Consider the following 115,343-nt stretch of genomic DNA (forward strand, 5'->3'; position numbering starts at 1 on the left):
GTCGCCAGTTTTGGAAACTCAGGGGGATTTGACTGTGATTGGTGCTGTTTCTAATGAAAAAGAATTTTCTGAACCAGAATCTTCGATTATTGAAACTGCGCCGCCACTTGTTGAAACTAGGTTTGCGGATGAAGCCAGACAACTTGTGCTAGTAGACGTTACCGAAGAGAGGAAGAAGCTTTTGGGTTTAGGCGCGCGGAAGCTGCGACAGTTCTGTAAGGAACGCCAGATTCAAGGCTATTCTACCGTCTACAACCGTAAAAAACTCGATGGACTCGTTGATTTTCTGATCGCACAACAAGTAACTTCTGCTCAAGTGGTCGAGTTTGTGGAAATGCTTGCTTAGAGTTTGATGAAAAGCTTCGGTAAAAATTGGGATTTCAAAACTACTTCCTTGATATAGGATGGTGCTTGCTTGATAATTCCTTCTATTAAGTTTGGGCTTCCAAGATGCGTCCTATACTTCTTGGCGATAATGTTGGTAATCCCCTCCGAGTGGCTTCCTCAGCTACCTGCGTATGGTAATGGTGCTTTGAACGACTGGGTTTTCGATTTTTGCTCCATTGGCTGATTTCGACAATTTTGCTTGCCTCTGTACTTTTGCACTTCTTAGGTCTACCGACGTTGACACCTAATACCTCGTTAGCTTTTGCGATCGCCGACTCCTGGGTTTCTGACAAGATGGTACTTGATGTCCATCTTTTCTTCCACTTTGCTATTGAGTTTTCGGTTACGCCAATCTCTTGGGCTAAGGCTACATATCTTTTGCCTTCGTTTAGCCCTAGCAAAATTTTCGCTCTTTTGCTAACTTCATCGCTGCTGGTCGCTGCTATGTGCTCTAGTGCTTGCTTTTCAATAGAATTTAGTATTTGAAGACGAGGCATCTAAAAATTTACCCCTCTTTACTGTACAATTTTGCCAAATGGAATGAAGCCTGATATACTTTTTTTGTAGAGTCCATTTTTCCTAAAGATTCACTCAAAGCCCTGGTGCAAACAGGGCTTTGAGAAAAAACAAGACCACCTGTTACTAGAACAGGACGGAATTTTGTTTTGTCAATTTAGTTATCTAGAGCCATCATATCATGAGTTTACACAGTTTTACAAATCATTCTTTAGATAGATGCTTTTTTTCTCAATACCAGTGCATTAAATATCTCTTCAGTTGTATTAGTTGTCAATGGGTTGAGAATAATAGTTACTGCGCGAGAAAATTCTCTTTGAGAGATTTTCTGGTAGGTAATCTTTGGTATTTACAAGAATTAATTATTTTTTAAAATTGTCACTTTTCCCAAGGGATAGAAGTGCTACAAACTTTGCTGCTGAAGCTTTTCCTGCTTTATTGTCGGGATTTTCAAGATTGAAATTATCTTTTGAGTGACAATTTGTGAACCGGAGTATAAATATGTCTCTTGTGCAGAATCCGGCAATTGTATATATTTCGCCTGCGGAGTTGGTTGTTCATCCGAAGCTGATAGAAATATATGGTGAGAATGAGGAACGTCCAGCTTTGGAAAAAAGTATCTCGGAAAAAGGGATTCTTGAATCTTTAAAGGTATCTGCACGTACTGGTGTCAATGTAGTCTTGGCAGGTAAGTGTCGCTTGCAGATAGCTCGCCAGTTAGGGATTTCCACTGTGAAAGTGGAATTTGTTGAGTCTGATTCGCCTGAAGAAGATTTGAAACTAGTGCTTGACTTTAATCTTCATCGCGAAGGCGGGAAGACTCATTACCAGAAATTTCACGAGGGGCAGTACTGGGAGAGCGTACTTCGTCCCCAAGCGAAAGAAAGACAAAGGGAGAGCGCTCGTCGTTTGAATGAATCGAAGTGTTCAAATTTGAATCATTCGGTAACTGAGAATAAGTCTCAATTAAAGAAGGGTAAACCCGTGATTCGGGAGGTTTCGGAGAATCTAAATATAAGTGTTGGTAGTTATCACAAGGGCAAGAAAGTTTTTGAATTAATTTCTCAATTACGAGACATGGAAAAATTTAAGGCAGTTGTTGCACTGGAGATGGAATTTAACCGGAGTATTGATGCAGCATACAAGTTTGTTTGCAATCAAGATATTTGTAACCAGGTAATAGACCTTCTGGAGGCAGATGAGATAGGTAGTATAGGCGATGGTATTGCTTGGATGCTGAATGGCGAGCGCAATCCGTTTCGACGTTTCCAGCTTGACCAAGTATATCAATTCAAAAAGAGACTGCGGCCCGAGTTGGAAATTGTGGGACGGGTTATTGCTATAACTAATGAGTTTGTTGTGTTTGGATTGAGGAATTTAGGGAATATGAGCCTAGAAATTGTGAATCTACGCCCGCGACAAATTGATGCAGAATTGCAGGATGAACCATCTGCATCACAGAGGAAGAGAATATTTCAATTAATGCAAAAGTTTAGTGATGTTTTTCCAGTTCAGGTGTCTTTGGCGGAGTTGTTAAAACTCCCAAATTTAACTGATAAAGAGGAGGTTTTATTGCGGATGTATGAGTCTGACGTATTTGAAAAAACTTGGGAAGATTATAAGACCCAAATGAAAGCAATGGAAGTTTCTACAAATAGAAAAAAGGATAAGATTTGTGCTGCATAGGTAGCTGTGGGCTGCTAATTTAGTAGAGAATTTATCCCACAATTTAACATTACTTACTAGATTAGCATCTCAATACTAATTGCAATACGAGTTCACTATTGTGGGTGCTGAACTCGTATCAAGATATTTGACTGTTTTTTGTTTTTAAACTCGATGGTGGAGTATGAGTAATTTCATCTTCACCAGTTGTATTAACAAGAGCCAATGTGAGGTGACACTTGTGGGTGTTACTAGCTTTGCATTGTTATCCTAAAACTCTTTTGTCGATTTAGTGACAACTCCGCTAGAACTGCCTCATTTAAATAATTACCAAAAAAAAGTTGGGTAGTCGCATTGTTGTTGGTGAAGCGTGTTGGACTAAATCTTAGCCTAAGCCTACGTATATCTAAGCCTAAACAAGTATAAACCTTTGTTTGCTTTCAACCATGAGACGATTACCAGTCGTCTCCAACAAGCGGATAACCAACCGCTTAAACATAAAAATTTCAAATTTAGGCTAACACATTTTGACCAACAGCGAGGCTACCTGATGCACAAAAATCATCAGGACAGTCACTCATGTACCAAGAAGATTTTGGGGCAGATTTTGATAACAAGCCCCAATTAAGTCTTTCACAGCCTTCAAAAAAGAAAATCAAACCCCACCTGCCCGCCGAATCCGTGGGTAAACGCTACGTAGAGCGCTTTTGGCATCCATTTGGGGCGATAGTTGCCCCTTCTTTAGTAGAAGGTACAAAACCAGCATGGCGCACTATCGATTATTACCTCCAACCCTCCCAACTGTGGAACCTGCACCAGGACAAGTCGAAACTAGTAGGTCTGCGCTTTAACGACACAACTCGTTACGCCACAATCGATTTAGACTTAGAAGGCGACTACCATAACATTGAATCCATAAATCGTATCAAAGCAGCGCTAGAGGACATCGGCATAGTCGATATCATTATCCTCCAGTCCAGCTTTAGTGGCGGTTATCACCTAATCCTAAGCTTCGCATCTCCCCTACCTACCTTTCCCCTAGCCTGCGCCCTAGAGATTACCTTAAGAAACGCAGGCTTTATCCTGCGCCAAGGACACCTAGAAATCTTCCCCAACACCAAACCATATAGTGCCAAACAAATAACTAACTACAAAGCCATCCGTTGCCCCATGCAACCGGGTAGCGGGTCATTTTTACTTAATGATGACCTACAACCTATTAGTGACTCAGTTTCTATCTTCCTCGACTATTGCGATCGCGCGGCAAGTCGGCAAGATTTAACGAAACTAAAACGGGTAGCGAACAAAGCCAAAAAACAAATTTCACGGGAGAGATATCGCAAGCAAGAATCTGCTGACGTTGTACAGTGGCGTGCCAACTGGGAAGAAATCATCACTACAGGCTGGACAGGAAAAGGACAAACAAACACCCTCCTACAAATCTTCGTAGGCTACGGAATCGTCTTTTTAGACTTAGAGAGTGATAAATTAGTCGAATTTTGCCTTACTACCGCAATTAACGCCCCTGGCTACAGCCAATATTGCCGACACCAACACGAAATCGAACCTAGAGTGCGGCATTGGGTAGAATCCACAATTCGCAACAAATGGTACAGTGCCTACATTAGCTATCCCGAAAGGTTATTGGGTACATTCGCCAACACATTTGCAGAAGCCATAGCAGGCATTAACAACATAGATAAACCCAAAGACAATGTAATCCCATTTGACCGTCGTAAGCAACAGAACTGGGAACGCAGCCAACAAGCCCAACAACGCATCCAGTTAGTGGTAAGGGCAATAGAGTGGGATAGTGGGTTGCCAGTAGGGGCTACTGAACGAGGGAAAGCAATACGTGCTGAATACAAGCGCCGCTTTCACAAAACTATCTCACAAGAGACACTACAAAAGCACTTGCATTTGTGGCATCCCACGCGCTACATCTTAGATCCGTGGGCAGAAAATAGCTCAAACCCTTATCAATCAAGCAATGACGGGCAATTTAATAGTTTTCAAAACTCATTTGCAAAACAAAGTGCTGAAAATTCTTATCAAATCGGGAATTACGGTCATTCTTTTTATATGAAGGTTTTTTGTAACTGCCTACCGCCTGCTGCCGATGCCCCTACAGGGCAGTTGGCATTAGCAAGTTTTGAAGAAGTTACTGTGTCTGAAGGGGAATTGTTTTTACCACAGGTACAAGATGAATCTGAAGAAATTAATTTTAATTCTGAAGAATTGAATTTATTACAATCACAAGATTTGTCTTTAACTTCAAGCATTAATAATTCTGATAATTCATTAGGTTCTTCAAATATTATACAACTAGCTGAAAACGTTAATCAAACTAATTCAGATAAGGATTTTAAATACCTTTCTAACCCCAGCGCGGCTGAAAATTACAATAACAAAAACTTATTAATCAATTCTGCCAGTATTCTGTTTACTGCATCTACAGCTGCAATTGTGCCGTCTGAAATCTCACAAAAAGCCGAAGTTAGCGAGCAAAGTACACCTTCAGGCGACTCAGCAGCCGCTCTCGCTTTGGCAGAACTGAAGAAACTGACTAAGTTGCGACTCCAAGCAGCATCCCACGCCAAACGTGTAGCTAGAGAGTATTGCCTAATTGCGCGACGCTTGATAGGAGGCAGGGAACGCGAAAGACTGGAGCAGAGTGCCAAAATGCAATTCTATCTCGATTCAGGTAACAAAACCCTAATTGCAGAAGCCAACGAGTGGGCAGCTGCTAATCCTGGGTGCCTACCGTTTTCGTTGGAGTTAGCGTTTCAAGAAGGTGAGACGTAATGGCTGAATTTCACAGGTGAGAGTGATTTGGATGCCTATACGGGTACATGGGATTGAAAACAGTTTGCCGCAATGGAATGTATTCTGTATTAACAGTATTTTGAAAACAGAAATATCCGCCATTTAATTCTATTACAACTGATTTATTAAGTCTGAGTAGTTTCTCCCAGTCCTTTTGACATTCTTTGATATGTACTCATTTCTTTTAATACGAATTCGTGCAGTTGTAGTAACAGCAATTTAGTGACTATGGCGATGGTGAATATCTCTCTTGTGAGGATGGTTGTGATAGATAATCATCGTGTGTTCGTGAAGATGGTTGTGAGGTTCGCCTATAGCTATCCCCTCATCGTGGTTATGCTGATGGTATTCATCGTGGATGTGTTTATGTTCATGCACACTAGGATAGTGGAGATGTTCGTGTTCATGCTCCTGAGGTGAGAGGGTAATTTGTACTACTAGCAGCATGAAGCCAATTAAACTACCGTAAAGAAACTCACGTTCAGCAAAGTTACTTCCCAACCAACCGGCAAGAGGGTAGGAGATTGCCCACCAAAGATGACTCCAGGCAAAGTGTGCGCCATAAACTCGTCCTTGTACACCAGCTGGGATGCGGTCTGCAATTAATGTCTGGGTGGGTAAGTTCACTAAACTTTGCCCTGCACCCGCCACAAACCATAACAGCATCAGTGGTGCTAAATTTGCGTAGTTAGCGGGCAACAAAGCCAATGTGATCAAAATTGCACCAATCAAAACAAACGTTGTACGTGGCAAACTTCTATTGAACGTACCAACCGCAACTGCACACAGGGTTGCACCAATCCCAAAAGCCGCCATCACCCATCCATACTGCACTTCTCCCAATTTGAGTGTACCTTGAACATATCCAACAGTATTTACTAAGATTTGCGCTCCGGCAATTGATGCGACTAACTGCATCCCTAGCGCGTAACGGATAGGTGCATCTGTAAGCAGGCGAGTTGTACCGTCTTTAATGTCTCCCCATGTTCGGCGTGTTGTTCTGGAAGGCTGTTGATTTTGTGCAACGACGAGCTGACCTGGTAAAGTGAATATTAAGACTGCCGCGATCGCAAAGCTGAGAGCATCCAAAAAGAAAACTTGTCTCGCACCAATGAAGGCGGCGACACTCCCAGCGATACCAGGGCCAAGTACACCAAGTAATTGAAAAGTAGCAGCCGAAAGAGCGATCGCGCCTGCATAGTCATTCTCACTCGTGACTAATGGAATCGTGGCTTGGTAAGTTGGGGTGAAGAAAGCATTAAAGACGTTCAGCGCAAATATTAATACGTAAACTTGCCAAATCTGCGTCACAAAAGGCAACATACCCACAATTAGCATTCTGAATATATGGGTAACAACCATGATTTTCTTACGATCAAAGCGGTCTGCGATCGCACCTGCAAGGGGAGACAGCAACACAAAAGCAGTCACACGCAGAGTCAAAGCAACTGAAAGCACAACCGCAGCATTCTTTCCAGCTAACTCAAAGCCCAGAAGGGCTAAACCTACCCAAGTAAGTGCATCGCCCAATAAACTAGTGGTCTGAGCAGTGTACAGCCTTGCAAATACCGGATTTCTCAAGCTGCGGAAAAATGTCAAGGTATTCATTTATCAGGGGGCATAGTTATACAAGTCTTTTATATTAAGATTTTAACAGAAATGGGGGGAGGGGGCATATTTTTCAAAGCTAGAAAATTGCCTCGCCAAGACCATTTTCACCACTCTGCTGTTTTCTAGAAGGAGTGTAGTGTTTTTTAGTCATTGCTGTGGTGTTACTGTAGCAACCATCATTGCTCAAAAACTTCTTTTGGTACTTTGACATCCAGAATTCTCAATTGCGTCATACCAAATCTATGTGAGCCTGCATAGAATAATTTCCTTGCAAAGCATGGAGTTTCAAGTATTTTATTCTGTGCATCTTCATGGAGAATTGGTATCAGCAAACTCTGCACCCGTTTTTAAGTAAACGTAGATATTATTGTCACAAAGTGGCTTGGAAATGCGGCAGTCAGCTGGTTCCATTAGTATTTGCCTTTATTCCGCTGCTGGTATTGATAGCAATTTGAGCCACATATTCACCATCTACATCTTTAAGTGTAAGCATTGATAATGCTGCATCAATATGCGCTTAAAAAAAATTTCAGCACTACCCTTGACTCTCCAGTGTACTGGAGCATTCAAGATGAAATTAGTTAGCGCCATTTACTCATTGGAGCAGTCAGATGGAGAATACCACACTCAAACTGCGCGGCATGAGTTGTGCCTCTTGTGCCAACAGCATTGAAGATGCGATTAATTCTGTCCCCGGTGTCAATGAATGTATAGTGAATTTTGGAGCAGAACAGGCAACAGTTAAATATGACCCTAGACGAACTGATTTAGAAGCTATTCAAGAGGCGGTAGATGTAGCAGGTTATTCCGCCTACCCGCTCCAAGAACAAAACCTAATGGCGGGAGAAGATGATGCTGAAAAAAGACATCGCTTAAGAGAATCCCGCGATTTAATGCGAAAGGTGGCGGTAGGAGGCATTATTAGCACTGTGTTGGTCATAGGTTCACTGCCCATGATGACAGGGTTACACTTACCCTTTATCCCAGCATGGCTACACAATCCTTGGATACAGTTGATACTCACTACCCCAGTACAGTTCTGGTGTGGTTACTCTTTCTACATCAATGGTTGGAAAGCTTTAAAACGTCATGCTGCCACAATGGATACTCTAATTGCTTTGGGTACAAGTGCAGCATATTTTTATTCGCTATTTCCCACATTATTTCCCAGCTTTTTTATCAATCAGGGGTTAACACCAGATGTATATTATGAAACTGCTGCTGTCGTCATTACCCTGATTTTGCTAGGAAGACTATTTGAAAATCGTGCTAAAGGACAAACCTCAGAAGCTATCCGTAAGTTGATTGGGTTACAAGCTAAAACGGCTCGTTTGATTCGTAATGGACGAGAAGTAGATGTCCCAATTGAAGAAGTAATTATTGGAGATGTGATATTGGTTCGTCCTGGTGAGAAAATTCCTGTTGATGGGGAAGTAATTGAGGGAGCATCCACAATTGATGAAGGGATGGTGACAGGGGAGAGTGTGGCTGTCAAAAAGCAACCAGGCGATGAAGTGATTGGAGCTACCATTAACAAAACTGGGAGTTTCAAGTTTCGGGCGACACGAGTCGGAAGTGATACTGTGCTGGCGCAGATTGTCCAATTAGTGCAGCAAGCACAGGGTTCCAAAGCCCCAATTCAGAGATTAGCAGACCAAGTAACTGGATGGTTTGTACCTGCGGTGATTGCGATCGCACTGCTCACTTTCATCATTTGGTTTAATTTTACAGGCAACGTTACTTTAGCGCTGATCACCACAGTCGGAGTACTAATTATCGCCTGTCCTTGTGCGCTGGGTTTAGCCACACCAACTTCTGTAATGGTAGGAACGGGTAAAGGTGCGGAAAATGGCATTTTGATTAAAGGTGCCGAAAGCTTGGAACTAGCGCACAAAATCCAAACAATAGTACTAGATAAAACTGGAACCATCACTCAGGGTAAACCAACAGTTACCGATTATGTCACCGTCAATGGTACTGCTAATGGCAATGAGATGAGGTTGGTGCAACTTACGGCATCTGTGGAACGCAATTCTGAACATCCATTGGCAGAAGCTGTTGTCAGATACGCCCAATCTCAAGAAGTGGAATTAGCTTCGGTCAGAGAGTTTGAAGCGATCGCAGGCAGTGGTGTACAAGGTATAGTTTCTGGTCATCTTGTGCAAATTGGTACGCAACGCTGGATGTCAGAATTAGGCATCAACACCCAAGCCTTACAAAAAGATAAAGAGCGTTTGGAGTATCTGGGCAAAACTGCGATTTGGATTGCGGTTGACGGACAAATTCAAGGATTGATGGGTATTTCTGATGCTATTAAACCTACTTCAATACAAGCAATTCGCGCTTTGCAAAAACTGGGTTTAGAAGTGGTGATGCTCACCGGAGATAATCGCCGCACCGCAGAAACCATTGCTCGTGAAGTTGGTATCAAGCGCGTCTTGGCAGAAGTCCGACCTGACCAAAAAGCCGCTACAGTACAGAAACTACAATCAGAAGGAAAGATTGTGGCAATGGTTGGTGATGGTATTAATGATGCACCAGCGTTAGCCCAAGCCGATGTGGGAATGGCAATTGGCACAGGTACAGATGTAGCGATCGCAGCTAGTGACATCACACTCATCTCCGGTGACTTGCGAAGCATTGTCACTGCCATTCAACTCAGCCGCGCTACGATTCGTAACATCCAGCAAAACTTATTTTTTGCTTTCATTTACAACGTTGCTGGCATTCCAATCGCCGCTGGTATTCTCTTCCCTATCTTCGGTTGGTTGCTTAACCCCATCATTGCCGGTGCAGCAATGGCATTTAGTTCGGTTTCAGTTGTGACAAATGCCCTACGTCTGCGGAAATTTCAAGCTAAAGCAGTAGTATAAGGAGGTAGCAAATGTTGAGTAAAGTAATTATTGGCAGTATAGCAAGCTTGGGATTGGCATTCAGTGTTGCTTCAGATCAAGTAGTTGCACAGATGAATCATGAAATGCCAACTACCGAGCGATCAAAGACAACTCAGTTCCGCCGTATTGAGCAACCATTCTCGGTAAAAGGTGCAGTTACAACAGTCGGCTTGGGGTTAATCGGATTAGAAATTTGGTGGTTTCTCCTAAGTAAATCAAAGTCCCAAAAAGCTGAAGCCCATGATGGTATTCAAGAAATTGATATTACTGTAGATGGAGGCTACGAACCTAGTCGAATTCTAGTCAATGCAGGTCAAAGAGTTCGCCTTAACTTCCTACGCCGTGACCCTAGTAGTTGTCTTGAAGAAATACGGCTACCTGATTTCCATATCGCCAAAAACCTACCACTCAACGAGGTTACATCAATTGGGTTCACGCCAGACAAACCAGATATTTATACCTTCACCTGTGGTATGAATATGTATCGTGGTGTTATGGAAGTAAAGCCTGCCACATAATCCAGTAGCAAATAATTAGCAAGATGATTCTGTTCCCACTTGACTCTCCAGTTGACTGGAGAGTTTAAGATAAGGTAAATAAATTTATCTAGCATGAAAGCAGCTAAGTATGTTAGTCCAAGAAGCGCCAAAACTCATTGGTAATGTTGCCAAGTCTAGCGGTGTACCAATTAAAACTATTCGCTATTATGAGGAGCTAGGCCTACTCAGATCATTAGGGAGAACCGAGGGTGGATTTAGATTATTTAACTCTGATGTTTTGGCTCGCTTGCACTTTATCAAACGTGCCCAAAGTCTGGGATTGACCTTATCAGAAATTAAGGATTTTTTGAATGTTCACGACGGAGGTGAATTACCCTGCGTACATATAAAAGCTAAACTGCAAGATAAGATAACAGCTATTGATGAACAAATTCAGCAATTACTCATTCTGAGGCAAGAATTATCAGGACTAGTTTCTGGTTGGGAAACAATACCTGAAAATCCTGAACAAACAATTTGTCCTATTATTGAAAAAAATTAAATAAACAGCTTGATTGTTTAATTTTTTATCAGCACATCAACGGATGAACTTAATGTGCTGATTTTTACTAATTAAATTAGTCATTTATAAATAAATTAGTTATTTAAGGAATTTAACACTATGACACTGCAACTAACGGTTCCCAAACTGGCTTGTTCTGCTTGCGCGAATACTATTACCAAAGCAATTCAATCAATTGATTCTACAGCCATAGTGCAAGCAGATCCAAACACAAAACTTGTCAGTATAGAAACTCAAACATCTAAAACAAAAATTAAAGAACTAATAGCTGCTATCGGCTATCCATCTGTTTAGGCTTTTGAGTTTTTTATACTATCAGCAATTAGTCAAATGCTAATTGCTGATAGTCAAATATTCATTTCAGAAAAGTCCTTCTGCTTTGAGCAAGAGATGTGACTTATATGGGCTTGCTTTTTCTGTTCCCACTAACGATTGGTCTAGGAGTTAGTTATCTCTTGAAAAATTCTACTGACGATATGGCGGAACTAACAAGTTTATTTACAGTTGGTTGCCTAATTGTCAGTTTAATCTTAGCACCTTGGCAAATAAAGATTGTGGTTTTAATGTTTGCCATCTTGACTCACCAGATGAATTGAGACTTTTGAATAACTTCAATTATTAAAAAATAGAGCAAAATCAATGAATCGATTTATGAATGCAATTGCTATAACTACTACTTTGATACTGGCTCAAAGTTGCTCCTTATTACCTAGAGACGAAGGGAAACCAATATCTGCTACCACACATCAGCATGAGGAGCGTTCAATGAGTGGGAGCCATCACAGAGAACATTCAACAAGTGGCGCGGGTGATAAGAAGAAAGCATTTGCTCAGGCAAAACTCAAAGTTACCAGTAACATTACCTCTAATAAAAATATTCCAATAGTGATTGGCGTTCAAGATTCCGATGGGAAAGCGATCGCTAACTTTGACACTTTCCAAGAAAAGCTAATGCACCTCATTCTTGTCAGCGATGATCTTCAGTTTTTTAGTCATCTTCATCCCACATATAAAGAAAATGGGCAGTTTGAAGTTGCAGCCCGTTTTCCGCAAGCAGGCAATTACACATTTTTTAGTGACTACAAACCTGCTGGTCAAACAGAACAAGTCTCAGTAATGAAAACACAAGTTTCTGGAAACAGTATTGCTGCTTCAGAAATTGACCTAAATCGCAGTAAAACGTTCAATGATACTAAAGTTAATCTCGCTGTTTCTGAACCCACTGTGAAAGCAGGGAAAGAAGTCGCTTTAATGTTTAAATTACGAGATGCTTCTAACAATCAACCGCTTACAAACTTGCAGCCATACTTAGGAGAAAGAGGACATTTAGTCATCTTACGACAGTCAACCCCATTGAAAGCAGAAGATTACGTTCATGCCCATGCGCTAAAAGATACCCCTGCTGGACAAGTTCATTTTATGACTAGCTTTCCTCAACCAGGAAAGTATAAGCTCTGGGGTCAGTTCAATCGCAATGGCAAAATCGTCACAGCTGATTTTTGGATAAATGCTGTTTAATTTAGCTGATGTTTTATCAGTAAGACGAGAAGTGCAAAACTCCCGTGTTTCTAACTTTATATGTACACAGTACCCTATGCGAATTTACCACCCATTCGGGTGGTAAATTCCTCATTCTTACTGCTTCTAATTTAGGGGTTGACCTACACCAGCCGCTCGCAACTGCTCTAAATTCGGTTTACCAGTTAAGACAAGTTTTCCATTGATTGCGATCGCTGGCACTGCATTTACTCCATACTGCTGGGCTTTCTCCTGCTCATGTCGCAGGTTATAGACCGATACTTCACAGTCAGGACAAGTCAGTTCTTGCACCATTTGCACTGTCTCATCACAAAGAGGACAGTCAGCCGTAAAAATCTCAATTTGACGTTTTGTCATGGTGTCCACCAAAATTCTTTTGACTCATTCATTCTGAATCCTCTAGCCGGCTATAGAGTCAACCCCATAGGTAAATATTATTTTCCAAATAACCTCAATTCAAATCATTTGGACATATCATCTCCTCAAATTTGTAACCCTGGCTCATCAAGTTTTAAGCTAATATTTTTGCCCACAAGTATTGTAATTAAACTTTACACAAAAATTGACAATTATCACTTGACTCTCTAGCCGACTATAGACTTTAAAGTTATAACAACACATAGTAGTAAATAACTATGATTGCTGTCGTGAAACAAGTTTGCTGTGAAGTATCATCCCCAAAAAAGCTGCTGAAAATTGGTGAGCTGGCGAAGCAAACTGATGTGGCAGTGGGAACAATTCGGTATTACGAAGGCTTGGGCTTGATAAAACCAGTTGAAAGAAGTGAAAGTGGCTACCGTTATTACGACTGCGAGGCAATCAACAGGCTGCAATTCATCAAAAAAGCCCAATCTTTACAGTTTTCCCTGTCTGAAATTCAACAAGTGCTAGGTATCCGTTCCCAAGGCGACCCTGCTTGTCCCCTAGTTCGGGACTTACTCAAACAGAAAATTGCTCATCTTGAGGAGCAGATTTATCGCATGAAAGAACTGAAGGATGAGCTAGAGGCATATCAACAGCGTTGGGAAAACCGACCTTTGGATAATCCCTGTAATAAAGAGCTTTGTAGCTTGATCGAGGAAGTTGCTTGCTCTGATATACCTGTTCACAATTTCCGAGACTAGTAAATTTATGACTTGACTCTATACCCGAATAGAGACTTTAGAATGGCCTTAGTTTCTCAAAAACTACTAAATTAACAGAATAATGGAGAGTACAAAATGAACATTAGTACAGGCGTTAAGACAGTATTGAGCGGAGCCGTAGCTAGTTTTGCATTGCTTACGTTAACCACTACTGCTTCCTTTGCCAACACTCCCAAGGGAACTGTGACACCGAATCAATCCGCCAGGGCTATAAACGAAGCAAAACTAATTCAAGTGCTGACCAGTCAAAGAACAGCCCCAACGAATCAAACGCCACAGCAGCCAAACCAAACGGGATGTAAGTGTTGCCAAGCAATGATGAATAAGATGCCAGGAATGATGAACAATATGCCGGGAATGATGAATAACCAAAACAGTCCGTCAAAATAGGGCTTGATAAATCCCTCAGCGAGAAACACATTTGAATTTGAAATGTCAGAAAAAACTAGAAATATTTAGAGAAGTCTGGCCGAAAAAGGCTAATGAACTCATTGCTAAGGAAGCCATCTTATGGTTTGGCTAAGGAACTTAAGCTAAACCAGGATGGCTATCGGACTCGTTCCTTTTATCCAGAAGCTCAAATCGCACTTGCTTTTGCGTTTCATCATAGGTCAACAGCTTTACTACAGCAGAAAACTTACTCAGGAGAAACACAATTATGAGTCAGCCTGACTCAAAAGACCACAACATGATGAAATGGATGGGAATTGCTATGGTGGCTTGCTGTGCTTTGCCCATAGGAGTTTCCTTCTTTTTGGGCGGAGGCTTGGGGGTGTGGTTCGGTCGTTCTATCAAGCCACCTACTAGCAATCAGTCAACCAACCAGCCACTCTCTGCCAACCAATCAACCAATCAATCTCAACTAAAGGCTGTAAATGTTTCCCTAGAGAAAGCGGGCAATTGGCAAGCAAATAATCACGTTCATGGTTTGACTGTGAATCGAGATAATCCCAACATTATTTATATTGCAAGTCATAACGGACTGTTGCAACGTTCTGAAACTGGGGAATGGTTTTGGATGGGAAAAGAGCGAGCTGATTATATGGGCTTTACTGCCGATCCAATTAACAGCGCTCGCTTTTATTCCAGCGGACATCCACACACAGGAGGTAATCTAGGATTCCAGATAAGTGAGAATCAAGGGCAAGATTGGAAACAGATTTCCATGCCTGGGGTAGATTTTCATGCAATAGCGATCGCACCGAGTAACCCCAACGTTTTTTATGGATGGCCTGCTTCTGGGGCGCAAGGGCTGCATACTTCTACTGATGGTGGCAAAACTTGGGTCAAAGTCCGCATGACTGGATTAGGCGATACTCCTTTTAACCTTGTGGTTGAACCCCGTAACCCTGAGCATTTGTTTGCAACTACCCGTTCGGGAATGTATGAAAGCACTAACAGCGGCAATGACTGGACGTTAGTAGCTAATACACAGGAAGCTCCTATTGCCAGTCTAGCTCTGCAAAAAGAGGGTAACAGCACTGTAATGTATGGGTATCGTTTTCTCAAGTCAGCACCCGGTGTTTATCGCAGTAGTGATGGTGGTAAAACGTGGGAGAAACTTTGGACGGAAACTAATGGTGTAGTTGTAAAACTAGCGATCGCTCCCAACACTCCCCACATATTATATGCAGTGAATGAGAACAATACTGTCTTTCAATCGCAGAATGAAGGCAATAGCTGGAAAGAGTTAAATTAACTGTCTGTTGTCTACGTAATATCTTACGGTTGTGATGTAGCTGTAGAAAAACTAGCACTAACAGCACGTTGCAAATTAGCTAAAGCACGATTGTAATCCAAAATAGCCGTAACCCGATTACCCTCAGCCCTTGTAAGCTCAGTTTCAGAAACAATAACATCTGTTTGAGTACCTACACCAGCTTGAAACCTCAGCCTTGCTAAACGTAAAGCCTCTTGAGCCTGTTCTAGAGCAACGGTAGCAGTCTGAACATTACTTAAATTAGATTGCAAACTAGTATAAGCCTGTTCCACCTGAAAGCGAATCTGATTGCGTTGCTCTGCAAAACGAGTTTCGGCAATAGCAATGTTGGCTTTCTGTTGAGCAGCCCTAGCCTTAGCTGCTCCACCATCAAATAAATTCCAGTTGGCTCTAACTCCTAATGAATAGCCATCTGTAATGCCAACACTATCATTAAAAGCGTCCAACAAGTTGTAACTAGCAACCAAACTAACTTGGGGACGAACCTCAGAAAGCGCCAAACGTCGCTGTTGTTCACTAATATTGCGTTGTACTAACTGTTGTTGAAGTTCTGCACGATTTTGAAAAGCAAGCACAATACTTTCTTCTTGTGTCTGATTCCACAAACCCGCCAATTTCACGGAGTCTGCTGCACTGATGTTTACAGATTGTGGTAAATTCAACCGCGTCGCCAACCGCCTTGCAGCAATTTGCTGTTGACTAATAGCATTAGTTAGCTCTTGTTGAGCATTTGCTAAGTTTACCTGAGAACGAAGAACATCAAATTTAGTACCAACTCCAGCCCTTTCTAATGCTTGAGCATCCTTTAAACTTCGTTGGGCATTTTCTACAGCAGCACGATTAATTCGTACTTGTTCATCTGTTTGTTGTAAATTGTAATATTCAGTGGCAACATTCAGCCGAATTTCCTGTGACAAACGCTCTACATCCAACTCATCAAAACGTAATTGTTCCTCAGTTGCTCTGATGCGAGCCGACCTGGAGCCAGAGGTGTAAATGTTATAACTCAGTTGTGCCGCTCCAGAAAAGTTTGTACTTGGAGCTTGTTCTGTAGAAGGTATCCCACTTCTAGAACGCAGTTCAGTAGAAAGCTGACCGCTAGCAGATTGTTGACGAGAAATGTCAGTGTTTAAACTAACATTGGGATACAAAGCAGCTTGTGCTTCACGTAGAGATGCACGACTTCGTTCTGAAGTCAGTATTGATACTTGTAGCTCCCGATTATTCCGCCGTGCCAGTTCCAAAGCTTGTTGCAGAGTGATTGGCTGAGTTATCTGAATTTTGACATCTTCTGGTTTGGTAGGAAACTGGAGAGAATTGGGATTAGGGTTGAGGTTATCGAGTAAAGTCGGAGTGGGAGATGCAGACTGAGTAGTTGGTGATGAGTCAGCTTGAGAAGGAACTTTTTCTGTTTGACTACTCTGAGGCTGAGTCAAAGCACGTACAGGTTGAGCTGAACTAGCAGCAAAATTACTTAAAGTAAATACACAACCGATACCTGCAACTACTAGATAACGATACTTTGACATATATTATTTAAACTCCTATAACTCACATCACACAGCAAAAAATGACTACACTCTAAAAGCAGGGGTAGTAACAAAAGATAGAAAACCTATAGGTTAAATACGAAATCTTTTATTTAGATTGGCGTAAGCGGCGAAACAGCCATTTAAATGGCGAAAAAGAGCGATCGCTATTTAGGTGGATAACATTAAACGGTAGTTCGATAGTAAAAGTACTACCTTTACCTAATTCGCTTTGCACATTCAAACTACCGTGGTGTACCTGAACAATTGCAGAGGCGATCGCCAATCCTAATCCAGAACCGCCAGTGCTGCGAGAGCGATCGCTATTCACGCGATAAAAGCGATCGTAAATTCGCGGAAGTTCCTTCTCTGGGATACCAATACCCGTATCATGAACCCTAACCACAGCATGATGGTCGCTACAACCCAGGCAAACCGTAACTTCCCCTCCTTTGGGTGTATACTGAATTGCATTGACAATTAAATTAGAAACCAAACGATAAAGCTGGTCGTTATCACCGACAATATTTACTGGCTTATTTACCTTGATGCTAGATTGCAGCATTACGCCTGCCGCGGCTGCCATTGCTTCAAATTCCTCGACTAAATCGCTGACAATATCATTTAGACAACATTGTTCTAGTTGTACTGGCAAGTGTTGCCTATCTAAACGAGCCAATAATAATAAATCTACAACCAAAGTAATAAGTCGCTGATTCTGACGGTGGATAGTTCGCAGAATGTCCCGCGTTTCTTCTTCATCCAGTTGCGACATTAAAAGCGCTGATTCCACCGTTGCGCCTGTTGCAGCTAAAGGCGTTCGCAATTCGTGTGCTGCATCTGCTGTAAACTGTTGAATTTGTCGATAAGATTGATAAATTGGCTGCATAGCTAATCCTGATAGCCACCAACTAGCAACTGCAACCATACCCATTGCGATCGGCAATCCCAAACCTAAACTTAATTTCACACTATCCAGATAACGATTAAATTCTTCAAGACTTCGCCCCACTTGCATATAGCCCCAATCCCGATTATCTTGGGTGTGTAGCATTAAAGAATTTTGATGATAATCATTGCCTTTGCTGTCTTTGAGAAATAACCATTTTTCATTGCTGAAGACAGTAGATAGCCCTTCTGGATAATTGCCAGTAGTAGCAATCAAGCGTCCTGAAATATCAAAAAAACGCACATAGTAGTGATCTTTGTTAACTACACCAAGAAAATGGCGTTTAGTATCTGACTGCTGTTGAGTACAGCCGGCTTCAACTCTACATAGATTTATATTTGGGAATAGCTGCTGTATAACAGGTTCCAAACTCCCAGGTTGCCTGAGCTTAAATTCAATAGTGTCATGGAGTGTTCCGGCTACAGACTCAATTTCACTGTCCAAGGCTACCACATGGGCACGGAAAACAGCTCTGTAGACACCGAAAGCACAAACGCTTAAAATTGAACCCATGACGAGGGCATACCACAGAGCTAAACGAACACGAGTTCCTCGAAACAGTTTATTTTGATTCATTAGTCACATTAAGACGATATCCCATACCGTGCAAAGTTTCAATCGGGTTGGTGCAGTCGAAGCAGGCTAGTTTGCGACGCAACAAACGTACTTGTGCTGCTACCACATTGCTAGCAGGTTCTGCACTCACTTCCCAAAGCTGATTGCGAATCTGTTCGGTGGTAACAATTTGATTGGGGTGCTTCATCAAATATTCCACCAGTTGGAATTCTTTATTAGTTAAAGAAATTTCCTGTTTTTCCCCCGTCGTATTTTGACCGACAACTGTACTATTGCTGTAATCTAAAGTAAAGTTACCAACGGTTAATTGTTGAGGTTGTAAGTGGGGATAACGCCGCTGCAATGCCCGCAACCTTGCCAGTAATTCTGCCATTCCAAAAGGCTTCACCAAGTAATCATCAGCACCCGCATCTAAGCCAGCAACTTTATCTTCCATGCTATCTCTAGCTGTGAGCATCAAGACAGGTAAAGAATTTCCTTTTAAACGCAGCTTTTTACACAATTCCAAACCAGTAAATCCTGGGAGCATCCAATCTAAAATCGCCACTGTATATTGTGCCGAACTATTTTCTAAATATGCCCATGCTTCATTACCATCCATTACCCAGTCAACTAAATATTTTTGTTGCTTCAGCGTTCGCTTAATAGCAGCGCCCAAATCTGACTCATCTTCGACTAGCAGTACCCGCATATCAAATTGAAAAGTTAGAGGTTCGTGGCAATTTTGTAAAATCAGCATAGTTAATAACAGGGTAATCCCTTAGAAATAGATTGACAGAAGTTGATGAAATTCTGAGTTATTCAATCATGTATACAAGCAAGTTATCTAAGATCATAAACAGATGCTACGCCTTGGCAGTAGATAATCTATAAGAAAAACTCAGTACATCCCATTGCTCAATTGGTGTGAGTGATACTCAGTTAGAGAAGTTAACAAATCTAACTAATTGCAAGAGATATACCGAGTTATTTTTTATTCTGACAGGTAAAGATGAAATCAAGATGAAATATTAAGTCAGCTTAGAAAATCTCTAATTGCACTTAACCCCAACCACAATACACAAATAAAAAGCTAGGGTTTTGACTTCGTTCATGTACTAACAAATAAGTATTAGTTTTGATATACCACCCTAGACAAAACAACCCTTATTTATATCAAATTATAAATCTCAATAAATTGCTCATTTTTCCATATAAAAGCCCGCCCGCAGGCGAGCTAAGATTTTTCCAAATGAGAATACCTAATAGCTAATAGCTAAGAAATATTAACCATTATCTGTTAGCCGTTTTAGAAAGCAAAAGTGGTACGCAGTGTACCAACGTAGATGGTGTCATTGTTATTATTATGCTCTGGATTAAAGATAACCAATAAACCAGGAGTGACGGAAATATTATCGTTGATCTGTAGGCGGTACAGAGCCTCTAGGTGGTAAGAGGTGTCGTTATCTTCACGCCTAGTAGTTCTTGCGGCGGAAGTGAATGCATCATTATCACTTACTTTAGGTGGTTGACCAAAGATCAGGCCAAGCAAGTTGCCTTCTTTACCAAAGTCTTTGAAGGCTAGGGTTGCAGCCCAGTAGTTCATTGATGCTTCATCACCTTGATTTACACCCGTACCACTTCCCTTGGCTTCAGCGTTGCTGTAACCGTACCAACCACCAATAGTCAACTTGGAACTGGGTTTGAAGGTAGCTTCTATACCGTAATGGTTGGCAGTAGTAGCAACTCCATTGAAGGGATTACCTGCGTATACACTACCTGTACCCTCAAACATGTTTACACTGGATAAACTATTTTGATAGCTGTGAGCGTAGGTAAGACCAATATTAAATGCATCACTAGGCCTGAAAGCTACCTGACCAAGGGCTGTATAGGCACCATTTGTCAGACCTCCATTTGAACCAGGATTGCTAGCTGTGCGAGCTATGTAAGCCGCAGATGCAGTGAAAGCTCCTGTAGGATTCAAAGTTATGGTTGCACCTGCACCACCGAAACCAGTGCGATAGATGGGGCTAAATCGACCATAGCGAGACAAAGCGCCCCTACCATCACTGGCAAGATCAGGGTTGAAGTTGTTGATGTTGTCGTATATGTTACCGCCTGCCGCATCAATTTTTACCCGCACTGCATTACTCAGGTTGAAAGCATAGTTAATTTTATCGATGACAGTCTCATTGTTCTGATTTCCGTCAAAACCGAGGCGGGTCATGTTAGTACCCGTCACATTTGTGTCATAGGGAGTGATGTTCCGGGATTGCAAGCGGATTTGCAACAGGTCTGTACCAACAAAACTTGATTCCAATCTCAGACGAACCCGGTCAGTTAGAATAGTATTAGAATCTAGGTCAGGAGCAGTACTTGGATCTACACCAGAAGGAACTGCCCTTTGATCGCTACCAAAAACATTAGATACGTTAAAAATTGCTTCCCCAATTAACTTGGTGGTAGTCGAGAACTGATTGGCTTCCAACTCAGCAGTGCGTACTTCTAAAGCATCTACGCGACCACGCAGGGTAGCTAGTTCCGCAGAAAATTCTTCTTGCAGACGCTGTAGGGTAGCCAAATCCTCTTTTGTTACTAAGTCAGCAGTTGCTGTAGCAATCAGTTCATTAACTCTATCTAAACAAGCATTCAAACCAGCAGCAAATTCATAACGAGTTAAAGCACGATTACCTCGGTAAGTCGCATTGGGATAACCAGCAATACAACCGTAACGTTCAACTAGTGATTGTAAAGCTTGGAATGCCCAATCTGTTGGTTGTACGTCAGAAAACTGCGAAACGGATGTGACTTGGCCAGTCTCACCAATGTACTGTTGAATTTGGCTTAAAGAAGAATCTTTTGGAAGAGAGTTTGCTTCTTGTTTAACTTCAGTTGGAACAGGAATTTCAGCAGCTATTGTTGCTCCTGAAAAAGCTAAGTTGGCTAATAAAACTCCAGGACTAATTAGCAGGCATTTCCAAAATAACTTAGACATGGCTGTTTGCTCTTCACACCAAAGTAATAAGTAATGATAGGGTATACCCCTATAACTAGATTCTCAGAGGAAGATGAAATTAAGATGAAATTTAAAATATTTGAATAAAAAAATAGTAAGTAGATTGAGCATTGTATTAGATATTTGTCAAGTCAATTATCAAAAATAATAAAAGCATAGTATGATGAAATTAGGATGAAATTACAAGTTACTTAATAAAATAAATTCAACGAATAAAAACCACTTGATAAACAAGTTTCCCAATTCAATCCAAACAAACATCAAAACACTAAATTATAGAGAAATGGCTAACTCTAGTGGACTGCACTCTAGTGGGTATCAAAATAATTGCGTATTGGAGCAACATAGATCGGTATTAGCTTTAAAACTGTGGTTAGAGAGGTAGCAGCAAGTACATAGGAATTAAATAAAGGATTGAGCTGTAAAGCTAATTGTGTATTGAAGCGAATGCCAGCGCATGAACGACGGCGATCGCTGGAGTAGGGCTATTGTTCATTTACCGCTATTAAAGAAAAACAGACCCAAACTAGGAGCCTGCTGATAGTATGTCCTCTAGCAAGACATGTCGAGAGAATAAATTTACAGGCTCACATACTATCTATTTAGATAGAGTGGAAGTTTACGGCGAAATTTCCTTATAGCATCGTTGCAAGGCTTGGAGTCTTGCTGAAGTTGCTCCGCCAGTAGGTTCTGCTGGTAGGATATTTGCACAGACTCCTGTTTTACTGGATTGTTGTACTGTGCCTTGCGGAAGCCCTTTATAGCATTTTTGTAAAGCTTGTAGTCTTGCTAAACTAGCTCCACCAGTGGGTCTTGCTGGGGGAATATTTTCACAAACTCCTGTTTTTGAGGTATCTGCATTTCCATAAGCAGCAGAACCCAACGATACGTGAAGTAAAGCTATTCCCAAGGGAATTGCCAAAATAGATGCAGTTCGGATGACAGGTATCTTCATAGCTAAAATCCTCAAACAATAAGCAATTTATGCTACTAATGGATGAAATAATCTTAGGAAGCCAAGTTTGAGTACTTAACGACCGTGAGTTTGAATTCGAGCTGTACCAAGAGGAATTTGTGCTGTTAAATTAGGCATTTTGCCGTACACTCGGTACAGCCAAACGTGGTTACGAAATGATGTATTAACACCTTGCAGCTTAACTAAGAGTGTTGTCTGCGGTTCCACAGATTGGGAGAAAATCACTGTAACTGTTTGGTTATTTACAGAAACTTGAGCATCAATTTTCTTGCCAGATTGATTTTGAATCTCAATTCCCTTGTTAATGCTTACACCATCGGGTAAATCAATAGCCAGTTCTGATAGAGATTGTCCCTGAACATGAACCTCATGCGTTGCACCTGAAAACCCAACAGTGCTAGGAAATGCTACGCCATTACCAATATAGGAGACTTTGAAATTGTCCTTGTTTTCGCTTCCCCAAGCAGATGGAAATGAAGAAGTTACTATTAGAAAAAATGCTGCACCCGCATAAATTGACTTTTTCATAACTAACTCCGGCAAGATTATGTAGGGTAAGGAAGATCCACCATCCCACCCTATAGCTATAGCTACCGATTAATTTAGTTAACAGCCACAGCTAAAATTAACAGCAGTTATTCAGCCTAGCCACCGTAAGTCTGAATCCGGGCTAAACCAAGTGGAATTTCTTCTTTCATATCAACCTTTTTGACAGATACTGGATAATGCCAAGTTTCCTCATAACCTGGAGTATTAACTCCTTTCATACGAATTGATATGCTTGTACCAGGGGCTACTGGTTCCGAAAAAGCTACTGTAGCTTTTCTGTTGTTAATGGAAACCGTTGTCGGAATTTTTTGACCTAATTTATTTTGAACTTCAATTCCTTTATCAATACTTACCCCCTCTGGTAAATCAATCGCCAATTCTGAAAGAGCTTTACCTTGGACATGAACATCAAACTTATGAGTAGCATCTATGGTACGGGCATCATTAGGAACAGCAGCACTATTTCCGAGATGGGAAAATTTAGCATCGTTTGGATTTTTCGCCCAAGCAGTAGGAACTGAAGATGCAATAACTAAGGTAAAAGCAAATGTGTAAATCAGCTTTTTCATCAATATTCTCCTTGTTTTGTTAATCGGTTAATTACCTCTATATCTATAATTGTGAAAGGTATTGATGAAATAGAGATGAAATATTTTTATGTTAAGTAAAATTTAAAATATAGTTATTAGATGCAACAATTAAAATTATTGATGATTAATAATATTTAAAAAATGGGGTTAAAAAATCACAAAAGCTTCTGACATTTAACTTATCTATAAGTTAAATGTCAGGAGCTTTATTTATTGAATAGCGCTAAGTTTAAGGATTTATACGAAATCTAGCTACACCTATAGGTATTTCTGCATTAGTGCCAACAAGATTAGCAGATAGATGGTAGACGGGGCCATTACCAAGAAATGGTTGTTTGACATTCTTGATATCAATCTTTAGCTTAGTATTAGGAACAATTGGTTCAGCAAAAGCTAGTAATATAGTTTTGCCATTTACAGAAACATTAGTGTTAATTTTTCTGCCATTATCTTCGTTTATAACGACATCATTAGTATTATCACTCCATCTGACAGTATTTGGAACTTGAATTTTTAACTGTGAAACACTCTTGCTATTTTTGGGAACGTGTACTCGCAAAGTATGTCTAACAGGCATCCAGCGAGTCTGAGGAAATTGAGAGTTACCATCAACATGAGGAATATTACCATCTTCTTCATTGGCACTTGCATAGTTGGCAGGAATTAAAAGTGCAGCAGCTAAAGTAGATATAGCAACATAAACTAACACTTTCTTCATGTTTACTCCTCACTTAATCATTAATGTCAGCAAATCAAAATGAACCTGTGATAAATCAATACGTAACAATCTGGTAAAACTAAATTTAACTACTTTCTACGTTTCTTACTTTTCACAATGTGAAAAAAAGATTAGGTGTAAAGGTTTTAAGTTTTTACACTTTTACACCTCGGAATACCAACATTTTCAAAAATTTCCATGAAAAGTCAGTCTACGCTTACACGTTAATTAAAGGAAGTTAGAAATATTACCGTTGACTTGTTTACCGTTTGAAGTTCAAAAGGTATACTACCTTTATTGATCAGTTTGACAGGTCGGAATGAAATCAAGATGAAATTTTTGATGAATTTCAAAACTTAAGGATTAAAATGTAGGGAATTGAGCTACACCAACGGGAATCTCTACCTCACTACCAACAACCTTAGCTGAAAAGCGGTATACAGAAGCTGGGCCTGTCACTGGTTGTTGAACTTGATTAAAATTAACTAAGAGTTTAGTGTTAGAAATAACCTTTTCAGGGAAATCTATAATAATCTGTTTGCCATTGACGGAAATATTAGTATTAATTTTCTGACCATTCGCATCGAAGACATCAATGTTATTACTCACTGCTACAGTAGATGGAGTTTCAATAATAAGTTGGGAAAGAGGGTTGTTATTTTGAGGGATGTTTAACCGAAAAGTATGTTTGACAAGCCGCCAACTATTAGCAGGATATTGCAAATTATTATCAATATTAGTCTCCTTAGCACTTGCATGACTAAGGGAAATGAAAGCTGTAGTGGCAAGAGCAAACACTGTACTTGTGTAAATCAATGTTTTCTTCATCTGGAATTTATAAGTAATTTTTATGTAAAATAAGCTACATACTTTTGCTTATTGAACGAACCTTTACATTATGAGTTTGACAGGTCACGATGAAATCAAGATGAAATTTTGGCTGGTTTGGGAAAATTATTCATTCATGCTATGGTAGGTAGCCACGGCTGAAGGAAAACTGCGGTTGACGTAGCGAAAAATCCAATATTTGAAAATTGTATCCATGACAACTGGGACAATAGCAATGAATAGTGAAATCAGACTTTTGTTTTCTGGAAGACCAAAATGCTTTGAGGTGTTTTCTAAAATTATTTCCCAACCATAGGTAGAGTGATAGCCGACAAAGATATCAGTAGCGAGAATAATGAAAAAAGCTTTCGCAGAGTCGCTTAAGCCATAAATTAAGTCGGTACTAAAAAGTTGAATAGTGGTAAGCTGCTGATTACCAAAGACACATAATATAATAAATGACAATAATGAAAGTATATCTGCAAATACGTTAGCAACTGCATCAATACTTTCAGTTTTGTATTTTCGGGATAACGCAATAGCCTCATCTTTGACCTTCTGTTCTACAATATTTGAAGAAAGTTCTGGAGCTTTTACCAGCAGTACTTCAAATTTAATTTTTCGCTCAAATCTTTTCAATTCAGTTAAGGCTCTTTCTTCCTGAGAAGAATTTAAGAAAGTTTTCGATGGCTCTTGGCTCCAGAATTTATAAATCAAAGGTTGAATTACAAATGTTTTAAACAGATTATTCACTAAGAATGGAACAATAAATAGAATTAACAAATAACGGAGAGAACTAATTGTTCTCTGACGAGAAGCGCGAAACTCTTCAACAACCTTATGCTCTGCATTTGGCTCTAGTGCTTGTTTTAGCTTTTCCAGAGTTTGTAGTATCGACCGAGGAACAAAGCTAGCTTTTTGATATTTTGGATTAGGTTTCATTCTCATTTGTTCGATAAAGTCAGGCTAGTAGTATTACCGTTGTGGCTGAACTAAAAAGCCTGAAAATAGTGTGGAGCAAAGCCAAGGAATAAGCTCCTAAAATTTACTATATATAATCAAGATGAAATTAGGATGAAATAAATCATCGAAAACTAAATATTCAATAATAAAAAATCAAACTTTTGGTCATAACTAGTTACTGTATGACCAAAAGTCTGATTAAGCTTTAAAAATAAGGAGCATGAAACTAAAATCTAGTATAGACAATTTAATTACATTGATATGCAATAGATTCAAATTTTCTTCTATTAAGTAGATTGCTTGGCTTAAGTTTTACTACAAAATTATGAAATTGACATGAAATTTTTAGAGGATTTGAGATAAAAAACTTACTCCTGTAGACAGAAGTTAATGCTGGGATAAATTCCTAAATTTAAATCTTATAACGGGAGAGCAAGTCAGGTTAAGCTATAAGATTGAATTTTCCATAAAAACCTGGATAGAGTCAAAATATTTGGGAGTTTTAATAATTAGTGAAACTTTTTTATTGATAAATATGCATTATTATTTTTTTCCAAATTCAGGAATAATTATCATTTTCCATGAGGAGATATAACTACTAAATTTGCTTGACTCAAAGTTAAAACTTTGATATAAACTAAAGGTTCAATTATTGATAATAGGGCACTTTATCTGCTTTAAACCACCCCAATATACTCAGAGGGTTGGGGTCAGTTATGGCGAGGAACAGGACTCTATGCTGAATTTGAGAAATGTATTACCAAGTTTGCCAGATAAGTAGATTATCCGAAAAAAACAGTCAATTTTAATAAGTTATCTGTGTGCCGCAAAGATTATCAAGGCGTAAACGTTTAAAGAAATTGCTAGCTTTGGTATTCAACCCTTGAGGTTGGATTCCTACGCGTAAATGATGGAGTTAGACAAACATCCATCCAAAAAGGCTGGCAATTTTCCAAACGATTGTAACTCGTCTGTGTGGGTGGCACAGCCCTTTAAAGGCATTTCAGTTGGTTGGCTGTTTTTTTATGTCCACGTACCTACAACTAAAAAAATGGCAATCAGAGACATCTTTGACAAACGATTCATCACCGACGACCTATTGGCATCTATAGTTGTATTTCTTGTCGCACTGCCTCTGTGCATGGGGATTGCGATCGCTTCGGGAGTGCCTCCAGCTCGTGGCTTAGTGACAGGAATGGTAGGCGGAATTATTGTTGGCGCGATCGCAGGTTCCCCACTACAAGTCAGCGGCCCAGCTGCTGGACTGGCTGTCATTGTCGCAGAACTGATCCGCGATTACGGCATTGAAATGCTCGGGCCTATTCTTCTGCTGGCAGGATTAATCCAATTGCTGGCGGGAGTATTCAAGCTGGGTCAGGTGTTCCGCGCCATATCTCCGGCAGTGATCTATGCAATGCTTGCAGGTATAGGCGTACTGATCTTCGCTTCTCAATTCCACGTAATGGTCGATGACTTGCCACGCGCGAGCGGAATTGAGAACCTAATTTCTATTCCCAACGCCATCTACAAGGGTATCTTTTTCAGCGACGCCAACAATCATCAAATTGCTGGAACCAGCCATCAAATTGCTGCGCTTATAGGTCTGGTTAGCATCTTCACCCTCGTAGTTTGGGATAAGTTTAAGCCTCGAAGATTGAACTTGCTACCTGGTGTTCTGATTGCTGTGGTGGTAGCAACTGCGATCGCCGCCATCATGAAGCTGCCAATTAAATACATCGATGTGCCTGCTAATCTTGCTTCTGCAATTCAATTGCCAACGCCTGGTTCCTTAACGCGCCTGCTTCAAGCACCACTGCTTATGGAAGCAATAGCGATCGCCTTAATCGCCAGTGCAGAAAGCCTACTCTCAGCCGCCGCAGTAGACCGACTGCACCAGGGACAAAAAACGGATTTTGATCGCGAACTGGCCGCGCAAGGTTTTGGTAACATGATTTGTGGAGTGCTGGGGGCGCTACCAATGACAGGGGTGATTGTCCGCAGTTCCGTTAACGTGGAAGCAGGGGGTAAAACGAGACTTGCCACGATGTTTCACGGCGTGTGGCTACTGGCTCTGGTGATTGCTGCACCGGATGTTCTAAAGCTAATTCCTACTTCCAGTCTGGCAGCGATTCTAGTTTACACGGGCTACAAGCTGGTGGAAGTAGAGAAAATCCGCAAGCTAAAGCAGTACGGGCGCTTTCCTCTGGCGATTTACTTTGCCACCTTAATCGGTATTGTCGTTACCGATTTGCTTACTGGCGTGCTAATCGGCATTGTACTGTCAGCGGTCAAGCTGATCTACAAAGTATCTCATCTGAAAATTCACTTTGAAAAAGATGAAAAAAATCAACGGATTGATATGTACTTAGAAGGGGCGGCAACATTTATTCGGTTGCCAATGCTTGCAAAAGCCCTAGAACAGGTTCCACCAAGAACTGCACTGCATCTGCACCTAGAAAAGCTATCTTACATTGACCACTCTTGCCTCGACTTGTTCTCAATGTGGGAGAAGCAACAGAAGCAGACGGGAAGCACCCTCGTTGTGCAGTGGGATGGTTTGGTGGAGCGCTACCGCCAACCGTTTGTCATTGGGCGATCGCAAAGAGCGACGTAGAAATCTTCGCTGTCTGCTTATTCCGGAGAGTGGTGCTAGACAGCATTAGACAAGCATTACTACCAACCAGCTTGGACATTAGCCCTCTTCTAAGAAACCAGATTTTCTGAGGACTGAGGAATTAACTCAAAACCAAAAGCCTGGGCTTTTTTGTGGAGATTATTAACCATTCGCTCACGATAACGTTGCTCATAATAATCCATACCAGGATCGGTATAATCTCCTCCGGTTGTCCAAAGTTTGTAAAAAATCCGGGCAATCTTATGAGCGGTAGCAGTAATAGCTTTAGGAGAGCCAAGTCGAGAACGTAAGCGACGATAAAACGCACCCAAAGCAGAATGACTTTTGCCGGCAGTTTGTGCTGCCATGCGGAAAGCATTGGCGGCACGGTTGACTACAGGACGAGTTTGAGAACTTTTAATTTTGCCACCAGTAATGCGGCTGCCAGGGCAAAGACCAAGCCAAGAAGTAAAGTGTTTGACTGTGGGGAACCGACTGGGATCTAAACCAACCTCAGAAAGAATAATTTGTACTGTCAGGACACCAAGACCGTCAACGCGAGTAAAATCTACTCCACTCATGCGGTAAAGATGAGTACGCAAATCAAAGTTAGGCTCATTACCTTGAGGTTTGTGGCGAATATGCTTGGGTGGAGAAAGGGGCAACTGCGAAATATCAATTTTGTCGCTAAATTGACTTAAGCAATCCTCAATCTGGCGGTCACATTCAGCGATTTGGGATTGGTAGACATCATAGAGATGTAATTCTTGTTGCAAGACAAACAAATGTTCTTTTCGGTAATCACCATTAAGCGCAGCTGCAATCTCCGCTTCACTACTTTTAACGCGATGATGTTTTTTAGCTGCAAGTACTTGTGGGTCATGTTCCCCACCGACAATAGCACGTATAATTGTCATGCCCGTAGTACCTGTAATATCACTGACTGCTTGATGCAGTTGTATGTTCATTTGAGTTAAAGCTTTCTGCATCCGTTGGATTACGCTAGCACTTCTGATGAGACTATCGCGTTGGCGAATGTAGCTACGCAAAACACAAATTTCATCTTCTGGGCGAAAAGAACCTGATAATAATCCATAACTGTGCAACTGTTGCAGCCATTGACAGTCTAAAACATCTGTTTTGCGACCAGGTAGAGTTTTGACATGATGGGCATTAACAAGTTTAACTTCAAAGCCACGAGTCTCCAGAATTTGAAACAATGGAATCCAGTACACACCTGTTGATTCCATTACCACAGTCTCAACCCCAGACTCACTTAACCAATCAGCGATCGCGTACAAATCAGCCGTGTAACAACCAAAACGTCTCACACATTCGTTGGCACGTCCTGATGGCACACATACCCAGTGATTTTGGGCACCAATATCAATACCAGCAGCATTTGGGTGAATCGGATCTAGCTTAGATGCTTGATTGGGAGATTGCCGTTTTTTCGCCATGTTGGTTCTCCTATTCTCAAATTTTCTCAAAATTGAGAGTGTGCCCTGACCCAGGTTGACGGAATTATACAGTCTTCTAAACGGGATAGCGTCTAAGCGCTTCACCAATGCCATTGCCGTCACAACCTAGAACCACGCTTTTGTACGGGCGAAGAACACCATTGAGGGAGCGGTCTTAACTGTCAAGACACAATTTTAATATAAACTTTTTCGGAGATATCTATTGGTTTCTTTCATCCATTGCGGACATAGCCTCGTCCGTCAACCGCTTTTGTCAGTTTGGGATAACCCAATCGCTGAAAGCCTTTCGGGGCTTTATTTTCCACTTTAAAGCTAGAAATTTTAGTTAGTGTTAGAAAATAAAAGCTCAAAGCTTGATTAAATCAAAATTTCAGAATCTCGCTGAGATTATTGTTTTTCGAGAGTGACAAAACAGGGTTAGTTTGCGAAATTGAGCCACTCTTTGCACTAAAGTCGCGCAGAATCGAGAGCAACGCGATTTTGTAGGGTACACTCTAACCTAATATTCAAGTCGTACATTTAGGTGTTTTTGTCTCTAAGTATCTAATTATAGCAATTCCCAGTTGAGTGAGGTACAGAATCAATGTTTTTAAACGCAGAGGGACGTAGAGGAAAGCGCAGAAGCAATATGACAATCTCCATCTTCCTCACAAATGCCTAACTCATCTTTTATTTCCCGACAACTCTATTTATTGTTCTCTTCAAAGACTTAATGGAGACATCCCAACATGAGTTTGACTGAAAAACTTCAATCTGTATTTGTCATCATTGCCATCTTAATTGGGCTGATACTGGGACAAATCAAATGGGTTGAGGAAAATGCTGTATCTTTGATTGTTCCATCCTTGATGGTCATGCTCTATGGGGTATTTCTAAATATTCCACTTAATCGTTTAGGTCAGGCATTTCAAAACTACAAGATGACCGGACTTATTTTGGGAATGAACTTTATTTGGACACCTGTTTTTGTTTGGGGATTGGGAGCTATTTTCCTACGGGACTCTCCCGATCTTTGGGTTGGGCTAATTATGCTGATGGTCACACCTTGTACTGACTGGTATCTCATTTTTACAGGGATTGCCAAAGGAAATGTTGCTTTAGCTACAGCCTTCCTTCCTTGGAATATGATCTTGCAAGTGGTTCTCCTACCCGTCTATCTGTTAGTTTTTGTTGGAAAATTGGTGCAGATTGATACAGCGATTTTTCTCGAAAGCATTGCGCTGGTTTTAGTTGTTCCTATGCTTTTAGCGTTTATCGCTAAGTGGTTAATACCAAAGGTAAACGGGTTTTGGCGTGAAATTCCACTGAAAATAGCAGCAGGGCAAACGCTATTTCTGTGTTTGGCAATTACAGCGGTATTTGCCTCGCAGGGGCAAACCCTAATTCAGCGTCCAGATGTACTGCTAAAAATGTTACCACCTATCCTTATTTTCTATGTAATTACCTTTTTGCTGACTCAAGTAATCTCACGATTCGGCAACTTTAGTTACGAGGATTTTGCTTGCTTCAGTTGCACAACACTTGCACGCAATTCACCCCTTGCATTAGCGATCGCTACATCTGTTTTCCCTGATCGTCCTTTGATTACCCTTGTTTTAGCTATTGAACCACTTATCGAACTGCCTGTCATGGTGCTAGTCTCCCAGTTGTTGCTCTTTCTGCGTCGTAAAGGGCAGTATTCTCAGATGGAGAGATAGCTAAATTGGCGTTATAATCTCCCTACCTGACCCAGTTATGATTTTGTTCAGCCCACATCGTTCGTAAAAGATTGACAGTTAGAGTGTTGCATAAAAAGAGGAATTGGCGTCCATGACGTTATAGTTTGCAGTTCCTTGCACCAACAGTTGCAACACATTCATCGAGATTAGAACAGTTGCAGTTCACCATAACTAGTAGATGTAGCTAAGAGTGTAGAAGAGTGTACCCGTTACTAAATACCCAACAATTGACTTAAACTAGGTTATCAGGAGCAAAAGGACATTGGTAACTCGGATCGCCTATTTCCACCTGAATGGTTGGGTGTTCAATGCTGAAATTGTCGTGAAGCTCACGGACTACCCGTGCTAAAAAAGTATCACCGGGATAACCTGCTGGGATGACAAGGTGAACAGTGAGTGCTGTTTCTGTGGTACTCATTGCCCAAATATGCAAGTCGTGAACTTGAGCCACGCCAGGGAGTTCGGTTAGATAAGTACGGACAGCCAAAGGTTCTATTCCTGCTGGTACAGCATCTGTAATTAAATTCAAGGATTCCTGTAAAAGTCCCCAAGTGCCAGCTACAATCACCACAGTAACAATCAAACTCACCGCTGGATCAAACCACAGCCAACCTGTAGCAATAATTGCAATACCAGCCAGTACAACCCCTACAGATACCGCAGCATCTGCAACTAGATGTAAGAATGCGCCTCTGATGTTCAAGTCACTTTTACGCCCCGACAAGAACATCAAAGCACTTACTGTGTTAATGACAATTCCTATAGCTGCTACTGTAATTACTATTCCTCCTGCTACTGGAGCAGGTTCACGAAACCGTTGAATTGCTTCCCAGCCAATACCGCCAGAAACAACTAGGAGAAAGGCGGCATTCAAAAGCGCAGCCAAAATTGAAGAACGGCGCAGCCCGTAGGTGCGACGTGATGTCGGGCGACGACGGACGAGGATGCTTGCTCCCCAAGCAAGTAGTAAACCCAGAACATCGCTTAAATTGTGACCTGCATCGGCAATCAAGGCAAGGGAGTTAGCAACAATGCCATAGGTTGCCTCAATGACGACAAATCCTGTGTTGAGGGCAACACTGATAATAAAGGCACGGTTGTAATTACTGCCACCGTGGTCGTGTCCGTGACTATGATTATGAGACATGACTGCCTTTCACACTCCGGTGGAGAGAACTTCTATGGTTTGACAAGTAACAAACTTGCCTTTAAGCATATATTTGACCAAGGAAAAAAATTCGGTTATTGCAGTTTCACTATCAATAACCGTAACGAGAAGCGGTAATGCAGAGGACTCAGTAGACGAGTCTAGCTGATTTAGAGTACGAAAAACGCCATGTTTGCCATATCCAGAAATTGCCCGCACTACCGTTACCCCTGTTAATCCTTGTCTGCGAGCCATTCCGAGTAGAACTTGATGAAGGGGTTGATGTTCCCAACAATCCAACTCGCTAACATAAATTGTTAATTGTTTCCATGTTGTCATGATAATTTTTTTATATTTACGAATATGTAAAGATAATTTTTGACTGAGATACTAAGTAGGTAGACAGGAATAAATAGACGTGGTAATGGAAGGCTTTGGCTATCTCAGCTTTTCAAAAATTAAACGGGATTGCTATATCTCCCTTTCATCTTAATAATAGGGATTATTCTAGTTTTGAACTTTGCCTAGTAACATACAAGCAGTTGACCGAAAATGAAAAGGATACAAGCCCCTAAATTTATTTATGGAGAAGCAAAAAAATGTATTTCGAGATGCACAGCGCAAGAAATACGAAGTCCGTTTACAAGCCCCTAAATTTATTTATGGGGATCATTAATTTTGAATTTTGAATTTTGAATTCGGAGCGTTCGCCCCTGGCGTCTCGTAGAGAAGCGACGTGACTCTTGTTATTTATAGAATTAGGGACAGTAGTTAAATAATGAAATAAACTCATTTGAAACATAACTGTCCCGCAAGCAAGACAAACTTGCTATTGATTAAAATTAAACCGACCGTTTAGCTTTTCACCGCCGACATCCGCAGTAATTTTCACCTGATATTGACCAGTTGCTTGTTCTGATACTTCTGCTTCGTAAAGTTTACCATCAGCGTTATATGCAAGAGGTATCGACTTTTGTTTTCCATCTGGTAGTTGAATTGCAGCTGTAACTTGAGCATTAGAAACTACCTCATGCTTCTCGCCTTTTTTCAAATAAAAATCTAAATGAGTTCCTTTATCTTCTTTTTCTGTGACTAACTCTAAATGATATTGACCTGATTCAACAACTTGACCACCATGTGAATGTTCTTTACCTTCTTGTGATTCATCGTTTTTATGAGAATGGCCTTTTTCATCATGTTTTTTGGATGAATCACCTGATTTAGTAGCTTCGGTTTTTGAAGTATTTGCTGCTGGATTTGTAGTAGATTCCGTGTTACTGCTTGAATTATTTTCTTGACTTCCGCCATTACAAGCTCCCAAAAAAAGTAATCCTATACTTGTAAAAGCAACCAAACCTAATTTTAATGATTTCATGGGTTTACTCCTCATCACTTGTTAGTAATTGAAACACAATTTGGTATCTGAACAGTTGGCAAAAACATAGAAAAATAGTCTTAAATACCAATTTACACGCATTACAGCTACAAATCATTCCTCCCTTGCCGCCTGCTCCCTTGCTGCCCATTTGTAGCAACCTGAAAGTGAAATGGTATAAACCAGTTAACAAGGAGCAGGTAAAGGGTACGGCGTTATCAGCCCCAGAAAATATGAGGTTTTTACCTCATGCAGTCGAACCTTGGGTAACTTCAATATCTTGTATTGGTGTGGTCTTTCTCGGCACCAAAAATTTCCTAAACTGCACATAGGAAGCTGGAAGTACTAACAGGGTTAAAGCAGTAGAGGTAAACAATCCACCTAATACTACAACGGCTAGTGGCTGAAGAATTTCTTTGCCTGCACCACTACCAATTACCAAAGGTACCATACCAAGAGCAGATGCTAATGCTGTCATTAAAATAGCAACTAAGCGTTCCATTGAACCTTCCATCAAAACCTGCGGTAAAGGTTGTCCTTCTGCCAATCTGGCATTGTAGTTCTCAACCAACAAAAGTCCATTACGTGCTGCTACACCAAATAGAGTAATAAATCCTACCATTGAAGCTACGGAAATGATGCCACTTGTCAAGGCTATGGAAATCACACCACCAATTAATGCCAAAGGCAAATTAATTAAAATCATCATGGTTGCAGGAATTGATTTAACAGCAAAGTAAAGGATGAGTGCGATCGCCACAAATGCTAATCCCCCAGCCGAAATTAAAGTTTTCGTCGCTCCCTCTTGCGCTTCAAATTGACCACCGTATTCAATAAAATATCCAGCGGGTAATTGCACCTGTTGCTTAACTCTCTCCCGAATATCCTTAATTACAGAACCTAAATCTCGTCCAGCCACGTTGCTAGATACGACAATATAGCGGGAGACGTTTTCGCGGTTGATGGTATTGGGGCCTGTACCATAGTTGATTTTTGCGACTTGGGCTAAGGGAATTTTTTGTCCGTTGGGTGTATCAACTAGCAAATTACCGATAATTTCAATATTGTTACGGTATTTTTCTTGCAACCAAACCACCATATCAAAGGTTTGTTGTTGCTCTAATACTTGGGAAACGACTCGCCCATTCAGTGCAGTTTCTACTACCTCTGATAATTCGCCAATAGTTAAACCATAGCGGGCTGCTGCATCGCGGTCGAATTGAATTTGTACCTGTTTAATCGGTACTTGCGGTTCAAGTTGCAAATCTACTAGACCCGAAACCTGGCCCATAGCTGATTGTACTTGTTGACCAAGAGTGCGGAGTTGTTCCAAATCGGGGCCAAAAATTTTCACAGCGATCGCACTCCGTACACCTGAGAGTACCTCATCCATCCGGTGCGAAATAAACCCGCCGATATTGGGAACGACTCCGGGAATTTTTTCAAATTCTTTACGAATCGTTTCAATTGTTTCTTCTCGATCTTTTGCCCCCTCCTCGCTGAGTTGGACATCTATTTCCGCCCCGTTTACACCAGCTACCTCAGTATCCCCCACAGCCCGTCCAGAGCGCAATTGAGCCGTTTCAACCCCAGGATTTTTTTTCAGGGCTTCTTCGATCGCTATGCCTACTTGATTAGTCGCATCCAGAGATTGACCAGGCATTAAAACTGCGGCGATCACCAAAGAGCGGTCTTGGAATTCTGGTAAAAAAACTTGCCCTAAACCCAGCATAATTACCAATGAAGCCACAAAGCCAGCCATTGCCATTCCCAAAACAATTTTGGGGCGGCGCATAGAAAATTTCAAAGCTGGACGGTAAAGTTTATGGGTTTGTTTTTCTAACCAAGTTTCTGTACTGGGTAATCTTGTATTCGTTAACAACAGGGCGCACATTGCTGGGGTTAATGTCAGCGCTACTAAGGTGGAAGCAGCAATTGACAGCAGATAGGCTAAACCCATTGGTGCAAAAATTCGACCTTCCACACCAGAGAGGGCGAAAATCGGTGCAAAGACAACTGCAATAATAATTGTGGCGAAGAGGACGCTAACCCGCACCTCAACTGAACCATTGAAGACTACTTGCAGGGGTGGAATGGGATTACCCGCTAGTTGGTTTTCCCGCAAGCGGCGATAGACGTTTTCCATATCTACAATGGCATCATCCACTACTGAACCAATAGCCACCACCAGTCCGCCCAAAGTCATGGTGTTAATGCCTTGTCCTGTCCAGTTCAGAATCATCATTCCTAATAATAAGGACACGGGTAAGGCGCTCAAACTAATGATTACCGTGCGCCAATTCATCAAAAACAGAATCAGGATGACGGAAACGATGATAGTACCATCACGCAAAGCTTCTTCGACGTTTTCGATCGAGGCTTCGATAAAATCTTCCTGACGGAAAGTAGTTGTAATTTTGACATCTTTAGGCAGACCGGCTTGAATTTCCTCGATTGCTGCCTCAACTGCCTTCGTTACTTTTGGCGTATCTGCTGTTGGCTGTTTGTTGACTGTCAAAATTACCGCTTTTTTACCCGCAAAACTGCCATCGCCGCGTTTGAGTGCTGCACCAATTTGTACATCCGCCACCTGTTCCAATAGTACTGGCGTGCCATTTTTGGCTTTAATTACTGATTTTTTCAACTGCTCAATAGATTCAATCCGCCCTACCCCTCGCACCAATGTCTCTTGGTCAGGAGTAATTAAAAATCCCCCTGGTGCATTGGTGTTGGATGCTTGTGCTGCTTTGGTGACATCATCAAGCGAAACATTAAACGCTTTCAGCTTATCAGGGTTAACCAACACTTGATACTGACGCTCATCCCCACCAAATACAACAATATTACTTACACCAGGGACAGCCAGCAGCCGATTCTTCACTTGCCAGTTGACAATCCGCCATACCTCCATTATTGAAGTGTTTTCGGAGGTAAAGGCGTATTTGACAGTCCATCCTAAAGGCGAACTGACGGGAAGAACCTCTGGATCTTCTACACCTTGCGGTAGTTGACTGCGTGCTTGTTGTAACCGTTCTGTCACCAATTGGCGAGCGCGATAAATTTCTGTATCCGAGCTAAAAGTCGCTCTCACAGCAGAAAGACCTACAGCCGAGGAAGAACGTAATGCTTCCAGTCCAGGGGTACCGTTGATGGCACTTTCTATTGGTCGGGTGACTAGGGACTCAACTTCTTCTGCTGCAAGTCCTGGGGCTTCGGTCATAATTTCGACCTGGGGCGGGGCAAAGTTGGGAAATACATCCAGTGGCATTTGCGTAAGGACGAGAAAGCCCCAAACAGATATGAGGATGGAAGCAATAACTATTAGCCAGCGTTGAGCGATCGACCATTTAACAATATAATCAAGCATTTTTAAACGTTTAAGGGATGTCTGCTTGCTGTGCAGCTAAGTAAGTTTAAAGATCAAGTACTTTACCTACTCTCCCAAATGAAGATGAAATTGAGATGAAATTTTTAGCTTTAACTTAAAGTTGCCCCACGTCTGTCCCTTCGGGAAGCGCGGGATGAATTTTTGGGCATTGTTACTAAACTATCAACAGTCAATCCAATTCGCAATTGGTAATTCCAATGGAAACCCGGCAGAAGGTTGTAATCACGACTTGGAAGGTAATTTTGGAAGCCTTATGGAACAAGGGCTTCAGAGCCTATACCTGACGCTTTTTTCTACGGAGAAACAGGTTTCCGGGGTGTTTTGAGGACTTAACCCTCCAAATCGTGAACTTATCTCGGTTAGCCGTTGTTGGAGAACGTTGCGATATATATTGGGCATAGTTTTTAACCTATTCTCTCTATCTTTGCCGCATATCATATTCCCAAAAAGGATTTTTTTGAAGGGCGGTTAAGAGAATTGATAACTTGCATAAAATAGTTAAAAAATATGAATTTATTGCCAATATATCAGTGCAACCGTACACAATCCGATATTGTCTGAATGCTACATCGGGTCTGGAAGAGTTAGTTACTAGCGTTAACAGTGAGACTTTAATGTTAAATGACTATCACGCTCTGGTTGCTGAGTCACGATGTTTATTGATCTATTTAAACTCTAATATTGGGAGATACACAGTGTTAAAAATCCAGCTTGTTGCTAACTACAAACAAAAATCATCAACGGTAACTTCAACAAAGTTTTACTTAGGAATTGCCTTCTTAACTTGCATAGGACTTTTAAGTGCTGCTCATCCAGCTTTAGCACATCATGCCATTGGTGGTAAAACACCGTCTAATTTCTTTGAAGGGTTTTTGTCTGGGTTAGCCCACCCCGTTATTGGTCTTGACCATTTTGCCTTTGTGGTTGCTATTGGTTTACTTAGTGCTAGACAACAAAATGGATTGTTAATTCCAGTAGCTTTCGTTTTGACAGCTATGGCTGGAACTGGAATTCATATACTAAAATTCGATTTACCCTTAAGTGAGATCGTCATCGCTAGTTCGGTGATTGCTTTTGGTGCAATGTTGCTCCTATCGAAAAAACCCAATTGGTTTGTGCTAGCTTTGTTAGGAGCAGTTGCTGGTTTATTTCATGGTTATGCTTACGGTGAGTCCATTGTCGGCGCACAAATGACACCGCTAGTAGCTTACCTAGCAGGCTTCACCTTAATACAATATGGGATTGCTATCGGTGCGTTACTAATTGGTAAAGTTGTAAGCGAAAAATTTGCCAATCAATTCTTAAAGATACTGCAATTTATTGGTTTGGCTATTTGTTCAATAGGAGTTGTTTTCTTGACCACTTCTCTCGTTGGTTAAGAGCAAAGGCTTTAATTAAAATTTTGCAGATTGGTGGGTTATGAATCACGCTAACCCACCTCAATAGATTATAAAAGTTGTGAATTTTTTATAGTATTACTACTTAAAATCTTGATGCCAAACTCAGCAGACACATAACAAATAGAATACACCTAACTTTCCTTACAATCAAAATACTAGTAAACCATTGGTGCTTGACCGCGCAGGACGCGTAGAGAATTCATACAATATGGGCAGTCGCAACCAAATAGCTGCATTGCTTTCTTCTTCGGTAAAGTCTAGCATTGCAATTTTCTTATTACATGACTGTGCCGAGTTAACTGTCGATATAGGTGTAGAACGGCGAAACATTAAATCCTTAATTGAATAACCCAACTATTCCGTAAGGTTTGTTGAAAAGTTGGGTTTGACAATTATTTTGAATTACTTAGGGCTGAATCTGCTGAAGGAGAGCTTGTGTTTGCTTATACCGAAGAGTATCTCCTTGCCGTTGAAACAGACTTGCAGCAAGCTGTAAATCAGTAATAGCACTTTTGCGATCGCCTAAAGCATATTCAGCAAGTCCTCGGTTGCCGTAGGCATCAGCTAAGTTGGGGTTGATTTGTAGTGCTTGGTTAAAGTCAGCGATCGCCAGTTTATGATTTCCCTGTCTATAATTCAAAAAGCCCCTATTGTAGTAAGCATCTACAGACTTCGGATCAATTCTAAGTACCTGGTTAAAGTCGGTAATAGCTGCTTCAATGCTTCCTAGTTCCGCATGAGCAGTTCCTCGACCGTTGTAAGCATCTGTATGGTTTGGGTTGAGTCGCAGTGCTTGATCAAAGTCGCTAACGGCTGCTTTAAAGTCTTTTAATTGAGACTTTGCTAAACCTCTAAGGCAAAAACCTTCATAGTATCGGGGATTTAACTGTACTACCCGACTAAAATCTTCTATTGCGCCGTTGAAGTTACCTTGCTCAAGCTTTTGCACTCCCTGGTTATGGTATTCCTGAAAATTCATCTGTTGGATGCGCGTTGGTGCTTCTTGTGCAGCATGGACAGCAACAGGTATTCCACTCAGTACGCTAGTTGTTATTCCTAAGATGGTAGCAGCTTTGCGAATATAGTTCATAGCTTGACTTTCTCCTTGATAGATATATCAAGACAGATGCACGGGATTGTTCTCGACTAGATCCATCCTAAGCGGTTTTTAAACAGATTTAGAGATTGAAACCCAGCCAAATCAAAATACTTTGTAATAGCAACCAAACATTTAACCCGACGATAATAATAGCAACCAGCCAAGCTAGAGATTTTAGCCACAGGGGATTTACAAACTCTCCCATTAAGCGACGGTTACTCGTAAACATCACCAATGGAATCACTGCAAACGGTAACTGTAAACTGAGGATAACTTGACTAAGAACGATGAGGCTGCTTGTACTACGTTCCCCAAAGATAATAATCGTAATCAACGCTGGAATGATGGCAAGCAGACGGGTAACTAAACGGCGTAACCAGGATGGAAGGCGAAATTGTAAAAACCCTTCCATAACAATCTGCCCAGCCAAGGTTGCAGTCAGTGTTGAACTTTGACCGGAAGCAAGTAAAGCAATTCCAAAGATGGCGCTAGCAGCACTAACGCCTAATAATGGTGAAAGCAGTTTGTAAGCTTCTTGAATTTCTGCTACATTTTGATTCCCAGAAAAATGAAACGTGGCGGCAGACACAATTAAAATGGCTGAGTTGATAAACAGTGCCAACGATAGAGCAAAAGTTGAATCAATTGTGCCAAACTTAATCGCTTCCCATCTTTTTTCATTACTAGGTTGCCAATCACGGGTTTGCACAATAGAAGAGTGTAAATATAAGTTGTGAGGCATCACTGTTGCGCCTAAAATGCCAATAGCAATATAGAGCATTTCTGGGTTTTGTAAAATTTCTTTCTTGGGCAGATATCCTAACAAAATCCCTCCCATATCAGGTCGAGAGAACAGAATTTCCGCTGTGAAACAGATGCCTACGGTTGCTACCAACATTATTACCAGGGCTTCTGTATAACGAAAACCCTTACTTTGCAGGAATAGCAATATCAAGACATCCAGCGCAGTGATGCACACACCCCATATCAAGGGAATACCGAATAAAAGTTGCAGAGCGATCGCACTTCCTAGTAGTTCTGCCAAGTCACAAGCGGCGATCGCAATCTCACACAGCACCCACAAACAAAAGCTCACCCTTTGACTGAAATAGTCCCGACAAGCCTGTGCTAAGTCTCGTCCTGTGGCAACACCCAAACGCACACATAGCGATTGCAGTAATATCGCCATCAGGTTCGACAGCATAACTACTGTCAACAAGGTATAGCCAAACTTAGACCCCCCGGCGATATCTGTTGCCCAGTTTCCAGGGTCCATATATCCCACTGAAACCAGATACCCTGGCCCTGCATAAGCCAGCATCTTGCGCCAAAAGCTTTTAGTGTTGGGAATTTTAATACTGCGGTGAACTTCAGGGAGACTGGGGCGGTTTTCGGGAGGGGTCATTTATTTTCTGGGAAAATTCTTTCATATTCTTCTCATAATCTCATCAAATCTGGACTAAGGGACTTCCAAATAAAAAAATACCCAAAAAACTGGCGAAAAAACTCTCTTCTCCTCATTCCTCTGTGTTCTCTGTGCCTCTGTGGTTCGTTTATTTGAGTAATTTATTTCTTGGAAGTCCCTAAACATCAATCTCTAGTGGCAACATTTTCCTGACTTGCGGGTAAGTTGCAATTTAAGCTCTAGCAGGTTCCCCAGCTTTCGGATTCTGGTCAGGCTCAATCCTTAGGATTGGATGTGCAACTTTTGGGTGATAGTAGTGCCACTGTGGGTAAAACAGCTAATTTAGCAGTTCAAGTTATTGATACTCAGACGTTGCAGCCTGCAACTGATGTGGTATTGAGTGTCAAAACAACTCCAGTGGAGGATGAATGGATAGCTTTGGCTTTCCAAGGCATTCCTGATCGCTCAGGACAGTTAAAATGGCAGCAGCAATTTTTTGACGGCGCACCTCATAAAATTGTGGTGGAAGTTTCTCCCCAAGCTAATGCTGAACGCCAATTTACGCAATTTCAGATCCAGCGAGAAATTGAAGTTGAGGGTGTAGCACCACCACTGTTTGTACGGTTAATTGTCCTCGCCTATTTAACTGGTATTTTAGTGATTGGTTTGCTGATAGGACTAGGATGGCAAAATCATCGCCGTCAGCGCGGTAGACTTGAGAGAATCAATGCTTGATAACGCGCCACACCACTATTCCCACTATTCCTAATCCTAGAACTGTTAAAGCGATCGCTAGTAGATTTCCTTGTTGGCGATCGCTTTCTTTTATATCTGCACTAGCTGTGGTTTTCTGTGATGATGTTTTCGCCTTTGGTGTGGAAACTGCTACACCCGTTGCTACTGTAACATCATACTTCAGTTGAAAAGCCTTGAAATCATCTTCGGTTTTAGGTGTGCAGCTTAACTCTAATTGATAAAGTCCTGTTTTTGGGAAAACAATATCCGCACCGGGAATACCTTGATACTTTTCTGTGTTGATTGCTTGGACAGTTGGTTGTAGCACTGGTGTATCACTCTGTTTGCGGGGTTGAGAGTAAACCGCCATTTGACAACTTGCTTCACTGAGGGACAAGATTTTCTCCCCTTGGTGAGTGAGTGCTACCCAGGCTCTAGCTGATTCCCCAGCTTTGGGTTGATGATTTTGTGCAAAACATTTTGGCGATCACTCTACTTGAATATTTTATTTATTATGCATTTTTAAAACTATTCTTTACAAAATTGTGCCAAAAATCAAGCCAAAATCTAATCATTTCACTCATCTAAATGTTCTGCCAAAGAGCAATATAAATTGATAATGTGATTGTCAGCCAAGCTGTAATAAACATTTTTGCCTTCTCGACGATAACTGACTAAACGCATCACTTTTAATAATCGCAGTTGATGAGAAACGGCTGATTCCGTCATTTTCATCAATGCAGCTAAATCACAAACACACAACTCTTGGGAGGCTAAAGCTGATATCAGCCGCAGACGATTTGGATCTGCAAGTATTCCAAAGACTTCTGCCATCTGTTTTGCTTTGTCTGTAGACAAGATTTGTGCCTGAGTTGAGCGTACATTATCTAGATGTACTAGGTGGGTATCACAGGTTGGTGCATCAAAACTTTGAAGTAAGTTCAAGTCCTGCTTTTGCTTGGATGTGTTCATGATGTGTCATTTAGGCAATGGTTATCAATCTCAGTATACAGAAAATAATAATAACTGTACAACTGAATAACTGTTCAATTGTTGGGCTATAATACTAGCAATTAACTTTTTAGCCTTTTTTGTAGGTTGCCATGACTCAAATACCCTCCTTTAAAACTCAAGCCTTCCAGGTTAGTGGCATGGACTGCGGAAGCTGTGCTAAGACAATTGAAGCCAGCTTGCAGCAGTTAAGTGGTGTGACAGAAACTTCGGTGAGTTTTGCCACGGGACGGGTAAAGGTTTCCTACAACTCAGATATCTTGAGTGAAGTTGAAATCGTAAATTCCATTACTGCTTTGGGCTATAGCGTTGATGTGGCTCCTACTAAAACCTTACAAGTACAGGTTGGTGGGATGGACTGTGGAAGCTGTGCTAAGACAATTGAGGTTGGGTTGCAACAGCTCCCAGGTGTAAGTGATGTATCAGTCAACTTTGCGATCCAACGAGCGCAGATATCCTACGATCCACAGCAAGTTAGTGAAACGACTGTTTACGATCAGATTAAAGCTCTTGGTTATACGGTTGAGCAGAGTCTTAAGGTAAGCTCCCATGATCGCATTCCCTCTTATTCTAACGACCACGACCACGCTCATGGTCACGATAGGGCCGAAGTAGCTTCTGCTAAAAGGCTACAAGTGAAAGTTAACGGGATGGACTGTGGAAGCTGTGCCAAGACAATTGAGGTTGGGTTGCAGCAGATCCTAGGTGTAAGTGATGTATCAGTCAACTTTGCGACTGAAAGATTGCAACTATCCTATGACCCACAGCAAGTTAGTGAAAAGACAATTTATGACCAGATTATTTCTCTGGGTTATACAGTCGAACACAGCCGTGATGCTAATCCCTATGATTACGACCACGACCATGACCACAGTCACAATCATACCCCTGCTCATTCAGTTCCCAAGCCTACTCAGAATACCGCTGCAACAAACTGGAAATTCTGGCTTTCTAACCGCCGGGGGCAGAGTGTCATTCTCGCAGGGATAGGATTAGTTTTAGGTTTACTCGCTCAATATTTAGCGCTACCTATTTTTTTAGCCCGTGCTTTTTATGGCATCAGTATAGTTATTGCTGGCTATCCGATCGCACGGGCAGGTTTATTTGAGTTACGCTTGCGCCGCGCCGATATGAATCTGTTAATGACAATTTCAGTTGTGGGTGCAGTGATTTTAGGGGACTGGTTTGAAGGGGCACTAGTCGTCTTTCTGTTTTCTTTAGGTACAACGTTGCAAGTTTTCACTTTTGGTCGAACCCGCAATGCGATTCGCGCCCTGATGGATTTGACTCCACCTACTGCTACTGTGAAGCGAGGAAATCAGGAAGTGACAGTTCCAGTAGAGAGTGTGCGTTTAGGCGAAACGTTGACGATTCGACCAGGACAGCGCGTGGCGTTGGATGGCGTAGTTACTTCTGGTAACAGTTCCATTGACCAGTCTCCGATTACAGGAGAATCAGTCCCAGAAGATAAAGAAATAGGCGATACCGTCTATGCCGGGACAATGAATCAGACAGGTTTTTTAGAAGTCAAAGTTACCCACACCGCAAGCGATACCACCGTTGCCAAAATTATTCATCTGGTGGAACAAGCTCAAGGAAGCCGCGCTCCCACGCAGCAGTGGGTAGATCGGTTTGCAGAGGTCTACACCCCGATTGTGATTTTGATAGCGATCGCCATTGCCCTAATTCCACCTTTGGCATTTGCTCAACCTTTTAATGTCTGGTTCTATCGGGCTTTGGTTATGCTAGTAATTGCCTGCCCTTGTGCCTTGGTGATTTCCACCCCGGTTTCACTTGTCAGTGCTATTGGTGCTGCGACCCGCCAGGGAGTTTTATTTAAAGGAGGTAATGCGCTGGAGACAGCTGGACGCCTTACCACACTTGCTTTTGATAAAACTGGCACGATTACACAAGGGCTACCCGTTGTGCAGAAGGTTTATGACCTTGGCAAGGTGAGTGCAAACCAGGTGTTACTGATTGCAGCTTCATTAGAACAACAGTCAGAACATCCCTTGGCAAAGGCTATTGTGGCAAAGGCTCTTGAGCTTGGGATAGAGTTAGAAACACCTCTTAACTTCACAGCGCTACCTGGTAAAGGAATTCAAGCAAACTTTAGTGAGCAGCGCGTTGCGTCTTTTCCCCCCGTTGGTAGAGTCTCCGTTCGCGCAGCGTCTCCGATAGGAGAAGGAGAAGGGGTTCTCGTACCCCTACGAGGAAGCGAGCTACGCGGAGCGTCCCAAAGGGAAGAGTACCCGGAGGGCGAATTACTATACTTCGTTGGTAATCGACGGTTGTTTAAAGATCAGGGTATTCGTTTATCAGCAAAAGCTGAATCTTTATTGGCTGACATTGAAAAGCTCGGTCAAACACCAGTGCTGGTAGGAACGGCTCACGGGCTATTGGGAGCGATCGCACTCTCTGATGGACTACGGTTAGAAGCAACGGAAGCAATGCGACAGCTCAAGCGGGTTGGGCTAAAACAGCTAGTGATGTTGACAGGCGATCGCACTGTTGTTGCCAAGCAGATTGCCCAACAAGTTGGAATTACAGAGTATCAGGCAGAACTGTTACCAGAAGATAAACTTCAAGCGATTCAACATCTACGTCGTTCTGGTGTGGTTGGTATGGTTGGTGATGGCATTAACGATGCACCGGCCCTAGCTGCGGCAGATATCAGTTTTGCTGTAGGTGGAATTGATATTGCTTTGGAGACAGCAGATGTAGTGCTGGTAGGTAGTGACTTGAGACGGCTTGCCTATGCAGTAGATTTAAGCCGCCGCACTGTATCTGTGATTCAACAGAATGTGGTCTTTTCTCTGGTAACAAAGGGTTTGTTTCTGCTGCTGGGAACTTTTGGTTTTGTTGGGTTAGCGATCGCCGTCTTAGCAGACACAGGAACTTCCTTACTAGTGACCGCGAATGGAATGCGGCTGTTTAGAAGCAAGTTTTTTGAGGATTAATATTAGCGGGCGATGCTGCAAAGCAGCCGCTACGCGAACGCCATTATTAAAGATACAGCAGTTTTCGTTTGCATAAAGTACAAAGTTACAGGTTTTGAGGCAGGAGGCAGAAAATTTGTATATCTGATTTTGAGTCCTGCATTTGTACTTCACTTACTTGCAAACTGCTGTATATCTATTGCTAAGGAAGATTAGGTAAGATAGGCAATATGCACAGAGGGTAAAACTTTTACTAGCTTTAAATTGTCTCAGATATAGCGTTTTTTACTCTTAAAAATATGTTCCATTACTTCAAGTTTACTCAAGCTTCGCATTAGAGGCGTTGAATGAAAAAAATCAATTATGAATTTCACTAACCCAAAGTTGGTACATTACCACTATCCCTACACTAAAACTGTAGAGAGTACACAAAATCTAGAGTTACTTTGGGTTATTTTGGGGCTGCGAAGTAGCCTACTTTTAATAGAATTAGGAGTTGGACTTTGGGAAGATAGCCTGTCACTTTTAGCAGGTTCAGGACACCTATTCTCCGATGTGGTGACTTTGGGATTGACAGTGTTAGTAGTCTGGTTAACAGAGCGTCAATCTTCAGGTGAAACGAATTTTAAGTACCAGCAAATAGAAGCTTGGATAGGGTTACTAAATGGGGTGAGTTTAGTAACTTTAGCTGGTTTCATTGCTTTAGAAGCTGTGGAACGTCTTCAAAATCCTCAACCTGTATCAGGCTTACCCATGCTGATTGTAGCTACCTTGAGCATAGTAATTAACGGTTTGAGTATCCAACCATTGCACAAACACAGTCATCATGATTTAAATCTGCGGGGAGTTTTCTTACACGGGATTGCTGATGCTGGCAGTTCTATCGGTGTAATTCTGGCTGCTGGTTGTGTTTATTTTTTTAATTGGCTATGGGCAGATGCAGTAGCTAGTTTACTAGTTGCCTTGTTTTTGAGCATCAGTGCTATTTCTCTAATTAAAGATAGTCTGAGGCAGTTTCAACTTACTTGCAAGCTCTGACGTTCGGTTCAGTTTGACACCTTGTCTCTTGACAGAAGCGATCGCTATAGTTAAGAATTCGACTACCAGCTGCCATGCACCACAATGTCACACCAATCAAAGATTAATATAAGCTTGATGGGAGCGGTATTTCTGTCACTGCTCGTCACCCCAGTGTTAGCACATAAAATTCAACTATCGGGGGATGTGGCTGGTACTTGGCACGTTGAACCAAATCACAGTCCCAAAGCAGGAGAAACAGCGAGAGTCTGGGTTGCACTCACCCGCAAGGGAGGGAAAATCTTGCCAGTGTTGGAGGCGAATTGCCAAATGGCTGTCTACTCTCAACCGCGTAAACAGAAAGATTCGCCTGTACTACAGCCTACGGTGCAAGCGATTTCAGTTGAGAGATATCAGGGTATTCCTGGTGCAGACGTTGTTTTTCCTAAAACAGGAGCTTATCAGTTAGAGTTAGGTTGCACTCCCAAAGTCGAAAGTAATTTTAAACCCTTCCAGATGCAGTATGAGGTATTAGTAGCTAGTGGTGTAGCAGCATCGACACCAGCGCCAGTTACAAGTTCTCAAAAAACTGAGCAAGAATTACCATCGAGTCAGTCAACCAAGTCTGCGAATCAATGGTTTACTGGAGCTATGGCGATCAGTGTCATTATTGCAGGTTTGGGAACCTTTTGGTGGATGAAGCAAAGGGTGAAAGTCAAATAACTGCTACAAGCGTTCAAAATTAAGGAGCATCAGCCAGATAGCTGTGTGAGTTAACCCCATATCTTCGTAGAAGTGTGAGAGCTTGTTGTTGCACTTGTCGCACTCGTTCCCGACAAATGCCCATACGTTGACTAATCTGTACCAGGGTAAGTTCGTGTCCACCTCCTAAACCAAAGCGCAAGATTAATACTTCCTTTTGCTGGGGAGTCAGCTTTGCTAATAGGTTGTGAATGTCTTGATAGAGTAATTCCCGCTCGGCGTAGCGTTCGGGAGATATTCCATCATCCTCCAGCATATCCTGCAATTGAGTATCCTGCTCAAACCCAATTCGCATATCTAAGGAAACAGGTTGACGAGCAAACTGCAAACATTCTCGAATCTGACTGGGTTCCAGATTAAGCGCTTGGGCAATTTCAGTCACGCCAGCGATGTAACCAAGTTTTTGAGATAACTCTCGCTGGACACACTTGATTTTGTTCAGCTTATCAGCCATGTGAATGGGTAAACGAATGGTGCGGGATTGTTGTGCAATCGCTCGTGTAATTCCCTGACGAATCCACCAGTAAGCATAAGTAGAAAACTTGTATCCAAGAGTTGGATCAAATTTCTCTACCCCTCGTTCTAGCCCCAATGTACCTTCTTGAATTAAGTCTAGAAACTCAACATTGCGTTTCTGGTATTTTTTAGCAATAGACACCACCAGCCGCAGATTACCCTGAATCATCTTCTGCTTGGCAATTTGTCCTTGACTTAATTGTTGCAGCAGCACATCTTCTTTCAATTGCATCTTGTCAGCCCATTCTTGCAGAGTGGGTTCACGCTGTAATTTTTCAGATAGTTTTTCCTTCGCAGTAATAATTGCCATCATTTGCTGAACTTGTTTAGCAAAAAAAATTTCTTGCTCATGGGTTAACAGAGGTATACGTCCAATTTGACGAAGATAGATACGCACTATATCTGCTGTAGATGAAAATTCGTTATTCTTGCTCTTAAGTTTAGTTACTTGGGATGCTGAATTAGGCATGAATAGGTTATCCTCCATTGAATAAATCTTGAATAAACAAATGTTCAAAAAATCATAAATAAATATAAATTAATTGAAAGGATGAAAATATTGTAAACTTCCTCGCTAGCTCTATCTAAAGTAATTATCGTCACATTTTCCAGAGTTTACTAAAAGGCAGGAGTTATGAGGCAGGGGGCAGGAGGTTATGAGTATCAATTAAAACTTTAGTTCTGGTCTAAAGCCCAGTAAAAAGCAATAATTATACTGAGACTGCTTGCAGCGTTCGCGTAGCGTCTCGCAGAGAAGTATAAAACGTCCTTATTGCAATCTCACTTTTTTAAAGGTGGGTTCCTCCTGGCTTATGCCTCCTGAATAAAATTTAAAAAAGTGTAAAGTTACTCATTAAACAAGAGACATAGTTATCAAAGCTTTTAATATTTTTAATTTTCACAAATCAAAGGAAGGGTGAATATTTTTGGCAGTTTATTGTTTCAGGAGATGAAAGCTGTAAAATTCGCATTTCATCCCTATCCCCAAAATCAATTTTCCAACACAGATTCCGCTACCTTCCCATTTTCCACAACAGCCGCACTTCGCTTAGGTAACAAAAACCTACCAAACTTCGAGTACAAAGCAGGTAAAACCAACAAAGTTAACGCCGTAGAAGTAAACAACCCACCTAACACCACAATCGAAAGAGGTTGCAAAATTTCCTTCCCTGGCCCCACTGAAATTATCAATGGAACTAAACCCAAAGCTGAAGTTAAAGATGTCATTAAAATAGCGTTGAGTCGTTCCATTGATCCAAAAATTAATACTTCTTTTAAAGACATCCCTAACGCAACTTTTGTGGTGTAATTATCTACTAATAATAATCCGTTTCGAGTAGCCACACCAAACAAAGTTACAAACCCCACCAATGAGGCTACAGAAACAACTCCACCTGTAAAAGCTACCGCAATTACTCCACCCACTAATGCAATGGGCAAGTTAATCATAATCATTGCTGTTGAAGCGATTGATTTCACAGAAAGATACATTAGTACTGTAATCACAACAAAGGAAATAGCACCGAAAACCAGAATATTTTGTGAGGCTCGTTCTTCTGCTTCAAATTGACCTCCATATTGGATAAAATAACCTGAAGGAAGTTGCACTTGTGCCTTAACTTTATTTTGAATATCTGTCACTACAGAGCGCAAATCTCTGCCTTTAGCATTAGCAGACACCACAATTAAACGCGAAACATTTTCCCGATTGATAGTATTAGGCCCAGTGCCATAGGCAACCGTAGCAACTTTAGCTAAAGGTATTTTATTTCCATCAGGGGTATCAACTAATAAATTCTCAATTGTTTGTAGATTTTTGCGATACTGTGGTTGCAACCACACAACCAAATCAAAGCTTTGTTGCTTCTCTAAAACTTGAGAGACTGTTCTTCCATTGAGCGCAGTTTCAATAATATTAGATAATTGTCCAATAGTTAAACCGTAGCGAGATGCAGCAACACGGTCAAACTTAATTTGAATTTGTTCAACAGGGATCTGTGGTTCGAGTTGTAAATCTACAATTCCCGGAATAGATTTTATTGCGTCTTCAACTTGCTTTCCAAGCTTGCGAAGTTCTTCTAAGTCGGAACCAAAAATTTTGACCGCGATTTGACTCCTGACCCCAGACAAAATTTCATCAATACGGTGAGCAATAAATCCCCCAATATTAGATGCAGCCCCTGGTATTTTGTTAAACTCTTCGCGCAACCATTCTACAGTAGCTGCACGATTTTTCATTCCTTTGTCACTCAACCCAATATCAAGGTGAGCCAAATTCACAGGTGCAGCATCCGGATCATTGGGGGCGCGTCCGGCGCGTAATTGAATATACTTTAATCTAGGGTCGTCTTTGAGTTTATCTTCCAAAGCAAAAGCAGCACTATTGGTAGCTTCTAAAGATGTACCTGGGTAAAGTGCTAAGGTATTTACCAAAGTTGTTTCTTGGAATTCAGGTAGAAATGCCCGTCCTAAAGTTGGGAAAATTATAATTCCTGCTATCATTCCCGCCGCAGCCACAGTAATAACAACTATCGAATTTCTGATAGCAAAATCGAGAAAAGGGTAATAAATCCTTTTACAAACTCTTGGTACAAAGGGTTCCCTTGCTGACATTTTATTGTGAGGTAATAAAATTGCACATAAAGCCGGACTTACAAGCAGCGCTTCTAAGCTAGAGACTACAACTACCACCAGATAACTAAGACCCATTGGGCCAAAAATCCGACCTTCCACACCAGCGAGGGCAAATATTGGAGAAAAGACGACTATAGTAATTAAAGTTGCCCCAATTAGAGATTCCTGGACTTCCTGTACTCCTTCAAAAACAATTTCCAGTACTGGACGAGGGTTGGGAGAGTATTTATTTTGTCGCAACAAACGAAACACATTTTCTGCATAGACAATGGCATCATCAATCGCTGTACCAATGGCGATCGCTAATCCTCCCAAAGTCATTGTATTCAGCCCTAAGCCTAAAAAAGATAATACTTGCAATGAAAATATAAAAGTCAGGGCAAAATTCAACAGCACAACTCCAAGAGTCCGCCAATTCATTAAAAAAGGGATGAGGATAACTGCTGCAATGATACTACCTTCCACCAAGGCTGACCTGACATTTTCCACCGAAGTATCGATATAATCTGCTTGGCGGAAGGTTTGATTTACTTTAATTTCTTTCGGTAAACCTGCTTTTAGCTCAGATATTGCGGCTTCAATAGCGCGGGTGACGGTGGGAGTATCAGCTAGGGGTTGTTTATTCACCATCACCACAACAGCATCTTTCCCATTTAAACTACCATCGCCGATTTTCACAGCACCACCAATTTGCACTTGGGCGACATCTCCCAGGCGGACGGGCGTTCCTTGACGGGCGACAATGACAGATTGTTGAAGATCATCAAGGGATTCAATCCGCCCAATTCCTCGAATTAAAGTTTGTTTGTCAGGAGTAGTCAAAAAGCCACCAGGAGCATTGACATTTGCCGCTTGTACGGCTTCACTTACCTGTTGTAAAGATACATTAAAAGCTTGTAGTTTGTTGAGGTCTACTAACACTTGATACTGACGTACATCGCCGCCATACACAAGTACTTGACTGACACCGGGAACTGCTAAAAGGCGATTCGTCACTTGCCAATCAACAATTCTGCGGACTTCCATGAGGTCGATTTTAGTAGCAGATTGGTTATTGCCTTCCCCTTCCACAGTCAAGGCGTACTTTAATACAGTACCGATGGGAGAGCTAGTGGGAGCAATTCGTGGGGTTTCAACTCCTTCTGGTAGCTTGCTTACGGCTTGTTGCAGTCGTTCTTGTATCAACTGGCGGGCTTGAAAGATATCTGTTCCCCAGCCAAAAACAACTCTGACTACAGAAAGTCCGGCTGAAGAAGAGGAACGAACGGTAGTTAAGCCTGGAGTTCCATTAATGGTACTTTCAATTGGTAATGTTACCAAAGATTCGATTTCTTCTGGCGCTAGTCCAGGGGCTGCTGTCTCAATTTCGACTTGGGGAGGTGCAAAGGCTGGAAAAACATCCAACGGCATTTTGGGGATGGTATTAAAGATGATGACTAATGTGGAAATGAGCGCAGCAATTACTATAAGCCAGCGTCGAGAAATTACCCATCTAGCAACTGTACTAATCATTTGGTTTTTGGTTAAGAAATGGCGAAGGGTTTGTTTATTTCTGATAAACGGGTAAGTAAATTTAAATATTAGGTGTGGCTGTTGCTAACATCAAGCCCCAAATCAGCCCAAAGCGAACTATTCCTAAATAGGATATGAACAAACTACATTTTTATAGTCTCTGCACTTGGAGCATGAGATTTATAAACTGTTCTGTTCCCAATCTAAATAGTCTTGCTGTAGGTTGGTTTGATGTTAGAAAATCTAACAGAACCCAACTTCAGGTATTATCTGCAACTTCACTAATTTTTAAATACCATCAGAATTTCGAGGGCGATCGCGCTCCTCAACATTTTTATCAGAAGTAGACAAGGTTGGTTGCTTGTGGTTATCGAGATAAACCTCTGTTTCATAATTGAACCCGTCGTACTCTAAATTACCTGCTGGTACTAAACGTGAACGGGTACGACGATTAGACCAGAAAGCACCTCCCATGAAAGCAACTGTCGCAAGTGCTACTCCTCCACCTGCTGTTAACCACAAAGGTGGTGAGAAACTGTTAGTTTTAACTTCAGTTTCTTCTGCATGAGAACCACTTTCTTCGTTGTGTTCTTCTTCTGGTTTACTACCACCCCGCAATGATTGAGCGTAAAGTTGGGGCGCACGTTGGGTGACGATCGCATCTCCCTCAAACAAACCCGTCTTCACCTCAACCATGTCCCCAGAGGTTTGACCCAAGGTCACTTCCGCAGATTGGAAAGCATTCCCATTTTGGACGTAGATCATTTTTTTCCCATTCGCATCGACTATAGCCGAGCTAGGAACCGCCAAGATCGGTGCAGATGCTTGGTTTGTTAGTACTTCCAATTCCGCAAACATTCCAGGTTTGAGTTGTCCGCTTGGGTTATTTACTTCAGCTTGTACTGAGACAACCCGTGTTTCCCCTTGTACTACCGCACCAATCTGTGTAATCTTTCCAGAAAAGGTACGGTCTGGTAAGCTAGCAACTTTTAGACTTACTCTTTGACCTACTTTTACTTTGTCTAAATCTTTTTCATAAATATTGGCTGTGGCAAAAACCCGACTATCATTGACAATAGTCATGAGTGTGCCACCTGCATCATTAAAAGTTTGACCAAGGGTAACTTCGCGATCAGCAACTTTACCGGAGATGGGAGCAGTCACTGTTACCAATCCCTTGGCATTTGGACGGTTGCCTATTTGTTGCAGTCTAGTATTATAAGCAGAATCACTAAGACGTAAACGCTCTTGTGCTACTTGAACAGCAGACTCAGCGCGTTTCATTTGGGCTTCGCTTTCAATGATATCTCGTCTGCTGTTGGCTGAGGTGAGTTTGGCTTTTGCTTCCGCTAATTGTGTTTGAGATTCGAGCGCGTTGCGACGTGGTAAAGCGCCTTCATTAGCTAACTGTAAATCCTTATTATATTTTTCTTCCGCAAATGCTACCTGGCTTTGGGCTTGGGCAATGTCGGCGTTAGATATTTGTAAATATCTTTGATAATTTTGTTGAGCTAATCTGGAATCGGCTTGCGCTTGCTGCAAAGAAGCTATAGCTTCCGCTCGTTTTTCTTGGGAACTAACCCGTAACTCCACCAGATCGGGACTGGTGACAACGGCAAGGGGTTGACCCTTTTTGACTACAGCACCGGGTTCCACCAACAATTCAACCACTTTTGCCCCTGTAATTGGGGTATTCACTTCCACTTTTTGGCTAGGTAAAGTTTCAATCTGTCCAGTACTTTTAATACCCAAAGCCAGCCGTTGCCGTTTCACTGGCTCGACTTTAATTCCTAGCCTCTGGGCGGTTTCGGCATCAACTTCGACAGAACCACTTGCTTCGCTTCCACCACCCTGAAATGAACTTGCACCGCTATGGTCGTGTCCAGCACCAGCTAACACAGCTGTGGGAGTTGTCAGCAATAAAAGGCTTAGGACTGTGCCGGAAACACAACGAATTGCTGTAGGTGGTTGGAGACTTTTAGAGATTCCCATCGCTATTTTGTGTCCTTGAGTTACTGTGGTGTAGATTTGTACTTAGACGTTGGTTGACTTTTTAAGCGGGATTTCGAGAACCGCTTTTGGCAAGCAAGCGGTTTCGCTCTTGGAATTTGTTTACGAAGCCAAATTAACCACTTAACTTAATAGTCTTTCATACAAATATGAAATTGGGATGAAATTAGGACAAGAGATTAGCAATGAAGCTCACCCACTAACTTGCAATGCTAATCCAGAAATATCCCCAACAACCACTCCACCAAGTATTTCTGTCACCAAACCACGAGCCGAAAAACTCCTGAAGCGATCGCAATACCCATCAACACTGGAAAAGCAACGAGAAATACGACAAAAAACGCTATTATATCTTTGCTCAAAGAGCATTTGTAGTATTTAATACTTTAAATTACCTCTTAGGATTTCTCGTAAATCTACTTCTACAGGATGCCCAAACCCCTTAGGTGTAGGTAGAAGAGGCTTGAGAATTAACCATTCAGCATCGCTTAAATCGCTTGGGTAGGGTTTGCGATACGGATTCTCAATTGTAGGTAGACGGCTCATCGACAACAACATAACTACACTCGATTTAGCCTATAACCTTAGTCAAGGCAGATTTAGTTCTCTTTAGATTTTGTTTACGAATCAGCTCTTATAACTCGATTTTTCTTATTACTTTAGCCGGGACACCGTATGCCAGGACACCATCAACTAGATCATTGACGACAACCGCACCAGCTCCAATCAGCGTATTTCTACCTATCCGCACATTGTTTATGACTGTCGCTCCAATTCCTACCCAAGTTCCACTTCCCACAGTTACTCTTCCTCCTAAATGAACACCTGGGGAAATATGAACTCCATCTTCTATTACGCACTCATGGTCAACACTCGCACAACTATTAATAATCACATTTTGACCAATCTTTGCTTGAGAATTAATTATTGCTCCTGCTGCTATGACGGCTCCCGCTCCTATAGATACATCAGCAGCAATTGTTGCTTTTGGATGGATAGCATTTGCTAAAGTAAAACCTTTTATCTCAACTAATTGAGATAAATTTAATCGTGCCTGACAATTACCAAATCCAAAAATTATGTACTTAATGCTTTTATTATAAATATCTAATTGTTCCTGTCCCCCAAGAATTGGCGCTCCGCAAAATTTTTCGCCACGACGCTGTGGATTCAGATCGTCAATAAAGCCGACAATTTCATAGTTTTCTTGTAATCGGATTATATCTGCCACTACTAAGGCATGTCCCGAAGCACCCCATACCAACAATTTTGGAAGCATAAAGGTTTATCTAAATAGTTAAGTCTCTTGTCTGTGGAAAACTGTAAATTAAAAATAGGGAGCGATCGCACCTACGCAAACATCTATAACCCATACACCATAGTAGTTTGTCTAGTGCGATCGCTCCTGTATTTGGGATTTCATCATTCAATTCAGTAACGCAATTTTTGCACTGAATTATTGACGTTGCAGTGCGAAAATAAGTACCAGAATTTCACTCACAATTCCGGCAATCATTCCATAGGCTGCTGAAGTAGCTCCACTATGTCCAGTGAAAATGAGACTTCCACATACTATCAAGGTAAGGGCAGCCGCAATTAACGTTGCCAGATTAATGAACCAGTTCTTTGCGCGGTGAATCAAAAGCCCTTGAAATGTATTTTGGAGTGCAAGGAGGAGGGGTAAACACGAAAGCACTTGTATGACTGGAATTGCTGCTTCTACAAGAGATGGATTATCACCAAAAAACTGGCGAAGCAGCGAGAATCCTTGACTCGTAAACCCCAGAAAAAGTGGTATCGAGGTAAAACCCAAACCGACAAGAACTACGAAAGTAGCAAGTGTCTGCTTTGAAGTCTCTTCATAAGAGGAAATTACTACTTGCTGAACCATTCGTGTACCGTTGGCAATAGAAAGAACCAGTCCCCAGGCAGCAGGCCATACAGCAAGAGCAAGACTACCATCGAATGAGCGAGCAACGAAACTCAAGAGTATTGCCCTCGCACCCCAGATTAGCAGCATTGTTGAGGCAAGGGGAAGATAGTAAAATGTGACACCTTGAAAGGTTTTAGGAAGCTTTTTAATATCCTGGTGTGTCTGCTGGTCAAGAATAGAGGTAATACTAAGACGCGAACAGAACCATGTGACTAGCATTGCTTCAATAAGTATTGCTCCCATCATAGTAATACCCGCAAGCGCTGCCCCATCACTTTTAAGATTCACTCCTATTGCCAGGGCTACAATTACCCAAGTAAATCGTGCAACACTTGCCCATCCTACAGGGACACTTTTTCGAGCGCGGATCAGAAGCCCTTGAAAGAATCGTCGCCAAGCAATGACGAACGGCCACAGGAACATCAAAAGAAAGGGAGTTCTGCCTCGTGTGGCGATGAAAGAACTGACTCCAAATACATCAATAAGAAGCCAGTTATATAGAGGTTCCCAGGTGAGTACCAGAAAGATCCCACTAAGGGAGAGTCCTGCAATCATTGTAAACTGCCAAAGCGCCCGCCGAGACGCGTTATAATTCCCCAGTGCGGTTGAGGCATGAAGGATCATAATAATGGGGCTTTCCAGAAATACAGCAACTGCCTTGACGACACCTACTCCTGCTAAGGTTTCTTGAGGGAATGCAAGGCGACTGAGTGCTGCTGTCTGAAGCGGATCACCAAGGGTCATGGCTACATCGGACAGGGAAAGAGGGATAAACTGGGTGAGTAGCGTCAGGAGCGATCGCTCTTGAAGTGCGTTCTTACCTTCCTCAAGCTGGGGTGGGGTATTCATGAAATTTTTTAATCCTATCCGATGAGATACTAAAAATACACGGGACTCAGTGAGGCGATCGCCTGATCAAGATGCTCTCCTTCGATCAGTGCAAACCCATGATGGTCAAGCCAATTGGCATCATACACAGTTTCAAGATAGCGATCGCCTCTATCGGGGTTGATCATGAGAATACGTGCATCGGGGCCAAGCTCACGCGCCAGATGCAAACCACCAGCCACAATTGCCCCAGTTGACGCACCCAGAAGTAATCCCTCACGACGTGCAAGTGCATGGCACACCGAGTAGGCGATCGCTTCAGGCACTACATAAGCACGACTTAGGAGCGAGAGATCGAGATTAGGTGGAAAAAATGATAACCCAATACCTGTCATCTTGTATGGTTTTGCTGGTGTTCCCATAATCACTGACCCCTCCACATCGACACCAACAACTTGCAGTCCAGGAAACCGGGGTAAAAGATAGCGGGCAATTCCCATTATCTGCCCCGCAGTGCTAACACCAACCACCACAGCATCGAGGTCAGAAGGAAAGTGAGCTTCAATCTCACGCGCCGTGTAGTATGAATGTGCCTCAAGATTTAGAGGATTTAAGTGCTGACACGGATACCAAGCATGAGGAATAGTTGCTGCAAGCTCTTTCGCCCGTTTCATTCGTGCCTTTTGCATCGAGCCTGATTCGTCTGCTTCGTGAAGAGGTACATCCACAAGTTCTGCACCGTATGCTGCAAGCATTCGCCGAAACGGTGGAGCAGTTTTTGCATCAACTACAATAATGACTCGATATCCTCGTGCCGCTCCCACCATTGCCAGCCCAACGCCAAAATTGCCTGAACTTGACTCGATAATCGTACCTCCAGGTGTAAGAAGTCCCTCTTCCTCCGCACGCGTAACGAGGTAAACCGCATTTTTCTCCTTAATTGATCCTCCAGGATTGCAGCTCTCAAGCTTTAATAAACATTCTGATTCAAGACATACACGAGAGATGTTTCCCAGCCGTACAATCGGTACATTTCCCAGTGCTTGGGTAACATCTACAGAGCCAATCTTTTTGTATCTATTACGATTGTTACATTCAGAGCTAGAAAAGTTCTTGAACGATGAAGATTGGGTGAGATAATTCATATTTAACATCTACTAAAAGAATGAGTAATTTGGCAAAATTACCGTAAGTACTGCTTCATGAACTCGCTCACTCAATAAGGCTTATTTTCTGTTATGCTTACAGCCTAATTTTAGTGAGATTGCAAATAAAGAGGATGTTGTGTATAGCTCTATTGCAATGTCTAATTACATCAGCCACCGTCGTTATTTGTAAATTGGCTTTTGTGCTGTAGCAAATGGTGTGTCAGAATGACAAAATATCACTCTTAGGGAGGAATTTATGTTTAATAAAGTCATTCATTCAAGCCTATTACAAAAAATATAAGTTCTATTCATAGTTGAGTAGAACTTATATTTCTATGTTGAACGCTGACGATGAAAACAGGATGAAATTTTAAACAAAATCTTAATTTTTTTTCAAACAGCAGTAGTTATGATATGGTTTATACCGCTAAAAAACTGTTTAGTACCACTGCCACTTTCGATGTACAAAATTGTGAGGTGCAGACAGGTCATAGTCTAAACTCTATTTGGTACAGTGATTTGATACAACACAGCAAGGGTCTGAGACTCCTAAATTTTAGACGATTCAATTAGGGTGATAAAAATATTAAACCTGGGTCATTAAGTTCTTAATGTAACTTTCTACTCTACTGCCCATTTCACTCTTTTTGCAAGTAACAATGATAAGGTTAGTGCCAGCATCCCCAGCGATGCAATTCCGAGATGAACCAAATGGTAAAAAGGCCACTGATAACGAAGGTCAGCCCAGTTACTTGGAGCATTAACTGGAGTCCAGGTATCAATTTGCTGATTAATCGGTTGAATAAATAATGCCCAGATAAGCCACATCAGAATCATGCAAACTAACCCAACTAAGGTGAGCCAGAAAGACTTTCGCTGACGGCGAATCAAAATGGTCTGCATACGGGTTAGCAATACTATTGCTTCTGCATCTACACCAGAGGTGAAACCAGCCCAAGCTCAACCAAATGAGGATAGAGTTGTAGAGTTTACCGCTCCCGAAGCCCAACTAGAGCAGGGTAGGGCTGTAGAGTTAGCCTATGCCCGTATCCAAGAGTTTCCTGAGTTAGAATTCACTCATGAAGAGAGTGAAACTTCCATAGCTTTATTTGGCTGCGATTGCCCACCCTGCTTAAATGCTCTACGTCAGATGCGGGGTTTGCCTGGTTTAGCAAGCTAGTACATTGAAAGGGACAGCAATACTTAAATTTTAATTTTTTTGGCTTTGAGTTTAAGTTTTTGCACCATTAGCTGATTGAGTTGGAGCAGGCTGTTGAGTCAGTACAGTCCAAATAAAAAAAGTTTTATCCGATTAACTTACCAATTTCATTTAATTTCTGCTCCAAGATTTCTTGTAAAGATTGAAGTTGTTCACGACTATAGGACTCCTATTTGATTTTTGAACAACTAAACTCCTTAGAAGCTTGAGATACAAAGCTTTCTTGCTCAGTATACTGAGCAAGATTCAAGTAGGATTCCTATAGCATTAGCTAAAGTTATCTCAGATAATCCACTACTGATTTATTGAATAATTACTTTTACTTCTTTCGATTCAGATTGTTCTGATGTTAAATACTTAGCTTTAATACCCTTAATTAAATTACGTGTCTCAGGTAGAGTTAAACTTTCTTAGAATAAGGGTTTACCCAAACTTTGAAAATATTGAAAATTAGTTTTTATAAAGTTATTGATTTTATTAACAAATATGTAGCCATCCGTATTTTAAGCAAACTGTATGAAATTTATTACTAATTTATATATCAACGAATGTTGGTTAAATATTGAATTTTTGTTGATTTGCTTTTTGAGATAGAGCTTACATAATAGAACCAATCTATGTAAAAGAGAGTAGTCAGATTTCATTGAATAATGAGTATTTATTTGCTTCCTTATATAGCTAATTATCAGGGCAAGTATATGAGCATTTTAGAATTGATACAGATATTAAATTTTTTGCATAAGTATATTTATGATTATTTATTCTGGAAGTATTCATAGAATGATGTAGCCATTTTATGTGGTTTGCAGATACCTATATAACCAATTAGTCTCATCGTTAAAGCTTGCTTATACTAAACGTATTTCAATTATTACAAATGATTTTTTATGAAAAATAAGGTTTAAAAGTTTCGATTTACATCAACAAAGTGTATTTGCGTTGTAGAGGATTGCTATGTCTCAAAATAGAACCAATAAGGGTAATAAAGTCATGTCTGATGATAATACAACCAATAGTAATAATAGTAAACCTCAAAAGCGGCTAATAATTGTCACAGGTGATAAAGGTGGCGTGGGAAAAAGCACCTTTGCACGGGCGCTGTTTCAACTGTACATTAATAAAAATTTACCTTGTGTTACTTATGAAGCTGACTTAAGAAATCCTCAGTTAGAAAGATATTTCAAAAAAGACTACCGACCAATAATACGTTACATTGATATTTTCCATAGAGGTGGTGCTGACGATTTATTAATTAATTTAGATGAGAGTGATTGTCCTATTACGCTATTAGACTTACCAGCACAATCTGGAGGTTTCTTTGAAAGTTATGTCAAAGAACTTTCATTTTTTGAAGTGCTTAAAACCGATATTAATTGTCAAGTTACGATGGTTTCAGTGATTAGTAGGGTTCTTGATTCCATAAATGTTCTAGAAAAACTGCGTGAACTTTGTAAAGATCAAGTAGATTATATTGTCGTCAAGAACTTATTTCATGGTGAAGAAGAAAAATTTGAGCGATATAATGACGCTTTTCTACGTCAAAATATGCTTGCAGAAGGTCTAGTAGAACTTGTGATGCCAGATTTATTCTACAAATCCTACGACTTTATTGACCGCCATGCTCTGACATTTAATGAAGGTCAGACTCATAAAGGAACAAATATTGTGATTAAGTCGAGAATTAAATCTTGGCTTGCTGAGTTTGAAGCGCAAATCAAGCCAGCATTTAATTTATTTGGTTTTGATATACAACCAGATGATTGTTACTATCCAGCAGTTGTTGAAAAGTCTAAAGAGCTTAGAGAAAATGAAGAAAAAGAAAAAGCTAAAAATCAAGATTCAAATTTACAATCTGAAAATATAGCTGCTTAATTTAGTAGTTTGCTTAGTTTATTATGTTTAGAAAGCGTTTTGTGATTACATCGGGTGATGCTCGTGTAGGTAAGTCCACAGCTTCTAGGCTCTTACTAGAGTTGTACTTGAAAAATAAACTCAATGTGCGTGTTTTCTACCACGGGCATCGCAATAAGCTATCGATGTATCAAACACAACGCTTTGAGATAAACCATTTGGGATTCTCTAGAGGTGATTCTGATAGGTTATTACTCGACTTAGAAATGTTTCCGAAAATTGAAGTGATTTTGACTGATATGCCAGGTCAAAACCTCCGAGAATTCAAGTTTTTTGAGAGGGATGTTTCACTGATAGAAAACCTTAATTGTCTGGGATATCGTGTTACTTTCTTGCACCCGATATCACACCGTAAAGACTGTGTTGAAGATTATCTTCAGGATTTATATCAGCATTTTGGTAGTCAGGTTGATTATGCTGTTATCCAAAATCATTACTTTGGCAAGCAATTTAGACACTATGAGGGGAGTCAATTCCAAGCTGATATTAAAAAATTAAACGGCTTGGAACTAGTTTTAGGTGGATTGCATAATGACTTTTACCAGTTGCTTGAGGATGCTAGTTTACCTTATACTCAACTGATTGAAACTAACTCTCCTCTTAATACTATTCAGCGTTCGATAGTATTCAACTGGATGGAGAATTTTCATAACTCTATTGTTTCTAATGGAATAGCTTCTAATTATCTAGGGTTGAGTATCAACTGTGCAGAATTAGTTTCTCCGGGTGTAAGTAAACAAAGTCCTTCCAATCTTGATGTAACTGAAGATGTTGAATCTGAGAAATGGTAAGTATTTGCTTTACCAAATTAACCGTGAGGTTTCAAATTGACTATTTAAACAACCTATGACCAATATTGCAAAAGTTGTTGAAAAAGTTGTTGCAGAATATTCTGAAGAAAAAAAAGCAGAGGTTACTGATTGGATACTTAAATTGGGTATTCGGCCTGATGACCCCTTGTTTAACCTATATGCGGAACTGGGTACAACTCAGTTTGCGTTGCAGCAGCTACCAGGTAGGCTTGACTCCCTTGTGGTGGGTTGGACTGACATGGTAGACGATAAGCTTAATAGTGCTTCTAAGGTGGCTATACACCAACAAAAAAGTGCGATCGCAGAAGCGGCGAAGGATTTAGTTAAGATGACTAAGCAAGCTGGTGGGATTTTGCCTCACTTCGGTGTAAGTAATTGGCGATTGGCACAAGTGGCCGGGGTATTGGGTTTTGTACTGGCTTTAGGCGCTGCAATTGGTGTTTTTACATACAAGACTATCGCTGGAAGTGTAACTTTTCAGCAGGCGGCTTCTGGATCTGCCATCTTACAATCTGAAGATAAAAAGCTTCTAGATTGGGCTAAATCCAATGAAGGTAAGATAGCACGTAGTATTTATGTTAGAAACGCCGCCATCATTAAAACTTGCCGCCAGCAGAAAAAGTATTCAGGTGGCTGCATAATTGCAGTTGATTAATTTTTTAGGCAACCCAGCCTTTGTATCCCTTATTACTCGTTTTAGCTGTATCTTTTTGACTTTTTTGGTTTGTTTTGACTCTTGTGTGGGTTTCTTGAGTAACTTCTTCTTCGATTTTCATGTCTGTAAAGCTGAGGATTCCCAGGCGGATTGCTTCGCGGATAGCGTTTAACCTATCTTTGACTCCTAGCTTTATAAATGAATTATGTAGATATGACCTTACTGTACCTTCTGAAACATACATGACATTGGCAATTTCATTATTTTTCATGCCTCCGGCAGCTAATTGAAGAACTGTGATTTCTTTATTAGAGAAATCACTTAGCAAATCTAGTGCATTTCTATCGGGTGTGTCATTTGACCTGAGACTATCAATCAGAATACGATTAATAGTTGGGTCAATCCATGATTCATTATTGTACGCAGCCATTACTGCTTCAACGAATCTTTCTCCTACTTCTTCTCTAACGCTATTTTTAGCGTAGTAGCAGTCTGCGCCATTACTAATTGCTGCGTTAATGGTATCTCGGCTGCTATTTGCAGTCATAACCACAATTCTAATTGATGCGTGTTTGGATTTAATTGTGCTTATTACATCAATGCCATCGATATCCGGTAAATCAATATTTATGATTACGATATCTGGCTTTTCTTTGTCAACAATTTCTATTCCTTGTTTTCCGTATTTGGCAACGCCACAGACTTGGATTGCACCAGTTTCAGATAATATTGTTGCCGCGCCAATCCTAGATATGTTCTCATTTTCAATGATGACAACATTAATAGGTTTCATATTATATGCTTTTTTGGTTTGGTATTGTCCCTGATAATAATACTTATAGCACTTAGCTTTTTTAGAATTTTTAATCTTTACAATTACTATAAAATAATTAGCTTATTTAAAATCTTTATTATTATTTGTAAAAATTTTACAAAGTAATTGGGTGGTTTATATAGTTTTCATTAAGCAATCTATTTACTAGATGATTTTATTTATCAGTACTGGTTTTAATAGTTATTAGCGAATTGATGGAGGAATAAATAATTTTTTATGAAGAGCGATAAAATTTTAGGATGGATAGAAACGATTGTTGTTTGGTCTTTAATGGGGATGCTATGTTTGGTCGGGTTAGGCAGATTGCCTGTTAACCCGACGAGTTTGTTTGACTTTACTGCGTCTTTTTACTATTTTGCTGTTGTGGTTGTTATTTGTCCAAAGACTCCACTGAGTTTTAATAAAAAGCTGATTTTTGGATTTATAGCTTTTATGTATGGTGTGTGGTTTGGGTTGATTTAATCTAGCTCTTTAGCAGAATCCTGGTTTTTGAATTTTTTTTGACTCTGTTCACGGCGTGCTTGTTGCTCATTGAACAGAGTCTTGAAACGTTCAAATTCCTCTTTGGTGAGATTATTAATGGTGATAGAGTACTCTTCTGAGTTATTGTCACAAGATGCCAAGAGTACTTCTCGACTTTGTTCGGAATCAGGCCAATTTCTATCAAGGCTAAGAGTTTGCGAATCTTCTTCTAATTTTAGACTTGCGGTATATTCTTCACTTTCATAAATAATACCTTGTGTCTCTTTATCTGATTTTCCCAATATATCTAAGCGGTCTAAAATTATAGGAATAACAAACTGTCTAATTTGAAAATCTGCGGTAAGAGATTGTACTTTGTCTTCTGGAGTTTCTTCTACTGGTTTGCCATTATTGTCGTCATTTTTAGTTGTGAGATTTTTTAGAATCTCTGGTTCAATTGTATTTTCTTTAGACTGGTTTACTTCGGGTTGTAAAGATAGTTTTTGACTAACTGAATTAACAGAAATGATAGGTTCAATTTCTGTCGAGCTTAACTTTACTTCCTCTTGCGCTATTTCACTGATTCTATTCATTTCTGAATTTAAGTTTAACACAGCCTGTTTTCGTTCCTCAGCAGTTGGAGGCTTTTTTGCAGATTCTTCAAATTTATCATCAGGGATGTTAAGCTGTTTGATCAATTCTCTGAGGAGACTGGCTTGCATAGCCGGAGTTAAACCTTCTACTGGAAGTTCGATTAGTTCTTTCATGCTAAAATTACCTCTCCACTAAATCTTTTTTGACATTTTTGAGAGCATTATCGATACGGGAATTCATGAGTTGAAAGTCCTGTAATGTTTCATCACTAATGTTACTTACTTGGGTTCTTCCTTCTTTGACATATAATAATATGTTGTCATTTTTATCTTTAACTAAGTAAATTTTGTCTTGAACTTTTGTAGCAATTTGGTATTTTTCTGTTTGTACTGACATAATGCCATTGATATCTTCCTGTCCAATGATTTTAACTAAACTTTGGGAAAGACTGGTCATTTCATTAATTTTTTCTAGCTCCTTAATATCTTGCTCCATTGCCTTAAAAGCGTTCTCAAGACTGATATTTTCTTTGATGTATAAATCAGTTACCTCCTGAATTCTATTGAGATATGTTTCTGATTTACCGAGCTTTTCAGCTGCTACATACCAGTCTTGAAGATTTTGCACTGTATTAGCTTTCATCCGCTCGATAATGCTATCCATCGCTCCAAACTGCTGTATTCTGGGTTGAGAAGGTGATGCAAGTGCTTGGTCAATATTTGGTTGTTGGCTTTGTTGTGGAGATAAAATGCTCTTGTCATTAGTAATAAATGGGTTATGTGATACTTGTGTATTGGAAGAAATAGTGTTGATATTAATTTTGATATTTTCTATAGGATTAAATACAGCGTATCCTTGGGAAGTTTGTTCTACTTTGTAGCCTTTTTCTTGAAGATAATTTTCAACTAATTGATCAGTTCCTTGTGCGTTTCCGACTATGAAAGAGCTTTTGGCTTCTATTGCCTTATTAAGTAACCGTTTGTAATGATTTTCAAAAGTTTGGGCGATTTGCTCGCTTGTCACTCCGCGCCACGGGCCAGATCCGGATACCATAATGATGTCGTCTTTTGAGTAATTTCCAGTGTTGGCGCGTTCTCCCCATGCTTGCTCGTAATTACGGGTGCTTGAAGGTGTTTCAGGTGGCGCAGCTGATTTACCGATAAACTGGGTAGCTATTTGTGCCATCGCAATATCTTTTTTCATGTGTTCAGCGACGGCGGCGTTTATCGGTTCGAGTTGGGATAGTGGATTTGTCAGCGGCCGATCAGTCTGTTCGGACTTTTCCTGCTGGGTTTGTACTGTAGTTTGTTGTGACTTTTCAACTACATTCATATATGCTTCGCTGAGGGCTTGAATAAATGCGGATTCTTTACCCTTACCCTCCCACTGTTTATCCTGGGCGTTAGTTATGTTGGTGAGGCAGTGCGTTGTGGAGGACAGTCGCGTGGGCGGGTTTCCCGACTTGAGCGAACTGTCCGTTGGGGTTCCCCCCGTTGTAGCAATTGCCGTACAGTTTTCCAGCCACTCACTTCCTCCGCGTTTGGCGATCGCCTCAGTTAGCCGGGGGTGTTGTTCCAGTTTAGCCTGAAGCACTTCTACCATTAGCTTGTATTCATCAGCTGATGGATGCAACTGCTTTTGGTGGTTAAATGCGTGTTCGGCGGATGCGTATGCTACTCCTTCAGGTTTTTGGACATGGTTCTCTACTCCATACTGTCCAGCAGGGGCTTCTGGATTATTATTGACTGAAACTTGGTAATTGTTTTGTAGCTTGCCTTGTTCTTTTGCGAGTGCAGTAGCAAGACTGAGTGCTACTCCCAGCCCATCTTTGGAGTCAGGACTGATATTTACTGGAGTTGCAGGTTGTTTTTGAATGGCTGGGAATGGAACAATTTTGCCATTGACATAATCCCCTAGCGGCTCCATGAATAAGCCATATAGCTGACTCTTACTCGCCTGGGTTTGGGTAAGTTCTTTCGGTGAATGTTTTTCCCATTTCGCCCAGGCTTGCTGGTAACTTGGATCTTGAATCATTTCGGGGGTAAGTTTATACTGCTTACCCACTCGGAAAGCAACTTGCTCGCCGTTTTTACCTTGGGCGATCGCAATATCTCCCTCTTTGACACCATAAGTTTTTTGGTAATCTACACTTCTAGTGGTGTGTATCCTACCGTATCCGCGCATGGCATCGATAGTTGTATCAGCTGGTACTTTAGAAGGTTCGCCGTGCAGATGCAGCGAATAAACCATTGGTACTGGTTTTCCAGATATAGTCGGGTTGTCTGGAATCTGAGGGTTAGCAGCGCGTGCCGCAGTGGAATTCCCGATGGCGATAATTTCTTCTACAGTTGTTTGGTTTGAAGAGTGTGAGGCAGTATTTTGAGTGACTTCTCTGAGGCTGGTATAACTGCGCTCTACTTTAATTTCTCCCCCAGGTGTCCACTCGTTAGTTTTGATGGTAAGGTCGCTGTTGCTTTGGACTACTGCAAGAGGAGATTGGTTTGAGGCGAGGAAGTTCTCAAATTTTTGGCGAACGCTGTTTTCTCTGGCCAGGTCATTTTTAATTGACCAGATGTTGATAGACCATCTGCCAGCCTCAGTATTGAGGGCAGCGTGTTCATTCTTGCAGTTAAAGCGGGTTATTGTACCCGACTCAAGTTTAAACTCTTGGTATGGTGCGTCCTGATTCTCCTCCCTAGTCCATGCCATTCGTTCCTTTGCAGCGCGATACCCCCAATCAGAATTTCCGATATTAATGCTGCGGGCTTCCGTTGCGGCGTAGGAGTCATCGCGGTGGTAGTTGATGCCAGCGCCGGAGTTTTCGGAATAAGTGACCAGCACAATATCAGCGTCAGGATACACTTGTTTGACAAGTTCCATTAACTTGTTGTCTTGTACCCCTGGCTTGAAGTCTTTATCCTTCAAATCCCATTTTGCACCGACCCATGCGACTTGTCGTCCTAGTGCGTAGTTGGATTTATCGTTTTCAAGTATAGGTTGGAAGTGGGTTTCAAGGTGCGATCGCAATTGTTTTACTTTCTCCTCGCTTACCTTACCCAATATTTCGATAGCTTTTGTTTGATCGGCTTGACGCGAGTTTGGTAGTAATATTGCTTGGTTATTAGCTTCTACTTTTGTGCTTTTTGATACTTGTATTTTAACTGCGTTTTTGTAAACTTGTGAAATACCCGCAACTGTAGCGTTAGTATTTGATTGAATGTTAGTTATATTCTTTTCTGGTACAGCTTTTGCAGGAATAATTGGTACTGGAGAATCTTCTTGATTAAGCTCTCTGGGACGGTTAGGTAGTGCTTGTAGAGCTTTTTTGTACTCACTATTTTCTGGAATTTGGTTTAATTTTAAAAAACTACCTTCAGTTGCAACTTTTTGATTTAACTCTGTAATAAGCTGTTCGTAGCGGTCAAAACCATCAACTTCACCGATATTAATTGGTTCTCCAAGTAAACTATTTAGTTCTTCGTTTATTTTTTCACTAATCTCATTTTTATTAAAAATGAATGTAGCTGTGTTACTCTCAATAAAATAATGATTTTCAGTAGATTTTGATTCTAGCCAAGTAGCTACAGCGATCGCGTCTTGTGCGGGAACAACTAATCCGAGAGCTTCTTTAGTTTCTAAGAGCGATCCATCTGGGGAACTATATTGTTGGTTTGGGTTATAAAAATATACAGTTTGTTCTAGAACGACTGGAGGGATTTGTGATGATGTATTTGCACTCTTGATATTACCACCAGCACGGTCAATAAAGGTTTGTTTTAGTTCGTCACTAATAGTACTTTCATCGAGTACGAATACAGTCATACCTTTTTTGGCTTCTAACCGAGCTTGTGAACTGGGAAACAGTTCGTATGATACTCCTACTTTTTCTAGATATTTTTTAGTTTTTTCAGTTATATTTTCATCAACTGTTAATCCTAAAAGCCCTACTAATTTTTGTTCTTTATCTTGGAATATGATTGTAGGACGTTCGTTAATTTTACCAAGTATTTGGTTACGTTTTTCTTGCTGTTCGTTTCTGACAGGCTGTTCATTACTGATAAGCTGACTGCGCTTAACCCATTTTTCGGGATACTCTACTGTTTCTGGATTAATAGTTATTTTACAGGTACTTTCATTACTAGTAATCTGTACAGGGATAGTAGTTCGTTGTTGGTGTAAGCGGATAATGCCTGTATCAATTAGTTTTTGTACAGTGCTACTTTCTTTCCTTTGCCACTGTCTTTGTACATTCTCTCTATTTAACTCGGTTTCGAGGCGTTCAGTATGCTGACCAATAATGCCGAGTGATTGTTCACCAACTTTAGCAATATAAACGTGCTTTTTATCAAATGCTCTAACTAAAGTTTCTTTAAATGCTTGGTTGCTAATCTCCTGTTTTTTGTATTTTGGATTAGTAATATTAATTCGTAAAAAATTTCCCTTAGATGTCTCTGCTATTGCATAGGCATTTTGTCCGGTGATGATGGTTTGAATTTTAAGCTGTAACTGTTGCCCATTACCGGGTTTTTCTGCTAGCCAACCTTCAGTAATACCCTCTTTGATTGATTCCTTATCAATGTTGCCTAATTTCTCAGGTTTATTACCATTTTGAAGATAAATGCTATAGTCTTCCCGAATAAGGTCAACTTTTTCGATTGTTAACATTACAGGTTCATTATTAAACCTTTGGGAATTTCCAAACTTATTAACTTCACCTACTTTAAAGGTAAGTTCTGGTAGTCCAGGTACTTTGGTTGTAACAGAGGTGGTATATACTTCACCTTTTTCAACGCTGGCAATAGCAATAGTACCAATTGGTAGTCGGGCGTTACTTTGTTCTATATTGCCAAATGTTTCGTAATTACCTTCCTGATTCTGGAGTTCAATGACACTTTTTCCATCTTCAGCTAGATTAAATCGAATATTTTGAGGTTGATTTTCATGAAATAATTCACTACTGCGGTCGAACCCGGTGATACTAAACTCGTTAAATCTGAGTGTGTCTAACTGACTGATAATCTCTTCAGGAAAGGCAGCAAAGGCAAAATTAGAAATTTTCTTTTGGTAATCGCTACCTTTATCACTACTACTCTCACGAGTAGTTGATACTGCCCAGGTAGCAGCTGCCATTGCTAGCTTTTGTCCTTCTGGAATTGAATTGTAAAATTCTTCTGCTATCTGGTAGGCTTTTTGGTAAAGAAGTTTAATTTGACCTTCGCTTAGTTCAGCTTGGAAGGCTATTTTGTTAGACGTTACTTCCTGTCCAAGTGCAATTCCTATCTCTTCGGCTTTATTTTCTTGCTCCTTAGCAAGTGTTCCTAATGCCCTAAATTTGGGTTTGTTGTTCTCAGTTTCATCGTTAATTTGGGCATAAACTACATATTTATGTGGGCGGTTACTGTTGCGCTTGTCTTCAGATATTTCTGATAGCTTGATCGTAATTTTATTAGCTTTCCAGATAAATTCGTTGTCATACTGTAAAAGGTTAGTTACACTTACTTGATTGCCGTTAGCAAGGGTAATATTTGCAGACGGCCCTTTTTCAGTTTCTCTTTGTCTAAATAGCTGACTCGCTTGGTTAAAAGATTTGTCGAATTCTTTTTTGACAAGAGTAGCTATTAATCGCTGTTCGTTAGAAAACTCGACACCTTTAAATAAAGCTTGAAATTGGGCGATTTCACGCGATTCGAGACGAGCTTTTTCAAAATACTGGTTGGTTTGAGCAATTAGTAATTCAACAGGCGAGTATCCGGTGGGTTGAATTGTATTGTCAATATAAACGTCTTTTTTCTTATCCTTAATATAGTTAACCTCCCGGTGGAGAATCCGACTGTTGTTGCGGATAATTTCCATTTCGGGTTTTTTGGCACTTTTGAAGAGGTCAACTGCAATTTGGTTTTGAAATGCTGCCTCGGCAATCATTTCGCGGTATATCTTGATGTTAGTATTCATTGCCACCAGTGCATTGGCCTGGTTTAGGGGTTCTTGCTGAACAGTTTTGATAAACTCTTCCGTGTAACCGCGATACTTGGTCGGAATCTCCTTCCCTTCAATACCCTTGGATTTTGCCCAGGCTTCTGTTTTAAATAAATCTTCGTAGTGTTTGGCTACCTGCTGTACGTACTCAATTTGGTCTTTTTCACTACCAAAGTTTTTCAGGATAGTAATTTCTGACTCTAACGCCTCAATTGAGGTCAGGTGATTGTTGATAACACCGACACTAATGCCATCGCTCATGTGGATGGCGATTTCTTCAAATTCCGGCTGACTGCCATCTTCCTGGTAAAAAGATTGTTTTTTGAGTTTAACAGTTGGATCGTAAGCGTTTTCAGGCAGGTTGCGCTCCCTTGCCTCGGCAGTGAGGTTTGGATGCCTGCTTGCACGCTCGAAGCCAATACAATCACCATCGTAGTCGCGTGCCTGTCGCTCTTGTTCGGACTCTTGAGGAAGAATTTCTAGTTCGTAACCAGCTGACTTTAGTTCTGAAATATACTCATTAAATTTGTTGGTAAACTCGATTTTGTCTTTAGTTTCGAGCTTGCCGATATTTTGATCTAAGTAATTTTCAATACCTTCTAACTGAATATTTTTACTTTGGGCTTCGGGTAGGGCAGATTTAATTTGCTCGTTTAGACGGTTATAAATGCGATCGCTTGTTTCGTCTGAGACAGCGATCGCACCTGCTAAAGGTTGACCATCAGGCCCAAGGATATCTTCTACAACTTTGTTAGTTGAGACGCACAGACCATTTGAGTTGAGGAAAGGGGAGCGGAAGTTGAGAACTTCTTCCCCGCTTTGATAATGCGGTATGGAAATTTCCCCATTTTGCAGGTCTTTGGAGGGAATGACCATTGCCCGTTCAAAGGTCAGTGTTTTGCCAATGGCGATTTCTTTCCACTCGTTTTGGACGAACCGGGCGAGTTCGCGTTGTACTTTCTCAGTTTCGAGAAGTTGACCTTCTCCTTGCAGGTCAGCTTTGATAAGTTTATAAATGAAAGAGTCAGTAGCAATGCGATCGCCTACGGCGGGCGCTCCCGCGCCATCGCGCAAAGTTTCTAAATCTTCTGCTACTGTTGGATCTTCTGCTGCTTGTTCTTCAAGAAAGGTTTTCCGCTTCTCGTACTTTTTGCAGTAAAGTTGTGCAAGTTGCCGGGGGTCGTCCTGTACTTCCTTAAGCTCTTTGGCTTCAAGTTCTAGCTGTTCGGTAAAGTCTTTCAGCCCGTTAGGGAATGAAGCGAGTAACTGTGAGATAGCTGTTTTACCGAGTTCAGATTGTGATTTTTCACCTAGCCAGATATTTTGCCTGTACAGTCCAGGTTGAATTTGGGGCTTGCTTTGCCCATTAGGGTTGTCTTTATCAGTTCCCTTGAATGCAGATAAGGGAAGAATTAAGTCAATTTTAGTTGAGTTGTTGGGATCTGAATAATTGAGGATTTGGTCAAGATTTGCAGGGCGTAGTGTACCTTTGCCAAAGCGGTATTTATTATCATCTCCGTCTTGGTCAGTCCAGCCGAAGCGGTGCTGAATTACTCCATATTTATCACCTTTTTGATGCTTGGTTAATTCGTGATATAAGTCTGTGGATATTTGCCCGTAACAGTCTCCTGTTAGCCGATACGCCTGATCGTTACTAATAACGCCACCATTTTCACCATTACTGTCATCAACAATTAGAATATTTAACTCTTTATTGACGCTATTTTTACATGAACCGAGAAAAATAGATCCGTAAGCACCTCTATCTTTGTTATCAGGGCATAATTGTTTAATTCTATCTAGACATTCTTCCGGCCCATATAACAACCGTGTTTTTGATGATAATAATAATTTGTGATCTTCAGGATGATTAATGAATTGTTCCACGGTAGACTTTTCGTCCATATGCCCGAACGAAAAGTTAACCCCAGGAAAGAAATGTTCTATTAGGGTATTATTAAGTTCTTCTTTTAACAGTGAATCTGGATTATCCGTATTACCATCTGTATGAATCCACTGATTTAACCTAGTGTCAAAATGTTTAGCTTGAATTGTCATATATAAACAATTAAACTTATAAATTTAAATATAAATTTTTACTTTTTGGCACTAAAATACCCTTAGAGCTTGATTTTACTTTCTCTATATCGGTAATTTATTAAACAATTTTCTAATTTATATCTACAAAATAAATATAATTATTAATACATATTAATGTAGCTATTACTTAGGTTATGGCTCCTGAAGACATATTAGGCGTGATCCCAAAATTTAAGTATGAAAAAAATATACAAACTTCTCAATTACTTCTTGCTTAATGCTAAATCAGTAGTAACATTCTTAATGTTTGCCATTGTGCTGATGTTTGTAGTTTGAGAGAAAAAGCTAAATTAGTGTGGCAGCAGCTTGATAATTTTATGTCTGCCTAATTTTTTACCCTTGTGGGTTCGCGCATAAAGTGAAATTTTGAGAACGATTTACAGGGTTTTCAGCCTCTCTAATTCGCGCATAAGGTGAAATCGATTATGGAGTAAGCGTTTGAGCCAGGTAGTGAATTCGCACATAAATTGAAATTTTGCATCTAATCACAGAAATTCACAGTATTTTTGACAATAACGTATTATTTTATACTTAAAATCTAGAAGTTACGCACAAAAGCTACTTGACTACCTTCTTATCAAGAATGTAGTTTATTTTCATCTAATATATAAAGCTCATCGAGTAGATCCATGTAATTTCTAAAATTTTGTGTCATAAGATAATCATTGGACAAACTTATGTGTATTCTGTACAGTTTTTCACCTCAGTCTTCGTACGCGACGTAAGGGTAATGTATTGCCTGGGCAACTGTCTTTATTGTGAGAGTTATGTTGTCAAAATTATATTTTAGCAGATATTGCAGAACTGCAAAAATGGAAAACAATGTAAAATTGTTATATTACTTTCAACATTTATGACAAAACAAGAGTTATGTCACAAGAAAGTAAAATTATAGAATTAGCTAACTAATTTTGAAACAAAATCTAACTTTTGATTATGTGCATAGATGAAACGATAGCATCTGATATTAAAGAAGCTGTAGCTAGAGTCTCTTGCTATTTAGATGATTTTGGCAGTCATATTAGCCACTTAGATTTTTCAATTGAAAATTTAGAAGATTTAAAAGAAGAATTTGCAGAAGGAACTGATAAAGATTCAATCGATACTTATTTGTACATTGCATTATCCCGAATAAAATCTACTAAAACTCGACTAGAAGAAGATATTAAAATTATTAAAAGTTACTTAACTTATTTTATTGAATCCTCTAGTAAAATACCTGAATTTACTTACGATTATGAAAAAAATAAAATCAAAAATAGATAAAAATCAGTTTAAGGAAATTCTTCTTCATAAAAGATAAAATAAAAGTTATGCCTAAAAAAGATGTCTGGGTAGTATTTGGTCACTTTCTAGATTTAAATTACTATTATGTATCAAATACTGAATGGACTTTTGAAATAGAAGAAGCTTGCTTATTTAAAACCAAAGAATTAGCCGAAAGCACAATAGATAGGCTAAAAACTTATGAGAAAAAGAATCTAGACTTTCACGGAATTAACCCAGATAGCTTGTCTGTTGAACGCACCTGGCTTGAAGTTAGCGAATTTCTGCATTTTACGGTTTAATTCATCTCTAACAAATACGAGCGCAAAAAGTTGTACTTTTGATGCTAAGACACCAATAGACAAAACAATTTTTTATGCCCCACAAATCGACAAATAGCTGCCCCAAAATTCACATCCAGCTAGATAAAGAACCCGGATTGCTAAACGAAATTTTTAAAACCTAAACTGTTTAGTTTGCACTTGGTGACAACTTCGCCAACAGTGTCTTTGCCAGTCCTACCCCTAATTTTGAGTAGATTAAACTCTCTCTATCTACAGATTTACTATTGCTCAATACCTCTTTGCGATAGCGAAGCGCTGCTGCGAAGCGCAGATCGCGATTTATTCATTAACGCTTGTTGGGTAAAGAAACGCAAACTTTCAATCTGCTCAATTTCGTTTGTTGTTAGTCGAGTTGGTATCTCTTCGTACCAGGTTCTCTGACTGTAGCAGATTTGCATCACAGGAGTATTATCCCCATGACGGTAAACACTCAGAGTATTGTTATCTAAGCTGGCGCTCAACTCCCGTCCTTTGATACGGAAGCGATTGGTAACAAGCATATAGTCAGTAATTATAAAAGGCAGATGTTTGAGAGTAGAAGGCAGAAGGGTAACAGAAGCAGGAATAAGGGAAGATTCCTCTTCCAGGATTTGTTGAGTAGTAAGACCCTTTTCTTCTGAAATATCCTGTTGTGGGTGCTGTTTCTTTGGATGCGGCTGAACTTTTTTCTTGGTCTTATTTGCTTCCGAAGTGGGGTTATATTCTAATTTTGGTTGTATTGTCGAAATCTCACTGGGATAATTACTGTTTAGTGTATATATAGTAACAAGTTTTTTAGAGTTACTATCGGTATCACCATTACTATCACTTGTACTGCTATTAGTAGGTTTATCACTATATAAGTAATCAATGTTACTTAAAATTATACTATTTATGCGAGCAATTGCTTTGGCTTTAGCTTGTTGAATTACTTCTTTATCTTTATCTGGGTCGTACATGATTCCATATTCAGACCGCAGTTTGTTCCAGCTATAAGGTTTGTATACTTGATAACCAGCAATTTTTACATCATTATGAGTGTAGGTAAAGCCTAGTAGTTCTTCCCCCTGCATCTTAGGCAATACTCCAATGTTATTTTCCTCCAGGCGTTGAATAAACGTAGAGACGGTGGGACTATCCTTAATGGCTTCTCCTATTGCTTGGCGAATAATTTCCTTACTTGTTGGGGTTTTGTGCTTACTGTTGACTGCTCTAATACTTTTTGATCGGTTGGGACTGGTGAGTGTAATTATTCCGTACTCTTGCTCTAACCTAGAGGCGACGGCTTCATTTGTTGTCGGTGTTACTTCCAATCCTAGTTCCGCCGCGATGCGTCTAGTTGAGACTTGGGAGTTGAAATAATCATAGGAATCATTAACTAAGCTGCCATCTAACCGAATCCGGGAGGTGATTATATGCAGGTGTTCGTGGTTGCGATCGTGGTGGCGTACTGCAACGAACTGACTGGTAGCTGCTACAGATGATTCTTCCTTGGGCAAGTATCCCATATCTTTGAGATATTCTCTTGCTACATAACTGTACTGACTGTTGGATAAATGCTCGTGGTAGTTTGGGCGGTGTGCGATTGAGATGATGAGGTGCGCGCACTGCCGTTTAACTGCTTTGTTGGTGTACTTGATGGTGAGAAACTGCTGGTTAAATTCATCTGGCTTTGTTCCCATCATATTAGTATCGACAATCGCAGCATCATCTTTCCCCAAGACATACTTGAGCGTGTCGAGAAAATTCGGTTTTTTATAAATGACGGGAATCAAATTGAGGGAGTTTAAAATGGATATATAGAACCTGTAATGCCTTATTTATCTTGGCTTGAGGGTGATTTGTCTGGAACGTCTAGGTTAAATGCAGCAGCTATGGTCTGATCTACGAGTGCGATCGCATTATTGACAGTATCCAAAATTTGCTGGTTGTTTGTTTCCTTTGCTAAGTGAGATAACATCATCAGTTCGCTTTTGAGGTTTCCAGCAGTAGCGCGGATAGTTATCAAGTCGGCAGACGGTTTTGCCGTTAGTACCCGCCTTAATCCACAGGAACGTAAATATTCAGATGCAGTTACCCCTGTGGCGATCGCTTTTTCCTCAATGGTAGTTTTCTCTTGCTCAAAGAGGTATACCTTGATGGATTTGGTTCGCTTTATGGAGTTACTTACCATACCTTGTTTTACTATGGGACTGAGTGGCATAGTTAGAGACTGCACTGAGGGAGTTGGGGATAACCGGAAATCTGACAACAGTGTATGGTCTCAATTGCGGACAATATTGCTGCTACTTTTGGTATAAACTATACTTGATTTAGATGCCGCCAGTGAGAGTACTGTAACTTGTGATAATACAAGGTAATATCTTATGGTTCGTCTTGTAACTGACACTGAAGCCGTAAACCTTGTTTTTAATGATGCAATTGTTGGGTTGTAGAGATTGTATGGCTATGTCGCCAGCGTGCGAACCGACAGGTCGGCGCTTCTCTGCCAGACGCTCCGCGAACGCTATTGCGTAGTAGGTACTATCCATAATCGTGGATTCAATTACACGTAATTACAACTGTTTATAGGTATTATTTTTAATCTATTTATTTAGGGACTTCCAAATAAAAAAATATACAACTTTTCTTGTGGGGTGGGCGTCTCGCCCGCCCGTGGAAAGGGGCGGACAAGATGTCCATCCCACAGGAGTGGATAATTTATTTCTTGGTAATCCCTTATCAAACAGTAAATATACGACAAAAGTAGTATTTTGTGCTACAAAATAAGATGATTGGTATTAAAGGACTGTCAATTAATCTAGTTTATTGATAATAACCTTAGTGATAAAATGACCCTACTAAACATACCTTGTTTTAGTTACAGGACTGTACGGCGACAGCAATAGTCTGTTGTGGAGTGCAACTGTAGTAAATCAGATATAGAGCGGATTGTGGGGTTCTATCCTAAGTTGATTAACTTCGATGTAATGCTGAAATAATTGGGTTAATTTGCCCTCAGAATACCTCAACTATGGGGATTGTTAGAGTTTATTTTTCAGTTAATTATTTATTTTGATTGACAAAAATCAAACCCAATTTCACTTGATTGGGGTAATTAGCGTGTGAATTGGGGTAGTTAGGAGTAAATACGGGGGTGAGTTCTCCCATCGTATGGTTAAAGTATGAGTATTGACAAATAGCTTACTGAGAAGCTTGATTTGCACGTTATATAGAAGAGAAGTTATGGCAAGAGCGAGTAAGCCAGCTGATTCGGTTGAGTTGGCGCGTATCATGCGGAATAAAGATATGGAGGACGGTATAGTAATTAGCTATCTCCAGTCAAAGAAGCGAGGGCAAACTGAGTTAGTATGTGAGGCGCTGCGGGCGTATTACCTACCGTTTGCGCTATCTGCTGCGGGGGTATGTGGTGTTGAATTGCAGTCAGCCCTCCATGATGCGATCGCGCAACTTGAAGTTCAGATCATTAAGATGAAACGGACGTTTGGGATGGAGGGGTTGCCCCAGATAGTTCTTGTTAATCCTCATAGTGGAGTTTTCTCGCAAGGTGCAACTGGGTTACAACCAACAGTTGGAACTAATGGCGTGGAAATAACTCCTATTTCAGCTAATTCGGTTCCCCCTTCAGTTTCTTTTTTTGATTCCACTGGGCCAAGTCCTGTGTCGTTAACTGTTGAGACAGAACCAGTCGGATCAAATGTTGTGGGAGAAGATTCCGAAGATGATGGGTTCTTTAATGATGATGAGGATGACCCAATTGCTAAGGCAGAAATAGAAGTTGATGCGGGATTTCGTCTGGAGTGAGGGGATTATGAGGATATGGGTGGTTAGGTGTTGGAGAAAAGCATACTCTCTGCCTTTGCTTGTGATACTTGCGTAAGTCCTGCCCTTGTCCTGTTTGTCGTTGTGGGCAATATCTCCTGAAGTGCGATCGCCTGGCGCTGTTGTTAGGAGGTGCTTTTCACCTCTCCACTGGGCGCAGCTAACTGTTGAGGGAGTATAAGTTATAGTACAAGCGACTTGTTGGAATAGAGCATCGAACCGAAGATTCGCGCACGAATCAGGCAAAGGTTTTTAGCCTACCTAATTTCTTTCATGTAAGTGCCGATGTCAATTCTCTATATTCGCATCAATCAGAACTGAGAGCGCACTTTGAGCAAACGTTGCTCCGTTGGCTGACTGTTCGATTGTTGCCATTAAGCTGGCTCCTCCAATCAGCAGAAGGTACTGTTGTGAAAAGAATTCTGGATTTTTGACACCAGCCTCAGCTGCCAAGCGCACAATAATTTGTCGAATCGACTCACGTAATTCTACTGAAACTTGATGTGCTTTATGAGAGGCATCGGCAATTTCTAAAACAGCATTGATGAACGGACAACCGCGAAAATTGGGACTTGAGTACCACTCACGCAACACATCAAACGTTGCTAGTAAACGTTCTTTGGGTGTAATGCCTCGCTCTGACACTGCATCCTCAAACCAGCGTAACCACTGAACAGCGCGATATTTCATCACTTCCTCGATTAACAGGTCTTTAGACGGAAACCAACGGTAAAGTGTGCGTTTAGCAACACCTGATACTGCAATGACTTCATTAATGCCGACATGCTGAATTCCCTTCTGATAAAAGAGTTCAGAAGCCGTTTCTAGGATTTGTTGTCGAGCGTGGCTTGATTGGGCAGTCATAGTTGGATGAGTAGACAATATTGTCTCCTTTTAAATACAATAGCACCAACTTCAAGTAGACAAGCTTGTCTACTTAAGCGCATATTTAAGGCAACAACTGATGAAATTTACTATTCACACGATTGATACCGCACCTCAAGACTCTAAAGCGGCATTAGTTCACGCACAACAAACGTTTGGGTTTATTCCAAATTTAGAGGGAGTTTTCGCCCAAGCACCTGCATTACTTAAAGGTTCGATGGCACTATGGGATTTGTTTGCTACGACAAGTTTCAGCCCAATTGAACAGCAAATCATTTATTTAACAGTGAATTATGAACACGAGTGTCACTACTGCATGGCAGCCCATTCCGGCTTGGCAAAGATGATGGGTATGAAGAGTGAAGATATTCAAGCGTTACGTGATGGCATCCCACTCCAAGATTCAAAATTACAAGCACTACGTCATTTTACACAACGAATGATTCAAGCACGGGGTTGGGTTGAAGATAGTGAAATTGAGGAATTTTTAGCAGATGGTTATGGTAAACAGCAAGTGCTAGAAGTCATTCTGGGCATAGCAATTAAAGTGATGCACAACTACACAAATCACATTGCTAAAACGCCCCTTGATAAACCATTTCAGCCATACATTTGGTCAAAGCCTTTGGTCGAGGGCATCAACAGTATTTGACCGAACTGGAAAGGCGATCGCATTCTAGTTTTAGAGGTGCGATCGCCTGGAATAATCACTTCATATATCTCATCTGTAAAAGCTACAATCAAAAATTTGACAGCAAAGCAAATGTGTAATTGACCCCATCTGACATACCTTGTTATTGCCCAAGACTCCACAATAACGATACTTTTTACTGGGGTAATTGCGGGGATGGTTGAGGTAATACGGGGTGTAATGATGACAATCACATTGTTTGAATTACAGCCAAAAAGCTAATTTTGTTTAATAATTCAACTTTTAGTTGATACAGAATTTGGGTGTGATTGGGGTAATTTAGTCATGATCTAGGAGGTGATTTGACAGTGAATATTAAAGCAGTTTTTAGTACATTAGTGTAGTTAGAATCTACGGTTTGGATTTGGTATTAGTGCTATGGAGGTACTTCAGTTAGCCCCGTGGCAATTTGAACTTGGTTGCTAGCAGTTTGCAGTGGACTCCCTACTCAACTCCATTGAGTATGAATGCTGTAGCACCATCGAAGAACATCGCCGTAATAGTTTTTTCTCTACGCACTTTCTATGTAAAAAAGCTGTTAAACCCTGTAAAGAAAGTGTTTTGCACCACAGTATTTTTCCCATTTCGGTTAAATTGGGAACGATAGTAAAAGGTAATAAAAGATAAAGATATGCCCAAAACTAAGGAGAAAACAGACGTAAAAAAGGTAGTAATTACGATTGACATGGGTGCAAGTAAAACCAAGGCGATCGCTCAGGAGTATCCAGAGGGAAAGCCTGTTGTTTTACTTTTCGACTCAGAAGTAGCAGATGTTGCTAAAGCTTCGATTGAGAGCGTTCAACAAGAAGGTAGTCCTGAATCTCGTATTTGGGTAGGAATAGGTGATGAGTACTGCGCCTTGGGAGAGCTTGCCCGTCGTCGATTTGGGGGTATATCGCAACTGAAGGAGCTAAAGTACGAACTGGCAGTCCCTAAAATTTGTGGTGCATTTTGGCTGGCTAAGGAGAAGTTGAACCTGGGTAATGATGTTGCAGCTTACTTGAGCATCCTGCTGCCGCCCGGTGAAATGCAAGACAAAGAACAGTTACAAGTGCGGTTGAAAGATGCGTTTCGAGGATTTGATACACCAGCAGGTAAGATGCGGGTAAAAATGCTTCGTTATGATGCAGCTTCTGAGGGTAGTGGGATATTTTTTCACCGTAGGCGATCGCTTGGCAATAATATGCCTGCTTCTATGTATGTGATGCTTGGTTATCGCAACGCAAGTATTTTCACCTTTCGCAGTGGTTCAATTGGTACGGGAATAACCAGTAATTTTGGTATGTCTTGGCTGATGAATAATTTTACTTCCAAGACATCGGGACTAAGCCCTGATAATCCCAATATTATCGAGGTGTTGGTAGAAGCTGGGGTTAGTTGTGACTCCCAGGTGATGCAGAAACTCTCACGCAAGCGCAAAGGTGATGAAATTCAACTTGATGGCGAATTGATGTCCAAGGCTTTATTGCTTGCTAGAGATGAATATTGGCGTGCGATCGTCAGATGGTTGCGCTCGAAGATGGATGATGATATTGAAGAACTGGTGTTTTGCGGAGGGACTGCGGATTATATTCGTCCAGAAATAGACGCTTACTTCCAGAAAGAGGGGATTAAGGTATCTTGGCACGGTAATATTTTTATACCTGATGAGATATCTTCCGGTATTGGCAATCGGATGGCGGATGTCTGGGCGCTCTACCAATATATGATTATTCAGTTTGATGAGTTGACTGGTTATACCCGCTCTGAGGTTGTACTGCTAACTAAATCCGCTGAAGGTAGTACAGATGAAGAAGTTAAACGTAAGTATAATTTTACGCCTTGTGAGCGACCTAGTACCTTTATTGCTGTGAACGAGAATGTTTGATTAGCTCAGAAAAAGTAGTGTAGTTACAAGGACTGCAACTACACTTCTGGGATGCTTTTTACGTAACTTCTCAATAACCACTGCATGAATGAGCCGATTACTCGTGGTTAGGTGAGAATAGCTAGTTCTAGGGGGATTGAAAATAATTCCTTGTTGGCAGCGCCCCTTTCTATAATGACATCAGGTAGATAGACAGTATTGTTATCCCGCTTCAATCGAGTACACTTTGAACAAAGACTGTTGTTCAGCGTAGAATCTTCATGGCAAGGTGGTTATATTATGTCAACAGAAGATTTTTCTTCTCAATAAGCTCAAAAAAGTCGCATTAATAGCTGCTGGTTGACACAGCTTTAAAGGTTGAAATCACATTAGAATTATGCCGTTGGTTTTTATACTCAATAACCAGCTTGCACAAAGGCAATAATGCTTTCCTACGGAACTATTAGATTGAGCAAGTGCTGAGTGAATATCTCTTGGACGGGGTATATTTCTTTTTGTGTACAATTCCACAATAGGCAATCTGTGTAGCTAGGTCGATATTACTTGCAGTCAACCTCTGTGTTGATAGCAATCCTTGTTAGAGAAATCAGAAAAATGATATAACATTATCTCAAAATTCTTCGCCCAAACTGATATAACGTTATCTCATGACTGGGAGTCGGAAATATAGTAATCAAGAAAGAGAAAAATTTATGCCTGCCAATTTGACCCTTTCGATTGAGACAAACGCTGGAGGAGTGGCGAAAAGTACTATTTCATACAATCTTGCGTATGAATTGGGTGTTCGTGGCTATTCAGTGGCACTATTAGACATCGATCCTAACGAATCATTGACATTATTTTGCGGATTAGGAGAATTTAAAACTCAGGGAACAATGGCTAATGTTTACCATCCAGACTTCAATGGGAACTGGCCTTTAGTTACAGCTTGGCAAGGTAAGATTGACAAAATTCAAGTTTGTAAAGGCGGAAAAGAATTACACGAAACAATTCGGGAAGTTTCAAAGGATCTGCGTGGAGCTTATACTCTTGCAGATCGGTTGAGTGATTATCCCTTATCTCACGATTTTGTAATTATCGATTGTCCTGCAACATTGGAGCCTTTACCACTGACTGCTCTTGCAGCTTCTAGCCACGTGTTAATTCCAATTCAACCTGAATACAAGGCTTCTCAAAGTGCTGCGGCGATGATTGAGTGGTACTATTTCAACTGCAAGCGGCTGAGATTGAAACCGACTCCAAAAATATTAGGTATAGTTCCTACTCGTTGGAAAAGTGATTGGGGAGCGCATAGAAGTATTGTCGAGGAACTTCCCCTAGTCTGTAAAAATTTGGGAATTCAGTATTTTAGCCCAATTCGAGAATCAGCTGATATTCTTAATGCTTCTGGTAGAGGGCTACCTCTGGGAATTTACAGACCAGGTAAAGAGGCAAGAGGAGATTTTCTGCCAATTGTTGATGCACTAGTTCAAGAACTTAAGCTAATAAGAGGTTGATCGATGACAAAATTAAACAAACCGAGTGTACTTGGAATGTTTGCTTCTGCTGCTGATTCTCAACAGGTATTTGAGCTTGAAGAACGAGTAGAAGATTTACAGGCAGAGATTACAAGATTAAAAGATGAACAAGCACAGGGAAAGCTCGCTGAAGAAGAACGTACAGTCCTCAATCAAACTATTGAAGACCTACGAGAACATTTGAAAGCATCTGGAATTTTTAAAATTCACTATAGTGAAATAAAACCCAATCCGAAACAAGCAAGGCAAACATTTACTTCGGATAGTATTCGGAGTATGGCTGTTTCAATTAGAGAGGAAGGGCAACAACAGCCGATTATCTTACTACCGGGAAATCTCATTTTTGATGGAGAACGGAGATGGAGATCAGTTGCAGAAGAGTTACAGCCAGAAATTGAAACGCTTGATGCAGTGATGCTTCAGAAAGTTCTTTCTGAAGAGGAATTACATGCACGCACTTTATTAACTAGTCTTCACCGAGAAAGCTTGAATGAGCTAGATTTAGCCGAAGGTTTGATTCAACAGGCTAAGTTAGCTTTGGAATTTGAACAGGAAGAAGTAGTTAGAGCGCTTAGGAGAGCAATAGCTAGATTAAACGCAAAAAAGCTTTTGCCCCAATTAACTGAATTGGTTATTTTAACTAGAAAAGAGCAGTCAGAAGGCATTAAAGCATTTAATTTAGACGAAATAGAACAAAGTATTCTTCTGTTATTACTACGTTTTCAACAAAATCCAGCATCAGTAGATGCAAATGTCTTTCCTTGCTTACGGCTTTCAGAAGACTTAAAAACTGCGATTAGACAATCAGGACTTGGTGCAAACCATGCCCGTTCACTCCAAAAACTAAATTCTAAAAATTTAAAAATTGAGGAAACTAAAGCTCTTAAAATCCGACAAGATGCTACATCACAAGTTTTGCAAGAAAGGCTAACAGTCGCTCAAACTCGTTTTCTAGTTGCCCAAACTATTGCTGAACATGCTCCTGAAACAAAACCTAAACCAAGTCACCAAATCAGTTCTCTAATTCGAGATGTCTCAGCAACTAAAGTCGAAGATATCCAGCAAGAGCAACTGAGAGATTTATTGGCTGTATTAGAAGCTAAGGCAAAAGAGATTCGGAAAAAGTTGGACTAATACTATCTCGTCCGACTTAGTTCCCTGAATCGGAGATGTCCATGTAATCTGTGAGTGCCTATCTAAACTACCCAAATGGCTTTCGCCTGAATCCCGCAGAGTCAAACCAGAATTATCAGCGGAACGGTTTCAGCATGTGAGATTTCTAGACTGCGACAAAGCAGTGATCCGAATTATATTTGAGTGCTGGTACTGCCAACAGGAGATACTTTGTGAGTTTACGGGTGAGCCTGTAGTTGGAGAATATAATGGACGGACTTCAATCATCCAAGTTAAAGTTCAATGCCCCAACTCTGAGTAAACTGCTATTAGAGTGAGTACGGGAGAAGTGCTTTCTACAATAGCGATTCCTTCTCCTTGGACATAAATAAGTTTTCAAGAAACCAAATAATCTTTAATCTGGTCTTGCTCACCTCGTAAAGCTTTCATTCCTTGTCCATGAGCAGAGCGTACCTTGGAATGACTCCTCTTCAATCAGATCCAGAAATTCCAGGTTACTCCAGCGACATTTTTTAGCTACCGCAACCACTAATCGGAGGTTGGCGGTAATCATTTTTTGTTTAGCCAGCTGACCAAGCTTTTGGATTTGGGTTAACTGTGCTTCTGTTTTATTTACCTCGGTAGCTAGTTCAGCCCTAGTTGGGGAACGCTCTAGTCGTTGCACTTGAGAATCGTTTTGCTTATCAAGTTTTGCATTGACCTTACAAGTCTTGTGTAGATAATCTTTTACTCTGGCAATAGCCTTGGAAAGCTACGATTTCTCGTAGGTAAATTCCAACTGTATCAAAGCTTGGCTAGACATCTTGTGGGGCGGGAAGCTAATTTATTGACACTCTCCGGGCTGAAGCCACGGAGATTCTTGGTTCAGCGAGTCCACTTAAATTAGACCCCTTGCGGTATCTAACCCAGAGGTGGTTCTCTCCCCAAGCGTTAACTTTCCGAGTGCCCCTCGGTAGTCGGATTAGTCCAAAAATTTGCTTGATTTAAATTCTGATTGTCTAGTCTCCATGAAGATTTTACCTATTCCTGGAAAGGAGCTAGAACTGTGGAATAGAACCCCATATCTTCAGTTGCCAAGGTGCAGATTGCCGTTAGGCAGTTGGGTTTTTATACAGGTTAATTACCGTTCCTGTTGAGTTCAATTGTACTATATATTGGCTCAGGCGTAAACGCCTTTTTTAGCCTTCATTCCTTGCCTGAAGTACGAAAAACGCAACTGTGTTGCTATTTCTCAAGGGTTTTCGGTATTTCCCTTGTAACAAAGATATTGACAGTAGATTATAAATCAAACAATCAACCATTTCAGAGAGTGTAGGGAACCCACGTTTTGAAACTTGGGATTTAAGCAAGGAGCGGAGGCGGAGACATTCCGTCTCTGCGCTTTGTATTTCGCGCTATGCGTCTCGAAATAAATATTTTTTTAAGTGGGCTTTAGACCACAACTAAAGTTTTCTATTCCTTCTTCTCTATTTTTTTGTAAGTTAATTTCTACTACGTTCATAGAAAAGATTTCAAAAATTCTGATGGGGGCTATATGGGGGCTATGTGTACCCCAAAAATAGATTAGGACTTCGATGAGAATTTGACACCTATATGGGGGCTTTATAGGGGCTTTATAGGGTACATTTAGTTATCTGATATTTTGTACCCCACTTAGCCCCCAAGGGGTATGATAAGCTCTTGAGGTTAGAGAGGGAAGGGGCAGAGTTCTGGAGAAAGACTCATAGCAAGTTATTCTTCTCTCCCCTGCTTTCCTGCTCCCCTAGATAATCTGAAAAGATAACTTTCACAAATCAAAACGTATTGACTTGATCCCTATGTCAAATATTCACGCCTTGCAAAAAATTTTTCCTGCTGGCTTTGATAACGGTTATGGAAGCCTAAAACTTTTAGTCGATGGTTTTGAAGTAGTTCGTGTTCCCAGCTATATTTCCACAGCCGACATGGAAGATGTACCCGGACGGGTAGTTTTTAACGGTAGTGCTTACACAGTCGGAGAATCAGCTTTCCGTACAGGTTATCATTTTGACCGAAACACCGATAACAATGAAAACAAAGTCAATAATGCGTTGTTGACTTTATTGGGTGCATTGGCACATCTGCCACACCGTAAGGCTTGGCACTTAAAATTAGTTGTCAGCTTACATGATGTTGGTCTGGCGAACGAATTGCAAAAAGTACTCAGTGGAGAATATCAGCCAATACTTGCTGGCAAACAATCAGATGTGAAAGTAGAAGTGCTGAAAGTTGTGCTAGAGGGGATGGGTGCATTATTTGGGCATCAACTACCGAAAAAATTAACTATTTTAGATTTTGGCAATGGCACGACTCTGTATTCTCGTTACAACCAGGGGAAACGAGAAGTTCACACCGCCTACCCCATTGGTGTAGAAGTTCTCATTGATGATATTTCCCAAAAAATGAAACATCTAAATGGGGGAAAAATTGGGGATGCATCCAAGATTCGATTTTGTCTGGAAATGGGACATACCAAGTACAGCCGTGACATCGATATCAAAGATATATACAGCACTTGTTTGAAAGATTGGTATGAAAAATACTTAAAAAAAGTGGTGAATCTGACACTTGATGCCAAGCACCAAGGGGATGAAATCTGGGCGATAGGTGGAGGCTGCCTGTTACCAGGATTTAAAAAGTTGTTAGAAAAGAATGGCTTCAAAATCCTGGACAATCCAGTGGAAGCTAATGTCTTTGGGCTTCTAGAAATGGCAAAAACCATTACGAGCAAGAATTAACCAAACACATCTGGAAAGTGAAGTTATAACAATGACAGATAAACAAGACTTAGCTCCGGTAAAAATTCGGCTCAAAGAAAACTACCGAGAACGCATATTTGCAGAATCCCAACAACTAGGTAAAAGTTATCTGGAGACGCTTTATTTTATTATTGATTGCTATTTTGTTTTCATAAAGGCTGGATTAGCCACACAACAAGTAGCTTTCACGCCGCTTACTACTAACGAAAACAGACTCCAGCAGCCAATTCCCCAGCCATCTACAGACCAAAAACTAGAAGATCCTGATGGCGAAACATTCATTCTCGATTTTGAATTATAACCGTCAGATGAAGTTGGCAACGGTAATTCCCAACTCGTGGGGTAATTATGTCAAAAAAGTTTTAAATTTAGCTCTTGTGTAAGTCTTTCAGTATTTATGTACTATATAAGATGAGTTGATGTAAGCGATTTTACCAAACAGTAGATTTTTATTCTGGATTTTTATAAAAAAATAACGCCAGTACTAACAAGTAACCCTGTATGTACTAGCATTATTTAGTTAATTGGGTCTAGAACGGAGGTTCTTGATCTAGGTCTTCATCTGTCGAAGTAACGTTATTTTCGAGTAGTTCTTTGGCAAAATCGGGAGTTTCAGGCGAGTGAGGGGTTTTACTAACGTGGGTGAGTTCGTTGATGGGTTGTGCTGACATAAAGTTTCTGATTACGAATGTGGCAATCTTTTCTTTGTAATCACCCCTGTTATCAACTAGCAAATCGAGATATCCTTCTGCTGTACCATGTACGCCTTCCCCTTGTTCGTTAATAACGACGGCGGGTGCGCCTTTGGAACGGAATGGCATCTCATCAGCAACTACTCCCTCCTTGGAACGGTAGTAGAATTCGGCGATCCCAAAGGCAATCAAGGAACCTTCTTTGTCGTGGGTAGTGTTCACTGACTTAAGATTGATAGTTGCAGTATTATGAATCATGTTCGTTTTATTTGTAGATTGATTAGATGGTTTATCGCCTACGATTTATAGTGCATAGGCGATTTGTAATTTCCTAGAAATTTGCGTTAGCTACAGTCTGTATTTCGTTTGGTGCAGAAGTGGATGTAGATTCTTCCTTACGGGGTGAACCTAACAATTCAATAGCGTTGATTGTAATTACGGGTTTTTGCCGCATAGTGCCAGAATTTTTATCTGCCCAACGATCAAATCCAAACTCGCCAGTAATTGCAATTTGGGTTCCTTTACGAACGTAATTTCCAATTACTTCTGCTTGATTTCCCCAAGCGACTAAATCAAACCAAAGGGCTTGTTCACTTCTGTAGGGTGGTCTGACTGCAATAGAGATTGAAGCCTTAACTGCGCCAGACTCGAAATATTTGAGTTCTGGTTCTTGTCCGCATCTGCCAACCAGCATGACTTTGTTGATATAGTTCATAACGCGAGGATTTATATATTTCTCTTATTGCTGCGTCAGCATTAGTTCTTTCAGGATTTATTATTTTGACGAGTTTTTTTATTTAAACCACATTCTTTTTTATTCATACTCATGAGTTATTTTTTGTCCTTGTTTCTCGTAAAGTTGTGGTTTTTACTAGGGAACGACAAGTTACTCTGTGCTATGGTGGTATCGCAATTAGCGTGGTATGCATCTAAAAATTATAAGTAATGACTTATGCTTGAATATCTTCTCCTGAAGCGAGTAAGTATTTGTAAGCTGATGCTTTTGGCTTTGATGTGGATACAGTCGGATGAGGATAGCCAAAACCAGCTGACTTCTGACTACTCATCTTCTTTGCGGGTAGAAAATCTTACCTGGTTAGGAGAAACATCTGTTGGAGAAGATGTAGAGCATTTTTGTGATGTTTCAAATACAACTAGGATAGGCGTTTGGGGAGAAATTCTAGAACTAAAGTTAGTAGATTTAATTGCTGATTTACCGACTTGTTTGCACGATGCGTCATGGTTTGCCCTACTGGCAACTACCATGATGCTAGTGGATAAGGAATTAGACCGAGTATGCGTGCATCCACAAGATGAGTATTTTGCCCGGACTATCGCGCTTGAAAGTTTAGCAGATTTGGGTGATTCTTACTTAGCCAAAGGTCATCCTTATTTAGATTTTCCTCTATCGTTAGAAGATGCTAAATCATTACTACCAGTTAATAGAAAGCAAGAGCTAGAAATCGAGTTAGATAAATTTATTATTGATACTTATGAAGACGATTTTGATGATCAATCTCCAGAGATTAGTGAGTTTTCACCCATCTATTTACAAGAGATTTTAAAAGAGTTTATTACTGAATCTGATTGGCAGGGTGATATCAATCAAGAGGCTGTTACCCAACTGCAACAGAAGTACGGTTCGCAGTATTCAGAAGGTGCGTTTTCTGCTGAAACTGAGGGGCACGAACGTTGGGGAAAAACGCTTGTTTTTCTCAAACAGTTTATAGGTCTAGATTCTAGTTTTATCGAAAGCCAAAGCGATTTATTCCTTGATGATGAATCTCAGATGTCTGATTTACCTGATTACTTCTGTATCGAGTCTCATTTAGAACGTTGGCAAGACCGAACAGTTGTCCTATCCCGGTTGGTTCAAACTTTGGTTTATTTTCTGCTGGTAGGACAAAATTATCATCCCAGTCATTTGGAAGATTTGATGGCTATTCCAGCTTCTTCGCGGGCGATATCCAGCTTACAAGCTTGTTTGGGTGTAGCTGCTTACAGAAGTGGTTATTACATGGCTGCTTCAAATATTCCTGAATCAGAAGTTGGGTGCAACTGGCTTTTAGAAAAAGCTTTCCCTAGTCTGCGTGATTTTTATCAAACAGGTCGGTTGAGTGGGAAGCAATAATTAATATTTTATTGTTAGTTTACAAATATAAATTTATATTTATGAAAAACTACTTATTTATAGGATTGTTACTCTTCCTGATTGGATGTTCATCTCCAGAAAAAGAAGATAAAGTCTCGGCTATAGAATCGAATTCTTCACCTACGCCATCATTATCCCCAGCTAATGTTAATAATGCTACGCCATCGCTAAATCCAGAAGCGTTGCCTGATTTATCAAATAAAGAGAAGCTTGGAGAAGTTAGTGCAGAGAACGACTTAATTGACTTGTTTTATTTTGATGGTAATGGTGTGAAAGTGAGTTTGACTATAGCAGCTGATAAAGGTTGTTTTGTCTACGTGCGGCGCAGTACTCCAGACCGAATTGGCGAGGTTGAAATTGAGTCATTACGGCGCGAGAAACTGGGTCTGTGGCGTTCGTATAATACTCAGCGACTTCTAACTCAACCTGCTGGCAATAAACTAAAGGTTTATTCATCAAGTGAGGAACTTTCTTCTACTTATGAAAATCCTGCTGTATCACAAGAAATACTTGTGGCAGTGAAGGAATTGAAAGAGCGTGAAAAATCGTTTAAATTACTTTTACGTCAGGACTTGAGGGCGAGTGATTCCGCAAGACTAATTTACCTCAATCAGTGTCAGAAATTAGGTAATTTTTACTATAAAGAAGAATTACCTCCTCTCACAGAAAAGGAGAGGAAGGACTTTGGGAAGAGTGTTGAAAAAAGTACTAACAATTAGTTATGAGAAAAATGGGTTTAAAACCCCGTACTTCCAGCACAGCTTTGATTTACTAGAGTTAACTTCTCCACTAAATGTGTTAAAATACTGGAATGCTAACCATGAATTACCGCTACCGAATCTATCCAAACATCACTCAAGAACAGTTACTTTTTGAGTGGATGGATGTTTGTCGTGTTGCCTATAACTACGGACTGCGAGAAATTAAGGATTGGTGCAATAGCCGTAAATGCATGGTTGACAGATGCTCGATTAGTCATGAATATATCATGGCTGCTGATAGCCCTTTCCCTAGCGAAGTAAAGCAACTTAATGCACTGCCAAACGCTAAAAAGGTATTTCCCCGTTTGAGTGAAGTACCAAGTCAAGTGTTGCAGCAAGCAATCAAGCAGTTACACAGAGCATGGGAAGGATTTCAGAAGATTGGTCATGGATTTCCAAGATTTAAAAAGTTTGGGCAATTCAAATCTTTGTTGTTCCCCCAGTTTAAACAGAATCCTGTACAAGGGACACATATTGCATTGCCTAAACTGGGGTTGATTCCAATTAATTTGCATCGCCCAATCCCAAGTGGATTTGTGGTTAAGCAAGTTCGGATAATCAACAAAGCGGATATTTGGTACGCTTCTGTTAATATCCAGTGTGATGTTAGTGTCCCCAATCCCATGCCATACGGTCATCCTATTGGGGTAGACGTTGGACTTGAAAAGTTTTTGGCAACTAGTGACGGAGTTCTCGTGAAGTCGCCCAAGTTCCTGAAAGTGATGCAAAGCAAGCTGAAATTGCTGCAACGCAGACTTTCTCGAAAAAAGAATAGCTCTAAAAATTACGAGAAACAGCGTATTAAGGTTGCCGGACTTCACCACACGATTGACAATATCCGCAAGGACTTTCATTTCAAGCAAGCTCATGCTCTTTGTGATGCTGGTGATATGGTCTTCATGGAAGATTTGGATTACCGGACTCTTGCAAAGGGGATGCTTGGTAAACAGATGCTTGATGCGGGTTTTGGACAATTCCGAACCATCACCAAGTATGTTTGCTGGAAGCGTGGTAAATTCTTCGGTGAGGTTAGCGCAAGGGGGACTTCGCAGGAGTGTCCTGAGTGCGGTGCAGAAGTTAAAAAAGACTTGAGTGTTAGAGTGCATCATTGTCTTAGTTGTAACTATACAACCGATAGAGATGTTGCTAGTGGTCAAGTAATCAGAAATAGAGGAATAGAACTAATTAGTACCGATGGGCAGTCGGGAATCCAAAACGCCTATGCAGACGGTTTGCCGGGGACTGAGATATTTCAGTCTAGGTCAAAGTCGAAAACCCGCAAGGGAGTAACTAGGAAATCTAAGAAGTGATTCTTAGATGCTCCGTACCTTCAGGTCGGAGTCATGTCACGAGAACAGTGACAATTGCTCCATCTGAATATTATTTTCAGTTGAAGTTGCTTTAACAGGGTGTTTGTTCTTATTTGACGACGACTTTTTATCCCATCCTTCTTTCGCCGCGTGTTTGACTACACGGGAGCGGATATCAGTAGCCAGGGTTTCATAATCAGAGCGGATTTTGTCATACGAAACCGGAGTTGTACCAATCTTCTCCCAGAGGTTTTCGTAGTTGAAATTCTTGAAAGGTCTGTGGCTGACGAGGGCATCATAACTTGCCCAGAGGTAAACATCTGTCCATTCAGATGATAGGGGCACTTCAAAAGCAATTGGCATCATCAGTGCAACAACTTCGCTGCTAGAGGCAAGTTTACCTACTTCTCCTTTGTCTATCTCTTGTAAAGCTGCATCTAATCTATCAACTGCGATCGCACGCCATACCCAGGACGGAATTGACTGTTGCCAGCCGTTCTGCTGAGTTACAACTGGCCCGGCGATGTATTGAACAATTTCACGGCTTGCTCCTGCTAGATCGAGTAGACTCGCTGTTACAGTTTTGTTAATTCCTTGGCTGGTTAGTAGCTGAAGTATCTTTCTAGTGCTAGGAGTAAGAATTTCGCTAGCTTTTTGGCTTTTGCTGTTACGGATGGTTTCTTCGACATCGAATAAGCTTTGCTGCTGGTTCATATTCCTTATGTGTAAATAAATACTGCCAGCTAGAAATACTTCTAACTGGCAGTGCTTTTTGATAATGGATGGGTTTTGCTATGGCAGAAGTAGGTTATCCCAAACGCTTCTAGGAGTAACGTGATGCAGCAATTGCTTCCTTGCTTGGGTGAATTTAGCTAGCAATTGAGTGCTTTTTAATTTCTGCCACCAGTTGTGTTGCAGGTAGGTAAGCAGCCATAATTGTGTCTCGTGATTCCAGCTTGAGATGGAGTTACTCAAACTGAGTGCGTTGAGAATATCGTCAGGAGGCACTTCCAGTTGAGTTATGATTTCTTTTGAGATGGAAGCTAACATTGTGATGTTGGCGATCGCTTGACCAGGACTGCCTGAACTCATAGCTAGTATTTTTTCTGTTACCTCGATTTGTCGGTCTTTCAGAACAGAAATAACCTCCTCATCAGTTAACCTTTGGAAAGGTATGATTTGACACCTACTCTTGATAGTGGGTAATAGCTTTTGAGGATAGGACGAGATCAGGATAAATGTTCCAGTTTTCGGTTCTTCCAGCGTCTTGAGAAGTTTGTTGGCGGCGGTAGGGTTGAGCATATCTGCTTCGTGGATAATCACCACCTTTTGCTTGGCCTTGACTGCACTAGTTGAAAGAAATTCAATTACCTCGCGCACCTGTTCTACTCGAATAGCAGGTATACCTTTCTGCTGGGAGGTGTTTTCGGGATGGGTTGGTTTGATTTGTAAGATGTCTAGATGGTTATTTTCTCCTGCGTTCGCGGAGCGACTCCCTCTTGGGAGTATCGCATTTGCGATCGCCAGAGCGGTTTTTCCTTTCCCTACTCCCTCAACTTGACTGCTAAATAGGTATGCAGGAGCAATTTTATTCTTTTCGATTGCTTCAGTCAGGAGAAGTTTGGCGGTATGCTGTCCGGTGATTTCTGTAAATGGGTTGTTTTTCATATCGTAGAAATTTCAGCAATTCGACTGGTTAGGTTGTCAACTCCGCTTTTGAGTTCGGCTTCGAGTTGTACAAGTAAAGTAAGGCTGTGTTTAAGCTTTTGAACGCCTACAAACTTGACTTCATCTTTGAGGTAATACAACCTTTTGGGGTTTTTCAGTTCGGCTATTTCTGCAATCTTCGTATCAGATAATTTAGTTTCTACCCCAGATTTGGTTATTAACCAAGTGCGGAAAATAGAGGTAAGTGTTGCTACTATTTTGAGCGGGTGTTCATTATTATCTAGTAGTTTAGATACCTGCACTATTGCTAAACTTGGATGGTTTCTTAACATAGCAATAGTAAGCTTTATGTAGTCAGTATTATGATTCCCAACGAGCTGTTTTACTTCCTCAACAGAGATTATTTTTCCACTTGCATAAACAGCAAGTTTAGCGAATTCGCTATCGGCTCGTGCAGTGTTATTGCCAATTGCTTCAGCTAGGTAATCAGTGACATCTGGAGTGAGTTTAACTTGATGGATGGCTGCATAATTTCCTATCAAGTTAACTATCCCCTTTTTATCCCAACTTGGGACGAGGGGAAACTCTTCTTGTTGGGCATATTTTAGGATAGTTTTTACTACTGTTCTGCGCGAATCTGGCTTTTTATTACCAGTAATTAATAGAAGGTTGCTGGAAGGTATTCGGGAAAGGTAATTTTCAAGTTGTTGGTTATTATCTTCATTTGATAAACTTCCAATTAGAGAGTCGCTGTCTGTATGAATAATTTTATTACCTTCTCCAAAGGGCAAAGTCATAACCTCGGTAAAGACTTTGGCAGCAATATTTTTCTCATTCCCAGATAGCTTAACGTAGTTGAAAGCTCTCCATTCCGCATGAACATTTTGATTCACTAAATAATCAATTTTTTGATTTAGTGAATAGCTATCTTCGCCGTAGTACAGATATACAGTCATGATAGATTAGATAAACATTTATTTATCAGGCGTTAGTCGTAAGCGGTGGTTTAAAAAAAGAAGAGTTAGTGTTAACTCTTTCTATATCCTTAGTGTTTGTTATATAGCGATCAGCAAATACTTACACTTAATTTTGTATTGGCTGTACTGACTTATGATTTGAGACTTTCTCAACAGTATTTTCTACTGGTTGAATACCCAAATATTTCCGCCAATAATCCAATTGTTGGAGATACTCTACGACTCCACTAGAACCAGTTACCTCATATAGCGCAATAGCTGTTTCCCACTCCTTTAAGCTAGCTTTTTTCTTAGAAAGAATTTTGACTATAGCTCCTGGAAGTTTAGTCTCTTTACCAGTATCTAAATTTAGGTGTGATACCCTTTCTAGTAATAGTTCTTGTTCCGATAAAGGAACACCACCATCTTCGATGTTTATAGTATGAAGTTGGGCACTAATTCCTGATAGAGGAAGAGTATGCTGAATTAATTTTTTAACTTTCTTGGTTTTAGTATTCCTCCTTTTTGGTTTAACGATAACTGGGTTGTTTGGGTCTGCAACTTCGTAACACTGGGGAAGTTCTAGAGAGAGTTGACCTGTTAAGTGCCATGATGCAGTTCGTTTTTCTGGCGGGGTGATGCGGTAAAAGAACTCTGCTGTTTTTCTCGCATCGCCAAATTTCCTTAGTTTGACCCGCATCTTGTAGCTGATAATTCCTTGAATGTAGGTTTTTGGGTCTAATATTATTCGGTTTGTATTTTCCCACCACTCAATTTCAACAACGCGATCGCCATCTAATTCATAGATATTTCTAACTCTGGCATTAGGATGAGATGCAAGGAATGAGTTCACCCAAGCCCTTTGTTTTTTATTAAGCCTGGGCTTGCGATATGAGGATTTATTTTTCATTAATTACCTTCCCACATTTAAGAATAATATCTCTACCAATCCATCAATTAAATAAACTAATCAGTTAATCAGTGGATTTTTGGCTGATACAGGGGTTGCTAATCTGTTTTTTTATGGCATATTTTCGGTTTATGTGAAAGCATTAAAATCACTTTTTGTAAAGACTGATTTACTTGTAAATATTTTTTGTGATTTATAAACTGTTGAGAGTTAGAGAATTGAAAAAATACTTGATATTTATTATTTTCAGTACTTAGGTTAAATATCAAGTTTGTTCATTTAGTAGAAAAGAGATAGCTGACGTTTATTACCTTCTAGTATTTCAGGAGCGGCTATTTTGAGGATTTCTTCTCGTCTTTTTTCTATAATGTCAAGATAGTATTGACGTGAATAGCTCTCATTTGTGCTGGTATTAGTAATACCTCTGATTCCGTAATAGTAAATTACTACATCACCAGGCTTTCCTAATTTAAGAAGTTCTTTTTCCCCAACACGAATTTTGCGAATAATGCAGAGTTTTTCTATCGGGTATTTTCCTGATAAAATCTGTGATTTTACTTCTCTGAAATATTCCTCTGCTGTGGATTGGTTTTGGATTAGGTAGGTTAAATATTCAACAGGAAATTCTTTCTCTAGCCTTGAGCGAGAACGGTTTCTCCAACTACCTTTGCGGATAATCCAGTTATCTTTCAGCCATAACAGATAGTTCTTAGTTCCCCTTTGCGGAATAAACATTGCATTGGCAATAAACTCTAATTTGACGGTTATTCCTTTGGGTAATTGAGACTGAAGTGTGGCATACACTTTTTCTGGGTTGGGGTGAGTAAAAAACACGCCGTCAGTATCAACTTCTACAGGGGTTGCGCCAGCATTATTGATTACCTCAATCATGAATTGTAGGATGCGCCGACCGTAAGCTGTTACTAAAGCGGCTGCTTCCATATCGTTGAAGGCGAGTTCTGATGTTCCGAAGAACCCAAACTGAGAATTAGCTAAAACTTTGGTGGATTCTCTTTTTTCCTTGGCAACAATGTCTCCGGTGCTGGCAACTTGTTCCAACCTTGATTTCTCATTTACCAAATATTGCAAGATGCTCAAGCCGATTCGCTTTGTATCTTTACGAGAGACAATTCCTTTCGACAATATGGTTTTGGGGTACATAGAACTGATATCGATGTATCCAACCTTTTTATATAGTCCTGGAATAGAGTAGGCTATCCCCCCTTGGAATTTATACTTACGGTCGGGTTTGGGTTTGTATCCTGGGTAATGATGCGAGAATATTTGCTTCCATTTGGTGCCGTTACCAGCGAGGGCTAATTGCTGGAGGTTCATTCCCGGTACAACCAGTGCTTCATAGTGGTATGAGGGTACAAGTCTGTTAGCTATGAGTTGCGTATCTTCCAAGTCGTAAATAAGGTAATCCTTGATTTTCTGCCATCCCCTACTACCAGAACCGGCTTTCCAGCAGGCGAGAATTTCTTCATAGGGGAGAACCAGTCGCGCTTGCTTACGCAATCCCATTTCTAGTACCACCTGTTTAAGCGATCGCCCGTTAGTAAGTTCCTTGGCGACAAAATCCCACCTGAGAACGCAGATAAAGATATCTACGTGCAGGCAGTTGCGGATGAATACCTCTCGAATTTCCAGTGGTTCGCCGCGTACTTGGGCAGTTCGGATAGTGCGCTTCTTAGATGCAATTCCAAATGGATGAGAAATGCCATGTAACTCGCAGCGGGTGATGAGAAACGGTAGGTCAAATTCTGTTCCATTGTAGGTGTAAATTACTTCTGGTTTGCTTGCTTCTAGGTGTTTGAAAAACTCCAGGAGGATTTTGCTTTCAGCTTGATACATAAAGATGGCAATCTCCCCTATCTCCCTCATACAGCCAATTGCATAGATACGATTTTCTCTTGGGTTTATCCCTGCCGTCTCAATATCGACTACCAGAGTTTTGAGCGTTCTGTAGGTCGGAATACTTACTGTGGGATGCCACTCAGGTATTGGGGTAGTATCTGACCAGAATATGTCGAGTTTTTCCTCATCAATGATAATCTTATTACCAGATTTTGTAATAAAATCTCGGTGGTTATAATTCATAATATCCAAAATTAATTACTCTTTTTTGGCATGAATCCTTGTGGTTTAGTTGGTGGTTTTTTTGACGATAAAAATACCTCAAAAATTATGTCTAGATTATTAGGAAGTGCGAATATTGAAAGCGGCTGCGTATGTGGTTCTTTTTCTTCTAATAGTGCGGTCATAATTCTGTACCAGGGTACTGCTGCTAATATTGATGTTGTTGCTGTAAGCAGCCATACTGGAAATTCGCGTACTTTTAATTGGTTGTAAGTGTTTTTAAGCTTTGAATTGTATTCCAGCCATGCAAATGCTACTAATTCTTTGAGAAGGTCTTGCCTACCATTGCTGTATATATATTTGCACGCTTCATCTACACATCGTTCATGAGTTTGTTTGTAAGCAATTGTTATTTCTAGCATTTGGATTTTTTCTGCTTCTGGTACTTTCCATTCGTTAATTGAGTCATTGCTGTATAAATTTTTGGCACAGCTAGAGGCAACCGCTAAAATACAGTCAAGGTTTTTTCTAAGTCTGTCAATCTCTAGCAGGCAGTCGTTAAAATGTGCTATTCCATTACTGCATTGAACTGAACTTCCTTTGATCTGTTCTGATAGCTGTCTGGTGGCGAATAGTCCATCGATAGTAAGTGTGCCATTAATGGCTATATCTAAAATTTCGAGAAAACGTTTTTTAAATAATGCGAGGGTTTGTTTACGATCTAAGGTTTTAGGATGGGAATAGATAACCCCGCTAATTTCTGATTTATCGGGACATTCATTTCCTACGCCTGGAAAATGCCTCCAGTAAGGTGGCATTTTTTCACCTTTGGCAAGGCATAATTCGCCAAAACATTTGGAGCATCGCGGTAATTCGTCAATATACGTATCAAAATCTGCGATCGCTGCTGGTAATTCAAGTCCTGTACGAAGGCTAATTGCTGCAACTGGCATAATTTTAATCAGATACTTCCACAATGCCAGTTGTTAAATTTTGTTGTGGTATTGCTTGATATCTTAATTTTTTGCTTCCCAGTCAGGACAGTCTTTATTAATATTGAGGCTTACTGCACAAGGTAGATATTGCTGTAGATGCAAGTGTATTATATTTAATGTAATTTTTGAATAAGTCTGAAAAAATATTTCCCCAAAGTTTTTATTGGGGAAAGTAAGTGTTTTTACAAAGTGACGAACATTTGAATTAGGCAGTTTGTAATTGAGACTTCATCTGAAGCTCTTGCACCAGTTGTACCCATGCAGGTGCTTTCTTACCTTTAATGGGAGTAAGATTGTTCCAGTGCCTTTCGAGTTCAGATTGGGATAAATGTGGGAGTTGTTCCTTACCCCAATTGATAGCATCTTGGATTGTTTTCCAATTAGTCCAAGGTTGTTTTTCTTCTTTGATATTGCTTAACTCAATGAGTGTCGCTTCTAACCAAAGTTTAGCTGCCTCCGAGTCACGCATTAACTGTTGTCTTGACATTAACAGGGCAATACTTGCCTGAATCTGGGTTAGTTCCCACATCTGAGAAATAGTAACGAGTTCCTGCCAAGTGCCTTCCTCCAGTTGAGTAATTTGTCTATTATCAGGGGCAGTTTTAGCCACTAGCAGGTCTTTGAGAAACCCAGTTAAACTTGAGTATATGACGAATGGGTTTTTGCCATACTCGATTAAGTCTTGGAGGATTTGTAAGTTAGCTGTTACCTCCCCTTTAGCAAGGTTTTCGGTTAGGGTAAGTAGGTCGTGTTCGGGAACGACACCTGATAATTCCCAAACCCAGTTTGGTGTGATTTCATCTACTCCCAGGTTGCTCAATTGATCGAGCAATACAAGACAGTTGCGAATAAAACCTCCACAAGATTTGACGATCGCCCAAATACCAGGTGCGTTAATGTTGATGTTTTCGTTCTGGGCAACTTTTGATAAATACTGAACAAGTGTTTCTAGCCCTACTCTCCTAAAATCAAACTTTTGACAGCGCGAGATGATAGTTTCAGGAACCTTGTGTATTTCAGTTGTGCAGAAGATGAAAACTACATGACGGGGTGGATTTTCAATAGTCTTGAGAAGCGCCTGCCACGATTGACTGCTTAGGGCATGACATTCATCAATAATGAAAATTTTGTACCTTCCCTCAACTGGTGCAAACTGGGTAGTGGAAATTAACTCGCGGATTGTTTCTACCCCGCTATTGCTGGCAGCATCTAACTCAGTTACATCCAGGGAAGAAGAGGCTGTAATTCCCTTACATGAATTGCATTCTCCGCAGGGCTTGGTTGTCGGTTCCTGGGTTGACTGGCAGTTGAGGGATTTAGCCATGATGCGGGCGGTACTAGTCTTGCCTGTGCCTTTGGGGCCGTTAAATAGGTAGGCGGGTGCAATCTTCTGGAGTGCGATCGCCGTCCCTTGCGCGTCTCCTTTAGGAGAAGGCGGGCGTTTAGCGATCGCGGAGTGACTCCCTCCTGGGAGTATCGCATTTATGAGAGTGCGGACGATATGTTCCTGCCCGATAACTTCATTAAGGGTCTGGGGGCGGTATTTGAGATGTAGTGGTTGGTACATATTTTTGATGATAAACGGGTGTTTTACTTACTCCCTACCAGTGTGGTTGGTAGGAAGTTTGATTTTTTAGGCAGTCGCCGCTTCTTTTTTCGTTCGTGGCGATCGTGAGGTTGACTTACCTTTGGTAGTATCTTTCGCTACCACGGATGGCGTTTCTATTTGAGGAGTTTCACTATCATCTGTTGCCTGTGCCACATTTGTTACTTCTTCAGTGCCAGACTCAGTTTGAGTGCTAACTTCTGTTACTTCTTCAGTACCAGGCTCACTTTGAGTGCTGACTTTTGCCTTTGTACTTTGGCTATTTACCTTTTCAAACCCCTGCTTGATTTCTACAGGCATTACCAGATACAACTGATTGAGCAGTCCTCCCATCGGGCAGACAATGACTGGTTGCGTGGGTTTGTTGCACCGCACCACGATTTCATCGGTACTGATATGCTTTAATCCTTCGATAAGGTAGTCGATATTTAATCCAATACTGATGTTTTCTGAATTACTAGTTACCGATTTCATCAGTACCGAGTCAACTGCATCCCCAATATCAGTAGCTTCGGTGTATAGTGTTGCCTGTGTAGCTTCCAATTCCCAGAGGATTTTGACAACCTTTTGCTTGCGTTCGGCTAGATAACTTACCCGCTTGAGTGCGCTCTCAAATCCCTTGCGCTCTAATGTAAATTCATACTCAAACGACCGGGGAATCAAGCTATTGATTTTGGGATATTCTCCCTCCAGAAGCCGGGAAATGAGCTTTGTATTGGGAAGGCTAAACTCGATAGTTCTATCTGATAGAAGAATATTGCACACGCTCGTATCGGCGCTTTGAGAGAGAATTTTGTTTAACTCGCTAAGTGACTTACCTGGAACAGTGAAGTTGATTGGGTCAGAATATTCGCTATCGAGTGTTCCTGTTACTAGCGCTAATTTGTGACTATTTGTACTAGCAGCTTGCCACTTGTTGGTATCAATTTTGAAGTTGACACCAGTTAAAACCAACTTTGTCTCGTCGCTGCTGGCGCAATAGAGCGTCCCTTCAAGTGCAGCTTGGAGTTTCTTGGCACTTAAGTTTATCTCCGTCGGATTTTCTCCCTTGGGAAGTGTTGGGAACTCGTCAGATTTTCCGCCAATTAGTCGGCACTTACCGCTATTGTGAGTAATTATGCAGGCTTGATTTTCTACTTCTAGGGTAATTTCGCCTTTAACATTACTAACAGTATCAGTTAGTAGTTTGGCAGGAAGTGCTACCTGACCTGAAATTTCGACATTAGCGGTGGTTGTAGTATGAATTGTGAGGTTAAGGTTTGTACCTGTTGCTGATACTATCCCGTCTTCGTCTGCAATCAGTAAGATATTTCCTAAAATTGGGTCAGTGGGTTTAGGACTGATTGCGAGGTAAGCGGTTTCTAGAATTTCTGCGAGTTTAGATTGTTCAATTGTTAGTTTCATTTGTTACTTGGTTTTTAGTGGATGATTTCTTAACGGGCGCTATTTCTAGCACCCTTTTCGCTTAGATGAGGTAGTTTGTTTTAGTAAGGCAGTTGTTCCATCTCAGTACTGTATGCTGTATAATCATGACCTCCTGTACTAGGAGGAAGTGCTGCTATTGGCATATCGGCTGCACCTATGAGGCGGTTATGTTCTGCTACAACGGTTGATGTTTTACCGATGCGGTGAGAGAATTCGGGATTTGCCTGCATTGTTGTTTGGATATCGATTTCTTTGGCCTCTGAGAAGAATTCGAGAAAATCGCTGCCATCCGGGTTTGGTGATTTGTAGGAAGTGACAACTGCTACCCAGGATTTATCTCTTTGGTTAACTGCTTCTTTCGGTTCAAGGGATGGTGTGAAGGTGGGTTGAAATGCACCAAGGCGATGAAACTCTGCACGTTTTTCAGCGACAGTTGTATCAGTAAATCGGGCGAATGCAACCTCTAGTTCGCGTTGGAACTGTTTGTAAGCCTCGCCAAATTTTGATGATGCAACGCCTTTGATTGACAAGACAATTGGTACTGAGTGCAGATTGTTATTATTTTCATCGACAAGTTGCAACAAGTAGAATCGTCTCAATACTGCGGCATCTTTGCCGAGTGCTTGGTACATTTCGTACCCATCAGGTGATTCGTACACCCCCACAATTTTGCCATCATCGCGCTGTTCAATATATCTGGGAGAAACATCAAGAATGTGCATTCTGGGCGATTGCAACAACACTCCCATTTCTGGCGTACCACTGGAGAAGGTGTGCTTGTGTGTTGGTTCTTGTCCTTGCCAGTTAATTGCTGCTAAATACTTATCTTTTATAAACAACCCAACTTTTTCTGCTTCCATGTGGTTGATGACTTGGCAGATGCAAATATTGCTAATCGGCGCATTGTACTCAGGATTGGCAAATTTAGAAATAGCTGATTTACGCTTTTGTATGTTTGCCCCATTCTGAACGGTTTGTTGAGGGGGTTCTGACTCGGACGCTGCGCTTTCTTCAATAGCAGAATTAGTAGGCTTTGTTTGATTTCTTGCCATAATTTTAATTAATTGAAATCAATCTTTAATGCGTCAAGCAAAAAGCCGTTGTAAAAAATAAAAGTCGTCTGTTATAAATGACGACTTGAAAGATTTATTAATTTTTCGCTATTTGGATATAGTTTTCATCATTTAAACTTTAGAATCTTTAATCGAGAAAACCTCGCAATCGCTTGTGGAGCTAAACCCTCTTACAGTGCTGTTTGCAATGCACTCTCTCTTTAATTCGGTAAAGTTGTTCATGTAAGTGTCTTCCTGAATAATTCCAGTTTTGCTGTTTAAAAGTGTCTGATATATTTGCTGAAGATTGATGATGATTTGTCTAAGAACAGATGTATTTTCAGTTGTGAAAGTTAGTGACACAGATGTTGTGCTTGAATTGTGAATTGCAACTGTTTGTTCTTCAGGAGCGCCATAAGTTGTTATGTGACTATCTTTACCAGGAATAAATCTGTAGGAAGCAATAGTTTCAATTGCCATATTTATCTCCTTGTTCGTTGGGGTTTAATTTCAAGCATTTTATTAGCAAGTTTGGTGACATTACTGACTTTCCAACCAGCAAGCTTGCACTTAGTAACTGCTAGTTCTAATTCTTGCTGTGTAAGGATTTTGTATTTCGCATACTTTCCCCATTTAGGGAAGATGTACGTGACATACCTAGTTTCATCAATTTGGCAGTACGCCATGCGCTTGTAGTACACTATGGTTTAATTATTTTGACGATTCTAGTAGCTACATTTGTAGGGTTATTTGAACTCAAAAAGGCATCTTTATCTACCAATTCGACATAGCTTTTGTTGCTCTGTAGCCACTCTTTGAAGCTTTCATACTTCCGGTTGAAGAAAACCGATTCAGGGACGATTGAAACTAATACACCACCTGATATAATTAACTTCCAAGCTTGATAGATATGCTCGACAAGTTCGCAAAATGGAGGATTCATGATACAGGCATTGTATAAATGACTGGGGTTAAACTCCAGAAAGTTTTTCCCTACGAGATTAAATCCTTTGAGTTCTAAAATTTGTCGTAGGTTGTAATTCACCTCAACTACCTCTAGTTGAACATTAGGGTAGGTATTAGTGATATACTCAGCAATATTTCCGCTACCAGCGCTAGGCTCTAAAATTCGCCAATTCGCTTCAATATCTGCCAGTTGAGCAAGTCGTTGACAAACTGGTTTGGGAGTAGGAAAGAAATGCTGAAGGGGGGACAAAATAAGCTACAAGACAGACTCTATAAGCCTCATAGCTTTTAGACCTTGTTGATAATACTTAGATTTATTGCGATTTACTCTCATTAATTCCATGACCAAATCCATACAAATATCCTTAAAATTGACCCAAGTTTGACCATATAAGCCGATATAAAAACTACTATGTCTCCGTTCTTTTCGACCATATTCTTTGAGCCGAGCAATATATTTCTGTATTCCTTTACGTTTGATTTGTTGACCCTGAATTGTTGCAGAGGAGTAAGCAATGGCTATCAACAAAACTAGAGAAATAAAGCGTTCACCAGTTACATTAGTATCCTCCAAATTATAGCCTCCCTTCTTGAAATCTCTAAACATTTCTTCAATATCAAATCTCTGTTTATAGGCAGAAATAGCCAATTCTAACGCCTCAAAATTCGTTAAGATAAACCATCCTTCTTTCGGTGCTACTCCGTTGATTTTACGTTTCCATTTACAAGCAACGTTAAAGCTCATAAAACCGCGAGTCTTTGTTACCTTTACACCTTGAATAAAAAATGATACTCCTGGTTCTAATCCCAGACTGTTTAATTCCTGAAAAATATCTTTTTCAAATTCTACAAATTCGTTCTTTTTTAATCGCAAGCAAAAGTATAGACCCAAGGATTGAAGGTACTTAGCGAGTTTTACGGAACAAAATTCTCTATCACCTAATACACATATTTTATATTTTTGAAAAAGTGGCATTACTTGAGACAATAGTTTTTGTTGCTCATCTATGTTACTACTACCTAATTTTGGTAATAATTTAAAATAGATTGGGAATGCTCTTTTATCCCAAATGACACTCACCATAAATAGATTGATTCGACTCCAATTAGTTCTATCAATTGCTACATAAATTATTTTTTCGTTAGTGAAGTATATTGATAACCATTCCGCAATGATAGGAAACCAAATTTTTTCAATTGTGAGATTTGGTAATGAGAGAAATCTTTGTATTCTTCTCCTTCTACTCTCAAATTTAATTGGTAACGGTATTCCATTTGCTAACCTTTCTAAATTCACGGTTTTAATTGACTGTAGGATGTTCACCAAAATTTGGATAAACAGGTATTCTGGTAGACTCAATTGACTTTTTAAGTGCTTTTGATAGAATAAAGGTATCATTCTCATTAGATAGGTCTTATTGACAATGCTTGACCTATCTTTTTTTACCATAAATCGTTACATTCTTTGCACGGTCTTGTTTTCAGCTTGGTTTGTCGCCCCTTCAGAAAGAAATCTCCAGATTTCATGCCAATGATTTCTAACTCAAGCTTATTAAGTTGCTGCTTGGTAGTATCAATTGCTTCAGGTTTTACTACCTGTTGAATTTCTGTTATTGCTGATATGATTTCGCCTGATGTATGTAACCCCGCGCGACTGAGAGATTTTACCCAGTCTTGGTAATATTCGCCTTCTAGTATTTCTTGGACTTTCTGGCTAATTTCTCCACTTTGAGAAATCCTAAATAGCACTTCCACCTGTGATTTACGAGATATACCGCGTAGTATTGGTGGGATATTTCCTACTTCCCACATTTGTGCGATCGCAAATAACCAAGACTGAATAATCTCAAGTTCAATTCCTTCTTGGATTATCCCTTGAGCTATGGTTTTACGGCGCTTTGTTGCCCTTTGATTTCCAATAGCAGGATTTTTATTTTGGTCAATATTTGACTGCATTGAGGCAGCTAGCTTGCGGAGAGTTTCTGCTTTTTCTAAGTTAGGAATATTGAAAATATCTAGTGATGAGTTATCCTCGTTGTAGGACAGATTCAGTAGAGATAGTTGCATTGCTAGATTCCTTTAAATCTTTAACGGCGCATTTAAGAATTAGGGAGGTTGGTACATTCCAAGTTTTTACCTCCCATTCAGTAGCTAATCGTTCGGAGTGACGGATCACTGCACTACTACATTTGTTTTTTCTGACAACCCAATCTCTAAACTTTTCGGCTTGTTCTTTGGTATTGAACCCGAAATAGCTGGTTTTTCGGTTTCCCAAGGGATCAGTAATAGTTGCTACCCGACGTGAGAGGATATTGAGCGTCCAACCACCGTTAGAAGTGAGTTCGATTTTGGTGATATTTAATTCTGTTGGATTCATAATTCCACTTCAGGAATTGCTGCTAAATATTCCGTAGTTGATATTTCTCTTGCCAGCCATTTGTCATGTGCTTCTTGAGGAGTTATTTGATTGGCTAAATCTTTATTTTCATTGTTGTCTCCTATAAAAGGAGCGAGTGTTTCTTCTAGCCGTTCTTTGAAAGCCAAATGTTTATTTTCAGAGTAAGTAAATTGATAAATGCTATCAGTATTTATGAACAAGTAAACTAGGCTAATTTGTTCTAATGGCATTCCAGTCCGTTCGTGAAGGAGAAATAATCTCAATTGGGTTTGCCACTTGCTCTCAAGAATTTCAAATTTAGGAGGTTTTTGAATTGTCCAGTCAAACCCAACTACTTGATTTTCACCATAGATAATAAGATCACACTCGCTATAGAGAAGGATATCGTGATATAAATATTGAAGTTGGGCGTTCCATTGTTTGTTTCCAAGGATGTTTATAAAAGGTTTTACCTTATCAACCCAGTTATTAATTTGGGGGTATTCCTTTAAGAAAGGTTCGACTGCTAGCCCTAACCCAATTTGTTGCATGACGAGATGAAATTGACCTCCAGCAACTTCGGATTCACTTTTTACAGTGAGATTAGAATAATTTATCGTTGATAAACATTCTGGATGATGTTCGGCTAACTCAAGTGTTTTGTGATTGAATCGATTCATAAAAATCTATCCCAAATTTGATTTTTGGGATAAATATGCGTGAGCTATTTGTGGTGATTTGTCTACGGTATATAGTATTTTTTCAGATTGTCGATACTTGCGTATAAACTTCGGGTTGACATTGTTTTGAGGTCAAAATAACTGGCGAACTTTTTTAACCCTCCCGTAAGGGTTAATTCTAGTAAGTACTGAGCTGCGATCGCACTCGTCATTTTATTGACAAATAGCGATTGATAATTTCGTGCTTGAATTTCTGCACATGAGAGGTTATTGTCTATGAGTTCTTCCAGTTGAGGAACTAACAATTCCGGGTGAACCAGCGCCGGGGAGGGAAGATGCAACCAGAATTGAGGTTTGTCTGGGTTATTGGCAGCTTGAACTATATCAAAATTAGAGTGCGTTCCAACTACTACTTGGCCGGAGTAGTTGCTGTTTCCACAATCCAGCCAAAATAGTGATGCTGGCTCATTTGCACTATTCAGTTTGAGAACTGAGTGAATTTTGCTCCTGGCGGCGCTGTTATCTACACAACCAATAATTACTGTTAGGGTGTTCCATGAATTGGTGGTGCGAATCATGTCTTCTTCAAACCAGTCGCAAATGCCTGTAATCTCAATTCCATACTTGGCGCTGCATCTTGCAGCCAGTGTTTGTACCTTTGGTAGCCCAATTTCAGCTTGTTGATAATTTTGGCGGGTGATATTCTTAAGCTCGACAGTATCGCCATCGACGATCGCAAAGTTAATTTCTTTTCTAGTGTGCTGGAGTTGCAGAATAATTCGACATAAATCTTCTGCAAGAAACCCGCCTGTTCCTCCTACTCCTACTAAAACAAAGTTGATACGAGTATGATTGCGAGGTAAGACGGGTAAAGCTTGTTGGTAAGCAGTTAATTCGAGCATTTTACCTGTGGCGGAAGTTCAAATATTTGATTGGGGTTGATGTCGAAAAAGTGATTGTATATCCCGATGCGGGTGTATATTGTGGGAATGGTATTCAGTGTGCCGATGATAGCGAACACTCGAAATTTGCCTTTTTCTTCCTGATTGTCCGCACTTGAAGGGTAAGCAGCTAGAGTTCCATGACTATGTATTTCCACTAATCCATCTGTATAGCTTTTATCGAGTGCGCTTTCTAAAGATAGGACGTGAGTAGAAGACGCAGTTTGCAGTGGCGTGTGACACCACCATTGGTAGTTTGTCACTCCCAAGTAGAATAGGATTTCCTGTTGGGGGTTGATACTGGCAGCATTGATAATATCAGCAATTACAAGGCTTGGGACTTTTGGGACTTTCAGGCGAAAGTAGGGTTCAATGGGTTGGAGTCCAGCAACTTGAGTTTGAGTCACTTGCAAGCAAACCTCTAACTCGCGGCGGTGCGATCGCAAGAAAAGCCCATTTGCTGCAAGCCAGTATTCCTGAAGTTTTTGGCTGTAGGGAGGAAAATTATTACTTGTAGCGAAGTGATAACCGATAAAGGGATTCATGGCTAACTGAACAAATGATTGATAATGTCTTCTGGGGTTGTGACTTTCCAGCTATGAACGGAAACAAGGTCACTTGAAGGGTAGGATTTGGGTTTAGACTCGTGCAATTTGATTAGCTGGTTGCAGATATTGTCGGGATGAGTTTTTGACTTGCCTTGGGACAAGTCCTTATTAAAGGGTGATTTCCAGAACAGATCCCAAGTTTGGCTTATAGTTGCAGCACTGCACATACCGGGAGAATTTCCCCCAAAGCAAATACCAGAGTCGTCCCAGACGTTAGGTAGAGGTGGCTTGTACAGTTGCGCGTCTGGTTTAAATACCCTCCCTTTAACTGCCCACAGGTAATATCTACTACCGCATCCAGCCAACAAAAGTGCAGGCATGGGGACAGTAATTACTTTCGTTTCCTGTCCCATAATTTGAATTTGATATTTTTGGGGAGAGTAAAACTGAATAATTGCCTCTCCCTCTGGATTTTTACCCCACCAAATCGTGTTGCTAGAAAGCCATCCAGATGTAGCAGTTTTACTTGTGAAGGCTTTCTCTACTGCTTCAGGGGAAAGAAATTTGTACTTAGAATTTTTGCCTTCGTGTTCGACTAAAATAAACTGTCCTTTGAGGATAACTAACTGCGCTATTAAATCATCTTGGGGAATATTTGCAAGCAGGATTTGAGAGACATTTTCTAAGTTAATTATTGGTAATATGTTTGTATCCACATTCATGATTTTGATGCTTTATTCCAAATTTTGACTGCTGCTTTCCGAGCAGGAAGAGATGTTTCTAGCAAGTGGGTAAGCTTATTTGATTTTTCCATCATCGAGACGGCTTCTTTCCACTTTTGACCGAGAAACATGATATTCTCATAAGTCCATTCCAGCCAATCGCTTGTTTCACACGTAATATCTAGCCAGATATTTTCAGTCGAGTGATCTATAATTCGTATGGCTGCATCTAAATATTGAAGAGGACTTTTATAACGACGGCATAGCTTGACAAGTGTCTCGAAGTAAATTTCTTCTGCTAGAGCAATGTAATCAGGAGTAAAACCAAAATTTAGTTCCCATTGGCTTATATTGTACCCTTGCCCCATCAACGATAGGAGGAATTTTTCTGAGTATTCTAGTTCCTCGAAATCTTCATACCACCACTCAACTTTTTGTGGTGACACAGGAATACTATTATGTTCGGAACTAAACTCAATCTCGTCGATATATTCTATTGGGAAGAGATGATCATTCACCAGTTGAATAAATTCAATTTCTCTATCGAGGTAGGCACTTGCTGGATGTGATTGTTTATCAATATGAATGGTTGATTCTAACCATTTTTCTGGGAATATTTTTTGATACAGGCTTAATAGATTTACTCGTTCGGAGAGATTTTCTAGGTAGATAATTGCTGTTAAAGAAGTAATAGGTATTTTGAATGATTGTATGTTCGCAAGCATAATTAATCAGCCGCCATAACTCATAGCGGCTATAAATTTGTTATTACAGTACGGGATATTTACTCATGGCAGCAGGTTGATGCTTAAGGCTTCGAGTAACTTTTTCAATGTAGGTTTCCCAATTGTGACCGAGCTTGATAGCTTTTTCTATCTCAGGTTGTAGGGTAATTAAATTTTCGAGACTAATTTGATTTTTTATCTCCAGAAGCTTTATCTGCCACCCTAACTTTAGTGCAGGATTTATTTCTTCAGAACTATTTTTCAATTCTCTGAATTCACTTCCCTTACTACCTGCTTTTTTTACCAGACGAATTGAAACCGTATCATCAGTTGTTTGTCGTTCAATTTCGGCATTAGCATATTCTGGAAAGTAGACGCTAATCGCTGTTTTGAGGGTATTGTCATCTTGGGCGATCGCCTCATCAAGAGAAATTTCTTGTCCTTCGATAATCGCAATGTACTTCATGGTAATTAAAATAGTGACAGTTGGTTGTTAGGCGTAGGTGTTTTCTCTTTATCTTCAGACAGTTTACGCTTTTGTACTTGTCTTGATTGTTCCTGTCTATTCTGATGTATAGTCTGCTTTTCCATCCTTTGCTTGCAGATATCTAACATCTCTGGGAGAGATTTTTCTAAATCCTGTAGCAAGTTATTGATGACAGGATGAGATGTTATCTCAGCAACGTTAATTATCTTAATAATTGGAGGTGCGCCTTTGATTCCAATTGAGACAATTACTGTTTCAGAATTTGGTATTAGTTGAATGGTTATTAAGGTGGTTTTTGTGTCAAAATTGCCTAAATCTATCTCGGTAGATGAATCTTGGTTTATAACTTCAGTGTTTACTAATTCATCTAATGTTTCTTCTAAATCGCTATTCTCTTGAATATCAGGATTAAAATCTCTACTGCTATAACTGTCTTCAAGGTTAGTTGCATTCTCGTCAGGTGATATTTGACTGCTCATGATTAAGAGAGATTGGCTAATCTAAATAAGGTGCGGATAGTAATACCTGTCTTGTTAAAAGACTGCCATTTGTAGGCGCATTCGCCTGATTTGTACTTAGGAGAAAGTTGGCTCCAAGTGTCCCATGCTTTAAATAAAATGGGACTAACACTATGAAGTGCCATCCCGACTTGAATCCACGAGTGGTAATCATCTGCAAATCGAGGGTGTATGACTTCAAGTAGTACAAGTGCAGTCTGGATATTTGTCTCGATTGAGGGAATTAAATGAGCGTATCTGTCTACCCCATATCTGCGGTTATATTTTTCTTGGGGTAGGTTAAACTTTCTTGCTTTCTCCTGTTTGGCAAGCATCTGAGCAATTACCCAGTCGGGGGCTATTTCTATTTGGCGCTCAGATGGACTACAGCCAGGAAGCCATCTGTAATTTCTGCCCTCTGGATGAAAGGAGGGGGGAAGGATTGAGGCTAGGTTTTTGCCTCGAAACTCCAATTGTTCATCCTTCCCAGTTTTGATTTTGCGAGATTTTACTTCCCAAGCTTTTGAATTTGGGATGAGGTATAAGCGCTGGCTCCGATATTTCCTTCCAGAGGTAAATGCAATTGTGGGAGGGAGATATTTTTGAGCGCGATCGTGTAACGACTCCATAGGAGTATCGCGTGCTTCGACGGGTGTTAGCTGGTTAAGTTCTTCTGGTTCTGTATGTTCGTTAATTTGGATAATTTGTCGCCAGGAGGTTTCGCCGTCGCAGTCAATAGCTACTAAGTACCCTTGGGGATGATTGGAACCGCATACCAAGGCTACACCAGTGGGGGTGATCAATCTGTTATTTGTCCAAACTTTTAGACGGCGGCGGACGAGTTCGGCTTGTAGTTCTCTGGGAGAGTAGGTATTTTTTTCCCATTCTTTCCCTAGAGGACGTTTACCAAAGGTGGGGACGATTCGCCACTCTTCGGGTAAGTTGTCAAGCGAAGATACCAAATGACGGATTTGGGCGTGCATGAGTTCATAAAGCTTTTTATTAAATGACTCCTGCATCCTTATTGCGTTAGTTTATGTAGTGGTTTTCATTTCTGTTGGCTCTGGTTCTACTTGAATGATGCGAACTCTACCCATCATTTCTTTTATATTTCTCTTGACGTAGAAATTACCCCCAATTGCCAGTCCGTAATAGCACATATCGCAAAGTTCTTTATCCATGTCAATGTAAGAGCCTTTAAACGATTTGGTTTTAAACCCCAAATTATTCTGAATTTTTGCCGTGTTTATGTGCCAAACTGTTACGCGCTCATAGCACTGTTGTTTAAGATATTCTTGCACTAATCTGTCTATACCTCTGGCATCGCTGATGTGGATTTCTGCCCCCAGATTAATAATAGTGTTAAGGCGTGCGATCGCATCTGTTGGAAGTTTAGTAATGGATGTATCTCTGTCACCAAATATATAAATTTGGATACGTTGTGACGGAAGAGTTTGGTTATTGATAACTCGGTTTTTGTATTTCTCCAGGTAAGTTTTTGCTTTATAGTTAGCAGGAAAGTGATGGGATGATAGCAGCCACTTCTGAAGATTAGCAAGGAATTCTGGGCTGACTAGCTCGTTGATTGGTGAGACTAATGTTTCAGCCATTTTGTAGTGGTTGCGAACGAACATTAACAGCCTGCCTAAATAGTTTTCTCCAGTGTCTCCTGTGGGAATAGCTTTACCATCTTTGGTAACGACAGCCGGAGCACCCCAGAATAAATCTCCCCAGGAATTCCACTCAACAAGTGATTCACCGTATGTTAGCATTAGTTCCTTATACCATGTGCCAGAAGGATGAAATTTTATGACTAGTCCTTTGAGCATGACGGCAATTTTGATATTTTCCCAGCCGCAACGCAGAGATATCTTTTTGCCAGCAAGTTTTGCTTGAGCTGGATTAAGGGATGCAATATATTTTTGTTCTTCTGGGTTGGTTGTCTTTTGGGCTTGGAAAAAATTTTCAACTGACCAGTATTTGATACCATCGGCTGTGATAGGTTCTGCTAGCAAATCAAAATTTGAAAACCAGTTTTTAATTTTTGGTTGCATTGACTTTAATTGTTAAATATGATTAAAGGGATATGCGTAGCATTAGTATATAAATTGCTTTTTTATTACTACCAGTAACTTACTGGTAGTAATTGATTTTTGATGAGATTAATATTTCAGATGGTGATTATGTTTTAAGCCAACCTTTGGTTAAGTGCATTTTCGACTTGATAAGTTCCAAGAGTACAGTTTGCATTGCAAGGAAAGGTAGGAAAATCAAGATATTTATTCATGGTTTTTGTTACCTTGCACAGTACCATTATTCCCTCCCTACCCTTCTTTTTTTGATTGTGATAGTAGCTGATAACCTCAAACTCATTGTTACCAGCTTCAAATCTTCTTCCTGTATATTGGGAGATAGCCTTTTTCCAGTCTGGCTGCCACAGCATGAGTGTATCTATTGCCATTGCTCTAACAACCGGGTTATCTAATTTAAGCAGAATATCTGGTAAGTAATGGCATTGTTTGGCAATTACCTCTAGTGCGTAATTTATTAGCCAATACTCGGCTTCTTTTAAGAGAGCTTTTGATTCGGGATTTTGGCATACTTCATCGTAAACCTTAGACATTAAATATGCCCTTTGTTCAAAAACAATCCCATTAGTTCGCAATTTTAAGTCTGATGGATAATTAATCATCAAATCAGCAAGCTCGTCACTAATTTGAGGGAGAGTATATTTTTCCTTGTCTTGCTCTTTGGGATGGGATATTTTTACTTCATATCCTAGATTGACAGCATGATTAATAATAAAGTCAATGCTATTAGACTCAATAAAATCTCCTAACTTAAAATCTGTTTCTAGAAGGAGATATGTTGGCGCATGGAGAATTTGAAACCGTTTGGGGTTTTGACTTGAATCCGCTAATAGTTCAATGTACATTGCTTATTCTCACAAACTTTTATAAATCTTGTGCGTAAGCGATGTATGTGGTTTAATTACTGAAAAAATAATCCTACCCATCTTGGGTAGGATTATCTTAATTATTGATTAATGGTTCTTGTTTTTGTAGGATTGATTATTTCCTCCAGTAGAGATAGCCCAACTGATTTAAACAGTGCTTTGTTATCATCAGGGCAGCGTTGAATTGTTGTACAAGATGAGCAGCCGTATTTGCAAGGGCAATTATCTACTAGAAACTTTGCCTTCATAAAAGCAGTTTCTAAATACTTGATGAGAGTATCGCACATACCTGTACCGTGTTCGCATGTATCGAAAAAATAGCCTACTATTTTATGATTTGATGGTACTTCGATTAACATGAAATCGATATCTCGACTGTTTGCCCCATGTTCGACAAGTGGTAAACTGAGCATGAGTTGGTGTGCGAGAGTATGAACGCAAATCTGAGTTTCATTGCTTTCAAATATTTGTTTCTCTTCATTGGAAATATATTTCTGTTTGTTGAGTATCTCTTTTCGGAGATTTTTGACGATAGCTGAAAAATATTTTCTTGCATCAGCGTTAATTTCAACCCTAACGCAGAATGTATTGTAATTAAGAGCAAATGCTTCCTTGTATTTATTTTCCTCCAAGAGTTCGACAAATTCTCGTTCAATAAGTTGGGTATTGCAAGCAGGACAAGTTTGTATGTGTCCGGGTAAATTTAAATTGAAGTTGCGACATCTGTTATTAGTGCAAGTCCATTTTTGTTCCAGCCTGTACAAGTTGTACCCGTAAATTTCTTCTTTGATTTTGGCTGAAACAGGTGTAAATCTAGCTGCCCCTTGGGAAAGATTGATAATTTTGGCTTCCCCTGCAATTTTGATTTCCTCGAAATTTAGGTTTCCTTCGGGACGACTAAATAAGTTAGTTGCTTCAATTGGCTTGAGAATTGCTTTACCTTCGGTTAAATTTAGCTCTTGTGATTTATACTGTACGGGGTTGCCATCAAAGTCTTGAGCAAGATATATAGCACCAGGGTAAACTTCTCGTAGCGCAGATGATGCCGAACTTTCCTCAAATTCTTCTGCACTATCTTGATTGATATAACTGATATTTTGGTCAGTGTTGCCTCTGAATTTAATTTTTGAGTGGACATAACCAAGGTTTCGATTAGTTGTCAGTTTTTGGTTATAACTGAAAATTAGTTGATTATTACCGATTAGCTGTCGTGCGATGCCTGCGGCGGGCGTAGCCATCGCATCGCCAGAAGTACCAAAATGCCGCGCAATTTGAGCTT

At 40.5% G+C, this 115,343-nt stretch carries 104 protein-coding genes and 2 pseudogenes (2 of these 106 running past the window's edge); 38 read left to right on the top strand and 68 right to left on the bottom strand.

The window, feature by feature from the left end:
* Nucleotides 1-346, top strand: the 3' portion of a protein-coding gene (locus ACWATR_RS30690; protein WP_094352030.1) for a hypothetical protein. Its footprint begins 161 nt before the window's first position; 346 of the gene's 507 nt are visible here — the last part of the coding sequence; its start codon lies beyond the left edge, outside the window; the stop codon is at nucleotides 344-346.
* An 85-nt stretch (nucleotides 347-431) separates the two neighbouring features.
* Here ACWATR_RS30690 and ACWATR_RS30695 read toward each other — a convergent pair whose 3' ends face one another.
* Complete coding sequence (locus tag ACWATR_RS30695) at nucleotides 432-884, bottom strand: helix-turn-helix domain-containing protein (RefSeq protein WP_460341204.1); 453 nt, start codon at nucleotides 882-884, stop codon at nucleotides 432-434.
* A gap of 520 nt (nucleotides 885-1,404) precedes the next feature.
* On the opposite strand from ACWATR_RS30695, the gene ACWATR_RS30700 reads away from it, so the two are divergent.
* Both ACWATR_RS30700 and ACWATR_RS30705 read left to right on the top strand, forming a co-directional pair.
* Complete coding sequence (locus tag ACWATR_RS30700; RefSeq protein ID WP_460341207.1) at nucleotides 1,405-2,589, top strand: ParB N-terminal domain-containing protein; 1,185 nt, start codon at nucleotides 1,405-1,407, stop codon at nucleotides 2,587-2,589.
* A 558-nt stretch (nucleotides 2,590-3,147) separates the two neighbouring features.
* Nucleotides 3,148-5,373, top strand: coding sequence for a hypothetical protein (locus ACWATR_RS30705; RefSeq protein ID WP_460341210.1), 2,226 nt, complete (start codon nucleotides 3,148-3,150; stop codon nucleotides 5,371-5,373).
* Nucleotides 5,374-5,613: 240 nt separating this feature from the next.
* Here ACWATR_RS30705 and ACWATR_RS30710 read toward each other — a convergent pair whose 3' ends face one another.
* Together ACWATR_RS30710 and ACWATR_RS30715 are read right to left on the bottom strand one after the other, a co-directional pair.
* On the bottom strand, nucleotides 5,614-7,002 hold the full coding sequence (locus ACWATR_RS30710) for an MFS transporter (protein WP_460341213.1): 1,389 nt from the start codon (nucleotides 7,000-7,002) through the stop codon (nucleotides 5,614-5,616).
* Nucleotides 7,003-7,081: 79 nt separating this feature from the next.
* On the bottom strand, nucleotides 7,082-7,216 hold the full coding sequence (locus ACWATR_RS30715; protein ID WP_460341216.1) for a hypothetical protein: 135 nt from the start codon (nucleotides 7,214-7,216) through the stop codon (nucleotides 7,082-7,084).
* 400 nt (nucleotides 7,217-7,616) lie between these two features.
* On the opposite strand from ACWATR_RS30715, the gene ACWATR_RS30720 reads away from it, so the two are divergent.
* The 6 genes from ACWATR_RS30720 (at nucleotide 7,617) to ACWATR_RS30745 (ending at nucleotide 12,479) form a co-directional block, all read left to right on the top strand.
* Entirely contained in the window at nucleotides 7,617-9,878 is a 2,262-nt protein-coding gene (locus tag ACWATR_RS30720) for a heavy metal translocating P-type ATPase (protein WP_460341219.1), read from the top strand.
* A gap of 14 nt (nucleotides 9,879-9,892) precedes the next feature.
* Nucleotides 9,893-10,417: a cupredoxin domain-containing protein gene (locus ACWATR_RS30725; RefSeq protein WP_460341450.1), complete on the top strand. Its 525-nt coding sequence runs from the start codon at nucleotides 9,893-9,895 to the stop codon at nucleotides 10,415-10,417.
* 109 nt (nucleotides 10,418-10,526) lie between these two features.
* Nucleotides 10,527-10,940 (top strand): heavy metal-responsive transcriptional regulator, encoded by a 414-nt coding sequence (locus ACWATR_RS30730; RefSeq protein WP_289794612.1) that lies wholly within the window; start codon nucleotides 10,527-10,529, stop codon nucleotides 10,938-10,940.
* A gap of 120 nt (nucleotides 10,941-11,060) precedes the next feature.
* Nucleotides 11,061-11,255 (top strand): heavy-metal-associated domain-containing protein, encoded by a 195-nt coding sequence (locus tag ACWATR_RS30735; protein WP_289794613.1) that lies wholly within the window; start codon nucleotides 11,061-11,063, stop codon nucleotides 11,253-11,255.
* A gap of 161 nt (nucleotides 11,256-11,416) precedes the next feature.
* Nucleotides 11,417-11,557, top strand: coding sequence for a hypothetical protein (locus ACWATR_RS30740; protein ID WP_414568004.1), 141 nt, complete (start codon nucleotides 11,417-11,419; stop codon nucleotides 11,555-11,557).
* A gap of 43 nt (nucleotides 11,558-11,600) precedes the next feature.
* A complete protein-coding gene (locus tag ACWATR_RS30745) occupies nucleotides 11,601-12,479 on the top strand; it encodes a hypothetical protein (protein ID WP_460341226.1) in 879 nt (292 codons plus the stop codon).
* Nucleotides 12,480-12,605: 126 nt separating this feature from the next.
* Here the strand turns inward: ACWATR_RS30745 and ACWATR_RS30750 are convergent, their stop codons facing one another.
* Entirely contained in the window at nucleotides 12,606-12,857 is a 252-nt protein-coding gene (locus ACWATR_RS30750) for a thioredoxin family protein (RefSeq protein ID WP_460341229.1), read from the bottom strand.
* Nucleotides 12,858-13,135: 278 nt separating this feature from the next.
* Between ACWATR_RS30750 and ACWATR_RS30755 the strand changes: the two genes are divergently transcribed.
* The 4 genes from ACWATR_RS30755 (at nucleotide 13,136) to ACWATR_RS30770 (ending at nucleotide 15,344) form a co-directional block, all read left to right on the top strand.
* On the top strand, nucleotides 13,136-13,624 hold the full coding sequence (locus ACWATR_RS30755; RefSeq protein WP_289794616.1) for a heavy metal-responsive transcriptional regulator: 489 nt from the start codon (nucleotides 13,136-13,138) through the stop codon (nucleotides 13,622-13,624).
* 96 nt (nucleotides 13,625-13,720) lie between these two features.
* A complete protein-coding gene (locus tag ACWATR_RS30760; RefSeq protein ID WP_289794617.1) occupies nucleotides 13,721-14,035 on the top strand; it encodes a hypothetical protein in 315 nt (104 codons plus the stop codon).
* Between the two features lie 92 nt (nucleotides 14,036-14,127).
* Nucleotides 14,128-14,307: a hypothetical protein gene (locus ACWATR_RS30765; protein WP_289794618.1), complete on the top strand. Its 180-nt coding sequence runs from the start codon at nucleotides 14,128-14,130 to the stop codon at nucleotides 14,305-14,307.
* Nucleotides 14,304-15,344, top strand: coding sequence for a F510_1955 family glycosylhydrolase (locus ACWATR_RS30770; RefSeq protein ID WP_460341235.1), 1,041 nt, complete (start codon nucleotides 14,304-14,306; stop codon nucleotides 15,342-15,344). Before ACWATR_RS30765 ends, ACWATR_RS30770 begins: the two co-directional genes overlap by 4 nt.
* Nucleotides 15,345-15,367: 23 nt before the next feature.
* On the opposite strand, the pseudogene ACWATR_RS30775 reads toward ACWATR_RS30770, so the two are convergent.
* The 10 genes and pseudogenes from ACWATR_RS30775 to ACWATR_RS30820 form a co-directional block, all read right to left on the bottom strand.
* Nucleotides 15,368-16,702 (bottom strand): annotated as a pseudogene (locus tag ACWATR_RS30775) (TolC family protein); the annotation flags it as partial.
* A 301-nt stretch (nucleotides 16,703-17,003) separates the two neighbouring features.
* Complete coding sequence (gene rppB / locus ACWATR_RS30780) at nucleotides 17,004-18,419, bottom strand: two-component system sensor histidine kinase RppB (RefSeq protein WP_460341238.1); 1,416 nt, start codon at nucleotides 18,417-18,419, stop codon at nucleotides 17,004-17,006.
* Nucleotides 18,406-19,158, bottom strand: coding sequence for a two-component system response regulator RppA (rppA, locus tag ACWATR_RS30785; protein ID WP_228042962.1), 753 nt, complete (start codon nucleotides 19,156-19,158; stop codon nucleotides 18,406-18,408). The genes rppB and rppA overlap by 14 nt, the downstream gene beginning before the upstream one ends.
* A 549-nt stretch (nucleotides 19,159-19,707) precedes the next feature.
* A complete protein-coding gene (locus ACWATR_RS30790) occupies nucleotides 19,708-21,396 on the bottom strand; it encodes an iron uptake porin (protein WP_460341241.1) in 1,689 nt (562 codons plus the stop codon).
* A 640-nt stretch (nucleotides 21,397-22,036) separates the two neighbouring features.
* Nucleotides 22,037-22,372 carry a hypothetical protein gene (locus tag ACWATR_RS30795; RefSeq protein ID WP_460341244.1) on the bottom strand — a complete coding sequence of 112 codons (336 nt, stop codon included), beginning with the start codon at nucleotides 22,370-22,372 and terminating at the stop codon, nucleotides 22,037-22,039.
* A 75-nt stretch (nucleotides 22,373-22,447) separates the two neighbouring features.
* Complete coding sequence (locus ACWATR_RS30800) at nucleotides 22,448-22,921, bottom strand: DUF2808 domain-containing protein (RefSeq protein ID WP_460341247.1); 474 nt, start codon at nucleotides 22,919-22,921, stop codon at nucleotides 22,448-22,450.
* Between the two features lie 116 nt (nucleotides 22,922-23,037).
* On the bottom strand, nucleotides 23,038-23,511 hold the full coding sequence (locus ACWATR_RS30805; RefSeq protein ID WP_193915441.1) for a DUF2808 domain-containing protein: 474 nt from the start codon (nucleotides 23,509-23,511) through the stop codon (nucleotides 23,038-23,040).
* Nucleotides 23,512-23,761: 250 nt separating this feature from the next.
* The gene (locus ACWATR_RS30810) at nucleotides 23,762-24,250 is read right to left on the bottom strand and encodes a DUF2808 domain-containing protein (RefSeq protein WP_460341250.1); all 489 of its coding nucleotides are present in this window, start codon (nucleotides 24,248-24,250) and stop codon (nucleotides 23,762-23,764) included.
* Between the two features lie 363 nt (nucleotides 24,251-24,613).
* On the bottom strand, nucleotides 24,614-25,078 hold the full coding sequence (locus ACWATR_RS30815; RefSeq protein ID WP_193915447.1) for a DUF2808 domain-containing protein: 465 nt from the start codon (nucleotides 25,076-25,078) through the stop codon (nucleotides 24,614-24,616).
* 126 nt (nucleotides 25,079-25,204) lie between these two features.
* Entirely contained in the window at nucleotides 25,205-26,020 is an 816-nt protein-coding gene (locus ACWATR_RS30820) for a CemA family protein (protein ID WP_460341254.1), read from the bottom strand.
* Between the two features lie 1,072 nt (nucleotides 26,021-27,092).
* On the opposite strand from ACWATR_RS30820, the gene ACWATR_RS30825 reads away from it, so the two are divergent.
* Complete coding sequence (locus tag ACWATR_RS30825; protein WP_460341257.1) at nucleotides 27,093-28,655, top strand: SulP family inorganic anion transporter; 1,563 nt, start codon at nucleotides 27,093-27,095, stop codon at nucleotides 28,653-28,655.
* A gap of 89 nt (nucleotides 28,656-28,744) precedes the next feature.
* Here ACWATR_RS30825 and ACWATR_RS30830 read toward each other — a convergent pair whose 3' ends face one another.
* Entirely contained in the window at nucleotides 28,745-30,115 is a 1,371-nt protein-coding gene (locus ACWATR_RS30830; RefSeq protein WP_460341260.1) for an IS110 family RNA-guided transposase, read from the bottom strand.
* Nucleotides 30,116-30,864: 749 nt separating this feature from the next.
* Here ACWATR_RS30830 and ACWATR_RS30835 point away from each other — a divergent pair.
* Nucleotides 30,865-31,833, top strand: coding sequence for an arsenic resistance protein (locus ACWATR_RS30835; RefSeq protein WP_193915453.1), 969 nt, complete (start codon nucleotides 30,865-30,867; stop codon nucleotides 31,831-31,833).
* Between the two features lie 253 nt (nucleotides 31,834-32,086).
* Here the strand turns inward: ACWATR_RS30835 and ACWATR_RS30840 are convergent, their stop codons facing one another.
* The 4 genes from ACWATR_RS30840 to ACWATR_RS30855 form a co-directional block, all read right to left on the bottom strand.
* On the bottom strand, nucleotides 32,087-33,001 hold the full coding sequence (locus ACWATR_RS30840) for a cation diffusion facilitator family transporter (RefSeq protein ID WP_193915455.1): 915 nt from the start codon (nucleotides 32,999-33,001) through the stop codon (nucleotides 32,087-32,089).
* A gap of 9 nt (nucleotides 33,002-33,010) precedes the next feature.
* Nucleotides 33,011-33,340 (bottom strand): DUF190 domain-containing protein, encoded by a 330-nt coding sequence (locus ACWATR_RS30845; RefSeq protein WP_460341265.1) that lies wholly within the window; start codon nucleotides 33,338-33,340, stop codon nucleotides 33,011-33,013.
* A gap of 490 nt (nucleotides 33,341-33,830) precedes the next feature.
* The gene (locus ACWATR_RS30850) at nucleotides 33,831-34,376 is read right to left on the bottom strand and encodes a hypothetical protein (RefSeq protein ID WP_460341268.1); all 546 of its coding nucleotides are present in this window, start codon (nucleotides 34,374-34,376) and stop codon (nucleotides 33,831-33,833) included.
* A gap of 247 nt (nucleotides 34,377-34,623) precedes the next feature.
* Nucleotides 34,624-37,743, bottom strand: a complete 3,120-nt coding sequence (locus tag ACWATR_RS30855; RefSeq protein ID WP_235116439.1) for an efflux RND transporter permease subunit — start codon at nucleotides 37,741-37,743, stop codon at nucleotides 34,624-34,626.
* A 551-nt stretch (nucleotides 37,744-38,294) separates the two neighbouring features.
* On the opposite strand from ACWATR_RS30855, the gene ACWATR_RS30860 reads away from it, so the two are divergent.
* Nucleotides 38,295-39,143: a HupE/UreJ family protein gene (locus ACWATR_RS30860; RefSeq protein ID WP_460341273.1), complete on the top strand. Its 849-nt coding sequence runs from the start codon at nucleotides 38,295-38,297 to the stop codon at nucleotides 39,141-39,143.
* Between the two features lie 168 nt (nucleotides 39,144-39,311).
* Here ACWATR_RS30860 and ACWATR_RS30865 read toward each other — a convergent pair whose 3' ends face one another.
* The 3 genes from ACWATR_RS30865 to ACWATR_RS30875 form a co-directional block, all read right to left on the bottom strand.
* Nucleotides 39,312-39,494 carry a hypothetical protein gene (locus tag ACWATR_RS30865; RefSeq protein ID WP_460341276.1) on the bottom strand — a complete coding sequence of 61 codons (183 nt, stop codon included), beginning with the start codon at nucleotides 39,492-39,494 and terminating at the stop codon, nucleotides 39,312-39,314.
* A 76-nt stretch (nucleotides 39,495-39,570) separates the two neighbouring features.
* On the bottom strand, nucleotides 39,571-40,254 hold the full coding sequence (locus ACWATR_RS30870) for a tetratricopeptide repeat protein (protein ID WP_460341280.1): 684 nt from the start codon (nucleotides 40,252-40,254) through the stop codon (nucleotides 39,571-39,573).
* A gap of 88 nt (nucleotides 40,255-40,342) precedes the next feature.
* Complete coding sequence (locus ACWATR_RS30875; RefSeq protein WP_460341283.1) at nucleotides 40,343-41,668, bottom strand: Nramp family divalent metal transporter; 1,326 nt, start codon at nucleotides 41,666-41,668, stop codon at nucleotides 40,343-40,345.
* A gap of 294 nt (nucleotides 41,669-41,962) precedes the next feature.
* On the opposite strand from ACWATR_RS30875, the gene ACWATR_RS30880 reads away from it, so the two are divergent.
* On the top strand, nucleotides 41,963-42,403 hold the full coding sequence (locus ACWATR_RS30880) for a hypothetical protein (protein ID WP_460341286.1): 441 nt from the start codon (nucleotides 41,963-41,965) through the stop codon (nucleotides 42,401-42,403).
* Here the strand turns inward: ACWATR_RS30880 and ACWATR_RS30885 are convergent.
* A complete protein-coding gene (locus ACWATR_RS30885; protein ID WP_460341289.1) occupies nucleotides 42,393-42,800 on the bottom strand; it encodes a hypothetical protein in 408 nt (135 codons plus the stop codon). The two genes, ACWATR_RS30880 and ACWATR_RS30885, sit on opposite strands and share 11 nt — an antisense overlap.
* A gap of 179 nt (nucleotides 42,801-42,979) precedes the next feature.
* Nucleotides 42,980-43,375 (bottom strand): ArsR/SmtB family transcription factor, encoded by a 396-nt coding sequence (locus ACWATR_RS30890; RefSeq protein WP_460341292.1) that lies wholly within the window; start codon nucleotides 43,373-43,375, stop codon nucleotides 42,980-42,982.
* A 131-nt stretch (nucleotides 43,376-43,506) separates the two neighbouring features.
* On the opposite strand from ACWATR_RS30890, the gene ACWATR_RS30895 reads away from it, so the two are divergent.
* The 3 genes from ACWATR_RS30895 (at nucleotide 43,507) to ACWATR_RS30905 (ending at nucleotide 48,093) form a co-directional block, all read left to right on the top strand.
* Nucleotides 43,507-46,374 (top strand): heavy metal translocating P-type ATPase, encoded by a 2,868-nt coding sequence (locus ACWATR_RS30895; RefSeq protein WP_460341295.1) that lies wholly within the window; start codon nucleotides 43,507-43,509, stop codon nucleotides 46,372-46,374.
* A gap of 342 nt (nucleotides 46,375-46,716) precedes the next feature.
* Nucleotides 46,717-47,391, top strand: a complete 675-nt coding sequence (locus tag ACWATR_RS30900) for a cation diffusion facilitator family transporter (RefSeq protein WP_460341298.1) — start codon at nucleotides 46,717-46,719, stop codon at nucleotides 47,389-47,391.
* Between the two features lie 84 nt (nucleotides 47,392-47,475).
* Nucleotides 47,476-48,093 carry a hypothetical protein gene (locus ACWATR_RS30905; RefSeq protein WP_460341300.1) on the top strand — a complete coding sequence of 206 codons (618 nt, stop codon included), beginning with the start codon at nucleotides 47,476-47,478 and terminating at the stop codon, nucleotides 48,091-48,093.
* A 19-nt stretch (nucleotides 48,094-48,112) separates the two neighbouring features.
* On the opposite strand, the gene sigB is transcribed toward ACWATR_RS30905, so the two are convergent.
* The 3 genes from sigB to ACWATR_RS30920 form a co-directional block, all read right to left on the bottom strand.
* Entirely contained in the window at nucleotides 48,113-49,117 is a 1,005-nt protein-coding gene (gene sigB / locus ACWATR_RS30910; RefSeq protein ID WP_460341302.1) for a sigma-70 family RNA polymerase sigma factor SigB, read from the bottom strand.
* Between the two features lie 521 nt (nucleotides 49,118-49,638).
* Complete coding sequence (locus ACWATR_RS30915) at nucleotides 49,639-52,794, bottom strand: efflux RND transporter permease subunit (protein WP_460341304.1); 3,156 nt, start codon at nucleotides 52,792-52,794, stop codon at nucleotides 49,639-49,641.
* Nucleotides 52,795-53,082: 288 nt separating this feature from the next.
* Nucleotides 53,083-54,786 (bottom strand): efflux RND transporter periplasmic adaptor subunit, encoded by a 1,704-nt coding sequence (locus tag ACWATR_RS30920; protein WP_460341306.1) that lies wholly within the window; start codon nucleotides 54,784-54,786, stop codon nucleotides 53,083-53,085.
* A gap of 178 nt (nucleotides 54,787-54,964) precedes the next feature.
* On the opposite strand from ACWATR_RS30920, the gene ACWATR_RS30925 reads away from it, so the two are divergent.
* The gene (locus ACWATR_RS30925) at nucleotides 54,965-55,186 is read left to right on the top strand and encodes a hypothetical protein (RefSeq protein ID WP_414567981.1); all 222 of its coding nucleotides are present in this window, start codon (nucleotides 54,965-54,967) and stop codon (nucleotides 55,184-55,186) included.
* A gap of 17 nt (nucleotides 55,187-55,203) precedes the next feature.
* On the opposite strand, the pseudogene ACWATR_RS30930 reads toward ACWATR_RS30925, so the two are convergent.
* The 5 genes and pseudogenes from ACWATR_RS30930 to ACWATR_RS30950 form a co-directional block, all read right to left on the bottom strand.
* Nucleotides 55,204-55,350 (bottom strand): annotated as a pseudogene (locus ACWATR_RS30930) (IS5/IS1182 family transposase); the annotation flags it as partial.
* 88 nt (nucleotides 55,351-55,438) lie between these two features.
* Nucleotides 55,439-56,083 (bottom strand): acetyltransferase, encoded by a 645-nt coding sequence (locus ACWATR_RS30935; RefSeq protein ID WP_460341309.1) that lies wholly within the window; start codon nucleotides 56,081-56,083, stop codon nucleotides 55,439-55,441.
* Nucleotides 56,084-56,260: 177 nt separating this feature from the next.
* Nucleotides 56,261-57,586, bottom strand: coding sequence for a hypothetical protein (locus ACWATR_RS30940; RefSeq protein ID WP_460341311.1), 1,326 nt, complete (start codon nucleotides 57,584-57,586; stop codon nucleotides 56,261-56,263).
* A 29-nt stretch (nucleotides 57,587-57,615) separates the two neighbouring features.
* Nucleotides 57,616-58,710 carry a cysteine synthase family protein gene (locus tag ACWATR_RS30945; protein ID WP_414567979.1) on the bottom strand — a complete coding sequence of 365 codons (1,095 nt, stop codon included), beginning with the start codon at nucleotides 58,708-58,710 and terminating at the stop codon, nucleotides 57,616-57,618.
* 624 nt (nucleotides 58,711-59,334) lie between these two features.
* The gene (locus ACWATR_RS30950; RefSeq protein WP_289794647.1) at nucleotides 59,335-59,616 is read right to left on the bottom strand and encodes a DUF1772 domain-containing protein; all 282 of its coding nucleotides are present in this window, start codon (nucleotides 59,614-59,616) and stop codon (nucleotides 59,335-59,337) included.
* Here ACWATR_RS30950 and ACWATR_RS30955 point away from each other — a divergent pair.
* The 4 genes from ACWATR_RS30955 (at nucleotide 59,606) to ACWATR_RS30970 (ending at nucleotide 63,310) form a co-directional block, all read left to right on the top strand.
* Nucleotides 59,606-59,893 carry a hypothetical protein gene (locus tag ACWATR_RS30955; protein ID WP_289794648.1) on the top strand — a complete coding sequence of 96 codons (288 nt, stop codon included), beginning with the start codon at nucleotides 59,606-59,608 and terminating at the stop codon, nucleotides 59,891-59,893. The two genes, ACWATR_RS30950 and ACWATR_RS30955, sit on opposite strands and share 11 nt — an antisense overlap.
* Nucleotides 59,894-60,922: 1,029 nt before the next feature.
* The gene (locus ACWATR_RS30960) at nucleotides 60,923-61,804 is read left to right on the top strand and encodes a P-loop NTPase family protein (protein WP_460341453.1); all 882 of its coding nucleotides are present in this window, start codon (nucleotides 60,923-60,925) and stop codon (nucleotides 61,802-61,804) included.
* A 23-nt stretch (nucleotides 61,805-61,827) separates the two neighbouring features.
* A complete protein-coding gene (locus tag ACWATR_RS30965; protein WP_289794650.1) occupies nucleotides 61,828-62,634 on the top strand; it encodes a hypothetical protein in 807 nt (268 codons plus the stop codon).
* Between the two features lie 55 nt (nucleotides 62,635-62,689).
* The gene (locus ACWATR_RS30970) at nucleotides 62,690-63,310 is read left to right on the top strand and encodes a DUF6753 family protein (protein WP_289794651.1); all 621 of its coding nucleotides are present in this window, start codon (nucleotides 62,690-62,692) and stop codon (nucleotides 63,308-63,310) included.
* Nucleotides 63,311-63,314: 4 nt separating this feature from the next.
* Here the strand turns inward: ACWATR_RS30970 and ACWATR_RS30975 are convergent, their stop codons facing one another.
* Nucleotides 63,315-64,103 (bottom strand): response regulator, encoded by a 789-nt coding sequence (locus ACWATR_RS30975; protein ID WP_229485707.1) that lies wholly within the window; start codon nucleotides 64,101-64,103, stop codon nucleotides 63,315-63,317.
* Nucleotides 64,104-64,361: 258 nt separating this feature from the next.
* Here ACWATR_RS30975 and ACWATR_RS30980 point away from each other — a divergent pair, with 258 nt between their 5' ends.
* The gene (locus ACWATR_RS30980; RefSeq protein WP_289794652.1) at nucleotides 64,362-64,607 is read left to right on the top strand and encodes a hypothetical protein; all 246 of its coding nucleotides are present in this window, start codon (nucleotides 64,362-64,364) and stop codon (nucleotides 64,605-64,607) included.
* On the opposite strand, the gene ACWATR_RS30985 is transcribed toward ACWATR_RS30980, so the two are convergent.
* Both ACWATR_RS30985 and ACWATR_RS30990 read right to left on the bottom strand, forming a co-directional pair.
* Nucleotides 64,604-65,374, bottom strand: a complete 771-nt coding sequence (locus ACWATR_RS30985; protein ID WP_460341320.1) for a hypothetical protein — start codon at nucleotides 65,372-65,374, stop codon at nucleotides 64,604-64,606. The two genes, ACWATR_RS30980 and ACWATR_RS30985, sit on opposite strands and share 4 nt — an antisense overlap.
* A gap of 7 nt (nucleotides 65,375-65,381) precedes the next feature.
* Nucleotides 65,382-73,235, bottom strand: coding sequence for a hypothetical protein (locus ACWATR_RS30990; RefSeq protein ID WP_460341323.1), 7,854 nt, complete (start codon nucleotides 73,233-73,235; stop codon nucleotides 65,382-65,384).
* Between the two features lie 978 nt (nucleotides 73,236-74,213).
* Between ACWATR_RS30990 and ACWATR_RS30995 the strand changes: the two genes are divergently transcribed.
* Nucleotides 74,214-74,543 (top strand): hypothetical protein, encoded by a 330-nt coding sequence (locus ACWATR_RS30995; RefSeq protein ID WP_460341326.1) that lies wholly within the window; start codon nucleotides 74,214-74,216, stop codon nucleotides 74,541-74,543.
* Nucleotides 74,544-74,590: 47 nt separating this feature from the next.
* Entirely contained in the window at nucleotides 74,591-74,845 is a 255-nt protein-coding gene (locus ACWATR_RS31000) for a hypothetical protein (protein WP_179064379.1), read from the top strand.
* A 263-nt stretch (nucleotides 74,846-75,108) separates the two neighbouring features.
* Here ACWATR_RS31000 and ACWATR_RS31005 read toward each other — a convergent pair whose 3' ends face one another.
* The 3 genes from ACWATR_RS31005 to ACWATR_RS31015 form a co-directional block, all read right to left on the bottom strand.
* On the bottom strand, nucleotides 75,109-76,641 hold the full coding sequence (locus tag ACWATR_RS31005; RefSeq protein ID WP_460341330.1) for a relaxase/mobilization nuclease domain-containing protein: 1,533 nt from the start codon (nucleotides 76,639-76,641) through the stop codon (nucleotides 75,109-75,111).
* A 41-nt stretch (nucleotides 76,642-76,682) separates the two neighbouring features.
* Nucleotides 76,683-77,069 (bottom strand): plasmid mobilization protein, encoded by a 387-nt coding sequence (locus ACWATR_RS31010; protein WP_460341333.1) that lies wholly within the window; start codon nucleotides 77,067-77,069, stop codon nucleotides 76,683-76,685.
* A 109-nt stretch (nucleotides 77,070-77,178) separates the two neighbouring features.
* Entirely contained in the window at nucleotides 77,179-77,397 is a 219-nt protein-coding gene (locus ACWATR_RS31015) for a hypothetical protein (RefSeq protein ID WP_460341336.1), read from the bottom strand.
* A 694-nt stretch (nucleotides 77,398-78,091) separates the two neighbouring features.
* On the opposite strand from ACWATR_RS31015, the gene ACWATR_RS31020 reads away from it, so the two are divergent.
* Complete coding sequence (locus ACWATR_RS31020) at nucleotides 78,092-78,670, top strand: hypothetical protein (protein ID WP_289794660.1); 579 nt, start codon at nucleotides 78,092-78,094, stop codon at nucleotides 78,668-78,670.
* A 306-nt stretch (nucleotides 78,671-78,976) separates the two neighbouring features.
* Here the strand turns inward: ACWATR_RS31020 and ACWATR_RS31025 are convergent, their stop codons facing one another.
* Entirely contained in the window at nucleotides 78,977-79,552 is a 576-nt protein-coding gene (locus ACWATR_RS31025) for a TetR/AcrR family transcriptional regulator (RefSeq protein WP_289794661.1), read from the bottom strand.
* Between the two features lie 100 nt (nucleotides 79,553-79,652).
* Between ACWATR_RS31025 and ACWATR_RS31030 the strand changes: the two genes are divergently transcribed.
* Complete coding sequence (locus ACWATR_RS31030; RefSeq protein WP_460341339.1) at nucleotides 79,653-80,225, top strand: carboxymuconolactone decarboxylase family protein; 573 nt, start codon at nucleotides 79,653-79,655, stop codon at nucleotides 80,223-80,225.
* Here the strand turns inward: ACWATR_RS31030 and ACWATR_RS31035 are convergent.
* Nucleotides 80,174-80,458 (bottom strand): hypothetical protein, encoded by a 285-nt coding sequence (locus ACWATR_RS31035; RefSeq protein ID WP_460341342.1) that lies wholly within the window; start codon nucleotides 80,456-80,458, stop codon nucleotides 80,174-80,176. The two genes, ACWATR_RS31030 and ACWATR_RS31035, sit on opposite strands and share 52 nt — an antisense overlap.
* Before the next feature lie 437 nt (nucleotides 80,459-80,895).
* On the opposite strand from ACWATR_RS31035, the gene ACWATR_RS31040 reads away from it, so the two are divergent.
* The 3 genes from ACWATR_RS31040 (at nucleotide 80,896) to ACWATR_RS31050 (ending at nucleotide 84,782) form a co-directional block, all read left to right on the top strand.
* Entirely contained in the window at nucleotides 80,896-82,131 is a 1,236-nt protein-coding gene (locus ACWATR_RS31040; RefSeq protein WP_289794663.1) for a ParM/StbA family protein, read from the top strand.
* Nucleotides 82,132-82,823: 692 nt separating this feature from the next.
* Entirely contained in the window at nucleotides 82,824-83,627 is an 804-nt protein-coding gene (locus ACWATR_RS31045) for a ParA family protein (protein ID WP_104901806.1), read from the top strand.
* A 3-nt stretch (nucleotides 83,628-83,630) separates the two neighbouring features.
* On the top strand, nucleotides 83,631-84,782 hold the full coding sequence (locus ACWATR_RS31050) for a ParB/RepB/Spo0J family partition protein (protein WP_289794665.1): 1,152 nt from the start codon (nucleotides 83,631-83,633) through the stop codon (nucleotides 84,780-84,782).
* 409 nt (nucleotides 84,783-85,191) lie between these two features.
* Here the strand turns inward: ACWATR_RS31050 and ACWATR_RS31055 are convergent, their stop codons facing one another.
* The gene (locus ACWATR_RS31055; RefSeq protein ID WP_289794666.1) at nucleotides 85,192-85,446 is read right to left on the bottom strand and encodes a hypothetical protein; all 255 of its coding nucleotides are present in this window, start codon (nucleotides 85,444-85,446) and stop codon (nucleotides 85,192-85,194) included.
* Nucleotides 85,447-86,599: 1,153 nt separating this feature from the next.
* Between ACWATR_RS31055 and ACWATR_RS31060 the strand changes: the two genes are divergently transcribed.
* Both ACWATR_RS31060 and ACWATR_RS31065 read left to right on the top strand, forming a co-directional pair.
* Nucleotides 86,600-87,538, top strand: coding sequence for a ParM/StbA family protein (locus tag ACWATR_RS31060; RefSeq protein WP_460341348.1), 939 nt, complete (start codon nucleotides 86,600-86,602; stop codon nucleotides 87,536-87,538).
* Nucleotides 87,539-87,569: 31 nt separating this feature from the next.
* Entirely contained in the window at nucleotides 87,570-87,860 is a 291-nt protein-coding gene (locus ACWATR_RS31065) for a hypothetical protein (protein WP_069072285.1), read from the top strand.
* A gap of 229 nt (nucleotides 87,861-88,089) precedes the next feature.
* Here ACWATR_RS31065 and ACWATR_RS31070 read toward each other — a convergent pair whose 3' ends face one another.
* Nucleotides 88,090-88,509 (bottom strand): hypothetical protein, encoded by a 420-nt coding sequence (locus ACWATR_RS31070; RefSeq protein WP_460341352.1) that lies wholly within the window; start codon nucleotides 88,507-88,509, stop codon nucleotides 88,090-88,092.
* Nucleotides 88,510-88,582: 73 nt separating this feature from the next.
* The gene (ssb, locus tag ACWATR_RS31075; RefSeq protein WP_460341355.1) at nucleotides 88,583-88,966 is read right to left on the bottom strand and encodes a single-stranded DNA-binding protein; all 384 of its coding nucleotides are present in this window, start codon (nucleotides 88,964-88,966) and stop codon (nucleotides 88,583-88,585) included.
* 237 nt (nucleotides 88,967-89,203) lie between these two features.
* Between ssb and ACWATR_RS31080 the strand changes: the two genes are divergently transcribed.
* From ACWATR_RS31080 to ACWATR_RS31090, 3 genes are all read left to right on the top strand, one after another.
* On the top strand, nucleotides 89,204-90,382 hold the full coding sequence (locus ACWATR_RS31080) for a hypothetical protein (RefSeq protein ID WP_460341358.1): 1,179 nt from the start codon (nucleotides 89,204-89,206) through the stop codon (nucleotides 90,380-90,382).
* 41 nt (nucleotides 90,383-90,423) lie between these two features.
* A complete protein-coding gene (locus ACWATR_RS31085) occupies nucleotides 90,424-91,122 on the top strand; it encodes a hypothetical protein (protein ID WP_460341361.1) in 699 nt (232 codons plus the stop codon).
* Between the two features lie 101 nt (nucleotides 91,123-91,223).
* Complete coding sequence (locus tag ACWATR_RS31090; RefSeq protein ID WP_460341364.1) at nucleotides 91,224-92,474, top strand: RNA-guided endonuclease InsQ/TnpB family protein; 1,251 nt, start codon at nucleotides 91,224-91,226, stop codon at nucleotides 92,472-92,474.
* Nucleotides 92,475-92,510: 36 nt separating this feature from the next.
* Here ACWATR_RS31090 and ACWATR_RS31095 read toward each other — a convergent pair whose 3' ends face one another.
* From ACWATR_RS31095 to ACWATR_RS31215, 25 genes are all read right to left on the bottom strand, one after another.
* Nucleotides 92,511-93,188 carry a hypothetical protein gene (locus ACWATR_RS31095; RefSeq protein WP_460341366.1) on the bottom strand — a complete coding sequence of 226 codons (678 nt, stop codon included), beginning with the start codon at nucleotides 93,186-93,188 and terminating at the stop codon, nucleotides 92,511-92,513.
* Nucleotides 93,189-93,266: 78 nt separating this feature from the next.
* Nucleotides 93,267-94,142: an AAA family ATPase gene (locus ACWATR_RS31100; RefSeq protein ID WP_460341369.1), complete on the bottom strand. Its 876-nt coding sequence runs from the start codon at nucleotides 94,140-94,142 to the stop codon at nucleotides 93,267-93,269.
* Nucleotides 94,139-95,098, bottom strand: coding sequence for a DNA polymerase III subunit delta (holA, locus tag ACWATR_RS31105; protein WP_460341372.1), 960 nt, complete (start codon nucleotides 95,096-95,098; stop codon nucleotides 94,139-94,141). The genes ACWATR_RS31100 and holA overlap by 4 nt, the downstream gene beginning before the upstream one ends.
* Nucleotides 95,099-95,225: 127 nt before the next feature.
* A complete protein-coding gene (locus ACWATR_RS31110; protein ID WP_229474195.1) occupies nucleotides 95,226-96,008 on the bottom strand; it encodes a hypothetical protein in 783 nt (260 codons plus the stop codon).
* 279 nt (nucleotides 96,009-96,287) lie between these two features.
* Complete coding sequence (locus tag ACWATR_RS31115; RefSeq protein ID WP_460341376.1) at nucleotides 96,288-98,108, bottom strand: 3'-5' exonuclease; 1,821 nt, start codon at nucleotides 98,106-98,108, stop codon at nucleotides 96,288-96,290.
* A gap of 11 nt (nucleotides 98,109-98,119) precedes the next feature.
* On the bottom strand, nucleotides 98,120-99,040 hold the full coding sequence (locus tag ACWATR_RS31120; RefSeq protein ID WP_460341379.1) for a hypothetical protein: 921 nt from the start codon (nucleotides 99,038-99,040) through the stop codon (nucleotides 98,120-98,122).
* A gap of 247 nt (nucleotides 99,041-99,287) precedes the next feature.
* A complete protein-coding gene (gene dnaX / locus ACWATR_RS31125) occupies nucleotides 99,288-100,649 on the bottom strand; it encodes a DNA polymerase III subunit gamma/tau (protein ID WP_460341383.1) in 1,362 nt (453 codons plus the stop codon).
* Nucleotides 100,650-100,715: 66 nt separating this feature from the next.
* Nucleotides 100,716-102,092: a DNA polymerase III subunit beta gene (gene dnaN / locus ACWATR_RS31130; protein ID WP_460341386.1), complete on the bottom strand. Its 1,377-nt coding sequence runs from the start codon at nucleotides 102,090-102,092 to the stop codon at nucleotides 100,716-100,718.
* An 80-nt stretch (nucleotides 102,093-102,172) separates the two neighbouring features.
* Nucleotides 102,173-103,165, bottom strand: coding sequence for a DUF5895 domain-containing protein (locus tag ACWATR_RS31135; protein WP_460341389.1), 993 nt, complete (start codon nucleotides 103,163-103,165; stop codon nucleotides 102,173-102,175).
* A 132-nt stretch (nucleotides 103,166-103,297) separates the two neighbouring features.
* Complete coding sequence (locus tag ACWATR_RS31140; protein WP_460341392.1) at nucleotides 103,298-103,645, bottom strand: hypothetical protein; 348 nt, start codon at nucleotides 103,643-103,645, stop codon at nucleotides 103,298-103,300.
* Nucleotides 103,646-103,865: 220 nt separating this feature from the next.
* Nucleotides 103,866-104,381, bottom strand: a complete 516-nt coding sequence (locus ACWATR_RS31145; RefSeq protein WP_460341395.1) for a DNA methyltransferase family protein — start codon at nucleotides 104,379-104,381, stop codon at nucleotides 103,866-103,868.
* 6 nt (nucleotides 104,382-104,387) lie between these two features.
* Nucleotides 104,388-105,530, bottom strand: a complete 1,143-nt coding sequence (locus ACWATR_RS31150; protein ID WP_460341456.1) for an IS4 family transposase — start codon at nucleotides 105,528-105,530, stop codon at nucleotides 104,388-104,390.
* A gap of 44 nt (nucleotides 105,531-105,574) precedes the next feature.
* The gene (locus ACWATR_RS31155; RefSeq protein WP_460341397.1) at nucleotides 105,575-106,198 is read right to left on the bottom strand and encodes a hypothetical protein; all 624 of its coding nucleotides are present in this window, start codon (nucleotides 106,196-106,198) and stop codon (nucleotides 105,575-105,577) included.
* A complete protein-coding gene (locus tag ACWATR_RS31160; RefSeq protein ID WP_460341400.1) occupies nucleotides 106,158-106,508 on the bottom strand; it encodes a hypothetical protein in 351 nt (116 codons plus the stop codon). Before ACWATR_RS31160 ends, ACWATR_RS31155 begins: the two co-directional genes overlap by 41 nt.
* Nucleotides 106,505-107,188, bottom strand: coding sequence for a hypothetical protein (locus tag ACWATR_RS31165; RefSeq protein ID WP_460341403.1), 684 nt, complete (start codon nucleotides 107,186-107,188; stop codon nucleotides 106,505-106,507). The genes ACWATR_RS31160 and ACWATR_RS31165 overlap by 4 nt, the downstream gene beginning before the upstream one ends.
* Before the next feature lie 62 nt (nucleotides 107,189-107,250).
* Nucleotides 107,251-108,090 carry a ThiF family adenylyltransferase gene (locus ACWATR_RS31170; protein ID WP_460341406.1) on the bottom strand — a complete coding sequence of 280 codons (840 nt, stop codon included), beginning with the start codon at nucleotides 108,088-108,090 and terminating at the stop codon, nucleotides 107,251-107,253.
* The gene (locus tag ACWATR_RS31175) at nucleotides 108,078-108,674 is read right to left on the bottom strand and encodes a Mov34/MPN/PAD-1 family protein (protein ID WP_460341409.1); all 597 of its coding nucleotides are present in this window, start codon (nucleotides 108,672-108,674) and stop codon (nucleotides 108,078-108,080) included. The genes ACWATR_RS31170 and ACWATR_RS31175 overlap by 13 nt, the downstream gene beginning before the upstream one ends.
* 2 nt (nucleotides 108,675-108,676) lie before the next feature.
* Nucleotides 108,677-109,399 (bottom strand): hypothetical protein, encoded by a 723-nt coding sequence (locus tag ACWATR_RS31180; protein ID WP_460341412.1) that lies wholly within the window; start codon nucleotides 109,397-109,399, stop codon nucleotides 108,677-108,679.
* On the bottom strand, nucleotides 109,396-110,124 hold the full coding sequence (locus ACWATR_RS31185; RefSeq protein WP_460341415.1) for a hypothetical protein: 729 nt from the start codon (nucleotides 110,122-110,124) through the stop codon (nucleotides 109,396-109,398). The genes ACWATR_RS31180 and ACWATR_RS31185 overlap by 4 nt, the downstream gene beginning before the upstream one ends.
* A 43-nt stretch (nucleotides 110,125-110,167) precedes the next feature.
* Complete coding sequence (locus ACWATR_RS31190) at nucleotides 110,168-110,590, bottom strand: hypothetical protein (RefSeq protein ID WP_460341418.1); 423 nt, start codon at nucleotides 110,588-110,590, stop codon at nucleotides 110,168-110,170.
* Nucleotides 110,591-110,595: 5 nt separating this feature from the next.
* Complete coding sequence (locus ACWATR_RS31195; protein WP_460341421.1) at nucleotides 110,596-111,090, bottom strand: hypothetical protein; 495 nt, start codon at nucleotides 111,088-111,090, stop codon at nucleotides 110,596-110,598.
* Between the two features lie 2 nt (nucleotides 111,091-111,092).
* Nucleotides 111,093-112,091 carry a bifunctional DNA primase/polymerase gene (locus ACWATR_RS31200; RefSeq protein WP_460341424.1) on the bottom strand — a complete coding sequence of 333 codons (999 nt, stop codon included), beginning with the start codon at nucleotides 112,089-112,091 and terminating at the stop codon, nucleotides 111,093-111,095.
* A 51-nt stretch (nucleotides 112,092-112,142) separates the two neighbouring features.
* Complete coding sequence (locus ACWATR_RS31205; protein ID WP_460341427.1) at nucleotides 112,143-113,162, bottom strand: NADAR family protein; 1,020 nt, start codon at nucleotides 113,160-113,162, stop codon at nucleotides 112,143-112,145.
* A gap of 134 nt (nucleotides 113,163-113,296) precedes the next feature.
* A complete protein-coding gene (locus ACWATR_RS31210; RefSeq protein WP_460341430.1) occupies nucleotides 113,297-114,043 on the bottom strand; it encodes a hypothetical protein in 747 nt (248 codons plus the stop codon).
* Between the two features lie 101 nt (nucleotides 114,044-114,144).
* Nucleotides 114,145-115,343: the end of a DEAD/DEAH box helicase gene (locus ACWATR_RS31215; RefSeq protein ID WP_460341433.1), read on the bottom strand. The gene runs 1,543 nt beyond the window's last position; 1,199 of the gene's 2,742 nt are visible here — the last part of the coding sequence; its start codon lies off the right edge, out of view; it ends in the stop codon at nucleotides 114,145-114,147.

This window comes from Nostoc sp. UIC 10890 (assembly GCF_054786515.1).

Excerpts from the sequence above, each read along its gene's own strand:
- ACWATR_RS31135 (WP_460341389.1), bottom strand. The coding sequence starts at position 103,165 with ATGGCAAGAAATCAAACAAAGCCTACTAATTCTGCTATTGAAGAAAGC.
- dnaN (WP_460341386.1), bottom strand. The coding sequence starts at position 102,092 with ATGAAACTAACAATTGAACAATCTAAACTCGCAGAAATTCTAGAAACC.
- ACWATR_RS31040 (WP_289794663.1), top strand. The coding sequence starts at position 80,896 with ATGCCCAAAACTAAGGAGAAAACAGACGTAAAAAAGGTAGTAATTACG.
- ACWATR_RS31030 (WP_460341339.1), top strand. The coding sequence starts at position 79,653 with ATGAAATTTACTATTCACACGATTGATACCGCACCTCAAGACTCTAAA.
- ACWATR_RS30915 (WP_460341304.1), bottom strand. The coding sequence starts at position 52,794 with ATGATTAGTACAGTTGCTAGATGGGTAATTTCTCGACGCTGGCTTATA.
- ACWATR_RS31210 (WP_460341430.1), bottom strand. The coding sequence starts at position 114,043 with ATGTACATTGAACTATTAGCGGATTCAAGTCAAAACCCCAAACGGTTT.
- ACWATR_RS31120 (WP_460341379.1), bottom strand. The coding sequence starts at position 99,040 with ATGCCAGTTGCAGCAATTAGCCTTCGTACAGGACTTGAATTACCAGCA.
- ACWATR_RS30865 (WP_460341276.1), bottom strand. The coding sequence starts at position 39,494 with ATGTTTCGCCGTTCTACACCTATATCGACAGTTAACTCGGCACAGTCA.
- ACWATR_RS30820 (WP_460341254.1), bottom strand. The coding sequence starts at position 26,020 with ATGAAACCTAATCCAAAATATCAAAAAGCTAGCTTTGTTCCTCGGTCG.
- ACWATR_RS30805 (WP_193915441.1), bottom strand. The coding sequence starts at position 23,511 with ATGAAAAAGCTGATTTACACATTTGCTTTTACCTTAGTTATTGCATCT.
- ACWATR_RS30770 (WP_460341235.1), top strand. The coding sequence starts at position 14,304 with ATGAGTCAGCCTGACTCAAAAGACCACAACATGATGAAATGGATGGGA.
- ACWATR_RS30965 (WP_289794650.1), top strand. The coding sequence starts at position 61,828 with ATGTTTAGAAAGCGTTTTGTGATTACATCGGGTGATGCTCGTGTAGGT.
- ACWATR_RS30895 (WP_460341295.1), top strand. The coding sequence starts at position 43,507 with ATGACTCAAATACCCTCCTTTAAAACTCAAGCCTTCCAGGTTAGTGGC.
- rppB (WP_460341238.1), bottom strand. The coding sequence starts at position 18,419 with ATGAATCAAAATAAACTGTTTCGAGGAACTCGTGTTCGTTTAGCTCTG.
- ACWATR_RS30735 (WP_289794613.1), top strand. The coding sequence starts at position 11,061 with ATGACACTGCAACTAACGGTTCCCAAACTGGCTTGTTCTGCTTGCGCG.
- ACWATR_RS30835 (WP_193915453.1), top strand. The coding sequence starts at position 30,865 with ATGAGTTTGACTGAAAAACTTCAATCTGTATTTGTCATCATTGCCATC.
- ACWATR_RS31100 (WP_460341369.1), bottom strand. The coding sequence starts at position 94,142 with ATGAAAAACAACCCATTTACAGAAATCACCGGACAGCATACCGCCAAA.
- ACWATR_RS30790 (WP_460341241.1), bottom strand. The coding sequence starts at position 21,396 with ATGTCTAAGTTATTTTGGAAATGCCTGCTAATTAGTCCTGGAGTTTTA.
- ssb (WP_460341355.1), bottom strand. The coding sequence starts at position 88,966 with ATGAACTATATCAACAAAGTCATGCTGGTTGGCAGATGCGGACAAGAA.
- ACWATR_RS30715 (WP_460341216.1), bottom strand. The coding sequence starts at position 7,216 with ATGTCAAAGTACCAAAAGAAGTTTTTGAGCAATGATGGTTGCTACAGT.
- ACWATR_RS30730 (WP_289794612.1), top strand. The coding sequence starts at position 10,527 with ATGTTAGTCCAAGAAGCGCCAAAACTCATTGGTAATGTTGCCAAGTCT.
- ACWATR_RS30815 (WP_193915447.1), bottom strand. The coding sequence starts at position 25,078 with ATGAAGAAAACATTGATTTACACAAGTACAGTGTTTGCTCTTGCCACT.
- ACWATR_RS31090 (WP_460341364.1), top strand. The coding sequence starts at position 91,224 with ATGAATTACCGCTACCGAATCTATCCAAACATCACTCAAGAACAGTTA.
- ACWATR_RS31195 (WP_460341421.1), bottom strand. The coding sequence starts at position 111,090 with ATGAGCAGTCAAATATCACCTGACGAGAATGCAACTAACCTTGAAGAC.
- ACWATR_RS30905 (WP_460341300.1), top strand. The coding sequence starts at position 47,476 with ATGTCACACCAATCAAAGATTAATATAAGCTTGATGGGAGCGGTATTT.
- ACWATR_RS31150 (WP_460341456.1), bottom strand. The coding sequence starts at position 105,530 with ATGATACCTTTATTCTATCAAAAGCACTTAAAAAGTCAATTGAGTCTA.
- ACWATR_RS30900 (WP_460341298.1), top strand. The coding sequence starts at position 46,717 with ATGAATTTCACTAACCCAAAGTTGGTACATTACCACTATCCCTACACT.
- ACWATR_RS31190 (WP_460341418.1), bottom strand. The coding sequence starts at position 110,590 with ATGAAGTACATTGCGATTATCGAAGGACAAGAAATTTCTCTTGATGAG.
- holA (WP_460341372.1), bottom strand. The coding sequence starts at position 95,098 with ATGACTGTATATCTGTACTACGGCGAAGATAGCTATTCACTAAATCAA.
- ACWATR_RS31045 (WP_104901806.1), top strand. The coding sequence starts at position 82,824 with ATGCCTGCCAATTTGACCCTTTCGATTGAGACAAACGCTGGAGGAGTG.
- ACWATR_RS30890 (WP_460341292.1), bottom strand. The coding sequence starts at position 43,375 with ATGAACACATCCAAGCAAAAGCAGGACTTGAACTTACTTCAAAGTTTT.
- ACWATR_RS31140 (WP_460341392.1), bottom strand. The coding sequence starts at position 103,645 with ATGGCAATTGAAACTATTGCTTCCTACAGATTTATTCCTGGTAAAGAT.
- sigB (WP_460341302.1), bottom strand. The coding sequence starts at position 49,117 with ATGCCTAATTCAGCATCCCAAGTAACTAAACTTAAGAGCAAGAATAAC.
- ACWATR_RS30925 (WP_414567981.1), top strand. The coding sequence starts at position 54,965 with ATGAAATTAGGACAAGAGATTAGCAATGAAGCTCACCCACTAACTTGC.
- ACWATR_RS31170 (WP_460341406.1), bottom strand. The coding sequence starts at position 108,090 with ATGCTCGAATTAACTGCTTACCAACAAGCTTTACCCGTCTTACCTCGC.
- ACWATR_RS30990 (WP_460341323.1), bottom strand. The coding sequence starts at position 73,235 with ATGACAATTCAAGCTAAACATTTTGACACTAGGTTAAATCAGTGGATT.
- ACWATR_RS31025 (WP_289794661.1), bottom strand. The coding sequence starts at position 79,552 with ATGACTGCCCAATCAAGCCACGCTCGACAACAAATCCTAGAAACGGCT.
- ACWATR_RS30795 (WP_460341244.1), bottom strand. The coding sequence starts at position 22,372 with ATGAAGATACCTGTCATCCGAACTGCATCTATTTTGGCAATTCCCTTG.
- ACWATR_RS30980 (WP_289794652.1), top strand. The coding sequence starts at position 64,362 with ATGAAGAGCGATAAAATTTTAGGATGGATAGAAACGATTGTTGTTTGG.
- ACWATR_RS30800 (WP_460341247.1), bottom strand. The coding sequence starts at position 22,921 with ATGAAAAAGTCAATTTATGCGGGTGCAGCATTTTTTCTAATAGTAACT.
- ACWATR_RS31110 (WP_229474195.1), bottom strand. The coding sequence starts at position 96,008 with ATGAAAAATAAATCCTCATATCGCAAGCCCAGGCTTAATAAAAAACAA.
- ACWATR_RS31050 (WP_289794665.1), top strand. The coding sequence starts at position 83,631 with ATGACAAAATTAAACAAACCGAGTGTACTTGGAATGTTTGCTTCTGCT.
- ACWATR_RS30825 (WP_460341257.1), top strand. The coding sequence starts at position 27,093 with ATGGCAATCAGAGACATCTTTGACAAACGATTCATCACCGACGACCTA.
- ACWATR_RS30985 (WP_460341320.1), bottom strand. The coding sequence starts at position 65,374 with ATGAAAGAACTAATCGAACTTCCAGTAGAAGGTTTAACTCCGGCTATG.
- rppA (WP_228042962.1), bottom strand. The coding sequence starts at position 19,158 with ATGCTGATTTTACAAAATTGCCACGAACCTCTAACTTTTCAATTTGAT.
- ACWATR_RS31160 (WP_460341400.1), bottom strand. The coding sequence starts at position 106,508 with ATGAATCCAACAGAATTAAATATCACCAAAATCGAACTCACTTCTAAC.
- ACWATR_RS30920 (WP_460341306.1), bottom strand. The coding sequence starts at position 54,786 with ATGGGAATCTCTAAAAGTCTCCAACCACCTACAGCAATTCGTTGTGTT.
- ACWATR_RS30760 (WP_289794617.1), top strand. The coding sequence starts at position 13,721 with ATGAACATTAGTACAGGCGTTAAGACAGTATTGAGCGGAGCCGTAGCT.
- ACWATR_RS30975 (WP_229485707.1), bottom strand. The coding sequence starts at position 64,103 with ATGAAACCTATTAATGTTGTCATCATTGAAAATGAGAACATATCTAGG.
- ACWATR_RS30750 (WP_460341229.1), bottom strand. The coding sequence starts at position 12,857 with ATGACAAAACGTCAAATTGAGATTTTTACGGCTGACTGTCCTCTTTGT.
- ACWATR_RS31060 (WP_460341348.1), top strand. The coding sequence starts at position 86,600 with ATGTCAAATATTCACGCCTTGCAAAAAATTTTTCCTGCTGGCTTTGAT.
- ACWATR_RS30960 (WP_460341453.1), top strand. The coding sequence starts at position 60,923 with ATGTCTGATGATAATACAACCAATAGTAATAATAGTAAACCTCAAAAG.
- ACWATR_RS30700 (WP_460341207.1), top strand. The coding sequence starts at position 1,405 with ATGTCTCTTGTGCAGAATCCGGCAATTGTATATATTTCGCCTGCGGAG.
- ACWATR_RS30935 (WP_460341309.1), bottom strand. The coding sequence starts at position 56,083 with ATGCTTCCAAAATTGTTGGTATGGGGTGCTTCGGGACATGCCTTAGTA.
- ACWATR_RS30870 (WP_460341280.1), bottom strand. The coding sequence starts at position 40,254 with ATGAACTATATTCGCAAAGCTGCTACCATCTTAGGAATAACAACTAGC.
- ACWATR_RS30695 (WP_460341204.1), bottom strand. The coding sequence starts at position 884 with ATGCCTCGTCTTCAAATACTAAATTCTATTGAAAAGCAAGCACTAGAG.
- ACWATR_RS31095 (WP_460341366.1), bottom strand. The coding sequence starts at position 93,188 with ATGAACCAGCAGCAAAGCTTATTCGATGTCGAAGAAACCATCCGTAAC.
- ACWATR_RS31065 (WP_069072285.1), top strand. The coding sequence starts at position 87,570 with ATGACAGATAAACAAGACTTAGCTCCGGTAAAAATTCGGCTCAAAGAA.
- ACWATR_RS30830 (WP_460341260.1), bottom strand. The coding sequence starts at position 30,115 with ATGGCGAAAAAACGGCAATCTCCCAATCAAGCATCTAAGCTAGATCCG.
- ACWATR_RS30850 (WP_460341268.1), bottom strand. The coding sequence starts at position 34,376 with ATGAAATCATTAAAATTAGGTTTGGTTGCTTTTACAAGTATAGGATTA.
- ACWATR_RS30945 (WP_414567979.1), bottom strand. The coding sequence starts at position 58,710 with ATGAATTATCTCACCCAATCTTCATCGTTCAAGAACTTTTCTAGCTCT.
- ACWATR_RS31155 (WP_460341397.1), bottom strand. The coding sequence starts at position 106,198 with ATGCAACTATCTCTACTGAATCTGTCCTACAACGAGGATAACTCATCA.
- ACWATR_RS31085 (WP_460341361.1), top strand. The coding sequence starts at position 90,424 with ATGAAAAACTACTTATTTATAGGATTGTTACTCTTCCTGATTGGATGT.
- ACWATR_RS30940 (WP_460341311.1), bottom strand. The coding sequence starts at position 57,586 with ATGAATACCCCACCCCAGCTTGAGGAAGGTAAGAACGCACTTCAAGAG.
- ACWATR_RS31175 (WP_460341409.1), bottom strand. The coding sequence starts at position 108,674 with ATGAATCCCTTTATCGGTTATCACTTCGCTACAAGTAATAATTTTCCT.
- ACWATR_RS30810 (WP_460341250.1), bottom strand. The coding sequence starts at position 24,250 with ATGAAGAAAGTGTTAGTTTATGTTGCTATATCTACTTTAGCTGCTGCA.
- ACWATR_RS31115 (WP_460341376.1), bottom strand. The coding sequence starts at position 98,108 with ATGAATTATAACCACCGAGATTTTATTACAAAATCTGGTAATAAGATT.
- ACWATR_RS31080 (WP_460341358.1), top strand. The coding sequence starts at position 89,204 with ATGCTTGAATATCTTCTCCTGAAGCGAGTAAGTATTTGTAAGCTGATG.
- ACWATR_RS30970 (WP_289794651.1), top strand. The coding sequence starts at position 62,690 with ATGACCAATATTGCAAAAGTTGTTGAAAAAGTTGTTGCAGAATATTCT.
- ACWATR_RS31000 (WP_179064379.1), top strand. The coding sequence starts at position 74,591 with ATGCCTAAAAAAGATGTCTGGGTAGTATTTGGTCACTTTCTAGATTTA.
- ACWATR_RS31180 (WP_460341412.1), bottom strand. The coding sequence starts at position 109,399 with ATGAATGTGGATACAAACATATTACCAATAATTAACTTAGAAAATGTC.
- ACWATR_RS30875 (WP_460341283.1), bottom strand. The coding sequence starts at position 41,668 with ATGACCCCTCCCGAAAACCGCCCCAGTCTCCCTGAAGTTCACCGCAGT.
- ACWATR_RS30950 (WP_289794647.1), bottom strand. The coding sequence starts at position 59,616 with ATGCAGACCATTTTGATTCGCCGTCAGCGAAAGTCTTTCTGGCTCACC.
- ACWATR_RS30705 (WP_460341210.1), top strand. The coding sequence starts at position 3,148 with ATGTACCAAGAAGATTTTGGGGCAGATTTTGATAACAAGCCCCAATTA.
- ACWATR_RS31020 (WP_289794660.1), top strand. The coding sequence starts at position 78,092 with ATGGCAAGAGCGAGTAAGCCAGCTGATTCGGTTGAGTTGGCGCGTATC.
- ACWATR_RS30845 (WP_460341265.1), bottom strand. The coding sequence starts at position 33,340 with ATGACAACATGGAAACAATTAACAATTTATGTTAGCGAGTTGGATTGT.
- ACWATR_RS30995 (WP_460341326.1), top strand. The coding sequence starts at position 74,214 with ATGTGCATAGATGAAACGATAGCATCTGATATTAAAGAAGCTGTAGCT.
- ACWATR_RS30855 (WP_235116439.1), bottom strand. The coding sequence starts at position 37,743 with ATGCTTGATTATATTGTTAAATGGTCGATCGCTCAACGCTGGCTAATA.
- ACWATR_RS31200 (WP_460341424.1), bottom strand. The coding sequence starts at position 112,091 with ATGCACGCCCAAATCCGTCATTTGGTATCTTCGCTTGACAACTTACCC.
- ACWATR_RS31205 (WP_460341427.1), bottom strand. The coding sequence starts at position 113,162 with ATGCAACCAAAAATTAAAAACTGGTTTTCAAATTTTGATTTGCTAGCA.
- ACWATR_RS30840 (WP_193915455.1), bottom strand. The coding sequence starts at position 33,001 with ATGTCTCATAATCATAGTCACGGACACGACCACGGTGGCAGTAATTAC.
- ACWATR_RS31165 (WP_460341403.1), bottom strand. The coding sequence starts at position 107,188 with ATGAATCGATTCAATCACAAAACACTTGAGTTAGCCGAACATCATCCA.
- ACWATR_RS30720 (WP_460341219.1), top strand. The coding sequence starts at position 7,617 with ATGGAGAATACCACACTCAAACTGCGCGGCATGAGTTGTGCCTCTTGT.
- ACWATR_RS30755 (WP_289794616.1), top strand. The coding sequence starts at position 13,136 with ATGATTGCTGTCGTGAAACAAGTTTGCTGTGAAGTATCATCCCCAAAA.
- ACWATR_RS31070 (WP_460341352.1), bottom strand. The coding sequence starts at position 88,509 with ATGATTCATAATACTGCAACTATCAATCTTAAGTCAGTGAACACTACC.
- ACWATR_RS30765 (WP_289794618.1), top strand. The coding sequence starts at position 14,128 with ATGAACTCATTGCTAAGGAAGCCATCTTATGGTTTGGCTAAGGAACTT.
- ACWATR_RS31185 (WP_460341415.1), bottom strand. The coding sequence starts at position 110,124 with ATGCTTGCGAACATACAATCATTCAAAATACCTATTACTTCTTTAACA.
- dnaX (WP_460341383.1), bottom strand. The coding sequence starts at position 100,649 with ATGTACCAACCACTACATCTCAAATACCGCCCCCAGACCCTTAATGAA.
- ACWATR_RS31010 (WP_460341333.1), bottom strand. The coding sequence starts at position 77,069 with ATGCCACTCAGTCCCATAGTAAAACAAGGTATGGTAAGTAACTCCATA.
- ACWATR_RS30955 (WP_289794648.1), top strand. The coding sequence starts at position 59,606 with ATGGTCTGCATACGGGTTAGCAATACTATTGCTTCTGCATCTACACCA.
- ACWATR_RS30745 (WP_460341226.1), top strand. The coding sequence starts at position 11,601 with ATGAATCGATTTATGAATGCAATTGCTATAACTACTACTTTGATACTG.
- ACWATR_RS30710 (WP_460341213.1), bottom strand. The coding sequence starts at position 7,002 with ATGAATACCTTGACATTTTTCCGCAGCTTGAGAAATCCGGTATTTGCA.
- ACWATR_RS31015 (WP_460341336.1), bottom strand. The coding sequence starts at position 77,397 with ATGGATAGTACCTACTACGCAATAGCGTTCGCGGAGCGTCTGGCAGAG.